Origin of the sequence: Enterobacter sp. RHBSTW-00994 (genome assembly GCF_013782625.1) — a bacterium.
In the GTDB taxonomy this organism is placed as follows: domain Bacteria; phylum Pseudomonadota; class Gammaproteobacteria; order Enterobacterales; family Enterobacteriaceae; genus Enterobacter.
In genome coordinates, this window is record NZ_CP056199.1 from 4,599,566 (window position 1) to 4,714,908 (window position 115,343).

The following is a 115,343-nucleotide window of genomic DNA, read 5'->3' on the forward strand; positions in this document are numbered from 1 at the left end:
TCAGGTTCTCCGGGAGATTGCCCCATCGTTAAATCCCTTACCGCCAACAGACCCCCTTCCATCATGTAAGGTGCGTATTCGTTAGTCGTCACGTTTACCCACGCCGGTGTTTTTTCACGGCTGAACTGACCAAACCAGGAGCGCCATGGAGTGAGTAGCAGGCTTTGTTGATTAAACCAGTGCACATACAACGGAATACGAATGGCATCGTAACTCATCCGCGGCGGCCAGGCTTTCGCCGGAGTAAGCTTCCCACCAGCATCAAGAGAAACCCAGTCCGTCGGCAAATTCGCCTTACCCGAGCCCATTTTTCCCAGCAACCGCTGTCCATCCTGAATCAGTTCACGCCATACCTGTAAATGGCTACGATCGGCAAACGCCTGCCATGCCGGGAACACAAAGTAGGAGGGATTAAGCACAACTTCGCTGTTGAGATTAAACCCGTTAGCACCAGGCAACATGACTCGATAACCTGCATACCGAATCACATTGTGAGTGAGAAGGGCTTTGGCAATCTCATCCGAGGCAGTGCTATAGCGTTTGTCATGCCAACGCGCATCCGCTTTTAACAGCGCCCACGCAATCATCACATCACCATCCGTGGCGTTGTTTTTGTCGGTGATTGGGTTTGCCTCTACAGGGTTATAACGCCAGTAAAACAACCCATTATCTTTGTTCTTCAGCGTACTGTTCGTCCACTGCCACAGCTTGTCAAACGTTGCTTTATCATCATTTTCTACCGCCATCAGCATGGCAAAACCTTGCCCTTCGGTATGAGAAACGCTGCCATTGCCAGTATCGACAATACGGCCATCAGGCATAAAGAAACGCGCCTTGTAACTCTCCCAGGCCTGGCCTGCCTGAGAGAAAGGAGAAAACAGTACACTCACCATGACCACCAGCGCGGCACATGTGGACTTTCGCATAATTAACTCATTGTGGATTGTGGTAACGGAACTGAACGTCCGAAATGGAAAAGAGACGATCGCGACTCACCGTCACATGCGCTTTTCCGCCCTGCCCCTGCATCCAGTGGGCATATAATCCCTCCAGTATTGCACAGAAGGCATGACACCAGCGGTTTTGCTGATCGGCAATCCGGCTCACCGGCAACCCCTGATGACGCAACGTCAGATCAGTTTCATGCGTGTCTATATCCACACAGCCCCAGCCGAAACGCGCAAGCCGGGCATTAATGTTGGCCTCCAGTTCACCAACGGTTTCCGACGGTGGAAGCGGGAACTGTTCAGCAAGGGCGTGCCCCATTTGTCGCAGGAACGGCTGGCTCTCAGGTTCACCCACATTTCGCACCATACCTTCGACCATTAACGCCAGCAGATCAAACCAGCCTTCTGGCGTTTGCTGTCCACGAAACCAGCCCAGCAGTGCCGGATTATCCATACTCTGTGTCATTATTTATCTCCCAGCATGTAGCGGAAATAAACCCCCGCCGTACTTTCGTTATAACTGCCAAAGGTGTCGTAACCGACTTTGCCGCCAATGGTCATGTCTTTGTTGACGTTGTAGTCCACGCCAGCGCGAACCGTATAGCCAATACCATTTTCAGAGGTACTCTTGTAATGAGCCTCTTTAGTAAAGCCAAGGTTTGCCAGAGTCTCTAACGCCTTCTGGGCTTCCGGGCTGTCCGGGAAGTAGTCACTGCTGTCCTGGCTGTAGGACTGATAACCCACGGAGCCCCCAAGATTCAGCTTCCAGTTATCAAACTTCTGCGAATAATCGACCGGCAAAGAAACGCTGACGTAGTTTTGCGGGCTGAAGTAGCCCCCTTGTCCGAGCGTGAACTGACTGAGGTTCTTCGAGAAGTCCATCCAGCCGATGCTGATCCCCGTCTGAACCTGGCGATAATCGTCATGATATGGACGCACATACACGCCCGCATTCGCATTAATACTGGTATTGCTGGCAACATTCTCACCCAGATAGCTATAACCCCCACCACCCACGTAGAAACCGGCGTCACCATCGTCATAGCTTAGCTGCGCCGTGCCGCCATTTTTGGTCACCCGTCCCCACGTCTCGCCGGAATATTTGTCTTTCATACCCACGTAAGACAGCAAGCTGTCGGTGACCGCGCGGCGCTCACCCGTCAGAATAAGTGACAGATAATCTGTCAGTTTTGGTGACCATTTCACGCCACCCACCAGCGTACTGAGATCCTGGCCCAATGGCGTACTGCCGATATCCAGTTTGTAGTCTTTACCGCTTAACGCCATATTCAGCTCTATACCGTTAGCTTTCTGCGAGTCAGTTGAGTCTGAAATCGAGCTGCCGGAATTGGGCTTATAGGTGCTCTGACTTAACTCAGTCAGACGATTTGACGTAAGCAATTGGTCGAAAAGCGCATAGCCAGGTTCCGTGAATGGCGTAAAGTTTGCCGCATCTTTATACGCACTGAGATCGGTGAATTGAGCGCCATTGACGGTATCATTAAGGGCTGCATTCACAGCGGTACTGACGTTGTTCACTGCATTGGCCAGCGGATTCGTACCATAACGACGCCATGCGTCCCCGCTCGAACTGCCCGCGCTCAGCGTCACCGGCGTAGCCGTAAACTCGAAGCGAGATTCGCCAAACGGCGAGGTGGACCAGGTCAGCGGCGCTTTGACTTCCGTCAGCTTACTGGTTCCCGACTCACCATCACGCCCACGCACTTCTACGCCACCCTGCAACCACATACCGGTTTGCTCGTCCATCTGCTGCATCATGTCATCGACCTGACGCAGCGTACGGCTCTGTGCCGTTTCCTGCGGTAAATCCGTGCGTGTTGTTCCAGGCAGCGTTGAGCCTGGCTCACGTGCTGTCTGAGCCAGTTGCCACGGCAACGCGTTTCCACTGGAGGTTGTCGCTCCCACGGCCTGTGACGTGCGGCTGGTACTGACAAACGGGTTATCTGCAAGCAGCAGGCCGCCCATTGTCGGCGTTGCTGCACTGTTGGTGGACTCCAGGCCCACCAGCTTGCCGCGCGCGCTGCGCAGATACGTCATGGCTTGCTGGTGATTACCTTGCGCCTCTTCCAGACGAGCCAACAACAGCAGACGTTGTGGGGAGTTGTTAGTTTGCAGGCCATTCGCAAGCTGTTTTGCCTTCGCAACATTATCTTCCGCCAGCGCAACATCGATAGCGCCGACGCGCGCATCCTGGTCCGGCGTATCGCGGGTCATCAGGTAGTCATAAACCACCCCGGCTTCTTTATTCATTTTGCCGGTCTGGTAGAGACGTGCCATGGCAAACATCAGGTCGGTATTCTGCGGATCACTTTGTAACGCGCGAATCAACTTGTCATACGCAGCGGCATAGTTGCCCTGCTCTCGCAGTTGATCCGCTTCGTTAATAACGTAACCGTTACGCACGCCTGCCAGCTGCGTTGGCGTACTACGGGACAGAAGTTCCGGGCTGGAGAGGAAGCTCTGGGCTTCACTGTTCAACCCTGCCTGATTAAGGACCGCGACCTGATCGGCATAGTCACCCGCATTCCCTTTCACACCATCGCTCATGTTGCCACGCACAACCGAAACCGCACCGGTGAGATCACCGCTTTGCGCCAGCATTTTTGCCAGTTTTCCGGCATCGGCTGGGCTCTCTGGTGGGCGTGATGATAAGGTTTTCAGAGTGTTTGCGGCGGCAACAGAATTACCCTGAGCCAGATAGCGTTCCGCTGTCGCCATTTGCAGGTTGTAATTTACTCGCTGTGACAGCTCGCGCATTTGTGGCGTCTGGCTGCCAGGTGAAACGCGGGAAAGCAACGTTTGTGCTTGCTGCCACGCATCGTTCTCACTGGCAAACAGTGCGGCAGCATACAATGAGCTCGCCCCTGCGCCAGGGCGCGATGCCGGCTGAATAACTGAAGCCGCTTCGCTATCGGCCCCGGATTTTTGCAGCAACCGCGCCAGGTCGAGACGCAACCAGGGATCATCGGGTAAACGTGCGACACCCTGACGAAGGATGGCGATCGCCTGCGGCGTATTTCCGCTATCTGCCGCCTGCTGGGCCTGACGGCGAATCGGATCGCCAGGCAGGCCACTGACTACTCGCGGTTGAAGCTTCGCCTGGAGGCTGGCTGGCAAAGTACGCAACATGGCCTGCGCTTCCGCAGTCTTATCCTGCTCTTTCAGAACATAATAGAGGTTTTCACGCGCCGCACCGTTCTGCGGCTGCTCGTTCACCATGTCACGCAGGATCTGTTCCGCCTGCGGATAGTCTTTGTTATGACGCAAAACATCGGCACGGAACAGCTTAGCGGCCGTACCGCGCTCGCCCGTTTGTTGTGCCAGAGGCGCAGACAACGCCAGCGCCTGGCTGATATTGCCCTCTTTCAGCGACTGCTGAGCCTGAGCAAGCTGTCCATAAAATGCAGCATCATCGGCCTGGGTCTGGCGCTCGGCAGAAGCCTCCCCACCCTGGCTGGCTGCACGACCAAGATACTGAGCAGCTGCCTGATAATCCCCCTTACGCTGAGCGATATAGCCCATACCAGCCAGCGCATCGGCATCCTGCGGATTCGTTTGCAGCACCTGTTCAAACTGGCGTTTCGCGGCATCGGTATTGCCGCTATTCAGCGCGGTAAACCCTTCTCCCTTCGCGGCGCCACCGACATTTTTACGGTAATAGGCCTGCACTTCGCTATCCTGCGGATGGCGCTGCAGCCAGGTATCGTAAAACTGCTCATCACCCGATTTCGGCCCAAGCCATAACAGCGCCTGCCGTAATCCGGCATCAGCATCTTTACTACCGCTTGCCATTTGCTGAAGCTGGATGATCCCGTCACGGCGTGTCTCTTCACGCCAGGTGAGCATTTTACCCAGCGCGACGCGCGCCGCATTGTCCTGTGGATTCTGTGCCACGAAACGCTGCAACTCGCCTAACGCTCGCGGGTAGAGAGACTTATCGCTCCCCATGGTCTGGTAATACTCTGGCGCGAGGCTCGCAGGCGGGGTATCGCCATTGAACAGTGTTTTCCAGGTATCCAGTGCCGCCGGAATATTCCCGCTACGCGCCTGCTGACGTGCGAGTGTTAAGGTTCCCTGCGGGACTTGCGTCATCTGTTTGGCATTATCGAGCGACTGTAAACCCGCATCATTCGGTGACACTTTTGCCAGGCGCGCACGCCACTGTGCCGCCTCCTGCAGATCACCATTTTGCTGCGCCCACAGTGCCATCAGATACAGCGCCTGAGTATTATTGGCATCGACCATCAGCACTTTTTTGAGTGACTCACTCGCCAGATCATCGTGGGATTTTTCGTGCCAGTAGTTCGCCTGGTCGAACAATGCCTTGAGTGCTGCATCGTTTTGCGCAGCATTCGCGGCAGTGCCAAATGCCAGCACACCGGAAAGGCAAATCACCGATTTAATTGTTATTTTTTTCACTTTTCCGTCTCCGGGTTCAAACGCTTACGCGCACGCTTTTTCAGCCAGGCATAAAGCCCTAAACCGGCCAATGTACTGGTGATAAGACCCAGGATGGCCAACAGCGCCGAGTGCTGGTTGGCATACCAGACAATCATCATTTGCACTGGCATCTCGCCACTCGGGAATTGCGACCCCACACGGAAACTGCGAACACCGTTTTCGTTTGTGATGATTGCAGCATCACCACGGATCCCGGCATTGATGCGTGCGGAAGTTAAGTCGTCATGCAATCTGGAAAGCTGTTCGTCGTTACTGCCAAGCGCCATAACCACGACGCGATCGCTGTTCCAGGCAGAGCGGAAGCTCACAAAACCACGCCAGGCCTCATTCGAGGAGAAGTAACGATCCGCATCTACGCCATCCGATGTCCAGTCACCTGCGACCCAGCGCTGCAGTTTCTGCCAGGTTGAGGGAGTACGGACGCCCAGCGTATTGTCATGAGAGGTAAACGGAGAACCCGTCAACAGTGACTGGTTGAAGTCATGCTGCGCCATACCACTTACGGCCAGCACATCACGTGTTCGCAGTAATTCGAGGTTTGCCCCTGCCGTCGGCACACCCAACACCACACGGTTGTTATACAGTGCTGTGCCTGTTGCATTACCGGAACGCGCGGCCATATCGAGCAGAGTCGCGACCTGGGTTTCCGTTGGCTGTTCTGGCAGCAGCAGAACCGTTTGTGAATAGTCAGCTAAACGCGTGAACGGGAAAGATGCACCCACAAAGTAAGAGAGATTAGGCAACAGCGAAAAGTGACGCGTATGACTCAAATCAATCCATGAATCTTCATCAATACGGCTCTTAATGTTGTTATTTAACAGCACACTACATGGCGCATTCTCTTTTGCCACAATGTTGAAGTACAGCGAGAGCTGGTTATCGCCATAAATCATGTATGGCTCCAGCGGCATATCAAACTTCTCCTGGCGCGCATCCCCGCCCACCTTATGCCACAGCGTCTCCAGTGCACCTTGCTTGTTCACCGGGAGATTGTGCAGGAAGGTGTCGTTCATGGTCATACTCAGCCATGAACGGTTCTCATCAATCCAGTTTTCCGTCGGGAAGCGATAGCCAATATGCAGCGGGATCGTTTCGCCGTCCCACAGGAACAGGTCAGGCGCTGCGCGGAAGGCAACACGCAGTGGCGCATGCCAGAGACCGGTGACTGTTAAACTTTGATCTTTACGGATCAATTCAGAGAGCTTCACAGGACGATCGGTTGGGATCCATCGCGGTGCATCATAGGGTTTGCTCGCCGGGATCGTTTGAGAAGGGATCACCATACTGTCGGTTTGCAGCGCAAAGTTACCCCGCGTTAAACGCCAGGCCGCTGTGCGCAACGCCGCTTCATCGCTACCGACAACCAGCAGAAGCTTGTAAACCGGGTTCGCCGGGTTATCGATGATTTTGAGCATAGGCTGGGTGGTTTGCGGCAATGCCAGTCCACCAATCTTATCGCCTGGATGACCAATCAGGATGCCGTTTTTCTCCGGCAGAGTATCGTTTAACGCGGCAAAAGAGACACCGCGATAGTCCGCCTGAATCCCCAACCAGGAAGAGATTAACGCGGCAGCACCAAGCGCATCACTGCTGAGTTTTGGCCCAAAGGCAAAAGCAATGGTGGCAGGCGTCATCTGCATGCTATCGAAAAAGGGCCGTGGGAAGTGGCTTAAGTCCGCACCGATATCCAGTTGCTGGCCTTCCAGTTCAAAACGGGAATCCGGCAGGAGCGTCACGCTGTATTTATCTGACAGATCGCGCTGACACTGCATGGCGTCGCCGTCGTTAATTTTAAAGCTCAGGCTGTTACTGGAGACGAGCAACGCTGCCGGAATATCCAGCTGGAAGCGAGAAATATCCGTATCCGCTGCACCCAATGGCACTGTGCCTAATGGCTGTCCATTGAGCATCAGTTGCATAGTCGCGTTACGCGTAGCCATCGCCGGAGAGACTTTTAAATTTAACGACAGCCGCGCATTGGTGATCACCTGATCAACAGGCAGGGTAAAGTTCATTCCCCCTTGCAACTGGCCACCGCTCAGGGTAACGCCTTGTGGCTGCCCCATCTGCGCAACGCTTATCGTGTTCACCGTAGAGGGAACAAAACTTGCAGCAGGGGGCGACGATACAGGCCCCGTCGGGGCTGGCATCTCTACCGGCAACAACGACGCAACGGAGGTTTCCTCACTGTGCAACGGCAGTGCGATAAGTGAAGCGGCAAGCAAAGTGAGTTGAGTCAGACGTTTCATGCGTTGCCGTCCTCCTGTGCCTGTACTTTTGCCTGTGCCCGCCGATTTTCCCGCCGCGTTTTCCACGTCAGCCAGAAGAGATCAAATACGCAGCGTACAATCGTCGCCAGAGAACGGAACGGGTTATCCTGCGGTTTCGGTGGCTGGATCCAGGCATCGGCACGCGCCAGTACCACTCGAACCAGTTCACGACGTCGAGAAAGAGGAATGTCTTCAAACATCAGGCGGATAAATTGCTCGTCCGTTGCCACTACCTTCACCGGAATGCTAATCGCACCCGATTGCAGCAGCAGCTCAATCTCTTCGATTTCATCCGTCAGATGACGATCGTCCGGTAACTCAATACGGCATCCCCCCATCGACAGGTCAGCCGTCTGACTACGGGAAGAGATACCGCTCGCATAGTGAATGAGCACCGGAATGGTGACATCAATACGGATCGTTTTACGCGTCTGACGCGTTTCACGAGCCACGGCAATCGCGGCAAGCAGGAAGATCAGGCTATACAAGCCCCAGCCAACGTTGAGCGCAATAACACGGGGATCAACGCCATAATAGTCATGCGCAAACGCGCGAACTATACCGGCAATAACGCCAATGCCCAGCAAGATGGCAATCACCAAATGCGGCCTTACCACACTGAAATCGAAGTAGCCGACATTGAGCAGCCCACCTTTATCCGTCACATTAAACTTACCCCGTTTAGGGAAAATCATCGTAACGGCAGTCGGCAGCACCAGATGGAACGCCAGCACCAGGTCGTAAATTTCACCCCAGAAGCTGTAACGGTAGCGGCCATTCATGCGTGAGTTCAGGTAGATCGCCAGGAAGAGATGCGGCAATGCATAGGCAAACACCAGGCTCGCTGACGAGTGAATAATATTGAGGTTAAACAGCAGATAAGCCAGCGGCGCAGTCAGGAACGCAATGCGCGGCAAAGCAAACTGGTAATAGAGCATGGCGCTCAGATAACACAGTCTCTGCTGGATGGTCAGACCGCGGCCAAACAACGGATTATCGAGACGGAAAATCTGCGTCATTCCGCGCGCCCAGCGCGTACGCTGAATCACATGCAGAACCAGACGTTCGGTAGCAAGGCCTGCTGCCAGAGGGATATCCAGGAAGGCCGATTTCCAGCCGAGACGCTGCATCTTCAGTGCGGTATGCGCATCTTCTGTCACCGTTTCTACCGCGAAGCCACCAATCTCTTCCAGCGCGCTACGGCGGATGACCGCACAGGAACCGCAGAAGAACGTGGCGTTCCAGTTGTCATTACCCTGCTGAATCGGACCGTAGAACAGTGTGCCTTCGTTAGGAATGTTGCGCCCAACAGAGAGGTTGCGCTCAAACGGATCGGGCGAATAGAAATAGTGTGGTGTCTGCACCAGCGCCAGCTTCGGATCTTTCAGGAAACCACCAACCGTTGCCTGCAAGAAAATGCGGGTTGCCACGTGATCACAGTCGAAGACCGTAATTAACTCACCCTGAGTGAGTTTCATCGCATGGTTAAGGTTACCGGCCTTCGCATGAGAGTTGTCATTACGAGTGATGTAACCAACGCCGACATCAGCCGCAAAGACGGCAAACTCGCGGCGCTTCCCATCATCCAGCAGGTAGATCTTCATTTTGTCACGGGGATAATCGATACACTGCGCCGCAAGAACCGTATCACGAACAACATCCAGTGATTCGTTATAGGTTGGGATATAGACATCGACCGTCGGCCATGTCGACATATCATCCGGCAAAGGCACGATTTCACGTTTCAGCGGCCAGATAGTTTGCAGGTAGTTCAGCAATAAAAGTACCCAAACGTAGACTTCCGCCAGAAATAACCCCATCCCCAGGATGGTTTCAATTTCAGAATTAAAATGCAGCGTCTGTGTCAGGCGGAAATACATATAGCGGGTCGACATCAAGAGTGACATCACGACCATAATCACTGAAATACTGCGCCTTTTACTGAATCCCATTAAGAACAGTAAACCGATACTAATAAAACCAAAAATATACTGTTTTTGGCTATCCATCGGCGTAATGATGATCAGCAAGGCGACAGGAACCATTGCCAGTAACAGCAAAATAAAGAGAAACTTTTTCATAGGTTGCCCTGCGTGGAATTAGAACCCCGACCTGCGTGGAAGGGTGTGAACTGTGCCGTCACCCACTTTCACCCCAAGGATGCCCGCGACTTTTTTGGCAATAAGCTCAATGTCGAAAGCGGCAGCTGACGCCGGGCTAAAGTCGAATACAGACTGTTGGGAGGCATTTGCTTCACCAACACTTTCATCGCGGTGAACCACGCCCAGAAGCTTATCGCCAAGCTTATTCTCGACGAAGGCCGTCACATCACGGCTGATTTGTCGGCGGTTATCACTCTGGTTAAGCACAAAGTAGTGCCCTGCTTTTTGATTCAGCACACTTCCCGTCAGGCGTTGGTTTTCAATCTGCGGCAACAGCGAAAGAGAGGCCGTATCTGCCAGTAACGTCACCAGATGGAGATCGGCAAGGCGTGACATTGCTTTCAGCGCAGGTGATGGACCAGGAGGGAAATCAGCAACAATGATCAAACCAGGGTAGTTGAGCAGCGTGCTCAGCCCGCGCGTAAGAAAATGTTCATCGTTTGTGAGGCGTTCTTCAAATGCCAGGCGCTGCGCCTCGGAGGCATCACCGTAGGGCAGGACAAAAATATTGCCCCCGGCGGTCAATACAAACTGGCTCCAGTCGGAAGACTCTGCTGCTTTGGCAACATAGCCACGACTATCCGAAAGAGGGACCCCAAAATGCAGGCGCAATGCGTTTTGCACATCAAAATCCAGTGCCAATACTTTGCTTCCCGAGCGTGCCAGTGCATACGCCAGGTTAGCGGTCATCGTGGTTTTACCTACCCCACCTTTTGGTGAGCAAACGCAAACTAACGGCATGTGGCGATCCTTTCCAGCAGTGAATTCAATGGCTGGTTTTTTTCAGCCGCAGGCGATGGCGTACTGGTCGCCGGTGCAAACAGGCGAGTGAAATCCACAGAGGTTTTCTCTGGTGCAGGCACTGGCTCAGGCACATAGGGACGGGAGGGAGAAGGCGCGGGTGAGGCCGCAACAGGCGTTTGTCGAGATACCTCTGTCAGCTGTTCATCTACCCCCTGCAGAATGGAAGAAACAACCACGGGTTTAAGCTCAACAGCGGCAACCTGCAGCACTGGAGTGAGTTCACTCAGCGCAAATGTATCTTCCGTGACGAGTTCCGGCACAGGAAGCGAAACATGTCCGCCAGCGGCAAGTGAATTGACTTCAGTGGCAGGACTTAGCTGGTTGAGAATGGCCCAGCTTCCCTGATCCTGCGCCTGATTCTGGGAAGAGAAATCCTTAAAATCGAGCGCCTGGCTACGCGTTTTATCCTTAAATCGCTGCAAATCATCATAATGATTCATAGTTATACTCATGATTTACAAAACAATAATGCACCTACCACAACTTGATTTATGTGGTCACGAATGTTCAACAGATGTATTTATTCAGGTGTAGGTGCACAGTCACGTTACGGTTTTAACGTACGTATATTATTGGCGTGTATAAATTACGGTTTTACTACCACGCTGCTTATTTTCAGCAAAAACATAAACATCAGCCATGCACATGCTATCTGTTTTTTAACGCAAAAAATATGGAGGTATTTATAACCAAAAAACAAAGAACAGGAAGATTTAACATTTGATTAAACGTCTTTTGCAAGATGATTGTATTAACATAACCCCGTGACTCAGAGGTTATACCCATTTAGGATGATTCTTACTTTAATAAAATGTTACTCAGAGAAATATTTGGAAATACTTTTTCATCGTTACTTTTTAATAATCTAACTTAACTCTTTATTCTAACTAAAATTATCTCTTGCCTACTATTTTTCAGGAGGGAGGATAAAAATGGTGCAAACAGGTAAAAAAAAGGAGCCATTGGCTCCCTGATGTTATTCAGCACTTCGCAGTGAGATTTCACCACCCACCCATGGCTTGATAACGCCATCCTGCTCCAGTAGCAGCGCGCCTTGTGCGTCAATCCCACGTGAAACACCGTAGATCTCTTTATCGCCGATAAGTAATTTCACAGGCCGATTGATGAAGTTATCGAGTTTCTCCCAACGAGAAAGAAACGGCGTAAGGCCATCCTGTTCAAATAGAGAGAGCGAATTGCGCAGCTCTTTGATCAGGCGAATGGCAAGGGTGTTACGATCGATAGTAATACCGGCTTCGTGGAGATTGGTCCAGGCTTGGTTGACAACATCTGCCTGAACATTACGCATCACCAGGTTTACACCCGCACCAATCACGATCTGTGCAGCATCACCCGTTTTTCCCGTCAGTTCGACTAAAATACCGGCCAGTTTACGATCCTGAAGATAAAGGTCATTAGGCCATTTCACACGAACCTGATCTGCTCCCAGGTCGTGTAACACCTCCGCCATGATGATACCAATGACCAGGCTTAGGCCAATTGCAGCGGCCGGCCCCTGCTCAAGACGCCAGTACATAGAGAGGTAAAGGTTTGCTCCAAACGGCGAGAACCACTTGCGGCCCCGACGGCCACGTCCGGCTTGCTGATATTCCGCCACACAAGCATCGCCAGACTCCAGCTCACCCAGACGATCCAGGAGATATTGGTTGGTCGAGTCGATTACTGGCAATACAGCAACCTTTCCCTCTGTAATTTGGTTGCGAATCACTGCTTCATCCAGCAGCTGAATGGGCTCTGGCAGGCTGTATCCTTTCCCTGGTATCGTGAACACATCCACACCCCAATCGCGAAGAGTCTGGATATGTTTGTTGATGGCTGCGCGGCTCATACCCAGATGTTCACCTAGCTGCTCGCCAGAGTGGAATTCGCCGTCAGAGAGGATGCTAATCAGGGTCAATGGAACAGTATTGTCTTTCACGCAATCGTCTCCACGGCATTCACTTCACCAGAGCGACCAATGAAGCGGACTTCTGGCTCCAGCCAGACGTTAAATTTCTCGCCAACACACTGACGAACATGATGTGCAAGCTGCACGACATCATCACTGGTTGCATCGTGTTGGTTAATCAAAACCAGTGCCTGCTGAAAATGCACTGCAGCCCCTCCCTTCGAGGCGCCCTTCAACTGGCACTGGTCGATAAGCCAACCGGCAGCGAGCTTAATACTCCCATCGGCTTGCGGATAATGAGGGACACCAGGCCAGGCTGCCAGCAACGCTTGTGCATTTTCGCTGCTAATTACAGGGTTTTTAAAGAAACTACCCGCATTTCCACTTACTTTTGGATCAGGCAGTTTAGTCATTCGCATGTGACAAACAGAATCAAAGATCTCCCGGGCAGAGACATTTTGCGGATCAAGACGGGTTAAATCTCCGTAGGTCAGAACTGGCAGCCACTGTTTTGCCAGGCGCAAACCGACCGAGACAATCGCATAGCGATCCTGATACTCATGTTTGAAAATACTGTCGCGATAGCCAAAACGGCACTGCTCTGCCGTCAGGCGTAAGGCCTTACCTGTCGCTAGTTCAATACAATCGACATACTCACAAACATGTTTAAGTTCAATACCATAAGCACCGATATTTTGAATAGGGGAAGAGCCGACGCAGCCAGGTATAAGTGCCAGATTTTCCAGGCCAGGCATGCCTTTTTCGAGCGAGTATTGCACCAGGTTATGCCAGTTTTCACCAGCGCCAACATGCAAATGCCAGCTATCCATGCTCTCTTCGATATCAATGCCCATGATACGGTTGAGGATCACCGTCCCCGCAAAATCATCGAGAAACAGGACATTACTTCCTTCGCCCAGAATCAGGACTGGTTGATGGCTGTCTGCTGCAGTTTTCCAGGCGTCGAGCAATTGTTTGGCATTTTCAGCACGAACAATTTGATTAGCATTTCGTTGAATGCCAAAGGTATTCCAGGGCTTAAGGGAGTGATTCATGAACGCTATCCTGATGCAAAAACCCGGATAGTTTACCGTATATACGTGGGGATAGGTGATTAGTTTGTGGAGATGCTGATATTGTAGAAACGCAAAAAGGCCATCCTTCCGGATGGCCTTTTCACTTATTTGATGCCTGGCAGTTCCCTACTCTCACATGGGGAGACCCCACACTACCATCGGCGCTACGGCGTTTCACTTCTGAGTTCGGCATGGGGTCAGGTGGGACCACCGCGCTAAAGCCGCCAGGCAAATTCTGTTCATTAACCCGCTTTCGCCGGCTAATATTATCTGTATCAGGCTGATTATCATGTCTCTTTCGCCAAAACATCTTCGGCGTTGTAAGGTTAAGCCTCACGGTTCATTAGTATCGGTTAGCTCAACGTATCGCTACGCTTACACACCCGACCTATCAACGTCGTAGTCTTCAACGTTCCTTCAGGACCCTTAAAGGGTCAGGGAGAACTCATCTCGGGGCAAGTTTCGTGCTTAGATGCTTTCAGCACTTATCTCTTCCGCATTTAGCTACCGGGCAATGCCATTGGCATGACAACCCGAACACCAGTGATGCGTCCACTCCGGTCCTCTCGTACTAGGAGCAGCCCCCCTCAATTCTCCAGCGCCCACGGCAGATAGGGACCGAACTGTCTCACGACGTTCTAAACCCAGCTCGCGTACCACTTTAAACGGCGAACAGCCGTACCCTTGGGACCTACTTCAGCCCCAGGATGTGATGAGCCGACATCGAGGTGCCAAACACCGCCGTCGATATGAACTCTTGGGCGGTATCAGCCTGTTATCCCCGGAGTACCTTTTATCCGTTGAGCGATGGCCCTTCCATTCAGAACCACCGGATCACTATGACCTGCTTTCGCACCTGCTCGAGCCGTCACTCTCGCAGTCAAGCTAGCTTATGCCATTGCACTAACCTCCTGATGTCCGACCAGGATTAGCTAACCTTCGTGCTCCTCCGTTACTCTTTGGGAGGAGACCGCCCCAGTCAAACTACCCACCAGACACTGTCCGCAACCCGGATCACGGGTCCACGTTAGAACACCAGCCATTAAAGGGTGGTATTTCAAGGGCGGCTCCACGCAGACTGGCGTCCACGCTTCAAAGCCTCCCACCTATCCTACACATCAAGGACCAGTGTTCAGTGTCAAGCTATAGTAAAGGTTCACGGGGTCTTTCCGTCTTGCCGCGGGTACACTGCATCTTCACAGCGAGTTCAATTTCACTGAGTCTCGGGTGGAGACAGCCTGGCCATCATTACGCCATTCGTGCAGGTCGGAACTTACCCGACAAGGAATTTCGCTACCTTAGGACCGTTATAGTTACGGCCGCCGTTTACCGGGGCTTCGATCAAGAGCTTCGCGTTGCCGCTGACCCCATCAATTAACCTTCCGGCACCGGGCAGGCGTCACACCGTATACGTCCACTTTCGTGTTTGCACAGTGCTGTGTTTTTAATAAACAGTTGCAGCCAGCTGGTATCTTCGACTGATTTCAGCTCCACCCGCAGGGGCTTCACCTACATATCAGCGTGCCTTCTCCCGAAGTTACGGCACCATTTTGCCTAGTTCCTTCACCCGAGTTCTCTCAAGCGCCTTGGTATTCTCTACCTGACCACCTGTGTCGGTTTGGGGTACGATTTCGTGTTACCTGATGCTTAGAGGCTTTTCCTGGAAGCAGGGCATTTGTTACTTCAGCACCGTAGTGCCTCGTCATCACACCTCAGCGTTAAAAGAGTCCGGATTTACCTAAACTCTCCGCCTACATGCTTAAACCGGGACAACCGTCGCCCGGCTAACATAGCCTTCTCCGTCCCCCCTTCGCAGTAACACCAAGTACAGGAATATTAACCTGTTTCCCATCGACTACGCCTTTCGGCCTCGCCTTAGGGGTCGACTCACCCTGCCCCGATTAACGTTGGACAGGAACCCTTGGTCTTCCGGCGTGCGGGCTTTTCACCCGCATTATCGTTACTTATGTCAGCATTCGCACTTCTGATACCTCCAGCATCCCTCACAGGACACCTTCAACGGCTTACAGAACGCTCCCCTACCCAACAACACATAGTGTCGCTGCCGCAGCTTCGGTGCATGGTTTAGCCCCGTTACATCTTCCGCGCAGGCCGACTCGACCAGTGAGCTATTACGCTTTCTTTAAATGATGGCTGCTTCTAAGCCAACATCCTGGCTGTCTGTGCCTTCCCACATCGTTTCCCACTTAACCATGACTTTGGGACCTTAGCTGGCGGTCTGGGTTGTTTCCCTCTTCACGACGGACGTTAGCACCCGCCGTGTGTCTCCCGTGATAACATTCTTCGGTATTCGTAGTTTGCATCGGGTTGGTAAGCCGGGATGGCCCCCTAGCCGAAACAGTGCTCTACCCCCGAAGATGAGTTCACGAGGCGCTACCTAAATAGCTTTCGGGGAGAACCAGCTATCTCCCGGTTTGATTGGCCTTTCACCCCCAGCCACAAGTCATCCGCTAATTTTTCAACATTAGTCGGTTCGGTCCTCCAGTTAGTGTTACCCAACCTTCAACCTGCCCATGGCTAGATCACCGGGTTTCGGGTCTATACCCTGCAACTTAACGCCCAGTTAAGACTCGGTTTCCCTTCGGCTCCCCTATTCGGTTAACCTTGCTACAGAATATAAGTCGCTGACCCATTATACAAAAGGTACGCAGTCACCCCATAAAGAGGCTCCCACTGCTTGTACGTACACGGTTTCAGGTTCTTTTTCACTCCCCTCGCCGGGGTTCTTTTCGCCTTTCCCTCACGGTACTGGTTCACTATCGGTCAGTCAGGAGTATTTAGCCTTGGAGGATGGTCCCCCCATATTCAGACAGGATACCACGTGTCCCGCCCTACTCTTCGAGTTCACACCAGATGCGTTTTTGTGTACGGGACTATCACCCTGTACCGCCGGACTTTCCAGACCGTTCCACTAACACACCTGCTGATTCAGACTCTGGGCTGCTCCCCGTTCGCTCGCCGCTACTGGGGGAATCTCGGTTGATTTCTTTTCCTCGGGGTACTTAGATGTTTCAGTTCCCCCGGTTCGCCTCGTTAACCTATGTATTCAGTTAACGATAGTGCAACGAATTGCACTGGGTTTCCCCATTCGGACATCGCCGGGTCAAAGGTTCATATCACCTCGCCGACGCTTTTCGCAGATTAGCACGTCCTTCATCGCCTCTGACTGCCAGGGCATCCACCGTGTACGCTTAGTCGCTTAACCTCACAACCCGAAGATGTTTCTTTCGATTCATCATCAAATTGCGAAAATTTGAGAGACTCGAACACACCTTCATCTGTTCTTATTACGGAGAACAGACACAGTGTGTCGTTTCAATTTTCAGCTTGATCCAGATTTTTAAAGAGCAAAACTTCGCAGTGAACCTTTTCAGGTACACTCTGAAGTTTTCTTGTTTTCAACAGTAAAGGATGGTGGAGCTATGCGGGATCGAACCGCAGACCTCCTGCGTGCAAGGCAGGCGCTCTCCCAGCTGAGCTATAACCCCATCGAAAGACTAATCTCTGTACCGCTCATCCTTGTTCATAAGGATTTTGGTAGGCCTGAGTGGACTTGAACCACCGACCTCACCCTTATCAGGGGTGCGCTCTAACCACCTGAGCTACAAGCCTGCAGAGATTCTTTACTGCTTATTTTTCATCAGACAATCTGTGTGGACACTACAAAGGCAGGTTCTTTAAGGTAAGGAGGTGATCCAACCGCAGGTTCCCCTACGGTTACCTTGTTACGACTTCACCCCAGTCATGAATCACAAAGTGGTAAGCGCCCTCCCGAAGGTTAAGCTACCTACTTCTTTTGCAACCCACTCCCATGGTGTGACGGGCGGTGTGTACAAGGCCCGGGAACGTATTCACCGTAGCATTCTGATCTACGATTACTAGCGATTCCGACTTCATGGAGTCGAGTTGCAGACTCCAATCCGGACTACGACATACTTTATGAGGTCCGCTTGCTCTCGCGAGGTCGCTTCTCTTTGTATATGCCATTGTAGCACGTGTGTAGCCCTACTCGTAAGGGCCATGATGACTTGACGTCATCCCCACCTTCCTCCAGTTTATCACTGGCAGTCTCCTTTGAGTTCCCGGCCTAGCCGCTGGCAACAAAGGATAAGGGTTGCGCTCGTTGCGGGACTTAACCCAACATTTCACAACACGAGCTGACGACAGCCATGCAGCACCTGTCTCACGGTTCCCGAAGGCACTAAAGCATCTCTGCTAAATTCCGTGGATGTCAAGAGTAGGTAAGGTTCTTCGCGTTGCATCGAATTAAACCACATGCTCCACCGCTTGTGCGGGCCCCCGTCAATTCATTTGAGTTTTAACCTTGCGGCCGTACTCCCCAGGCGGTCGACTTAACGCGTTAGCTCCGGAAGCCACTCCTCAAGGGAACAACCTCCAAGTCGACATCGTTTACGGCGTGGACTACCAGGGTATCTAATCCTGTTTGCTCCCCACGCTTTCGCACCTGAGCGTCAGTCTTTGTCCAGGGGGCCGCCTTCGCCACCGGTATTCCTCCAGATCTCTACGCATTTCACCGCTACACCTGGAATTCTACCCCCCTCTACAAGACTCTAGCCTGCCAGTTTCGAATGCAGTTCCCAGGTTGAGCCCGGGGATTTCACATCCGACTTGACAGACCGCCTGCGTGCGCTTTACGCCCAGTAATTCCGATTAACGCTTGCACCCTCCGTATTACCGCGGCTGCTGGCACGGAGTTAGCCGGTGCTTCTTCTGCGGGTAACGTCAATCGCTGTGGTTATTAACCACAACGCCTTCCTCCCCGCTGAAAGTACTTTACAACCCGAAGGCCTTCTTCATACACGCGGCATGGCTGCATCAGGCTTGCGCCCATTGTGCAATATTCCCCACTGCTGCCTCCCGTAGGAGTCTGGACCGTGTCTCAGTTCCAGTGTGGCTGGTCATCCTCTCAGACCAGCTAGGGATCGTCGCCTAGGTGAGCCATTACCCCACCTACTAGCTAATCCCATCTGGGCACATCTGATGGCAAGAGGCCCGAAGGTCCCCCTCTTTGGTCTTGCGACATTATGCGGTATTAGCTACCGTTTCCAGTAGTTATCCCCCTCCATCAGGCAGTTTCCCAGACATTACTCACCCGTCCGCCGCTCGTCACCCGGGAGCAAGCTCCCTGTGTTACCGCCCGACTTGCATGTGTTAGGCCTGCCGCCAGCGTTCAATCTGAGCCATGATCAAACTCTTCAATTTAAGTTTGATGCTCGTGAATTAAACTTCGTAATGAATTACGTATGTTCACTCAGAGACTTGGTATTCATTTTTCGTCTTGCGACGTCAAGAATCCATATCACTTTGAGTGCCCACACAGATTGTCTGATAAATTGTTAAAGAGCAGTGCAACGCGGCTTTCGCTCACCGTTGCGAGGTCCCGTATAATACGTTTTCCTCATTCAGAGTCAAGCGTTTATTTTCGCTTTTCTCTGCCGGCGTTCATCTCTGAACCCCGCTAACCCGGCGGCCTGTAAGCCGTTGTTCCGTGTCAGTGGAGGCGCATTATAGGGAGTTATTCGCCAGTGACAAGTATAAAATACAAAAAACTTTTCGTTCGCTCATTTTTCAAACGCCACGCTTATTTAACCCGCGAATCGCTGGTTAATTGCGCGACTTCACGAGCAAAACTGGCAACCTGGCCCCAGTCTGTATAAACCACTTCTTTATGTGTATCCGTTTCACCTCCCGTCATCTTCATAATCAGTCGGATCATAAAGCGGTCATACCAGCGATAACGAGGGTAACGCAACGCTCCGGCAAACACAGCGCACAGATCTGGCTGCCACGGTGAGTTCAGCAGAAACTTGCGCGTGTAGCTGTTCGTCTGCGGCGTGCGCTTTTCCGCTTTACGCGCCACCAGATTGACAGAATAGAAAGCGCCAGGCAGCGTATTAAGTACGTCTAAATGCTTTTTCACAAAACGATCCAACGCAGGATGGAAATGGCCATAGCGAATAGAAGCACCAATAACGACACGCTCATAATCCTGCCAGGCGATCTCATTTGCGCGATTCAAGTTCACCACATCCGCATAAACCCCTTGCTCTTTTAACTCAGAGGCCAAATAAGAGGCGATTTCACGCGTTTGCCCGTCTCGTGTAGAGAATAGAATTAATGTTTTCAACGATGGCTTCCTTATTCGCGCCAGAATGTTGGGGTAAACAGAACCAGCAACGTAAAGACCTCAAGACGCCCAAACAGCATATTAGCAATCAGGATCCACTTCGCTACCGGATTCATACTGGCAAAGTTATCCGCCACCACGCCAAGCCCCGGCCCAAGGTTATTAAGCGTTGCAACAACAGAGGCAAATGCAGAGAAATCATCCACGCCCGTCGCGATGATCGCCAGCATGCTGACAATGAAAACCAGCGCATAAGCAGAGAAGAAACCCCATACCGCTTCGAGGATACGTTCCGGTAATGCGCGATTCCCCAGTTTGATGCTGTAAACCGCATTCGGGTGTACCAGACGTTTCAGCTCGCGGTTACCCTGCTTAAACAGCAACAGGATACGAATAACCTTCAGACCCCCACCCGTCGATCCCGCACAACCACCAATGAAGGCAGAGCACAATAACAATACAGGCAGGAAGAGCGGCCAACGGGCGATACTGTCAGTGGTAAAACCTGCAGTTGTCGCCATCGATACGACCTGGAAGAAAGCCTGGTTCAGCGTGGTTACCGCTGAGCTATACACATCATGGAACCACAGCACCAGGGTACAGATAATGACCAGGGTAAGCTGAACGCCAATGAACATCCTGAATTCAGGGTCACGCCAGTAAACTTTCAGGCTACGGCCGCTTAACAGAGAGAAGTGCAAGCCATAGTTACAGCCGGAAATCAGCAGGAAGATAGCAATAATCGTGTTAATGGTCGGGCTATCGAAATAACCGATACTGCCATCGTGAGTAGAAAACCCGCCGATAGCAATGGTGGCAAAACTATGGCCAATCGCATCGAAGGCTGGCATCCCGGCAAACCACAGTGCCAACGCACACGCCACGGTAAGAAGCACATAGATAAGCCATAGTGTTTTTGCCGTCTCGGCAATACGTGGGCGCATTTTATTGTCTTTCAGCGGCCCAGGCATTTCTGCACGATACAGCTGCATCCCCCCTACGCCCAGAATTGGCAAAATCGCCACAGCCAGCACAATGATCCCCATACCACCAAACCATTGCAGCATCTGGCGATAAAAGAGGATGGCATGCGGCAACGAATCCAGCCCCACCAGCGTTGTCGCCCCGGTAGTGGTTAAACCCGAAAACGATTCAAAAAAGGCATCCGTCACGGTTAGATTCGGTTGCTCGGAAAAGATAAACGGCAGCGCACCCACGCTCCCCAGCACCGTCCAGAACAGGACGACGATTAAAAAGCCTTCGCGGGATTTCAGCTCGCCTTTTTCACGACGGTTTGGCCACCACAGCAGAGAGCCGATCATCAACGCGACAAAAAATGTCTGGGTAAATGCACGCCCCGCGCCGTCCCGGTAGATAAGTGCAACCAGGCCTGGGAGAATCATCGTCCCGGAGAAGAGTATGACCAGCAGTCCAACGATTCGGGTAATGGCACGAAAATGCATCTCTGCCGCGTCCTTTGGTATTCAAAAAGTAAGGTGGGGATTATTCGTCAATCGGCAGCAATTGCAACGCGCCGCGACTAAAATCAGCCAGCTTTGCTGAAAAAGCATCCAGATCTGCCTGAGGAAGCGCCACACGCAGGTGCACTGTCGCCTGATATTCACTGTGCGCAATCACACCGTTAAATTGCCTGAGCAGCGTTTCAATACCCGATAACTGGGCGTAATCACACAATAAAGTATATTCGGTAAGCGGCGTTTTGCGGGTCGTAATAAGCAGATTTAGCGCCTGCTGGACACCGCCACCGTAGGCTTTGACCAGCCCCCCCGTGCCTAACAAAATACCGCCGTAGTAGCGAACCACCACGGCGGTAATCTCGCCCACGCCACTTCCCATCAATTGGGAGAGCATGGGCTTGCCAGCCGTTCCCGCAGGTTCACCATCATCTGAAAAACCCAGTTTCTGCGAGTCATTCGGTGGCCCTGCCACCCACGCCACACAGTGGTGACGCGCATCAGGATGCTGCATGCGAACAGACTCAACAAACGCTTTTGCCGCCTCAACACCATTGGTGTGCGCCAACAGTGTAATAAAGCGGCTTTTCTTGATTTCCTCAACAAAGGTGACCGGTTCAGCCGGTATCAGCCAGCTTTCCATCAGGCCAGCTTCAGGTCTCGCGTCATGTTCTCGACGTTATTTTCGTGGATCACCACGTTATCTTCGATACGGATACCACCGAACGGCTTCAGGGCGTCAATTTTCTGCCAGTTGAAGTGTTTGCTAAATTGCCCTTCACGCCATGGCGTCAAAAGAGACTCGATGAAGTAGATACCCGGCTCGATGGTCAGCACCATGCGCGGTTCAAGAATACGGGTACAGCGCAGGTACGGGTATTTGGATGGTGCAGCCAGGTGCGTGCCCGTATCATCCTGCATAAAACCGGCAACATCATGAACCTGTAGCCCCAATGGGTGACCGATACCGTGTGGCATAAATGGCCCGGTCAGATCGTTCTCCACCATCGCCTCTTCGCTCATGTCTTTCACAATCTGATGTTTACGCAGCAGTTTAGCGATGCGTTGATGGAACTGGATGTGGTAATCCACATAACGAGTCCCTGCCTTCATCGTGCTGATAAGCGCCAGTTGCTCATCATTCACATCTTTAATCAACTGCGCAAAATCGGTATCGCCATGAGCCGCCCAGGTACGGGTCAGATCTGCCGCATAACCATTATATTCTGCCCCGGCATCCAGTAAGAAACTACGCAGCTCAGACGGCGCACGGTGATCCAGCTTAGTGTAGTGCAGCACAGAGGCATGTTCGTTCAACGCCACGATGTTGCTATAAGGCACGTCGGTATCGCGGTGACCGGTTGCGGTGAGATAGGCCTGATTAATGTCAAACTCACTCATGCCGGACAAGAACGCTTCATGTGCCGCACGATGGCCGTTTACTGCTGTTTTCTGCGCTTCACGCATGCAGAAAAGCTCATAGTCAGTTTTATAGGAACGATAATAGTGCAGGAAATCGATCACCCCTTTCGGGTTGAGTTTATCTGCCGGAATATCCAGGCCCAGCGCGCGCTCAGGAACCGGACCAATATACGCAATATTCCCACGCGCTGCAGGCAATTGGCTGCCAATGCCATCCGCTTTAGGCAGCGCAATCACGTCCACATCGTCGGTCCAGAAAGAGGTCGGCAGCGGTTCGACGTTATGCCAGTAATCTACTGGCAGGTAGAACCACAGTTTCGGCTTGTTCACGCCATCCACCAGCAACCAGCAATTTGGAACCTGTGTGACCGGAACCCAGGCTTTAAACTGCGGATTGACCTTGAACGGATACGCATGGTCATCAAGGAACGTATTCATCAGTTCGCCTGAGTGGATGAGCAGCGCATCAAGCTTAAAACGCGCCAGTACGTCACGAGTACGTTCCTGTAATGTAACAATATGATTTTTATAGAGTGCAGCCAGTGAGTCCATTGTTTTTCCTTTCATTTTTTTGCGCTCAGATTCTGGCATCTTAGCACACCTGACACCACCTGCGTGATTTCCACCGACCGTGATCAATGCAGCAATTTTTTAATGAGTAATTTGCATTTTATTAACATAAATTCCACACTCGGTCTCATCTGGTATGACCAGATCCAATTGCTGGATTCAGGAGACTGACATGCTCTACAAAGGCGACACCCTGTACCTAAACTGGCTGGAAGATGGCATCGCCGAACTGGTGTTCGATGCCCCCGGTTCAGTTAATAAACTCGATACTGCGACAGTGGCCAGTCTTGGCCAGGCACTGGACGTACTTGAAAAACAACCTGGCTTAAAAGGTCTGTTGTTACGTTCAGAGAAAGCCGCTTTTATTGTTGGGGCCGATATTACCGAGTTCCTTTCGCTGTTCCTTGTCCCGGAAGAGCAACTGAGCCAGTGGCTGCATTTCGCCAACAGCGTCTTTAACCGCCTGGAAGATCTGCCTGTTCCGACGATTTCAGCGGTCAACGGCTACGCGCTGGGTGGTGGCTGTGAGTGTGTGCTCTCTACCGATTACCGCCTCGCAACGCCAGACCTGCGTATCGGCCTGCCGGAAACCAAACTGGGCATCATGCCGGGCTTTGGCGGCTCCGTCCGTATGCCGCGTATGCTGGGTGCAGACAGTGCCCTGGAAATTATTGCCGCCGGTAAAGATGTCAGCGCTGAACAAGCCCTGAAAATCGGCCTGGTTGATGGTGTCGTTAAGCCTGAAAAACTGAAAGATGGTGCACTCGCTATTCTGCGTCAGGCTATCAAGGGCGATCTCGACTGGAAAGCCAAACGCCAGCCGAAACTGGAGCCGTTAAAACTCAGTAAAATCGAAGCCACCATGAGCTTCACCATCGCCAAAGGCATGGTGATGCAGACCGCGGGCAAACACTATCCGGCGCCAATAACCGCAGTCAAAACCATTGAAGCCGCAGCCCGTCTGGGCCGTGACGAAGCGCTTAAATTAGAAAACCAGAGCTTTGTCCCGCTGGCGCACACCAATGAAGCCCGCGCCCTGGTAGGTATTTTCCTGAATGACCAGTATGTAAAAGGCAAAGCGAAACAACTGACCAAAAACGTTGAGACGCCAAAACATGCGGCAGTGCTGGGTGCTGGCATTATGGGGGGCGGTATTGCCTACCAGTCTGCCTGGAAAGGTGTGCCGGTTGTGATGAAGGACATCAGCGAAAAATCCCTGACGCTCGGTATGACCGAAGCGGCCAAGCTGCTCAACAAGCAACTGGAACGTGGCAAGATTGACGGCCTGAAGCTCTCAGGCGTGATTTCCACCATCCAGCCAACGCTGGAATATACCGGTTTCGAACGTGTAGACGTGGTGGTCGAAGCGGTGGTTGAAAACCCAAAAGTGAAAAAAGCAGTCCTGGCTGAAACCGAAGATAAAATTCGCCCGGATGCCGTTTTGGCCTCAAACACCTCCACCATTCCAATTAACGAACTGGCAAGCGTGCTGAAGCGCCCTGAAAACTTCTGCGGTATGCACTTCTTTAACCCAGTGCATCGTATGCCGCTGGTTGAAGTAATTCGCGGGGAAAAAACCTCCGACGAGACCATCGCCAAAGTCGTGGCGTGGGCCAGCAAGATGGGCAAAACCCCAATCGTGGTGAACGACTGCCCAGGCTTCTTCGTCAACCGCGTGTTGTTCCCTTACTTTGCTGGTTTTAGCCAGTTACTGCGCGACGGTGCGGACTTCCGTAAGGTTGATAAAGTAATGGAAAAACAGTTTGGCTGGCCGATGGGACCGGCCTATTTACTGGATGTGGTCGGCATTGATACTGCGCATCACGCGCAGGCGGTCATGGCTGCAGGCTTCCCTCAACGCATGCAGAAAGATTATCGCGATGCTATCGACGCTCTGTTCGATGCAAATCGCTTCGGGCAGAAAAACGGTCTGGGCTTCTGGCGTTATAAAGAAGACAGCAAAGGCAAGCCGAAGAAAGAAGAAGATGCGGCGGTGGACAGTTTGCTGGCTGATGTTAGCCAGCCAAAACGTGACTTCTCTGACGAAGAGATCATCGCCCGTATGATGCTCCCGATGGTCAACGAAGTGGTGCGCTGTCTGGAAGAAGGCATTATCGCCAGCCCGGCAGAAGCGGATATGGCGCTGGTGTATGGTCTCGGTTTCCCACCGTTCCACGGGGGCGCGTTCCGCTGGCTGGATACGCTCGGTAGCGCCAGATATCTCGATATGGCTCAGCAGTATCAGCACCTCGGTCCTCTCTACTCAGTGCCGGAAGGTTTGCGTAATAAAGCGCGCCACAACGAACCGTATTATCCCTCAGTTGAACCTGCCCGCCCGGTAGGCGAACTGAAAACGGCTTAAGGAGTCACAATGGAACAGGTTGTCATTGTCGATGCAATTCGCACCCCGATGGGCCGTTCAAAGGGCGGCGCATTCCGGAACGTTCGTGCGGAAGATCTCTCCGCACACCTGATGCGTAGCCTGCTGACGCGTAACCCGGCGCTGGATGCGACCGCGATTGACGATATTTACTGGGGTTGCGTCCAGCAAACTCTGGAGCAGGGTTTCAATATCGCCCGTAACGCGTCGTTGCTGGCAGAGATCCCACACTCCGTGCCTGCGGTCACCGTTAACCGTCTGTGTGGTTCATCAATGCAGGCGCTGCACGACGCCGCCCGCATGATCATGACCGGCGATGCGCAAGCATGCCTGGTCGGCGGCGTGGAACATATGGGCCATGTGCCGATGAGCCACGGTGTTGATTTCCATCCAGGTATGAGTCGTAACGTGGCAAAAGCCGCCGGAATGATGGGACTTACCGCCGAAATGCTCTCCCGCCTGCACGGCATCAGCCGCGAAATGCAGGATGCCTTCGCCGCGCGTTCTCACGCTCGCGCCTGGGCTGCCACTCAATCCGGGGCGTTTAAAAACGAGATTTTACCCACCGGCGGGCACGATGCAGACGGTGTATTGAAGCAATTCTTCCACGATGAAGTGATTCGCCCGGAAACCACAGTTGAAGCCCTTGCTACGTTGCGCCCGGCATTTGACCCGGTAACAGGCACGGTCACCGCCGGGACTTCATCGGCACTCTCTGACGGTGCAGCCGCCATGCTGGTGATGAGCGAAAGCCGTGCTCGTGAATTGGGCCTGACGCCACGCGCCCGTATCCGTTCAATGGCAGTGGTCGGTTGCGACCCATCAATCATGGGTTACGGACCGGTCCCGGCATCGAAACTGGCGCTCAAAAAAGCGGGGCTTTCAACCAGCGATATCGATCTGTTTGAAATGAACGAAGCGTTTGCCGCGCAGATCCTGCCATGTATTAAAGATCTGGGGCTAATGGATCAGATCGATGAGAAGATTAATCTCAATGGCGGCGCGATAGCTCTGGGTCACCCGCTGGGTTGTTCCGGTGCACGTATCAGCACCACACTGCTCAACCTTATGGAACGCAAAGATGCCCAGTTTGGTCTGGCAACCATGTGTATCGGGTTGGGTCAGGGGATCGCAACAGTATTTGAGAGAGTGTAAATCCAGAAAAGGTATCTCGCAGCCAATGACGCCAGAACCCGGTGGCAAGCGGACGAAACCCGATGAGCTTACTGAAAAGTCAGTGATCCGGGTGAGCGAGCGCGGCCAACGCAGTTATGGCGTCATTGCCGAAGAGAAACAGTTTAGTTGCCGTTCTTCCCGCCTGTCAGGGGCGGGTTTTTTTATGCTTAAATGAAGGCAAACGCATCGCCAAACAGACGGTCTTCACGCGCACCACGCTCATTACAGAACAAATCACGCGCAATCTTCGCCATCTCAAAACGACCCGCAATGTAGATATCATGCTCTGCCAGCGTGCCATGATCCTGTAACACTGCGGTCAACACTGTGCCACTACGCCCGCGCCAGCCCTCTTCAGGCTGCTCGACTACTGGCTCAATGCGCAGATTAGGATGGGTTACGCTCAGCGCTTCCAGTTCAGACAGATCGTACAGATGCTTCTCTTCACGGCCCCCCCAGTAAATCGTGATATCACGATTAGGATTACGCGCAAGCGCCGTCAGCAGGATGGAACGTGCATAGGAGAAGCCTGTCCCCCCAGCAATCAGGATCAGCGGACGGTCTTCATCTTCACGTAACCAGGCCTCACCATGAGGAATATCGACAACAATTTCACGTTCTTTCAGAATGCGGTCCATCACTGCCATCGCATACAAGTTAAGCTCTGACGCACCGATATGTAGCTCGATAAATTCCTGCTCTGCTGGCGTAGATGCCATTGAGAAAGGACGTTTATCACGCTCATCCATCACGACCATCAGATACTGGCCTGCGCGGAAAGAGAATGCCGCTTCTGGCACTAAACGGACGCGATATACGGTGTCGGTAATAGCATCTACCGAGGTCACTTTACAGCTTAAGGTTGTCATTCGCTCTCTCTGTCGGGAAGTCTATAGGGCTTAACGGTCAGACTCTGGTTTACCGTTATTCATTATGGCCAATTCGTCCCAGATCGCGTCGATGCGCGCGGTCACATCAGGATCTTTTTTGATTGGGCGACCCCATTCACGCTGGGTTTCGCCCGGCCATTTATTTGTGGCATCCAGTCCCATTTTTGAGCCAAGCCCTGAAACCGGCGAGGCAAAATCCAGATAATCAATTGGCGTGTTTTCAACTAACACGGTATCGCGCGCCGGGTCCATTCGTGTGGTGATGGCCCAGATAACGTCGTTCCAGTCTCGGGCATTGACGTCATCATCGCAAACGATAACAAATTTGGTGTACATAAACTGGCGCAAGAATGACCAGACGCCCATCATCACGCGTTTCGCGTGACCTGCATACTGCTTCTTCATGGTCACAACAGCAAGACGATAAGAGCATCCTTCCGGCGGCAGATAAAAATCAACGATTTCCGGGAACTGCTTTTGCAGAATCGGAACGAACACTTCGTTTAACGCTACGCCCAACACTGCGGGTTCATCCGGTGGACGCCCGGTGTAGGTGGAGTGATAAATCGCATCTTCACGCTGGGTAATGTGCGTAACCGTAAACACCGGGAAGTGATCAACTTCGTTGTAATATCCGGTGTGGTCGCCATAAGGGCCTTCCGGAGCCATTTCGCCAGGTTCAATGTACCCCTCCAGCACGATCTCCGCACTGGCCGGAACTTCCAGATCATTAGAAATACACTTCACCACTTCCGTTTTCGTTCCCCGCAACAAACCGGCGAACGCATATTCGGACAATGTGTCAGGAACCGGCGTCACGGCGCCAAGGATAGTTGCCGGATCGGCGCCAAGTGCAACAGATACCGGGAAACGCTCACCCGGATGTTCAGCACACCACTCCTGGAAATCCAGCGCACCACCACGATGGGACAACCAGCGCATAATCAGCTTGTTCTTGCCAATCAGTTGCTGACGGTAGATACCCAGGTTTTGGCGCTCTTTGTGCGGGCCGCGCGTAACGGTAAGCCCCCAGGTAATCAGCGGGGCGGCATCTTCCGGCCAACACTGCATGATCGGGATACGCGTGAGATCAACATCATCACCTTCCTGTACTTTCTGCTGACAAGGTGCGCCGCGCAGGCGTTTAGTGGGCATGTTCAACACCTGCTTAAACTGCGGCAGCTTGTCGAACAGATCGCGAAAGCCCTTTGGTGGTTCCGGTTCTTTTAAGAAGGCCAGTAGCTTGCCCACTTCACGCAACGCCCTGACATCCTCCTGGCCCATGCCAAGCGCAACCCGCTTAGGTGTGCCAAACAAGTTGCACAGCACCGGCATGGAGTAACCTTTGGGATTTTCAAACAACAGTGCGGGGCCGCCAGCACGTAATGTGCGGTCAGCAATTTCTGTCATTTCCAGATAAGGATCAACAGGGTGCGTGATGCGTTTGAGTTCGCCCTGCTTTTCCAGCAGCGCCAGGAAGTCGCGTAGATCGTGGTATTTCATGCAGTTAGTCATGGCCTCTCTGTAAGCGCTTCATTATACGGCGTTCGTCATCACGACGCTGTAATTTTGTTAAATTAGCGTGAACTTCCACGTACTCCTTCACATTTGGTCCATTATAATCAACTTAGCGATCCCTCCAGGGTTTTGATATGCTTGCGCCCCGAACTAAGGGAAAGAGTGATTATGCAGGCCTGGTATTTACTGTATTGCAAACGCGGGCAACTTCAGCGCGCACAGGAACATCTTGAACGTCAGTCTGTGCTCTGCCTGACACCAGTGATCACGCTTGAAAAAATACAGCGTGGAAAACGCACGATGGTCAGTGAACCGCTGTTTCCAAACTACTTATTTGTGGAGTTCGACCCGGAAGTCGTCCATACCACGACCATTAGCGCGACACGCGGTGTCAGCCACTTCGTCCGTTTTGGCGCTCATCCGGCAACCGTTCCGTCATCGGTCATTCACCAACTTTCTGTCTACAAACAACCTGAAGGTATTACTGATCCGGAAACGCCTTTCTCGGGCGACAACGTGGTGATCACTGAAGGTGCATTTGAAGGATTACAGGCAATTTTCTCCGAACCGGATGGCGAAGCGCGTTCAATGCTTCTGCTCAACCTGTTGAACAAACAGGTGCTTCAGAGCGTCAAAAACACCGATTTCCGCAAAATTTAAAACTGCACACCAAACAGGCGGCGCACGTTGTCATCCGTTTGTGCCGCCAGCCACTGTGGATCTTCTCCACGCCAGCGCGCGACACTTTCCACAATATGCCCCAGGAATGCCGGCTCGTTACGCCGTGAAGAGGGTTTTGGCGAAAGGTCACGCGGCAGAAGATAAGGCGCGTCCGTTTCCACCAGCAGCCGTTCGGCAGGGATAACAGGCAGCAGTTCACGCAGCTCCAGCCCACGCCGTTCATCACAGACCCAACCCGTGATCCCCAGATATAACCCACGATTCAGGCAATCCAGCGCTTCCTGTCGGGAACCGGTAAAGCAGTGCAGCACCGCGCCAGGCAGCTTATCCAGCCAGGGTTCGAGTAGCGCCAGAAAACGTTCGTGGGCATCACGACAGTGCATAAACACCGGCATCCCCAGTTCGGCGGCCAGTGCAAGCTGCGCGGTAAACGCGCTTTCCTGCTCGGCTGGCGTCGAAAAATTACGGTTAAAATCCAGTCCGCACTCACCAATGGCGACCACCTCTTCTGTCTTTGCGAGCGTGTAAATCACCTCGGCACTGTTATCCACCCATGAACTGCTGTCATGAGGATGTACACCGGCCGTTGACCAGCAGTGTTCATAGCGCCTCGCAAGCTGTTGCGCTTGCTGGCTTTCGTGAAGGTTCGTCCCGGTCAGCAACAGACCTTTTACGCCAGCGTCGAACGCGCGCGTAACGACCTCATCCCGATCTTTCGCAAACTGGGAGCTGGTCAGATTCAGACCGATATCAAACATGCGTTACCCCATGTAAAAACCGCCCTGACGGGCGGCGGTGTTACTCTTCGGTAGTTTTGTCAGACGTTTCTTCGTCTTCATCATCCGATGGACGACGCTTGCCAACATAGAAGCGAGAGAAAAAGACGCCCACTTCAAACAGGCAATACATCGGTATCGCCAGCAGTGTTTGTGAGAAAACATCCGGGGGGGTCAGGAGCATGCCAACAACAAAAGCCCCCACCAAAATATAGGGACGCTTCTTACGCAGATCATCAGGAGTGGTTACGCCCATCCAGCATAACAACACAATCGCTACCGGGACTTCAAATGCCACGCCGAACGCCATGAACAGGGCCATGACAAAGCTAAGATAGCTGGCAATGTCGGTCGACACCTGAACCCCTTCCGGCGCAGTGTGCGTCAGGAATCCAAAGGCCAGCGGAAAGACCACGAAATACGCAAAGGCCATCCCGATATAGAACAGCAGTGAGCTGGAAACCAGCAGTGGGATCACCAGTTTACGTTCATGCTTGTACAGCGCTGGCGCGACAAACGCCCAAACCTGGTAAAGGATCACCGGCGCAGAGGCAATCAGCGACACCCAAAACGTTAGCTTGATCGGCGTAAAGAACGGTGATGCCACGTCAGTGGCTATCATGGTTGCCCCTAGCGGCATCTGCTTAATCAACGGAGCCGAAACAACCTGATAGATATCATTGGCGAAATAGACCAATCCTAAGAAAATGATGCAAACCGCGATGATGCAGTTTAGCAGACGCTTACGCAGCTCAATGAGATGCGCAATCAGTGGTTGAGTATCATCTACTGCCATGTTTACGCTTTATCACTCGACGAGGGGGATGATTCGGAAACAGGCGCGGCTGCTGCGTTGGCATCGGTCATCGATGCCTTCACGCCAGGTCCTTCCGGTTGTGCCTGTTTTTTCACTTCTGTCTCTTGTGGCGACTGCGAAGGTGCGTTGGATGAATGCTCCGCACTGGCAGGCGTTACGCCTTCTCTCTGTGCTTCACTGCCTTTCACCACCGGGTTGTGGATGGTGTTCGCTTCATCACTCGCTTTTTCAGGATCGTTGACGCTATAAGAGCGTTTCATGGATTCCGCCGCTTCACGCAACTCGTCCATGGAGGCTTTCAGCTCTGGCGACAGGTTATCCATGCTTGCCTTCTCCACCTTCTTCAGGCTCTCCTGAAATTCCTGCAATTTGAGCTCCTGAGCCAGCTCATTTTGCACCGTGGTGGCAAGAGATCGAAGCGCACGTACCCAGCCCGCAACAGTTTTCACCGCAACCGGTAAACGCTGGGGACCCAGAACAATAAGGCCAATCACAAAGACCAGCAGCAGCTCACCAAAACCAATGTCGAACACGAATTACACCTGCTCTTTATCGTGGCGTTTAGCGTCTTCCTTTTTGGCATCATCTTGCTTTTCGGTGATGGATTTAGCAGTAAAATCAGCATCCTGGCCAGATTTATCCTGCTTGTTTTCATCATCACTCATGGCTTTCTTAAAGCCTTTGATCGATGCGCCAAGATCGGAACCGATAGAACCGAGTTTTTTCGTACCAAACAGCAGCACGACGATGACGGCAATGATTAACAATTGCCAGATACTGATACCACCCATAAAACGTCCTCAGGTAGATGATTAATTAATCAGGTTGCATTATACGTATGCGACCCAGTGATAGCGATGCAAATTCAGCGCGTCTTTCTCCAGCCAATGAGCCAGACAACCAGCCCTCCCGCCATCAGCCAGGCAGGCATCATCTGCCACTCTGGGCGATTGATCAGCAGGAGCGTACCACTCAACAGCAGCGTCGCACCAATCCCAAAGAGATAACGCGATTGTCCCTGACGAACGCGATTGGATTGCAACTCGCGGGCGATTTTATCCATGCTGTGCTGCAGATTCTTGCTCTGACGCAAACTGTCGTAAACCAGTTCAGGGATCTCCGGCATTTTTTCAATCCAGAACGGTGCTTTATCTTTGAGCGAACGCACTAGTGCGGGAATGCCGACCTGATCCTTGATCCAGGATTCGAGAAAAGGTTTCGCTGTTTTCCACAAGTCTAACTGAGGATAGAGCTGGCGGCCTACGCCCTCAACGTAAAGTAATGTTTTCTGAAGTAAAACTAACTGCGGCTGCACTTCCATATTGAAACGGCGAGCGGTATTAAACAGATTCAGCAGAACGTGACCGAAGGAGATCTCCGACAGCGGTTTTTCAAAAATAGGCTCGCATACTGTACGGATCGCAAACTCAAATTCTTCGACGTTGGTATCCGACGGAACCCAGCCAGAATCAACATGCAGCTCTGCAACCTTGCGGTAATCGCGGTTGAAGAAGGCAATAAAGTTTTCCGCCAGGTAGCGTTTGTCTTCTTTATTCAGTGAACCGACAATACCGCAGTCGATACCGATATACTTCGGATTTTCCGGGTGCTCGTAGCTAACGAAAATGTTACCAGGGTGCATGTCCGCATGGAAAAAACTGTCGCGGAACACCTGGGTAAAGAAGACCTGCACACCACGCTCGGCCAGCAACTTCATGTTAGTTCCCTGGTTTTCCAGAGCAACCACATCGGAAACGGGGATGCCATATATGCGCTCCATGACCATCATGTCCTGGCTACAGTAGTCAGAGTACACTTCAGGGACATACAGCATCGGGCTGTCTTCGAAGTTACGACGCAGTTGGATGGCGTTCGCCGATTCACGCAGCAAGTTCAGTTCATCAATTAGCGTTTTTTCATATTCGCGAACCACTTCCATTGGGCGAAGACGCCGTCCGTCTGGAAGAAGGCGCGGAACCCAGCGCGCAAGACGGTAAATCAGCTTCATGTCCGCTTTTATTACCGGCAGAATATCCGGGCGGATCACTTTGATTACGACCTCTTTGCCGTTTTCTTTCAAACGTGCGGTATGCACCTGCGCAATAGACGCCGATGCCAGAGGCTGGATATCAAAATCGTCAAACCAGGTCTCGACGGGAATATTACCCATCGCCTCTTCAATCTGTTGTTTGGCGCGCGCACCGTCAAAAGGTGCAACACGATCCTGCAATAAGGCCAGTTGATCGGCAATCTGCGGGGGAAAGAGATCGCGCCGGGTAGAGAGCATTTGCCCAAACTTGATCCATACCGGGCCAAGCTCCTGTAATGCCAGTCTTAAGCGCTCGCCCAGCGGCTGCTCTTTATGTCGATTCGGCATCCAGAACAACATCCGTCGCCAGATCCGCAGTGGCAGCGTGATACGCATCTTGGGGATAAGCTCATCGAGCCCATAACTCAAAAAGGTGCGAACGATAAAATAGAGGCGCCGAATTTCACCAGGCGTCATTTGCCCTCCAGTTTTTCCAGCCGTTTGGTCAACGCATCAACCGCACGTTCTACAGCCGCAGTCTCTTCTGCAAACCACGCCACTTCCAGTGCTCCTGGGGCCATACGCCACTCTTCAGTAAGCACTTCAGCCACATAACGTTGTTGCCGTTGAATGCCTTTACGCAAAAATGTCGTTCCACCCTGAAAGACTTTACTGAGGCCTTCCGCAGCGATATCACCGATATACGGGGCAAGCAGTTCCGCCGGGTCGAATTCAGCAAGATCGCTGAGCGCAACAAAGTTCTGTACAACCTGGATGTCACCTTCGACTTCCAGTTCACCGCTGCGGATAAGCGCAGTTAACTGTTGACGGTCACGCAGCTTAGGTAACACGCTCATATGTGTAATGACCGAGCAATCGGCCTCACCTTCCCACTCACCCAGGACATCAAGCTGGCGCTCACTGAAAACCAGTACGAACGGTGTCGAGAACTCTTTTAATACAATGCGCAGTACCTTCCCGCTGAGCCGCTGACGCGCCATTTTTAACGCAGGCGCGCGGTATAAAAAGGCGTTTAATGCATTCTCGATGCCTGCGGTGACTAAAGGTTTAAAGGGCACAGAAGACCTCCACTCAGAACTTGTAACCGCGATGCAGCGCGACGACACCCGCCGTCATGTTGAAGTACTCAACGTTTTCAAATGCAGCATCCTGCATCATCGCTTTTAAGGTGTCCTGATCAGGGTGCATGCGGATAGATTCCGCCAGGTAACGGTAGCTTTCAGCATCGTTCGCAACCAGCTCGCCAATGCGCGGCAAAATATGGAACGAGTAAGCATCGTAGGCTTTGCTGAGTGGCTCGATAACCGGTTTAGAGAATTCAAGCACCAGCAAACGTCCACCGGGTTTAAGCACGCGGTACATAGAGCGCAGTGCTTTATCTTTGTCTGTAACATTACGCAGGCCAAAAGAGATGGTGATGCAATCAAAGGTATTGTCCGGGAACGGCAGCGCTTCGGCGTTTGCCTGCACATATTCAACATTGCCCACAACACCGATGTTACGCAGCTTCTCACGACCCATTTTCAACATGGAGTCGTTGATATCAGCCAGAACAACACGACCGGTTTCACCCACCAGGCGGGAGAATTTCGCCGTCAGGTCGCCCGTACCGCCAGCCAGATCCAGAACCGTTTGCCCACGGCGCACGCCGCTACAATCGATAGTGAAGCGTTTCCACAAGCGATGAATGCCGAATGACATCAAATCATTCATCACATCGTATTTCGCCGCCACGGAGTGAAATACGTGAGCCACCATGTCAGCTTTCTGTGCTTTGGCGACAGTCTGAAAACCAAAATGCGTCGTGTCTTGTGAATCGTCAACCATCTCAGAGCCTGCTTGTTCAGTAAAATGTTCGTGAAGTGTAACAGATTGGCCGCGTTTGCCCTACGATTCAACCACCACCAAAGAGACGATCACTCGGTTCAGACGATGGTATTTTTGTCTCTAAACCGTTGCCTTCACTGTTTAAATTTTGTTCGCCCCTCCCTTCGCGCAGCCGATATTCTTCGTCCTGCGCGGTCGCCTGTTCGACTAAATCCGGATTAATCTCGCGTTTAACCTCAACCCCCAGGCTGCGGAATGCTTCTGCTTGCACCAGTAAATTCCCACGCCCGGAAGAGAGTTTTTTCATCGCCTGCCGGTAGTTGTCCTGCGCACGATCCAGGTTTTGCCCAACAGAAGACATATCATCAACAAACAGACGCAGTTTGTCATACAGCTTACTGGCACGATCGGCAATCTGCTGCGCGTTACGGCTTTGGTGCTCATAGCGCCAGAGGTTGGCAATGGTTCTCAGGGCCACCAGTAATGTCGTGGGGCTGACCAGCATAATATTGTTTTTCAGCGCTTCAGTGATGAGTTCTGGTTGCCGGTCGAGCGCCAGCAGGAAGGCGGGTTCAACCGGGATAAACATCAGGACATAATCCAGGGAACGCAGCCCTGGCAACTGCTGGTAGTCTTTTCGGCCCAACAACCGGATATGGTTACGCACCGAAGCGATATGCTCCTGCAACGCTGACTCACGCGTGAAATCATCCTCGGCATTGAAATAACGCTCATAGGCGACCAGCGTCATTTTGGCATCAATAACAACGTCTTTGCCCTGCGGTAATCGTACGATGACATCGGGTTGCATCCGCGCGCGCGTATCCGTTTCTATGCTGACCTGGGTTTCATACTCATAGCCCTCTCGCAGCCCAGAGGCCTCCAGCACGCGAGTCAGGACAACTTCGCCCCAATTCCCCTGAGTTTTGTTATCACCCTTAAGCGCACGCGTCAGATTGACGGCTTCCTGCGCCATCTGAGCATTAAGCTGTTGAAGGTTACGAATTTCATGCGCCAGCGTGTGGCGTTCGCGCGCCTCCTGGCCAAAGCTGTCCTGAACCTGGCGACGAAAACCGTCCAGTTGCTCGCGCAGCGGCGTCAAAAGGCCATTCAGACTTTGGCGGTTTTGCTCATCAACGCGGCGGTTACTGTGCTCGAAAATACGGTTAGCAAGGTTTTCAAACTGCTCGCTCAGGCGCTGTTCACTGTTGATCATCTGGCGGATTTTGTCTTCCGCGTGCAGTTGAGTGGATTCAAGGCGGGTGGTTACCTCACGGAGATCGGCTTCCAGCGAGGTGTTGATATCGCGCAGGTTGCGCAGTTCATTGTTGAGCAATTCGCACTCATCACGCCAGTGAGAACTTTGAGCAAGCTGTTGTTTTGTCGCACTTAACTCTGCGACCATCTCTTCACGCTCTGCCAGTTGATCGGCTTTCTGATGCGCGTGCTGGTAGCTGGAAATCAGCCAGCCTATTCCCACGCCCACCAGCGCAATCACCGCATAAATCAGGATTGAGATATCCACAATGCCCCCTGCATCAACGTACTACCCGCACAAAATAGAATTGTGCTGTATAAACGTCCAGTTTGAAAGGGTTTTCCTGCGAGGCACTACGCAAAAAATAAAAGGCCGAACATGTCGGCCTTTTATCTCAGAAATGCGAATTAGATCAGACGACGAGCCGCTTCAACCACAATTTTCACTGCATGGCTTTCAGTTTGTTTCATGGTTTCTGCGTTCGGGATCTCCTGCTGAGTACGGTTGACGATAACGCCCGCCACCATACCGGCACGCAGACCCTGGCTCGCACACATCGTCAACAGCGTTGCAGATTCCATTTCGTAGTTCATCACGCCCATAGACTGCCACTCTTCCATTGAGCCTTTGAAACGGCTCACCACACGGCCAGAGAAGGTGTCGTAACGCTCCTGGCCTGGGTAGAAGGTATCAGAAGAGGCGGTGACGCCAATGTGGGTCGTTGCACCAATCGCTTTCGCTGCATCAACCAGTGCAGTTGTGCATTCGAAGTCAGCAACAGCCGGGAATTCCATTGGTGCAAAGTGCAGGCTTGCCCCGTCCAGACGCACAGATGCCGTCGTCACCAGTACGTCACCGACGTTAATGTGCGGCTGGATAGCCCCGGTCGTCCCAATGCGCAGGAAGGTGCGAATGCCCAGTTGTGCCAGCTCTTCCACTGCGATAGAGGTGGATGGGCCGCCAATACCGGTTGAACATACGATCACGGCTTTACCGTCCAGCTCTGCACGCCAGGTGGTGAACTCGCGATGGGATGCCAGCTTAACCGGCTTATCCATCAGCGCGGCGATCTTTTCCACACGCTCAGGGTCACCAGGGACGATAGCGAGCGTGGCCCCTTGTAAATCATTTTTAGTGAGGCCGAGATGAAAAACATCAGACTTAGACATAGGTGGCTCCTCTGTGGGTCGGTTAGTCAGAAGAAGTAAAACGGTACTTTACAGAAGCACCAGGCTTAATTTCGTGACTGACATCACCATGAATGAAAATGCTTGCAGTTAATTTCCATAAAATAGTGATTTACATCACATTAACAAGTTATATCGTAAGGTGTTGCACAAAAGATAGACCGTTTCGGGCACTGTGAGTTGTTACCCTGGTGTCTATATTTACCTTTGCGTTAACTCATTGGTACGGAGAATGCCATGACTGAAAAAACACGTTTTGCACCTGCAGCGGCCCCGCATGCTTCAACAATCATCTCAACCCCGGAAGATGCCATCAGCGCAGGTGAAACATCTATACCCTCGCAGGGTGACAATATGCCTGCTTACCACGCACGCCCGAAATCAGCCGAGGGGCCTCTTCCTATCGTGATCGTGGTTCAGGAAATTTTTGGAGTCCACGAACATATTCGCGATCTGTGCCGTCGACTGGCGCAGGAAGGTTATCTTGCCGTTGCGCCGGAACTCTATTTCCGCCAGGGCGATCCCAATGATTACGGTGATATCCCGACGCTGTTCAATAATCTGGTAAGCAAAGTACCAGACGCACAGGTGTTGGCCGATCTGGACCATGTTGCCAACTGGGCTGCCCGTAATGGCGGCGATCCCCATCGTTTGATGGTAACGGGTTTCTGCTGGGGTGGACGCATCAGCTGGCTCTACGCCGCGCACAATCCACAGCTTAAAGCAGCCGTGGCGTGGTACGGGAAACTGGTGGGAGAGAAAACGCTCAACTCACCTAAGCAACCAGTTGATGTCGCCATTGATTTAAACGCCCCTGTGCTGGGCTTGTACGGCGGCGAGGATACCAGTATTCCCGTTGATACCATTGAGACGATGCGCCATGCACTCCGTGCTGCAAACGCGAAGGCGGAAATCGTAGTGTATCCGGAAGCAGGTCACGCGTTTAACGCGGACTATCGCGCGAGCTATCACGAAGAGTCGGCAAAAGATGGCTGGCAAAGAATGCTGGCGTGGTTTGCTCAGTACGGGATTAAAAAGTAGCCGCCCTGAAACAGGTGTGTTTGCTCACACTATTTCAACAATTTTTTTAATTCAAAAAACGTACAGCATCGAATTTTTTGCTGCTGTACGTGAAGTTATGACCCTCTTCACAGTCATTTACCTCCCCCTGTCCGAATGCAAAATTTTCGTTGCTATGCGCCAAACTTTTTTCCTGTTTAACCCCTCTTTTCTCCTGGATACTCAGTAGCAGAACGAACGGAACGGTTGATTTTCAAACAGGAGATTTATCATGACGCAATCCGCATTTCACGCTCAACCTTTTGCTTTACCTTTTGATCTTAATACCACTGCACTCGTTATGATCGACATGCAGCGCGACTTTGTCGAAGCTGGCGGCTTTGGTGAAGCGCTGGGTAATGATGTCTCGCTAGTCCGAAGCGCAATTGAACCTTGCAAAAAGGTTCTGGCAGCAGCGCGCAGCATGGGGTTGATGGTGATCCATACACGTGAAGGACACCGTGCAGACCTCAGTGATTGTCCATCGGCCAAGCTTACGCGCGGCGGTAAAACCTTTATCGGTGAAGCAGGTCCGATGGGGCGTATTCTGGTTCGTGGCGAAGCAGGTCATGACATCATTCCTGAGCTTTACCCTATTTCTGGCGAGCCGATCATCGACAAACCCGGTAAGGGCGCGTTTTATCAGACCGACCTGCATCTGATTCTACAAAACCACAGTATCAAAACGCTGATTGTGTGTGGCGTGACGACCGAAGTCTGTGTAACGACCACCGTACGCGAAGCCAATGACCGCGGCTATGAGTGCATCATCCCTGAAGATTGCGTGGGCTCCTACTTCCCGGAATTCCAGAAATACGCACTGGAAATGATCAAAGCTCAGGGCGCAATTTTCGGGTGGGTGAGTGACGCAAATGCCATTATTGAAGGGCTGAAAGGGTAATCCCGATGCTTCCTGCGTGCTCGCTAGGGTATCTCTTTCCGGCCAAAGCAACAGCAACGCTTAAGGTTCACAGCGTATTTCAGCACGCACTGAATCTGCGTTCAGAAGAGGGAGAGCTCCTAACCCTCTTGTGCGCAAAGAGATACCAGAATCTGGCCGATGCCGCACGCGTCGCCCTGCCGGAACATTGGGACTGGCGTCAGGAAATTACGCATTCTGCGCCCGTTTTCTTAACCGGCGGTATTTTGCAGGCTCAACGTTTTGCGGTGGATCTGAAAGCGGCAATCGTATGGCAGCCCAACGTCCAGAAGCGTTGCCTGGACTCCGAAGCCGGGACATGGCTCCAGCACCACTATCCGCTTCTGAATGCTCAGCTACGACAGTTTTGCCTGAAACATCAAATCGACAGTGCTTTGCAGTGGCAGGAGAGCGCGATGTATCAGGGGCTAAAGCCGCAGGAATCAGCGGAACAGCTTGAACAACAGGTTCCCCGGTTGATCGGCTACGGTAAAGGATTAACGCCAGATGGTGATGATTACTTACTGGGCTATCTGGCGGCGCTGCGACCCTGGCATCTCCCTCCCGATGTTGAAGCGCACCGCAACAGGTTGCAGCAATCTATTGAGCAGAATTTGCCGCGTACAACAGACATTAGCCAGCACTACTTGAGGCGTGCGGTACAGGGGCATTTCTCACAACCGGTTTGCGACCTGCTGAGGCAACTTAGTACGCATACGCCGTTGAAAACTTTTATCGCCTGTACAGAAAACGTCATGCAATTTGGCGCAACATCCGGCGCTGACTGTTTGGCCGGATTACTCCACGGTTTAAGAACACTGAACACATACTCCTGAGTGAATGGAATTTTCTCGTGGCACTGGCTGCCACGTGGATTCGCTGTATCTAAATCCAGCAATCAGGCAAAAAAACGGACATAACACAATGAAAGTTAAGCATAAAGTTTTCAGGAATCTTTATCAGGACTCCGTCTCCCTGATGCAGATTTCTGCGCAACTAAGCACATTGCCCGGCATACAGCAGGCCTCCGTCATCATGGGAACACCCACGAACCTGGAACAACTTAACGATGCAGGACTCGGCCACATGATTGAAGCGGGGCCGAACGACCTGGTGATTGCCGTCATGGGGGAAGATGCCCGGTGTACTGAAGCACTTACCCTCGCTGAGCAACGGCTGACCAGTAAACCAGAAGAAGGTAACAGCGATGGCGTAAAAACCCCTGAGCTGGTGAGCATCGAGATGGCGCTGGAAAAAGAGCCAGCCGTTAATCTGGCACTCATTTCAGTCCCTGGCGATTATGCCGCTGCCGAAGCCATCAAGGCGCTAAATCTCGGCATGAATGTGATGATGTTCAGCGATAACGTCAGCATTATGCAGGAAAAGTCGATAAAAATGCTCGCTCGTGAACGTAACCTCCTGGTTATGGGCCCTGATTGTGGCACAGCCATTATTAACGGGATACCGCTGGGTTTTGCGAATGTCGTTAAACGCGGTGAAATTGGCGTCGTTGGTGCATCGGGTACGGGTTTGCAGGAAATAACCTGCCGAATTGACCATCTTGGCGCAGGGATCTCCCAGGCACTTGGTACGGGCGGACACGATCTCAGTGAGGATATCGGCGGGATCTCCATGCTGTTTGGCCTGCAGATATTAATGGATGATGACGCCACTCGCGTGATAGTGCTGATTTCCAAACCACCATCCCCTGTGGTGACAGAGCGCATCCTGACGCTGGCGCAATCAGCCACTAAACCCGTTGTGGTGAATTTCCTCAGTGCCGACCCACACGCAATAACGCGTCCAAATGTGACTGCCGCGACCACACTTGCCAGCGCAGCCGATCTCGCGGTTGCGTTACTGAGTGAGCTGCCGCTACCAGAAACACATAGCGAATCGTCAGCGCAGGACCTGGCGATGTTGCAACAGGCCAGCGAGCGTCTGCCCCTTGCTCGTCAGATGATCCGTGGTGTCTTTGCGGGGGGAACGTTTTGCTATGAAGCACAGCTGATCTGCCAGCAAAACGGTTTTACGGCCTCTTCTAATACACCTGTGTCCGGTAATCATCCACTTACCGACCTCTGGCAAAGCCATCACCACACCCTCATCGACATGGGGGATGATGATTTTACCCGTGGCAGACCTCATCCAATGATTGACCCAACGCTGCGAAATCAGCGTCTGCTCACTGAAATGAACGATCCACATACCGCCGTCGTCCTGTTCGATCTGGTTCTGGGCTACGGCGCATCTGAAGCCCCGGCGGCAGAGTTACTGACCTTACTGGCCCGGACAGAGATGTCGCGAGCGCCGGTACTGATTGCCCATGTTTGCGGAACCGAGAACGACCCTCAGCAACGGAGTTGTCAGGTCAATGCGTTGCGCCAGGCAGGTGTCATTGTCGCCAACAGTAATGCACAGGCTGCTCATTGGGCCAGCATCGTGGCGCAGATCCAGCTTCAAAAGAAGGAACTCACTGCATGAATACCTTATTTAATCAGCCGCTAAAGGTGGTGAATGCCGGGCTACAAAGTTTCGCCAGTAATATCCAGAAAGTCGGTGGTGACGTAATCGCTCTGGCCTGGCAGCCCCCGGCCCTTGGCAATATTAACGCAGGCATGGACCTGGCTTCTCTGCTTCGTCATCCATTGGTTGAGCAGGCGAACAACATTGCGATGGAACGTTACCTCAACGCTCAACCCGTACTGGTTGATGTGATGTACGCCAGCGAAGCCATTCCTGAAATGTCTGAGCGTAAATGTATCCTCCACTCGGGTCCTCCCATTAGCTGGGAAAACATGTGTGGCCCTGTAAAAGGGGCGATTGTTGGCGCAATGCTGTTCGAAGGCTGGGCCACCAGTCATGAAGAGGCTGAGTGTAAGGTACTGACAGGTGAGATTCACCTTGAACCCTGCCATCACTACCATGCCGTCGGCCCCATGGCGGGGATCATTAGCCCATCAATGCCGCTGTGGGTTATCGAAAATAAAACCAACGGTCAGCGTTCATTCAGCAACTTCAACGAAGGATTGGGCAAGGTTTTACGCTTTGGCGCTAATAACGAAGAAGTTCTCAACCGCCTCTTCTGGATGCGCGATGAGCTCGCACCCGCCCTGAAAGCAGCGGTACGCCAGCTTGGCGAACTGGAGTTAAAACCCTTGATGGCTCAGGCTCTGCATATGGGGGATGAAGTCCACAATCGCAATGCGGCCGCAACCGGACTGCTGACCAAACGCCTGTTGCCTGCACTGCTGGCCTGTCATTTGCCGCTGGAAAATGTACAACGGGTAGTCGCATTCATTACGGGAAATGACCACTTCTTTCTCAACCTGTCGATGGCTGCCTGTAAAGCCATGATGGATGCGGCCGCCAACGTCCCTTTCAGCTCTATAGTCACTGTCATGGCACGCAATGGCGTGAACTTTGGTATCCGGCTTTCCGGTACAGGTGAGCGCTGGTTCCAGGCCCCCGCCAATGCCGTTGAAGGGCTATTTTTCCCAGGTTATGGCGTAGATGATGCCGCAGCCGATCTTGGTGACAGTGCAATCACTGAAACCGCGGGTGTCGGTGGTTTTGCCATGGCGTCTTCTCCGGCAATCGTGAAATTTGTTGGTGGCACTCCAGCCGATGCCACCAACAACAGCCGTCGCATGCAATCCATTACGGTCGGTCGCAACCCGGCATTTACGCTGCCAGCTCTGAATTTTGCGCCAACAGCGGCAGGAATTGATGTCCGCAAGGTGGTCGATCGCGGCATTTTACCGGTCATTAATACAGGTATCGCTCATAAGCAGGCTGGTGTCGGTCAGATTGGTGCGGGGATAACGACAGCACCGATGCCTTGTTTTGTCGATGCAATCACCGCACTGGCAGAGGCGGTTAGTAAGGGAGAGAAACAATGAGCAAACCTTTAGCCGTGGTTGCCGTCGGCGGCAACGCATTGATCCTTGACGATCGCCGTAACAGCATTCCCGATCAATACGAAGCCGTTAGGGAAAGTGTTAAACACATTACCGACATGATAGAGGCAGGTTGGGATCTGGTTCTCACCCACGGAAACGGCCCGCAGGTAGGTTTTATTTTACGTCGTTCAGAACTGGCAAGCAGTGAAGTCTCCCCGATACCACTGGATTATGCCGTCGGTGATACTCAGGGCGCTATTGGATATATGTTCCAGAAAGCGTTGCATAACGAACTCATGCGACGTGGCATTCAAAAACCGATCATCACGCTCGTCACCCAGACGCGGGTCAGCCAGCAAGATGAGGCGTTTATTCATCCGAGTAAGCCTGTCGGTGCATTTCTCGATGAAGCTACTGCGCAAGAACGCCAACAACAGTTGGGCTGGACGCTCATGGAAGATGCCGGTCGCGGCTGGCGGCGCACCGTTCCCTCCCCAGCCCCACTGGAAATTATCGAACGCGACACCATCGCTCACCTGGTGCAACAGGGTTATATCGTCATTGCCTGTGGCGGCGGCGGGATCCCGGTCGTACGCGATAAGCAGCAACAATTACAGGGTGTTGAAGCCGTCATTGACAAAGATCTTGCCTCTGCACTCCTTGCCAGCCAGTTAGGCGCTGATTTGCTGGTCATCCCCACTGGGGTTGAGAAAGTGGCAATCAATTTCGGTACTCCACACCAGCAATGGCTGGACACGCTGACTGTTACCCAGGCACGGAAGTTCTTACGGGAAGGACAGTTCGGCATTGGCAGCATGCAGCCGAAAGTCGAAGCCATTCTCAATTTTGTAGATAGCAGCCTTGAGCAAGGCAAGAAAGCCAGGGGGTTGATCACCACCCCGCAGGCCATCAAATCTGCGTTGGCTCATCAAAGCGGCACATGGATCACCCTTTAGTCTTTTTGGAGAAAAACGATGGAAACCACCTTATTAGCCGTGAACGGTACGCTGATGCGCGGCCTGGAGCTGAACAAAAACATGCAACAAGCAGGCGGCGTGTTCATTCGTGAAGACCGTACCGACGCCCATTATCGCTTGTGGAGTATCAACGATCGCCATCCGGGAATGATCCGTGTGACAGAAGGCGGAACACATGTCGCGCTGGAAATCTGGTCGCTGCCTCTGGCAAGTTTTGCTGACCTGCTTATGAGTGAACCCGCAGGATTGGCAATAGGAAAAGTGAAACTGGAGGACGGCAGCGAAGTGCTTGGCGTGCTGGCCGAAAACTGGCTTACGGAAGGCCAACGAGAAATCACTGAACTGGGAAGCTGGCGTCACTACACCGGACATGTCCATACGGCTTAACACGCGCTTCAGAGGGAACAAGATATGCGTAAAACGGAAGAGAAACTTAACACCGCATCTGGATTTCACATTGCCATGATCCTGCTGGGTATCGCAGTGACGCCAGTCCTGCTGTCATCCTCCAGTCTCGGCAACCAACTTTCCAGTAGCAGTCTGATTAGCGTGGTGCTGCTGGGGGGACTGATCCTGACCATCCTTTCTGCCATCACCATAAGCGTAGGCGAAAAGGCACGGCTACCTACCTACGGAATTGTGAAATACGCCTTTGGCGAGAAAGGGGCAGTCGCCATTAATATTCTGATGGCGATCAGCCTGTTCGGCTGGATTGCCGTGACCGCCAATATGTTTGGTCACTCTGTGCATGATTTACTGGCACAGCACGGCCTTGAACTTCCCCTCCCGCTATTAGTCGCCGCAGGTTGTGTCATTTTTGTCGCTTCGACGGCTTTTGGTTTTGCCGTTCTGGGAAAGGTGGCACAAATTGCCGTACCTGTGATCGCTCTGGTCTTGTGCTACATCCTTTATGTGTCCACACATGCCGGAGTGACGGTTCCCGCAACGATCACCAGTATGAACACCGGCGTTGCTGTCTCTACCGTGGTAGGAACTATTATCGTCCTGGTCGCAACATTGCCTGATTTCGGCAGTTTTGTGCATAACCGCAAACATGCCCTTATTGCAGCCTGCACGACGTTTCTTATCGCTTACCCGCTGCTTTATTGGGCAGGAGCAACACCGAGCGCGCTCAGTGGGCAAGGGTCATTACTGGGTGCAATGGCGGTATTTAGCGCAGTATTACCTGCTGCATTATTGCTGATTTTTGCCTGTGTAACGGGAAATGCCGGAAATATGTTTCAGGGAACACTGGTTGTTTCCACCCTGCTGACGCGCTTTCCAAAATGGCAGATAACCGTCGCACTCGGCGTATTGTCTGCTGTTGTCGGCAGCCTGGACATTATGGCCTGGTTTATCCCTTTCCTGTTGTTTTTGGGGATCGCCACACCGCCCGTTGCCGGGATTTATATTGCCGACTTTTTCCTGTATCGCCGTAATGGCTATCAGGAATCCGTCCTGACACGTGAACCCCCGGTTAAAGTGTTGACTTTTGTGGCATGGATCTTTGGCGCAACGGTTGGTTTTATGACGGTGAAAGGTCTGTTTACCCTGACCACCATTCCGTCAGTAGATTCCATTGTTGTGGCCTGCATCGCGTATGCCGTACTCAGCCGACTGAGCCAACGCCATTAATTCCCCGGTATAATTGGCACAGTCATCGCGGCTGAACTCGTAAGAGTTCGGCCGTTTTCTGCCAACAGGGACGCCTTATGTTCATCTCCGACGAAACCCTTCGAGTTATCCATCTGGTCGCCCGACACCAGAGCATCACCGTTGCCGCTGAGCAGTTAAACAAAGTGCCGTCAGCCATTAGCTACACCATAAAAAAAGCAGAAGAAAGTCTGGGCGTTGCGCTGTTCGAGCGTAAAGGCCGGTACATTGAAATCACCCCTGCCGGACGCTATTTTGTCGAGCACAGCAAAACCATTCTCGGTGATATGGAGGCGCTCAAACGCAATACCGTTCTGATCCACGACGGCGTTGAACGAGAACTGACAATTGCGGTAAATAACATTATCCCCTCATCCCTGCTGGTTACGTTCATCCGTGATTTTGAACACCAGTTTTCCTCAACCACGTTGACGGTCTGCCTGGAAGTTTACAACGGCTGCTGGGATGCACTTTACAGCAGACGAGCCGACCTGGTGATTGGTGCGCCGCATGCTGTCCCCAGCACCGAAGGCGTGATTAGCGAGCCTTTTGGGCAACTGGAATGGGATTTTGTCGTTAGCCCACAGCACCCTCTGGCGACAGAGCGTCACCCGCTGGAAAATGCTGAGCTGCGTCAGTACCCGGCAATATGTATCCGGGATACGTCGGTAAACTTTACCCCGCTACAGGCGTGGCTGCTTGAAGGTCAAAAGCCCCTGTTTGTACCGGACTTCACCACGGCTATCGCCCTTATCGAACAAAATGTCGGAATTGGCTATATCCCACATCATTTAGCCCTTCCTTTACTCAATAGCGGCAAGCTACTCAAAAAACCGATGCGTGAACACAAGCATGCAACCAAATTATTCCTGGCTGCACGATCGGACGGAATGGGGAAAGTGTGTCAGTGGTGTATTGAATATTTGAAAGGACCGTCACTCAGTGCAGCTGTAAACCCACACTAAGCAAAAACGGAGGCTTTCGCCTCCGTTACAGATGTTATGCCTGACGCAGATTTTGCGCGGCTTTCACCATGTTCGCCAGTGCTGCGCGGGTTTCCGGCCAGCCACGGGTTTTCAGGCCGCAGTCCGGGTTCACCCACAGGCGCTCTGCCGGGATACGCTGAGCGGCTTTCTGCAACAGGGCTTCAATCCACTCCACACTTGGTACGTTCGGGGAGTGGATGTCGTAAACACCCGGCCCAATTTCGTTCGGGTAGTCGAACTCTTCAAACGACTCCAGCAATTCCATGTCTGAACGTGATGTCTCAATGGTGATCACGTCGGCATCCAGTGCCGCGATGGAATCCATGATGTCGTTAAATTCGCAGTAACACATGTGAGTGTGGATTTGAGTGTCGTCCTTTGCCACCGCGGCATTGATACGGAAGGCTTCTACGCCCCATTGCAGGTAGGCATCCCAGTCGCTACGGCGCAGCGGCAAACCTTCTCGCAGTGCCGGTTCGTCAATCTGAATAATGCCGATACCCGCCGCTTCCAGATCCGCCACTTCATCACGTAACGCCAGCGCGATCTGTTTGGCGATGGTTTCACGCGTCACATCTTCACGCGGGAATGACCAGCAGAGGATTGTTACCGGTCCTGTCAGCATGCCTTTAACGGGTTTGTCGGTCAGAGACTGGGCGTACTTCGCCCACTCAACGGTGATGGCTTCGGGACGGCTGACGTCACCGATCACGACCGGGGGCTTCACACAACGGGAACCGTAGCTCTGCACCCAACCGTTTTGCGTAAAGACGAAGCCATCCAGATGCTCACCGAAATATTCCACCATGTCGTTACGTTCAGCTTCACCATGAACCAGCACGTCCAGACCTAAACGTTCCTGCTCAATAATCGCCTGCTTAATGTGTTCGGCGATACCCGTGCGGTAGTGATTCGCATCAAGGTTGCCCTTTTTGAAATCCAGACGCAGGCCGCGGATTTCTGTGGTCTGTGGGAACGAACCGATAGTCGTTGTTGGCCACGCTGGGAGATTGAAGCGGGCACGCTGGGCTTCAGCACGCACTTCATAGGCGTTCTGACGCTGGCTGTCCTGGGCGGTGATGGCCGCCAGACGTTTTTCTACTGCCGGGTTATGAACGCGAGCCGAGTGACGACGCGCCTGAATCGGTGCGCTCCAGTCAGTGATGGCCGCCGTATCGCCGCTATTCAGTGCGTCACGCAGCAGGGCCAGCTCTTCACATTTTTGCAGAGCGAACGCAAACCAGCTTTTCACTTCCGCATCCAGACGCGTTTCCACACTGAGGTCAATTGGGCTGTGCAGCAAGGAGCAAGATGACGCGACCCACAGATCGCGTTTGCCTACGATATCTTTAATCTGCGCATACTTCTCAGTCAGATCGGCACGCCAGACGTTACGACCATTCACCAGACCCGCAGAGAGCAGCCAGCCCGCTGGCAGGCGTTTGTGCAGGTCGGCAACATTATCTTTCCCGTGAACCAGGTCAACGTGCAGACCTTGCACCGGCAGTGCAGCGATAGTGTCGAGATTAGGCGTCACGCCTTCGAAATACGTCGTCAGTAGCAGCTTAACCTGACCCGCAAGAGCGTCATAAGCCGGTTTAAAGGCATTCAGCCATTCCTGCGGCAACTCCAGCACCAGAGCAGGTTCGTCGATTTGGACCCATTCAATACCGCGTTTTGCCAGTTCAGCCAGCACTTGCTTATACACTGGCAGAATGTCGTTGAGCAGACTCAGACGATCAAACTGCTCGCCCTTTACTTTACCCAGCCACAGGTAGGTTACCGGGCCAAGCAAAACAGGTTTGATCTTGTGACCCAGAGCCAGCGCTTCATCGACTTCATCCAGGATCTGCGTCCAGGTCAGACTGAACTGCTGACCTTTCACGAACTCCGGAACCATATAGTGGTAATTCGTGTTAAACCACTTAGTCATTTCCGCTGCTGCCGCTGGCTCTCCTGTTGGTGCGCGGCCACGGCCGATGCGGAACAGGGTATCGATATCTACCGATCCATCGTTGTTCTGATGACGAGCCGGCACATTGCCAAGCAGCAGGCTAGTGGTCAGAACATGGTCGTACCAGGCGAAATCGCCCACTGGCAGCAGGTCAATGCCCGCTTGTTTTTGCTGGTCCCAGTGACGAGCACGCAACTCGCGGCCCACTGCCAGCAGGTCTTCACGGGTGGAGTTACCCGCCCAGTAGCTTTCTTGCGCTTTTTTCAGCTCACGACGCAAGCCAACGCGAGGGAAACCGAGTGTGTGATTGCGGATTGTCATATTTTCTTCCTCTCATTAATTGTAAATCCTTTGGATTTTGAATTTAGGGAAGGCAGCAAGTTTGCTCATCTCCCGGATGCCTACAGCAGTAAGTGACCGGAGTGAATAAACGCAGCCAACGCGCTATAAATTTAAAAGACGAAGGATTTTAGCCGTCCAGATGTTTACACATCCATAATTGGCGGTTACTGTATATTCCTCAAGCGCAAAATGTTCATGGCGAAGTGAAGGACTTTCATGATCGAGATAAAACACCTGAAAACGCTACAAGCGTTGCGGAACTGCGGTTCTCTCGCGGCGGCTGCGGCCACGCTGCATCAGACTCAGTCTGCCCTTTCACACCAGTTCAGCGATCTGGAACAACGCCTTGGCTTTCGTCTGTTCGTGCGTAAGAGCCAGCCGCTGCGCTTTACACCGCAGGGCGAAATTTTGCTGCAACTGGCGAATCAGGTGCTGCCACAGATCGCCAGCGCCTTGCAGTCCTGCAACGAGCCGCAGCAGACCCGGCTGCGTATTGCCATTGAATGCCATAGCTGTATTCAGTGGCTGACGCCTGCACTTGAGAACTTCCACCAGAAATGGCCACAGGTGGAGATGGACTTTAAATCTGGCGTGACCTTTGATCCGCAGCCCTCTCTTCAGCAGGGTGAACTGGATTTAGTGATGACCTCGGACATTCTTCCGCGCAGTGGTCTGCACTACTCTCCGATGTTTGATTTTGAAGTACGCCTGGTATTGGCGCCGGATCATCCGCTGGCGAGCAAAACGCGCATCACTCCGGAGGATCTGGCGACCGAAACATTGCTGATTTATCCGGTGCAACGCAGTCGACTGGATATCTGGCGTCACTTCCTCCAGCCCGCCGGTATCAGTCCTAATCTGAAAAGCGTGGATAACACGTTGCTTTTAATTCAAATGGTGGCGGCAAAAATGGGCATCGCCGCCCTGCCGCACTGGGTAGTGGAGAGTTTTGAACGCCAGGGCCTGGTTGTGACCAAAACCCTGGGTGAAGGACTGTGGAGCCGACTGTACGCCGCCGTTCGGGATGGCGAGCAGCGTCAGCCGGTTACGGAAGCATTTATTCGCTCAGCGCGGAATCACGCCTGCGACCATCTGCCGTTTGTGCGGAGCGCGGAGCGACCCAACGGCGATGGACCCACAGCGAAGCCAGGATCACCGTTCCCCCAATAATGAAGCTCGGCCAGTGCGGTTGCTCCTGCCATATGGCCAGATTCACCAGCAAGCCAGCGGGCACATGAACGTTGTTCATGATGCCCAGCGTCCCGGCATCGACTTGAGTCGCACCGTAGTTCCACATGAAGTAACCCAGCCCGGATGCCACCACGCCCAGCCAGACCAGAATGCCCCACTGCACTGACGTGGTGGGCAGTTTCTGCGGATTCCCCAGCATAAACCACGCCGCGACCGCAACGATAGCCGCCCCCATATAGAACCAGGCAAAGGCGTTATGCTGCGGCATTGGACGGGTTTCCATCAGGCGCTTGTAGCCCACCATACCGATGGCAAAGCTGATATTTGCCAACTGGACAAACATCAGGCCAGTCCAGAAGTGATCGCTCACTTTGTCATAGCGAATAATGGCTGCACCGATAACAGCAAGCGCCGCACTCAGCAGGTATCCCCAGCGCAGCCTGCGCTTACTCAGCAGATCATAAATCAGCGTGATATAGAGCGGCGTGAGCACGGTGAACAGCAGGAATTCCGAGACGGAGAGGTAAACGTAAGCCCTGAAGCTGAAGAGATACATAATGCCAAGCTGCATCGCCCCGACCAGCATGTACAGCAAAAGGGTTTTTAACGTTTGCCCACGCGTACGCAGGAATGGCAAGAAGACCAGCGCCGCCAGCCCCACGCGCATCAGCACGGAGAAGTAGCTGTCGACGTGCCCGGCAAGGTATTCACCAATCAGGCTAAATGAAAATGCCCACAGAATAGTGGTGACAATGAGTAGCGCCACAATGCATGTCTCTCTGAATGAAGGACAGGCATTGTAGCGAACTCTTTAGTTGACAACTGAACGATATATGACCAAATGAAGATTATTCAAGGAACAGCTTGCGCAGGTAGTTAGGTACGGCGTTATCGGCATTTGTCCCAATGACTTCCAGCTCTGGGTGCAGATCTTTCAGTCTCTGGTGCGCATTCTCCATAATGCAGCCTTTACCGGCCATGGACAGCATTTCAGCATCATTCATGCCGTCGCCAAAGGCGATGCAGTCTTTCAGCTCGTAACCCATGCGTTTCGCCACCGCTTCCAGTGCATGACCTTTAGAGACGCCACCCGCCATCACTTCCAGACAGGTGAGCGTGGAGAAACTGACGTTCACGCGGTCGCCCCAACGCGCGTTAATCGCCTGCTCAAGCGGCAGCAACGCGTCATGGCTTTCACAGGTAAAGAAGACTTTGCTGACCCCTTCAGGCTCCAGCAAACCTGGCTCATATAGTGTGTAGTTAAATACTGCTTCTTTAAAGAAACGCATCTCATCCGGACGATGGCGGTTCATAAACCACTCATCGTCACGATAAACGTTCGTCACGATATCCGGATTATTGTGCACCACACCAAACAGGTCAGTCGCAATATCACGATCCAGGTTGTGAGCGAAAATCAGATTGCCATCGGTGTCGTGTACGCGCGCGCCGTTGGAGGTGATCATGTAGGCTTTGATGTCCAGATTATCGCGGATCTGCCCCACATCCACGTGGTGGCGGCCAGTGGCAAACACGAAATTCACACCACGGGCGGTCAGGAGTTTTAAGGTTTCTTTCGCATAAGGCGACAAGGTGTGATCGGGGGAAAGCAGCGTGCCATCTAAGTCAGATGCAACAACCTGGTACATAGGGAAATTTAACCTCAATAGAAAATCAGTTATGCCTGTTGAAAAATTCAACGATGGCGTTGAGCGCGACTGAGCGCATGGTGTCCTTTTCGAAAAGGATCTCATGGTACGCGCCATTTATGACCAGCGGTTTACCCCCATCACAAGGGTATCCGGCTGCGGCGCGCAGTTCGCAAAAGCGATCATGCATGCGGTTATCAACCACACGTTCTTCTTCCGCCTGAAGTAATAATGTTGGCGTATTGTCATCATGCGTTCCTGCCAGCGCTTGTTCACCGGCAAGAATACCTTCCCGCACCCAATGATAAGTGGGACCACCGACGCGTAAGCGCGGTTCATCGGCATAAAAGCGCAGGTTACGACGATAGCGCTGCCGACTGTGCGTTAACACATTCATCGCAAATGGCAGTGCGCGCCAGCGGCCTGTACCAATGGCATACCCCTCACGAATACGCTGATGGCCCTCAGCCCAGTCGAGAATATGGCGTACCATCCAGTCAGGAAAACGCATCACGATGCCAAACATAGGCGCGCTCAATGCAATCGCATCACACTGGTGAGCATGGCGTTGCAAAAACAGCGTGGCAATTGCCCCTCCCATGGAATGCGCAAGGATATACCGTTTACGCCAGGGACCGGGCTGAACTTCTTGCTGCCAGAACGCAGCCAGATCATCGACATAGTCGCTGAAATGATCCACGTGACCACGGTGAGTATCCGACAACATCCTGCCGGAAAGCCCTTGTCCGCGATGATCGATAATCAGGACGTCAAACCCCATGTGGAACAGGTCATACGCGAGCTCGGCATATTTGACGTAGCTTTCGATGCGGCCAGGGCACACCACAATCACCCGGTCATTTTTTTCAGCACGAAAACGAACAAAGCGGACAGGAACATCGCCCACGCCCGTAAACCCGGCTTCTTCACGCTGATGCCAGAAATCGGTGAGCGGCCCCATAGAGAAAGCAGCAAATGCGTTTTCTCGTGTTTCCCAATCCTTTTTCTGCTGAAACATCGGGTTTCCACCCCTACAAGCCAAGGAATATCGTTTTTTCGTGACAGGTCACAAAATGACTCAACAATAGCGTATTGTGGCATAAAAACAGACGATTCGGGAGTTTCAAATGACCTTCGAGTGGTGGTTCGCTTATCTGCTGACATCCATCATCCTCAGCCTTTCACCTGGCTCTGGCGCAATCAATACTATGACAACCTCCATAAACCACGGCTATCGTGGTGCGACAGCATCCATCGCGGGTTTACAGACTGGGCTGGGTATTCATATTGTGCTGGTTGGTATTGGTCTGGGGACGCTGTTTTCCCGTTCGGTGCTGGCCTTTGAAGTGCTCAAGTGGGCTGGGGCAGCGTACCTGATTTGGCTGGGCATTCAGCAGTGGCGTGCCGCGGGGTCAATTAACCTGAACACTCTCGCCCAGGTGCAAACTCGCGGTCGACTGTTCAAGCGTGCGGTGTTTGTTAATCTGACAAACCCGAAAAGTATTGTGTTTCTCGCCGCCTTGTTTCCACAGTTCATTATTCCTCATCAACCGCAGGTGATGCAGTACGTGGTTCTGGGTGCGACAACCATCATCGTCGATATTATCGTGATGATTGGATACGCGACGCTGGCACAACGAATTGCCGCGTGGATCAAAGGGCCTAAACAGATGAAGGCTCTGAACAAAGTCTTTGGTTCGTTGTTTATGCTGGTTGGTGCATTGCTTGCGTCTGCACGTCACGCTTAGCGTGATGCAAAATGATGAAATCAAATACCGAAGCCGGCGGAATGTGCGTCGGCGAAACGATCGTCAATCGCTCGGGCAAAAGAAAATCCCCCGCCAACACATTCATATTAAAAATAAAAATATCAATATTACTTGTATTAAATATAATATTTAAATAGATGATATTTTTTCTACATCATTGTTTCATAGCATTTTTTATAAAACAATAACGCCCACCCCAGAATAAAAAACCAAAAACAATAATATTTTGGTGTTTTTAGCTAACGTTGTAAATACAACCCAAACAAACACAAAAAACCGAAATATCATAAAAAACCAAAACAAAACACCAAAGCAAACACATAGCTCATGTGATAACACTAACCAACCACTATAAACCTAAATATTTTCGCAAAATACCTCGCCAACATACACGTATTGAAATTGCATGTATGGTCACTATAATTTCACAAAAGTTTATTTCAGGATATAACTCAATCATTGGATGATTATTAATATGGGCTACTCACCTTACGGTTTTTTGATTGAGATAGATGATACGGTACATATTGATGTAAAGAAAAATTGCATCTACCGATTTCACGATGCACAAAACAGTAATGGTAAACCCGATGACATCTCCATAGGTGTTTTATATATTAACAACACAATGATGAGTTTATTATCATACTTGCTTATTCATTCACAAAACAAATTCATCACAAAAGAAGAAGTCCTTAAACATGTATGGGATGAACATAATTTAAGCTCATCAGGGACTCGCTTATGGCAGGTTTTCACCAACCTGAAGCATAAACTCCTGCTGCTTAATTTTCCGGAGGATTTTATCGAATATGAAAAACGGAAAGGATATATCATTCGACATGAAAATATTATAGCACTTTATTATCAAAATAAAGACATAAAGAAGATGAAAATGACTAAAGCATCACATTCACGCCGGTCGAGTGTTTTTATCAACCTACGACAGCATGCTTGACATCAATATTAACCTTTAATTAGAAAACACCTATATGTTGCTTCGTTAACAGGCAAAGTTGCGCCTGCATTAATTGCATGCGTTTTTACTGGAAAATAATTTTATGTCTGCAATACGCACTGTGAAAATTTTTTTATTGATGTTAGGTGTTTTGGTAATAAAGCAAGGAAATACAACGACCACTGAATCCGGTGTTCATGGTTCAGAAGCCTTTCTTCAGCTCGCAATCAGTTATGATTTATCAGGAAAACCTGAGCTCGCACGCCCAATATACGACCAACTCTCCAGAGACAATAATGCGGAATTATCCGCTGTACCTTCTGCGGTCAACTATATAGCACTAAATAATATCAAACTTGCAACAACATTGTTTTCCGCTATTGAACACAGCGCCCACTCACGGGACAGAAACTACGCTCAATTGTGGTCTTTGTGGCTCACAGCCTATCAATGGAAAGGCAGTAAAACGGCGCTAATAAAAAGAAACAAGCAGTATATCAACACCCATACATGGGACCTTCCCTGGGAACAACGTATTGCCAGGCTTTATGCCGGAGAGATTACCCCAGAAGCATTATTACTTTCCATCAGCAACTGGAATGTCAACGAAAAAATGAAAAGCGATGTGCTTACGGAAAGCCTTTTCTTTGCTAATTCTTACCTGGAATTTGTTGATAACAATACGTCTCTGGCAAAAGAGTTATTTACACAATATCAACATGCACTAAATAACAGTTCACTTGAGCAACCATTACTTCTCAAAAAATACGAAAAGTAACGTCTTAATCATGCAATAACCCCCCGTTGTTATTTAACAAAAATGGCAGGAGCCACAATGAACAAGATATATCGACTCGTCTGGAATCCAGCATTACGGATCTGGGTTGCCGTAAGCGAATTTGCCAGAGCAAACGGTAAAGGGAAAATGGGCCGAACTCGTTTAAGCGCCACCGCAGGCATTATCGGTGTCTTAACACTTATTCCAGTACAACATGCCAGTGCTTATGAAACGGCCGGGGGAAGAAACAACGGTGACGTAGATTCCGTTGCCATTGGTCCAAATTCAAGTACAGGAACCACTATCACACTCGATGCCGGAACCATTACCACCGGGAATACCAATATCAACCAACAGGTCTTATCAAACGTCGCGATTGGTGAATCTGCTGAGGCCACAATGGGTGGTATTGCCATGGGTGACCATGCCAGTGCAGATACTGTGGATGCACTATCTCCAGGCAATAGCATCGCGATTGGCTCTTATGCGTCAGCATCCAAAAGCGGCGGTGCAACCGCCATCGGCGCAGCCTCTGTAGCGGACGGGCAAAATGCTATCGCGTTTGGTACAGGTTCACAATCTAACCGCAGTGGCGATATTGCTATTGGGGCAAACTCCACCTCCGGTACAGTAGCCGGGACACCGGTTTTATCCGATTCAGAGGGAGAGAATATCTCTTTGGGCAACTGGTCCACCGCCTATGGCGGCCATGCGCTGGCAATTGGTAGCCGCTCAGAAGCAACGGCAGAGTTCAGTACAGCTTTAGGCACTGGCAGTCAGGCATCAGGCGATCATGCTCTGTCAATTGGTAGCGATGCAACTTCCTCAGAAGCAAACTCTCTGGCCATCGGTACTAATGCAACGGCATCTGAACTTTCTGCATTAGCGATAGGCACTAACGCATCTGCATCTGGTACAGCAGCCTTGGCTATCGGAGCAAACTCAAACGCCAGCGATCAACAAAGTTTCGCAATGGGCTTCAAAGCCCAATCGACAAAAATAAATGCTGTTGCCGTAGGTACACAGGCAAAAGCCCAGGCGGACCAGGCTCTGGCATTTGGCTATAACTCATCAGCAACCAAAACAGATGCCGTTGCAATGGGCTCTAACGCCAAATCTCAGGGACTCTCGTCTATCGCGTTAGGTACTAACGCAACCGCGGCAGCGGAAAACAGTGTCGCACTGGGTTCAAACTCACTTACCGAAGCAGCCATTGCAACCGAGAGTACGGTTATCAATGGGAAAACCTATAATTTTGCCGGTATCGCCCCACAAAGCACCGTCAGTATCGGTAAGAAAAATGCTGAGCGTACGCTTACGAATCTTGCTGCGGGTCGTATTAGCGATACCAGTACCGATGCCATTAACGGTTCGCAGCTGTATGCCACCGATCAGGCAATCGACGATCTCGCTGATATTGCGGTGAAATACGACACCAATCCGGACGGTTCGGTTAACTACAACAGCGTCACCCTGGGGGGCGACACCTATAACAGCACCACCAAAACCGGTGGCACAACCATCACCAACATCGCCCGTGGCGTTGAAGACAGTGATGCCGTCAATATGTCCCAGCTCAACGAAACCAATGCGGACGTTGCGGACATCAACACCGTTATCACCCATTTCGCCGGCGATACCAGCACCACCTTTACCGACCAGAACGGTATCGGTATTCGCTATGTCCGCACCAATGAAGCCGGTCTGGCCGAATCGGATGCCTTTGCTAACGGACAGGGCAGCTCTGCTGTCGGTTATAACGCCACGGCTTCCGGCGAAAGCAGCCTCGCACTCGGCCGTGAAGCTAAAGCGAACTTCGCCGGGGATGTGGCTCTGGGTTCAGATGCTTCCACCGGGGCCACCGTCGCCACTTCCGGTGTCACCATTAACGGCGTGGATTATGTCTTTGCCGGCACTGCGCCCGTCAATACGGTCAGTATCGGCAGTACAGGCCATGAACGCACCCTGACCAATCTGGCCGCGGGCCGCCTCAGCGCCTCCAGCACAGATGCCGTCAACGGTTCACAGCTGTATGCCACCAACTCCGCCATTGGAGACCTGACAGACGATATTACTGACCTGGGTGATATTGCGGTGAAATACGACACCAACCCGGACGGTTCGGTTAACTACAACAGCGTCACCCTGGGGGGCGACACCTATAACAGCACCACCAAAACCGGTGGCACAACCATCACCAACATCGCCCGTGGCGTTGAAGACAGTGATGCCGTCAATATGTCCCAGCTCAACGAAACCAATGCGGACGTTGCGGACATCAACACCGTTATCACCCATTTCGCCGGCGATACCAGCACCACCTTTACCGACCAGAACGGTATCGGTATTCGCTATGTCCGCACCAATGAAGCCGGTCTGGCCGAATCGGATGCCTTTGCTAACGGACAGGGCAGCTCTGCTGTCGGTTATAACGCCACGGCTTCCGGCGAAAGCAGCCTCGCACTCGGCCGTGAAGCTAAAGCGAACTTCGCCGGGGATGTGGCTCTGGGTTCAGATGCTTCCACCGGGGCCACCGTCGCCACTTCCGGTGTCACCATTAACGGCGTGGATTATGTCTTTGCCGGCACTGCGCCCGTCAATACGGTCAGTATCGGCAGTACAGGCCATGAACGCACCCTGACCAATCTGGCCGCGGGCCGCCTCAGCGCCTCCAGCACAGATGCCGTTAACGGTTCACAGCTGTATGCAACCAATGCGGCGATCTCTGCGATCACCGACTCCGTCAATGTGCTCGACAACAGCGGGGTCAAATACGACACCAACCCGGACGGCACGGTTAACTACAACAGCGTCACCCTGGGGGGCGACACCTATAACAGCACCACCAAAACGGGCGGTACGACAATGACCAATATCGCTTACGGCGTGAATGCCAGCGATGCGGTCAACGTACAGCAACTCACTGATGCAACCAGCAATATGTATAACAACGGTGTGAAATACTTCCACGCGAACTCCAGTAAAGCGGACTCCGTCGCAGAGGGTAATGATTCCATTGCCGTTGGCCCGGCCTCGCACGCTCTTGGTGATAACTCTATTGCCATGGGAAGTGAGGCGAAATCGACTGGCGCGGGAAGCACAGCGATGGGTCAGAACGCCCAGGCTAATGGTGCAAACAGCATTGCAATGGGTACAAACGCCGTTGCCAACAACGAGGGCGACGTCGCGCTGGGTTCTGGGTCGACGACCCAGGAAGCCGTAGGAACCAGTGGCGTAACCATTCGTGGCACTGATTACACCTTCGCCGGAACATCACCGAAAGGCACAGTCAGTGTGGGCAGTGAAGGCAATGAACGAACCATTACCAATGTTGCTGCGGGACGAATCAGTGCAGACAGCACCGATGCCGTAAACGGCTCACAGCTGTATGCCACGAATCAGGCGATTGAAAGCATCAACACTAACATGTCGCAAATTAGCAATAGCGGCGTGAAGTATGACGTGAATGCCGACGGCACAACCAACTACAACAAAGTCACAATGGCCGGTGATGCTTACGACGAGTCGACTCACACTGGCGGAACCACCATCACAAACGTAGCAGATGCGGTCAATGCCAGCGATGCCGTGAACAAGCATCAACTGGATGTGGTGAATCAAAACGTCACCAATATCGCAGAAGGCAAAGACGGTATGTTCCAGGTGAACAATACCAGCAACCTGCCGAAGCCAAAACCAACAGGCGAAAACGCGATTGCAGGGGGTGCAGGTGCAAGCGCCAGCGGTAATAACAGTATGGCGATAGGTACGAGTGCAACCTCCACCCACACCAATTCTGTCGCACTGGGTGCAAATTCCGTTACCGATCGTGATAACAGTATTTCTGTTGGCTCTGCAGGAAGCGAACGTCAAATCACGAATGTGGCAGCAGGTACAGCAACCACCGATGCCGTCAACGTAGGTCAGTTGAAGCAAGGTATCAACAACGCTAACGCCTATACCAACAGCAAATTCAACGATCTGAAAAATATGATTTCCGATCAGGACGACAAGCTGAGTGCCGGTATTGCAGGCGCAATGGCAATGGCGGGACTGCCTCAGCCTTATGCGCCAGGCGCGAGCATGTTCAGCATGGCTGGCGGCACATATGGCGGTGAGTCAGCCGTCGCAATGGGTGTCTCCACCATCTCGGATAACGGCAAATGGGTCACCAAATTGTCAGGCTCAACCAACAGTCAGGGTGATGTTGGTGGTGCTGTTGGCATCGGTTATCAGTGGTAAGTCGAACCTAACTATCATCCCCGGCCGCGAATGCCGGGGATACTGAAGAGAAAACGTAATGAATTATAGTAAATACACTCGTCTGGCATTATTGGTTGGCGGCCTGGCACTCTTATCCGGCTGTACCCGTTCCATTAGTAATGTCACCTCAGAAGGGAAAACGAATGCACCGGTATTCCCTGACAAATCAGATGCCGTTCGGGCTGAAGGCAGTTTTGTGAATGTGGACAATCTCAAACAGATGCGCCACGGGTTAACCAAAGCGCAAGTTTATGAGCTGATTGGCGTTCCGCATTTTGACGAAGGTGTTCTGCACGTGAAGGAGTGGGATTACATTTTCAACTTCACAATGGCTGATAAATCCGTCCGCACCTGTCAGTACAAAGTGCTGTTTGATTCTGATATGAAAGCACAGAGCTTCTTCTTCCTGCCCGAAAATTGCCTGACACCTCAGGCCACCATCAAACCTGCTGCAGTAGCTCCCGTCACAGCAAGCCCTGCACCTGTGCATAAAGAGTTAAGTGCCGAAAGCCTGTTCGCATTCGGCAGCGCTAAACTGAGCGCGGACGGTGTGGCTCAAGTCAACCAACTGGCAAATGAGCTGAGTGACGACGTGCTCAGCGGCAATCAACTGATTGTGACGGCCTACACCGATCGTATTGGCAAACCGGCCAGCAACCTTGCGCTTTCTCAGGCTCGCGCGGAATCCGTCAAAACACTTCTGGTTGAGAATGGCATACCGGCTAGCCACATCATCACCAAAGGAATGGGCGATGCGATGCCGCGAGTGAATTGCCCAGGGAAAACCTCCCCGGCAGTGATTGAATGCCTGGCTCCCAATCGTCGTATGACGCTGGACATTGTGGCAGATCGTTCAGGTAAGTAATGGATATGCGCATAACTCATATCATCAAGACCGCCATTGGCGGTCTTTCTTTGCTGGCTTCAGCCTCTGGCTTCGCGGCATCAGAAAACTTGCCCGTCAATTACGTCAGTATTCCGGCCTATAACCTGATTACCGATACCTTGTTTAATTTGTCGCCAATGGAGGCGGGTAAACGCAATCCATTTTTGATGAGTCTGGTTTGCGACCTTGCACGGGGTGATATTTCACAACAAGACGTTGCCCAACGCCTGAGCCATGAAAAGATTGATCCTCAAAAACTGATGCAAACCGGCACGATAGGTGTCCTGATCCTCATGGGAGAACCGTCTGACCGCCAGCTTGCTTGTGCGGCTTATCTGGCGACATCACTGTTTTTACCCACCAATACAGCGGCCTATTTCCGGAAAGTGGAACAGATTGTGCCTGTTGAAGGACAGCCGAAAGAAAAGCAGGAGAAATCGAGCTGGCTTCCCTGGAAGTCATCGAAAGAACAGACGCCAGCCCCGCAGGAGGTGAAGAAAGAGCAGACTGTTTTTAATCAATCCCGGTTTATACAGGATAAAAAAAACCAGCTTGCAGTCGCTCGTGCAACCGCACAACTGTACGGTGTTATAGCGCAAAACATACCGAATAAAGTCGCTGTAGATTGGGCAACCCGGCAACAACAGATAACAGAGATTGCCAGGTTATATGCAGGCGACTATCTGAAGTCTGTTACCAGCTTTTACAACGCGGACGTCAAAAACCCACTCACGCTGGAGCAAATCACCCGCAGTGGGTATAGCGTGCGTAATTCTACTGGCCACAGGATTGTTAAAACGGGCGACGAGATTCAACTCTTTTATCAGGGTGTAGTCTGGTTGGGTAATGGCATGATTTTGGGCAAAGACTATTTTGTCGATATCACGTTATTCCCCGCTACCACAAAACGGGTTGCTGCGCCTGTGGTCAGAACAGGCGCCGCGACGACAAAGAAAAAATAACATCCAAAGCAGGGTGCTCTAACTACAGAGCTCCCTGCTTTTAGCGAGAAATAATGAGATGAATACCGAAGCCAGCAAACAGTGCACCGGCAAAGCCGTCAATCCACTTTGCCAGACGCTGATAACCACGACGCATTGATGGTAAGGCAAACAGGCTTGCCACCACGGTAAACCAGGCGAAGGTTTCCAGAACAATCAACAAGAAAATGCCCCAGCGCGCACCCGCACCGACATCGTCTCCGACAAACAGTGAGAACACAGAGCCAAAGTAAATAATGGCTTTCGGGTTCGCGAGATTCGTCAGCAACCCTTTAACAAAGCTACGCCCCGCAGTTGCCAGCTCAACTTTCGGCTCGGCAACGGTATTTTCTTCTTTCTTAAGCGCCCCGCGCAGCATCTGGTAGCCCATCCAGCACAGATACAGACCACCACCGACCATAATGATGTTATGCAGCCAGGCCATCTTCGCGAGGATCAGGTTAAGACCAAGCAACGCAACGGCTGCCCACACCATGACGCCCATAGTGATACCGAGCACACCCATCATCGCCTCTTTACGAGAACGACTAACAGCCGTTTGCGATACGAAGAAAAAGTCAGGTCCAGGGCTCATCAGCGCAACGATATGCACCAACGCCACAGTGAGGAATAGCATTAACATAATTAACTCGCGGGGAAATAATACAGTGAGTCACCATCCTGGCACTTTTTCGCCGGACTGACTACTCCTCATCATCACCATCCGCGTGAGAGCGGATAAGCGCCATAAATTCTTTACCAAAACGTTCCAGCTTACGTGTACCAACACCGTTAACACTGAGCATTTCACTGGCGCTCAGCGGCATTTGCTCAGCCATTTCGATCAGCGTTGCGTCGTTGAACACAACATAAGGAGGGATATTTTCTTCGTCGGCGATAGCCTTGCGCAGCTTGCGCAGCTTGGCAAACAGCTTGCGGTCGTAGTTACCACCGTAAGACTTCTGCATCACACGCGGTTTCAGCGCAATCACACGCGGTACGGCAAGCTTCAGCTCGATATCCCCCCGCAGCACCGGACGCGCGGCCTCAGTGAGTTGTAATGCCGAGTGCTGGGCAATATTTTGCGTGGCAAAGCCGAGATGAATGAGCTGGCGAATGATACTGACCCAATGCTCATGGCTTTGATCTTTGCCGATGCCGTAGACAGGCAACTTATCGTGGCCCATATCGCGAATACGCTGGTTATTCGCACCTCGCAGCACTTCCACCACATAGCCCATCCCGAAGCGCTGATTAACGCGATAAATGGTGGAAAGCGCTTTGCGCGCATCCATTAGCCCATCATATTGCTTAGGCGGATCGAGGCAAATATCACAGTTACCGCAAGGTTCATGGCGGCCTTCACCGAAATAATTGAGCAGAACCAGACGACGACAGGTTTGCGCTTCAGCAAACGCGCCCATCGCGTTGAGCTTGTGGCGCTCGATATCCTGTAACTGGCCCTGGGGTTTCTCTTCCAGGCAACGACGTAACCACGCCATATCCGCCGGATCGTAAAACAGCATGGCTTCAGCAGGCAGGCCATCGCGCCCGGCACGCCCGGTTTCCTGGTAGTAGGATTCGATGTTCCGGGGAATATCAAAGTGCACCACAAAACGCACATTGGGTTTGTTGATGCCCATCCCGAAAGCCACCGTCGCAACGACAATTTGCAGGTCGTCGCGCTGGAATTTCTCCTGCACATCGGCACGGATATGGTTTTCTAACCCGGCATGGTACGCCGCAGCGCTAAAGCCACGGTTTTGCAGACGCGCGGCGGTGTCTTCCACCTTTGCGCGGCTGTTGCAGTAAATGATGCCAGACTTACCACGTTGTTCCTGAACGTAACGTAAAAGCTGATCCAGCGGCTTAAATTTTTCCATCAGCATGTAGCGGATGTTTGGACGGTCAAAACTACTCACCTGAATGAAAGGATCGTTCAACCCAAGCAGGCGAACAATATCAAGGCGAGTCGTGTCGTCCGCGGTTGCCGTCAGCGCCATGAAAGGCAGCGCCGGGAAACGCTGACGCAATTGACCTAATGCGGCATATTCAGGACGGAAATCGTGCCCCCATTGCGAGATACAGTGCGCTTCATCAACTGCCAGCAACACTGGATTCCAGTGCACCAGATGCTCAAGGAAGTTGTCCAGCATCAGACGTTCAGGCGCAATGTACAACAGGCGGATCTGTCCAGTGCGGCAACCCGCCATCACCTCTTGCTGCTGTTCACGAGTTTGTGTGGAGTTCAGGCAAGCCGCCGCAACACCGTTGGCGAGCAGTTGATCCACCTGGTCTTTCATCAGCGAGATAAGCGGGGAAACCACGACCGTGAGGCCGTTAAGTACCAGCGCAGGAACCTGATAACACAACGACTTTCCGCCACCAGTTGGCATAACCACCAGGCAATCACGGCCTTCCAGCACGGTTTCAATGATGGTTTCCTGGCCAGGGCGGAACTGCTGATAGCCAAAGGTTTCATGCAAAACCTGTTTAGCCAGCGACTCCTGATTCAATACTTCCGCCTGCGCCACGTTAACCCCATATGCCAGAAATAAAACAGGCGCTATTTTCAGCGCCTGAGAGAGAAACTTCAACGTTTAACGCAAAAACATTCGAGGGGTCTAGAAAATATCGTTCAGCATCACGCCCACACCGACGCGGGTTTGATTGAAGTTGTAATCAATCAGTGACTCGCCATAGCCGCTATATACCTGCGTATAGAGACGCACATGCTTACTGACTGGATAGCTTAAGCCCACTTCCGCACCACCGTAGCCCGTGTTCCAGTTATATTGTCCCTTCGCACTGAGCACCGCATCACCTAGCTGGTAGCCAATTTTAAGCTGGTAGTATCCCATGTATTTGGTGATATCCGGGTTGTCATCGGTATCGCCAACCACGTACCAGGGCTTAACTTCCACCATCCAGTTGCCGTTTTGCGCCATCAAACGAGTATAGAGACGGTTCCAGCTTCGGGAAGTCGGGTCCGCGCGACCGTTAGAATCATGGTTGAAGCCCATTTCAACGTCGCGTAGCGTCCAGCCGGCAAACTCGTAATCTGTCGCAAACCCGAGGAAGAGCTGCGGTTCGTAGTTAGTTTCACGAAACGGCGAGGACTCCCCGCTGTTAGAAAGCTGCCACCAGGACTTTTGCGTATACGATGCTCCCAGCACCGAATTTGGCCCTAAAATACCGCGCCAGAATGGAAAAGCCAGGCTCAGCTGATACTTCACTTCATCTTTACGCGCATTATCAGACCAGTTATAGGAGCTAATCGCCTCTTTGTTGATGTCACTGGTCCAGGTGTAGAGCAGATAGTTGGTGTCATACGGGTAGAGCGTGAACGGATTGTCATGCTCCTGAAGAAGGTTGGCGATGATACTGCCATGTACGTCTGGCGTATCATGGACCTCTTTTACTGTCGCTTCCTGCGCATATGCTGTGAAGGGCAGCGTAATCGCCACCAGTAACCAACCCAGATACGTCCGCATCGGTGGTGTTCTCCTGAAAAACAAATAAAGCCATGAATAGTTATATGGCGGACATTCTACAGACTTCCGCACCAACTTCCGCCTCCTGGTTTCTGAAAGTGGAATTCCTTATGCTTGAGGCATAAAATCAACATTTTATTAACAATAAAAGGACGCCACTTCTCATGTCAGCCACGCTTACCGCTGAAGAAGCACTAAAACTCGTGGGCGAGATCTTTGTTTACCATATGCCGTTTAACCGCGCGCTGGGGCTGGAGCTGGAACGCTACGAAAAAGCCTTTGCCCAGTTAAGTTTTAACAACCAACCGATGATGGTGGGAAACTGGGCGCAAAGTATTTTGCACGGTGGCGTGATTGCCTCCGCCCTGGATGTTGCGGCAGGGCTGGTTTGCGTGGGCAGTACACTGACGCGCCACGACACGATTAATGAAGATGAACTACGCCAGCGCCTGTCCCGTATGGGGACCATTGATTTACGCGTCGATTATCTTCGCCCAGGACGGGGAAATCGCTTTACAGCAACCAGTAGCCTGTTGCGCGCGGGTAACAAGGTTGCCGTCGCCCGTGTCGAATTGCACAACGAAGAACAGGTCTATATCGCCAGCGCAACCGCCACTTATATGGTGGGTTGAGAGGGCAAAATCGGGTAAAGTGACTGCACTTTCTTGTAATGGATTTTTCCCGATGGATGCTAAACAGACGCGGCAGGGCGTATTACTCGCCCTTGCCGCTTATTTTATTTGGGGTGTCGCACCGGCGTACTTCAAGCTTATCGCTTACGTACCAGCTGACGAAATCCTCACCCACCGAGTTATCTGGTCATTTTTCTTTATGATCGCACTGATGAGCATTAGCCGTCAGTGGTCAGGCGTGAAGACGTTGCTGAAAACCCCGAAGAAGATCTTCCTGCTGGCACTTTCTGCGGTGCTGATTGGGGGAAACTGGTTACTGTTCATCTGGGCGGTGAATAATCACCACATGCTGGAAGCCAGCCTGGGCTATTTTATTAACCCGCTGGTCAATATTGTACTGGGGATGATTTTCCTCGGTGAACGCTTCCGCCGTATGCAGTGGCTGGCTGTTCTGCTGGCCTTCTGTGGCGTCCTGGTCCAGCTCTGGACGTTTGGTTCGCTCCCCATCATTGCACTGGGATTGGCGTTCAGCTTTGCCTTCTATGGTCTGGTGCGTAAAAAAATCGCCGTTGAGGCGCAAACCGGGATGCTATTCGAAACCCTGTGGCTGCTACCGCTGGCAGCAATTTATCTGTTTGGCATTGCTGACAGCGCCACCAGCCATATGGGCAGTAACCCATGGTCTCTGAACCTGATGTTAATGGCGGCGGGTGTGGTCACGACGATCCCGCTGTTGTGCTTTACCGGCGCAGCGACCCGCCTGCGTCTGTCCACCCTGGGTTTCTTCCAGTACATCGGCCCAACGCTGATGTTCCTGTTAGCCGTCATGTTCTACGGCGAAGTGCCGGGGGCGGATAAGATGGTGACATTTGCCTTTATCTGGGCCGCACTGGCGATATTCGTCGCAGATGCGATTTATACACAGCGCAGGGCGCGCAGAGGATTGTAGCGGTGTTGTAGGGCGGGTAAGCACAGCGCCACCCGCCAGATTTTTACAGCCAGTTACGCCGTTTAAAATAGAGATACGGCGCAAGCCCGGCGAGGATCATAAAGATAATCGCGCCAGGGTAACCAAAGCTCCATCTCAGCTCTGGCATAAACTCAAAGTTCATGCCGTAGCTCGACGCCACCAGTGTCGGTGGCAGGAAGACAACAGAGACCACCGAGAAGATCTTGATGATGCGGTTCTGCTCAATGTTGATGAAACCCATCGCCGCCTGCATCAGGAAGTTCACCTTCTGGAACAGGGATTCGTTGTGCGGTAGCAGGGATTCGATATCGCGCAGGATCTCACGTGCTTGTTCCAACTGCCCACCCGGCAAACGCGCCTTACGCACCAGGAAGTTCAGCGCACGCTGGGTATCCATCAAACACAGACGCACTTTCCAGCCGATATCTTCCTGTTCAGCCAGAGTAGACAGGGCTTCATCGTATTCATCGCCCTGATGGCCTTCCATGATGACGCGGCTCAGCTTTTCCAGGTCGCTGTAAATGTTTTCGATTTCATCCGCCAGCTGTTCGATTTTGGTTTCGAACAGATCCAGCAGCAATTCATACGCGTTACCGTCGACCATCGCCTGGTTACGGGCACGCATACGGTACAGACGAAATGCAGGCAATTCGCGCTCGCGCAGAGTAAACAGGCGACCGTCACGAATAGTAAATGCCACGGTGGAGTTACCCGCATGGTCTTCGGCATCTTCAAAGAAGAAGAAGGAGTGAATATGCAGACCGTCTTCGTCTTCAAAAAAACGAGCGGATGCTTCGATATCTTCCAGTTCTGGACGGGTTGCCAGGCTTTGCCCTAGCTCAGATTGTACGCGAAGGCGTTCATCGTCGTCCGGCTCGACCAGATCCACCCATACGGCATCAATGAGGGGCTGTGACTCCTCGGCTTCAAGCCGAGTCAGTCGGTTATTTTCGAGTTGAAATGCGCTCAACATGACCGGGACTCCCAATGCAAAAAATATCGGACAGTTCGGTGGGCACACAGAAACAAATTGGGTTTCAGACCATTAAACAGCCTGACTCAGCGCGACGGGAAAAACAGGTCGCTGACAACCACTAAGGCCATCAGCAAGAGGAGATAGCCTTAGGAGTTGTTCCTGGATGACAGGGAATTGAGCCAGTATCTACTGGGTGTGTCCAAGGCGAATGTCCTCTTAGCGTAATCGTGCGCGCATGTTACGCCAGCAATAATAGCGGCGTCAACACGCAACGAAACGCTGAAGGGCATTAATTGACCTTCAGCATATAAGGCTAGCAGAATATTACAAAATAATGATATTTTTCTGAAAGTTAGACTGTTTCCAGTCGGGCGTAGGCTGCCACCAGCCATTTGATACCTTGCCCCTGAAACGCCACTTGCAACCGGCTATGCTCGCCGCTGCCCTCCAGATTCACGATAGTGCCTTCACCAAATTTCGCATGGCGAACGCGCTGGCCCAGCTTGTAACCGGTATCGTTTTCCGAGACAGGCGTTCCCATCCGCTGATGGTTTACCGGGCGGCTAATACTGGCACGCAGACGCACCTCTTCCACGCACTCTTCCGGCAGCTCGCCGATAAAGCGTGATGGGCGATGATAGACCTCTTTGCCGTATAAGCGTCGGGTTTCCGCATAGGTCAGCGTCAGCTTCTGCATCGCACGGGTTACACCCACATACGCCAGGCGACGTTCTTCCTCCAGACGCCCACCTTCATCCAGCGACATCTGGCTTGGGAACATCCCTTCTTCCATTCCGACGATAAACACCTGCGGGAACTCCAGACCTTTAGCCGAGTGCAGCGTCATCAACTGCACCGCATCCTGCCAGGTATCCGCCTGCCCTTCTCCCGCTTCCAGCGCAGCGTGAGAGAGAAACGCCTGTAACGGCATCAGGTCTTCGTCTTCTTCGTTGTAGCTGAACTGGCGCGTTGCCGTCACCAGTTCCTCTAAGTTTTCGATACGCGTCTGGCCTTTCTCGCCTTTTTCTTGCTCATACATCGTACGCAGACCGGAATCTTTCACGACCCGGTCGGTCTGGACATGTAACGGCATATCGGCGGTTTCTTGCGCCAGCGCATCGATAAGCTCAAGGAAACGTTGCAGTGCACTGGCAGCCCGTCCAGCCAACGCTTTTTCCTGCAATAGCTCACGACATGCCTGCCACAGCGTGAGCTGACGATCACGGGAGGCCTGACGCACCACGTCCAGCGTTCTGTCGCCAATACCGCGAGTCGGCGTATTCACTACGCGCTCAAACGCCGCATCATCATTGCGATTGGCAATCAAACGCAGGTAAGAAAGCGCATCCTTGATTTCCTGACGTTCGAAGAAGCGCATACCGCCGTAAATACGGTACGGCATGCTGACCTGCAACAAGGCCTCTTCCAGCACACGCGACTGGGCGTTGCTGCGGTAGAGGATCGCACACTGTTCCAGCGCACCACCGTTGTCCTGCCAGGTTTTGATGCGATTCACGACGAAGCGGGCTTCATCGAGCTCGTTGAACGCACAATAGATAGAGATCGGCTCACCGTCGACGCCATCAGTCCACAGTTTTTTGCCCAGACGCCCGTTGTTGTTTTCAATCAGGGCGTTTGCGGCGCTCAGAATATTGCTCGTCGAACGGTAGTTCTGCTCCAGACGAATGGTTTCTGCGCCAGGGAAGTCTTTAAGGAAACGCTGGATGTTTTCGACCTGCGCACCGCGCCAGCCATAAATTGACTGGTCATCATCGCCGACAATCATTACCTTGCCGGTATCACCTGCCAGCAGGCGGATCCACGCGTACTGAATGTTGTTGGTATCCTGGAATTCATCGACCAGGATATTGGTGAAGCGCTCGCGATAGTGCTGAAGAATGTGTGGCTTGTTGAGCCACAATTCATGCGCCCGCAGCAGCAACTCGGCAAAATCCACCAGACCTGCGCGATCGCAGGCTTCCTGATAGGCCTGATAAACCTTCTGCCAGGTCTGCTCGACCGGGTTACCAAAGCTCTGAATATGGTGCGGACGCAGCCCTTCGTCTTTCTGACCATTGATGTACCACATGGCCTGGCGCGGCGGCCATTGCTTCTCATCCAGGTTCATCGCCTTGATGAGACGCTTAAGCAAACGCAGTTGGTCTTCGCTGTCGAGGATCTGGAAATCCTGCGGCAAATTCGCGTCCATATGGTGCGCACGCAGTAAACGGTGCGCCAGCCCGTGGAACGTGCCGACCCACATACCGCCCTGGCTTGTTCCCATCAGTTGGGCAATACGGTGGCGCATTTCCGCCGCCGCTTTGTTGGTAAACGTCACCGCCATAATGGAATATGGCGAACAGTTTTCCACACTTTGCAGCCAGGCGATGCGGTGAACCAGTACGCGTGTCTTACCACTGCCCGCCCCGGCCAGCACCAGCATGTTGGTGCGCGATGCGGCAACCGCTTCACGCTGTTTATCATTAAGGCTGTCGAGCAGGTAAGAAACGTCCATTGGCACCGCCAGAAGTCATCTGCCCGGCAGCACTTTTTCTGCCGGACATACTGTTAATTTATACAATACTGCTGGTGATTATATCAGCGTGGTGAGGGATGCCAACCGCGAAATTTCGACGTGTGGCAGCAGGCGGCTATCATTGGCTTGCATCAGATCGGCGTTTTCTGGTTTGATCCAGCACGCCTGCATTCCACAGCGAATTGCACCGGCGACGTCTGTCGTCAGGTCATCGCCGACGTGGAGGATCTTTCCGGGCGTCAAGGCGAGCTTTTCCGCCGCCAGATGGTACATATCGTTAAATGGCTTCGCACGTCCGTCAGGGCCAGCACGCAGGACAAATTCAAAGTAGTCACCCAGGCCAAACAGCTCTGGCTGGGCATTACCGTTGGTAATCGCCACCAGCGGCCATTTTTCGGCAAGCTTTGCCAGTGTGTCGTGGGTTTCCTGCGGCACATCGATACGGCTACGCCATTTAGCAAAGTTCTCCATCGACGCTTCTGCACCAATGGCAGCATCGTGCGCACTCATGCCGGCGTTTAACATCGCTTGTTCAACCGCACGACGACGCCACTCTGTGACATCATGATAAATATCCGGCTCCGTTTCACGCAGCGCCTGGCGCAAACGCTGAAAGTCTTTGTTTTGCATCTCTTTCAATGCCGGATGATAGTTCTGCACAAACGCCAGCGATTCCTGTTCGGTACGCAGGATCACCTGGCGGTTGTCATAAAGAGTGTCATCAAGGTCAAACGTTAGTGCTGAAATCTGACCTAATGGGCGGTAAAAACGCATTATTTCCCCCGTTTGGCGCGTGGATGCGCCGCGTCATACACCGAGGCGAGGTGTTGAAAGTCTAAATGGGTATAGATTTGAGTCGTGGATAAATTGGCATGGCCCAGCAACTCCTGTACACCACGCAGATCGCCACTCGACTCAAGCATATGGGTCGCAAAAGAGTGGCGCAGCTTGTGGGGATGAACATGGCTGTTCAGCCCTTGTTTGATGCCCCATTCGGCAAATCGTTTCTGCACATTACGCGCAGAGATCCGCTTACCGAGTTTCGACAAAAAGAGTGCATTCTCCTCTGCACCAAACAATCCGCGTAAATCCAGCCAGTGTTCGATCCAGGACACCGCATTGCGGCCAATCGGCAAGCGGCGCTCTTTGCTGCCCTTACCCATCACCCACACTTCCCCCGTGTCGAGATCGAGATGTTTAAGATCGAGATTCACCAGCTCCGACAAACGCAGTCCGGCCCCGTACATTACCTCCAGCATCGCCCGATCGCGGACAGCCAGCGGATCGTTCAGATCGATATCCAGCAGCCGATTCACATCGTCCACATCAATATTTTTAGGCAGATGGCGTGGCGCTTTTGGCGTAGCAATACCCTTCGCTGGGTTGGCCTTTAAGCTCCCCTGGCTCACGAGCCAGTCAAAGAAGCTACGCAGTGCAGAAAGACGCAGTGCCAGGCTTGCCGGGCCTAATCCTTTACGCCGGCTACGTACCACAAAAGCACGCACGATCGCAGCGTCACATTGTTGCCAGCTTTTCAGGCCGAGCTCTTCGGCAATCTGCATGATGGCATCAAGCTGACGCTGATAGTTCAGCAGCGTGATCGGGCTGAGCTGGCGTTCAACACCCAGAAAACGCAGAAACCGCGTAACGTCAGGGGTAAGCAGTCCGTCCGTCATATCCGTTCAATCCAGCGCTCCAGTAGCTCAGGCAACATCAGCGCAATTTCCTGCAACAGGTGTGTACCTTGCCCTTGCTCGTAATGATGTGCATCGCGACTGGTGAACAACATAACGCCCAGATCGCCATCTCGCCCCATCAACGACATCGCCACCGAACCTATCGCTTTGGCCTCCGGCAGTACCACCAGCAGTTCGGGACCATTCAATGGCCCAAGATAGTGATGCTCATGGCCCAGACGCTGGATACGCAGCGGCTCAAAGGCCTGACGGCTGATTGCCAGATGGGTGAAACCGGATGGGGCGCCAATACGCCAGCGGTCCGGGAAGAGCCGAAGCGTGGCCCCAGCCAACCCCAGCTCACGCGCCCAGCGATGGAAACGGCTGAGGAACTCGTCAAGGCTGTGTGCCGACGCCAGACGTGCCTGCAAATGCAGCAGACGATAGAACAGGCTTTCGTTATTACTGGCCTGCTCCATCAATAGCGTCATGTTTTCTTCGAGCTGATTGATATGGTTGCGGGCCCGAGCCATGTGCCATTCGACCAGTGACACCGTTTCGCGAACCGGATGCGGCACGCGCATCTGTTCGACGACGCGTGCATTGCGGATAAAAAACTCAGGATTGCGCAGCAGGTAATCAACAACAGCCCGGTCGTCCAGTTCTGTCACCGTTTCCTGCAGTTCTTCCCCTGGCTGTTTCATAGATGAATAAACCCGTCATAGACATGTGCCGCCGGGCCAGTCATATACAGTGGATGACCCGGTCCTTTCCAGGCGATATCAAGACGACCACCTGGCAATTCCACGCGAACCTCTTCTGCCAGCAACCCCTGAGAGATGCCAACTGCAACAGCAGCACAGGCCCCACTACCACAGGCCTGTGTTTCGCCAGCGCCGCGCTCGTAAACACGCAGACGGATATGCTCGCGTTTCACCACCTGCATGAAACCGATATTAGCTCGCTCCGGGAAGCGTTCATGGCTTTCCAGCACCGGTCCAAGCGTTTCTACCGCAGCAATATCGACATCTTCCACCTGAATCACGCAGTGTGGGTTACCCATTGAGACGACGCCGCACAATACTGTCTGCTCGGCTACACGCATAATATAGGTCTTTTCCGCTTTGTTAGCGCGAAACGGTACGGCTGATGGCTCGAAGTTAGGTTCACCCATGTTCACTCGCACCAGGTCATCGTCGGTCACACTTAACACCATACGGCCATTGGCGGTACTGACACGTATGTCACGCTTATTGGTCAGTCCTTTCAGACGGACAAAGCGGGCAAAGCAACGCGCACCATTGCCGCACTGTGATACTTCACTGCCGTCAGCGTTAAAAATACGATAGTGAAAATCGAGATCGGGATCGTACGGCGGCTCAACCACCAGCAGTTGATCAAACCCTACACCCAGATGTCGATCAGCCAGACGGCGGATCAGCTCCGGGGAGAAAAAGACATTCTGCGTTACCGCGTCGACGACCATAAAATCGTTGCCAAGGCCATGCATTTTAGAGAACTGCATCATTTGCTCCATTGCGCGGTACAGAACGTAATTGTCAGTAATTCACCTGAGTCGGGCCACCGTTATCACCACGATCGTTAGTGTCCGGCGAAGCTGACTCAATGCTGCTGTGCACAGGTTTGGTGGGCGGTGGCGCAGTTTTATCCGCAGGAGGGAAATACAGCGGTCCCTTAAGCCCACAGCCGGTCAGGCTAAACAGAGTGATGAGAACGGCAAGCGTTCGGAAAACGTTTTTCATTATAAGTTGCCCGTAAGTTCATACTTTCTGTTTTCTATCATCGCAGGAGGAGACACAAAAGCAAGAGTTTGCCGCTTTCCTGCAACGGGAATTATTTAGCGTTATACTGCCGCCATCACGAAAAACAGGAACAAAACCATGAACGACAGTGAATTTCATCGCCTTGCCGACACCCTGTGGATGACCATCGAAGAGCGCCTGGACGACTGGGATGGCGACAGCGATATCGATTGCGAAATCAACGGCGGTATCCTGACCCTAAGTTTTGAGAACGGCAGCAAAATCATTATTAACCGCCAGGAGCCGCTTCACCAGGTCTGGCTGGCTGCCAAGCAGGGTGGCTACCATTTCGATCTAAAAGGTGACGTGTGGGTGTGCGACCGTAGTGGCGAAACATTCTGGGATCTGCTGGAGCAAGCCGCGACTGCGCAGGCGGGTGAAAAGGTCAGTTTCAGGTAAGTTTTTTGCCCGGTGGCGCTACGCTTACCGGGCCTACGATGGCTCGACCATAGGCCGAATAAACAAAGCGCACCCGGCGCAGTAGCTCAAATCAGGAGAAATACTGCTGGAGCAACGGTGTCGTATCCTGACTGGCAGGAACCGCAGGTGCAACGGCCTGAGTACGGAACGGAATGACCTGCGCACGCCCGTCGACATTCACAATCTGATAGAACTGCGGCAAGTTAAAGTTGATAAAACTGGATCCGTAGGTGAAACGATCGTGTGAAGATGAGTAGAAGCGGCTAACGTCACGTACCAACTCTTCTTTACTGCCTTCGCAGTGGTGATACACCTCTGCACGGTTGGTTTCATCCAGAATATAGATATTAAACCCGGCTTCATCGCCCACTTCTTCGAAGAAGAACTGAATAATCCCTTCGCTGGCAAAGCCGTCCACCACCTGTGGTAGCTTGACGTGATTCGTTTCAACCTGCACGGAGAGCCCATGCAGCTTGTTGTGCGAAATCGCACCGTAGAACTCAATGGCGTTTTCCAGTTTCTGCACAGAAACATTCAAACGCTCGAAGAACAGTCCCCACGTCTGGCCAGAGACACGCAGCGCTTTGAAGCGACCGGTTTCCTGACGGGTACTGGAGAGACGCAGTTCAATGCACTCAGAGACAAGTTGCTGCACGCGGGTGCGAATCAAACCACGCAGGTGCTGGCTGTAGCAGAAAACTTCAACGCTGTCCGGCGGTGCGGCATCCTGGTGCATCTTACCGAGAATGGTTTTCAGCGCTTCAATCATCGCTTGCTCACCGTTGAAGTGCAGGGTACGCACTTCGTTCCACGAGTTGCGGTACAGCAGGTCTACGCTACCCACCAGGCAGTTTTGCTGCTCGCCAAAGCTAAAGACATCCAGCTTACGGAAATCAAAATGAACGACCTGATTGCGGAATGCCGCCGTTGGGTCATATTCCAGATTGACGATAATCGCCAGATGGCGAATTTCACATGGGCTGTAGAGCGCTTTTGGCGTCGGCGCAGGCAGGCGCAGCGGGAAATGGTGCGATACGTCAGCGACCATCTCCTGTAATTTTGCTAAATCGACGACCTCGTTGCCTTTAATAAACAGGCGAGTACGCGAAGTCAGCAGGCCGTTGAACCAGGCCCAGGCCACCAGCTTATTCAGATAACGGTTATATTCCAGCGGCTGATGGCTGATGATCGAGTCCATGCTTGGCGCACGGTTGTACAGATACCAGCCAGTACGATTCGCACGCCCTGGCGGGACATAAATAAAGGTCAGATTGGGTTCTGAAAGATCAGGCGAAATTTGCGGGTTAACCAGCGTCACTTTCCCCGGCAACGCTTCAAACGCGGCATACAGTTTACGGGTCAAAACACCGATATCCTGCGGGCTGGCGGAAACGCTGAGGTTATTGCGGCGCGCAAAACGAATCAGGTTACGGTAGCTCTGCATCATCGCATCAAGCAGTTCGTTGTGCGCTTCTCGCACCTGGTCGATTTTCCAGTTTGCGCGGTTGTCGAGCATAGACAGACGTTCTTCGTCCCATCCCCACTCTTTGACTAACTGACCAACCACTTCACGACGCCAGCCAACGCAAGCGCGTTCGCGGCTGAGTTTTTCGCAGACTTTTAAATAGAAACATCGACGCACCAGGTCAAGACGCGTGGTGTCATCAATGGCTTTCAGGTATTCGGTGACGCGTTCGAGCATCATGCAGTAGGCATCGAGACCGAAAGAGACGATCTCGCCATCATGCAGACGCTGTTTAATATCTTTCGCCAGCAGGCGCGGCGTGGGGTATTCCCAGGAATAAGCTTCCAGTAACAGCGTCTTAAGAACTGCTTTGTACGGTGAGTCGATACTTTTATACAGCTGCCAAAGACTTGCGCCAAAATACTCTTCAGCGGACAGAGAGCTAAGGCCCCCCAGATCCAGCCATTCGTTCGGCGTCAGTACACCCTGTGCATACAGCGACATGACGTAATCGTCGTAATGCTCTTCTTCTTCACACGGAACCATATTCCACAGAATACGCTTCCCGGCCAGACGAACAGCCGTACGATAAAATTCATCCAGCAGCAAAATGTGCTGGGTCGAGCCGCAGTCTTCACCACCGAGACTGCCGCTTTCGTTATGACGGAAACGGTTCTCATCAATCAGGAAGAAACTCACTTCCACACCGAGCGATGCTGCCCAGCTTTCCAGCAGGCTGCATTTACGTTGTAACAGCTGGCGTTCTTCGTTATCGAGCCAGGATTGATGGCAGACCCAGATATCCAGATCAGATGAACAGCTTTGCCCTACCGAAGAGGTACTTCCCATTGAGTAAACGCCGGTAATCGGCAATTCACCTTTTGGGGACTCCTGTGGCGGCATGCCGCGGTAGAGTTCCAGCTCATTCAAATAGTGCTGTTGGGTTTCATCAGGCGTGAAAAGGCAGATGCCCTGGGGAACGTTACCATCGAGGTAACCCGGCATCAGCGGATGGTGATAGTGCAATAATGTAGGCAGCAGACTGTAAACCTGTTGGAAAGCAGGTCCCATGGCAGCAAGCGCGCGATCCACACGCAATTGATTTATGGCATCCAGTCTCTGTTTCAGAGTCTCAATATAGAGGTACAAGACATATCGCCTGATGTTTCCGGGTGTCGCAAGCATTCATAAATCGAATGATGACGGACCCGCAGTATTTCAAAAAGATAACCGTTACCTTTTTTCGTCCTTATCTTTATGGTGGTACAGACGAAAAAATGGTCTAAAACGTGATCAATTTAACACCTTGCCGATTGACCGTAAAGAAAGATGCGCTACATACAAGTGTAGCACCGTTCTGTACGTGTAAATTCCTGAATACGGCTGTGGGTGACAAGAATGCCGCCCTGTCCCTCTGCTCTTCATCAACCGTAAAACTGCCATCCCAGAGTCAACAATGTTAGGATGGTCAACGGTTGATAATGACGGTAACAAGCATGTTAGACAATGTTTTGAGAATTGCCACACGCCAAAGCCCTCTGGCACTTTGGCAGGCACATTATGTTAAGCAGCGCCTGGAAGCTTGCCATCCTGGGTTGAGCGTTGAGCTCGTGCCGATGGTCACGCGCGGCGATGTGATTCTTGATACGCCACTGGCGAAAGTCGGCGGAAAGGGATTGTTTGTCAAAGAGCTGGAGATGGCTCTGCTTGAGAACCGTGCCGATATTGCCGTCCATTCTATGAAAGATGTGCCTGTTGAGTTTCCTGAAGGGCTGGGACTGGTGACCATTTGCGAGCGCGAAGATCCGCGCGATGCGTTTGTCTCTAACCAGTTTGGCTCACTCGATGCATTGCCAGAAGGCAGCATTGTTGGCACGTCAAGTTTACGCCGCCAGTGTCAACTGGCTGAACGTCGTCCGGACCTGATCATTCGTTCCCTGCGAGGCAATGTGGGCACGCGGCTGAGTAAGCTGGATAACGGTGAATACGATGCCATTATTCTTGCCGTCGCAGGGTTGAAGCGTCTTGGACTGGACTCTCGTATCCGTGTGGCGTTACCGCCAGAACGCTCTCTCCCGGCGGTTGGCCAGGGAGCGGTGGGGATTGAATGTCGTTTGAGTGATGAGCGAACTCGGGCTCTGCTCACGCCACTGAATCATGACGATACCGCCATCCGTGTGAAAGCAGAACGCGCGATGAATACGCGCCTTGAAGGTGGATGCCAGGTTCCCATTGGCAGCTATGCTGAATTGATTGATGGTGAACTGTGGCTACGCGCGCTGGTCGGCGCACCGGACGGTTCGCAAATGGTTCGCGGTGAACGTCGTGGTAATCCGCGCGATGCTGAACAACTAGGCGTGTCGCTGGCTGAAGAGTTACTCAACAACGGGGCCCGCGAAATTCTGGCTGACGTGTATAACGGAGAACCCCCTGCATGAGTATTCTTGTCACCCGCCCTTCTCCCGCAGGAGAGCAATTAGTGAGCCGTCTGCGCGCACTGGGGCAGGTGGCCTGGAGTTTTCCGCTGATCGAATTCTCCCCTGGTCGGGAGCTGTCTGTACTCACCGGCCATTTGAATACCTTACAGGAAGGCGACATGCTCTTTGCTCTCTCGCAGCATGCCGTCGAGTTTGCCCATGCGCAGTTACAGCAGGAAGGTAGCGTCTGGCCAACCGATCCCCGTTACTTCTCCATCGGGCGCACAACCGCGCTGGCCATGCATACCGTTAGTGGGATCGATGTTCGTTACCCGTTAGATCGGGAAATTAGCGAAGTCTTGCTACAATTACCTGAATTACAAAACATTGCCGGGAAGCGAGCGCTCATTTTACGCGGGAACGGTGGACGTGAGCTGTTAGGTGAAACACTGTCTGCACGCGGCGCTGACGTGACATTCTGCGAATGCTATCAGCGCTGTGCAAAATATTACGATGGTGCAGAAGAGGCGATGCGCTGGCATATGCGCAGCGTTAATACACTGGTCGTCACCAGTGGTGAGATGCTGCAACAGCTCTGGTCACTCATCCCGCCATGGTATCGTGAAAACTGGTTACTCCGCTGTCGGCTTCTGGTCGTCAGTGAGCGTCTTGCGAACCACGCCCGGGAACTGGGCTGGCAAGATATTCGGATCGCTGAAAACGCCGACAACGATGCGCTGCTGCGCGCATTACAATAACTCTCATAATGGGAAGCCATAATGACGGAACACGAAAAATCCTCCGCCGTGGTTGAAGAGACCAGGGAGACTGTGGACATCACACCACAGCCAGAGAAAACTGAGAAAACAACTGAGAAAAAAAACAGCAGCAACAAAACCAGCCTGGCTCTGAGTGCGATTGCAATTGCAATTGCCCTGGCAGCAGGCGTAAGCCTGTACGGCCTGGTGAAACAGCAAGGCTCTAACCAGACCGCCACCAGCGATGCATTGGTTAACCAAATCACCGCCCTGCAAAAAGCGCAGGAGACGCAGAAAACCGAGCTGGAAAGTGTCATTAAGCAGCAAGCGACCCAGCTTGCTGATGCCAACCGTCAGCAAGAACAACTGGCGAAACAGCTCGATGAAGTCCAGCAGAAAGTGGCAACCATTTCAGGTTCTGATGCCAAAACCTGGTTACTTGCACAAGCTGATTTTCTGGTCAAACTGGCCGGCCGCAAGCTGTGGAGCGATCAGGATGTCACAACAGCGGCCGCACTGCTGAAAAGCGCAGACGCGAGTCTGGCGGATATGAACGACCCGAGCCTGATTACCGCGCGTCGTGCCATTACGGAAGACATTGCCAGCCTGGCGGCGGTATCACAGGTCGATTACGACGGTATTATTCTTAAGGTCAATCAGCTCTCGAACCAGATTGATAACCTCCAGTTGGCAGATAATAACGACGACGACTCCCCGATGGATTCCGACGGCACTGAGTTGTCCAGCTCACTCAGCGAGTGGCGCGTTAACCTGCAAAAAAGCTGGCAGAGCTTTATGGATAGCTTCATCACTATCCGCCGCCGTGACGAAACGGCCGTACCGTTGTTAGCGCCGAATCAGGATGTTTACCTGCGCGAAAACATCCGTTCTCGCCTGCTGGTCGCTGCACAGGCCGTACCACGCCATCAGGAAGAGACGTACAAACAGGCACTCGATAACGTCTCCACGTGGGTGCGGGCTTACTACAACACCGACGACGCCACCACAACGGCATTCCTCGAAGATGTGGATAAGCTGAGCCAACAAAACATCACCATGAACGTGCCGGATAAACTGGAAAGCCAGCCGATTCTGGAAAAGTTGATGCAGACGCGCGTGCGTAACCTGCTGGCACAACCAGGTATCCCGGCAGAGCCAGATGCCGCCGCAGCACCAGCGCCAGCAACTGAAAGCGCCCCTCAAGGAGAGTAACCATGTTAAAAGTCTTATTACTCTTCTTATTGTTGATCGCCGGGATCGTGCTTGGGCCTATGCTTGCGGGCCATCAGGGTTATGTCCTGATCCAAACCGACAGCTACAACATAGAAACCAGCGTAACAGGCCTGGTGATCATTTTGATCCTCGCCGTCGTCGTGCTGTTTGCCGTTGAATGGCTTCTGCGCCGCATCTTCCGCACGGGCGCACACACCCGCGGCTGGTTTGTGGGCCGTAAACGCCGTCGCGCACGTAAGCAAACAGAACAAGCGCTGCTTAAACTGGCCGAAGGTGACTATCAGCAGGTTGAAAAGCTGATGTCGAAGAATGCCGACCATGCTGAACAACCGGTAGTGAATTACTTGTTGGCGGCAGAAGCTGCACAACAGCGTGGTGATGAAGCACGGGCAAACCAGCATCTTGAGCGCGCCTCTGAATTGGCATCCAACAATCAAATTCCGGTGGAAATTACCCGCGTTCGTCTGCAACTCGCACGCAACGAAAACCATGCGGCACGGCACGGCGTTGACCGCCTGCTGGAGATCACACCTCGTCATCCGGAAGTGCTTCGCCTGGCAGAGCAAGCTTATATTCGTACCGGAGCCTGGGGCTCGCTGCTGGATATTATCCCGTCCATGGCGAAAGCAGACGTCGGTGATGATGAGCACCGTGATGCGCTGCAACGTCAGGCATGGATTGGTCTGATGGATCAAGCGCGTGCCGATCTGGGCAGCGATGGTCTGAAAAATTGGTGGAAAAATCAGAGCCGCAAAACACGCCAACAAATTCCATTGCAGGTGGCGATGGCGGAACATCTGATCGAGTGTGACGATCATGACACCGCGCAGGCGATCATCCTTGACGGCCTTAAGCGCCAGTATGATGACCGACTGGTGATGGTGATCCCACGGCTGAAAACCAATAATCCGGAGCAACTGGAAAAAGTGTTACGCCAGCAGATCAAAACGGTGGGCGATCGTCCGCTGCTGTGGAGTACGCTGGGCCAGTCGCTGGTGAAACATGGCGAATGGCAAGAGGCGAGCCTGGCTTTCCGTGCTGCACTGAAACAACGCCCTGATGCGTTTGACTACGCCTGGCTTGCCGATACCCTGGATAAGCTCCATCATCCCGAAGAAGCCGCCGCAATGCGCCGCGATGGCTTGCTGCTCACGTTGCAAAACAACGCTGCGCAGCAGTGATAAATCAGGAGGCCGTCCGGCCTCCTTTTTTTATGTTTCATCTCCTGCTACAGTCTTTCCAACGTCATCAGGAAATTCACCCGCCAATGTAACGATGTCTTTTCATTAACTTTTTCCCGTACACGCGCAAATTGTCGCGTGGAATAAATCGTTTTTGAAAGGATCGTTTTCATGAACTCGCTTTTGTATGCGCTGATCGAAGCGCTACGTAGTCATCGCTGGCTGCGCATGTTGGCCTGCGCCTTCATCTTTACCTCTGTGGGCAACGGCTTAACCCAGGTCGTCGTTTTTGGTTTGCTGTTACGCTGGCAAGCCCCTGCCTCTTTACTCACTCTTGCCTATTTTTTTGCAACGGTTCCGGGCTTTATCGGTAGCCTGATAGGGGAAAAACTGTGCCAGCGATTTTCTCCAGTCACTTTACTGGTTCTGGCCGAACTGCTGGGTTTACTGACCCTGCTTTTTCCTCTGTTGGGTATCCAGTATCACAGCATACCGGCGCTACTGGCAGTGCAATCGACTGAAGCTCTGCTGGGCGGAATGATCTGGCCCGCACTTACGCTGCTGTTCAAACGCGGGCTCAAGGAAGCAGAGCTCCCGGCAGCCACCTGCCTTGAGAATGTGATTTTTGCCTCTCAGGTGCTGTTAGGAACCGGGCTCGGTTTCGTATTGTTCCAACAGGTTCCAACGCTCTCTTTGCTGGTGATAGATGCTGCCAGTTTCATGGGATCGCTGCTGATGTTGATGCTTGCCGGGAGAGCCTTCACGGCTCAAGCCATCCCTTCATCCGTAGAGGGTAAACCAGAGACACTGCGCTGGCGGATGCTCACTACGCAACAAAAGCGCAGTCTTCTGCTGTTGCCCGCACTTGCCGCCGTCGGTTCACCGGCAATGGCTCTGCTTCCGGCCCTGGCGCAACAAATCCATCCTGCAGACGCGGCAGGACTTGCCCTGCCTTTGCTCTTCGCCCGTAGCATGGGTCAGCTCTGCGGCCCGATGCTGCTAAAAAGAGACAGCCTCGCGCGCTTTACCGCAAAGAACCGGTTACTGCTGCTCTGCCTGAGCATATTTTTAGTCGCATATGGTGTAGTACCGTTTTTAGCAGGTGGGCAGACGATAGCGCTGGGGATGATCTTTGTTGCTCACCTGGCATCAAATATCGTTTTTGCCGCAGGAACATTTGGTGTACTGAGTCGCTTTCAGGCAGCGCAAATCTCAGCAGCCAGCGGGAAAACCTGGCGTTGGCAAACAATCAGTGCGTCGCTTTTTACCGGCATCGCTGCGCTGGCGGCGGCTGAACTGGGGGCCATTCAGGCATTGTATCTTGTCTCGGCGGGCGCACTATTTCTTGTTGCCTTCACCCTGATCCATTTCCGTGAATAAGACATAAAAAAACGCCTGCTAAAAAGCAGGCGTTAAAACAGGTCTATAAGACAACATATTGGTGCTTCACTCAACGTTGTGTCCATGGTGTCTGATGAGGCCGAAGCGACATCTGTCAGTGGACGATAAGCACCGTAAACGGCTCTGCGTCATTCCTGAGTTTATGAGGCCCGGAGGCGAGCATAAGAGATGGAATGAGCATCTACCCGGATATTATTGCACGTTACGTGCCAGAGTTGCACCAGAGAGTTGTACGACGCACAACATTTTAAGATAAAAGGAATTTTTTCGGCGCGGCGGATGCGCAAAGGACAAGGAGGATCAGTAAAACGTTAAGACTGTTGCCTGAGAGCGACAACAACGCGGGACGCATAGAATATTTATTTATTTCAATTGGTTATTCGTCGTCGTTCGGAGACAACCAGAAAGGTGTTGTCGGGAAATGACAACAGAAGCAGAAATAACACACAGAAAACAAAAAACCCCGCCGAAGCGGGGTTCAAAATTGGTCGGCGAGAGAGGATTCGAACCTCCGACCCACTGGTCCCAAACCAGTTGCGCTACCAAGCTGCGCTACTCGCCGAAATACTGCTTTTTTGAATTTTTAGTTCAATTCTTTAAAGTCGTGGTGCGAGGGGGGGGACTTGAACCCCCACGTCCGTAAGAACACTAACACCTGAAGCTAGCGCGTCTACCAATTCCGCCACCTTCGCATTTCACAACTTTTAAATAATGGGGTGGCTAATGGGATTCGAACCCACGACAACTGGAATCACAATCCAGGGCTCTACCAACTGAGCTATAGCCACCACTGCTTTATTCTTTCACGCGGTACTGTCTACACAGACCACCGCAGCTCCAGCACCGGGTAAATGGTGCGCCCGACAGGATTCGAACCTGAGACCTCTGCCTCCGGAGGGCAGCGCTCTATCCAGCTGAGCTACGGGCGCTTAGCGCCGTTGCGGGGCTGGATATTACGGAGGTCTCGGTCTGCTGTCTAGTGCTTTTTTAAAAAAAGATCGCGTTTGGTTATGGTTTGCACATTTTGCCGCTTATTCCTTCACTTTTTGCGTGGAGGCATGGCGTCCAAGCCCAAAGAGCTTATAACCAAGGGTCACGGCGGCCAGGAAGATAACCCCGACAAACAGCGACATGCGGGTATCTTCGTTAAAATACATACCGATTAACACGCAAATCAGGAACGCCATCGTTAAATAGTTCGCCCATGGGAACATAATCGAGCGGAACGGATGGCTGGCAATCGCCTGCTTATGTGCCTGACGGAAGCGCAACTGGCTAATCAGAATAACGAACCACGGAATCATCCCCGGCAGCACGCTGGCGCTATATACATAGACAAACACGCGCTGCGGATTAGGGATGATGTAGTTCAGGCATGAACCGACCAGCAGAATGACGATCGACACGGCCACACCCGCCACGGGCACACCTGAACGGGACACTTTCCCCATCACCGCAGGCAGCTGATTATTTTTCGACAAGGCATAGAGCATACGCCCACAGCTATACATACCGCTGTTACAGCCAGACAGTGCTGCCGTCAGTACCACGAAGTTAATGATCCCGGCCGCGGCGGTGATCCCAATCTTCGCAAAGGTCAGAACAAACGGGCTACCCGTCGTGCCGATCTCATTCCACGGGAAGATGGTCACGATGACAAAGATTGCACCCACATAGAAAATCAGGATACGCCACAGAACCTTGCCTACCGCGCTACGCAAAGTCACCTGAGGGTTTTTCGCTTCACCTGCGGTGATACCAATAAGCTCTACGCCCTGGTAAGACGCAACAACGATACAGAGCGCTGTCAGGAAGCCTTTCCAGCCACCCGCAAAGAAGCCACCATGTTCCGTCAGGTTGCCAAAGCCAATCGAGTGGCCGCCATTACCAATCCCGAAGAAAATCACGCCCAGGCCAACGATAATCATCACAATAATGGTCGTGACCTTAATCATCGCAAACCAGAACTCAATTTCACCATACAGACGTACTGCGGCTAGGTTGGCTAGCGCCACCAGCCCCACAGCGATGAGGGCGGGTATCCATTGCACCATGTCCGGGAACCAGAACTGGACATAGACCCCTATCGCGGTGATCTCTGAGATACCTACCGCCATCCACATAAACCAGTACGACCAGGCCGTGAGATAGCCGAAGAACGGGCTCATATAACGATGCGCATAAACAGCGAATGAACCGGCAACCGGCTCAAGGAAGAGCATTTCGCCCATGGATCGCATGATGAAGAAGACGAACAGTCCGGCGATGATATACGCCAGAAGTACGGAAGGACCTGCCCATTTGAGCGTGCTTGCGGAGCCCATAAACAGGCCCACACCGATAGTGCCGCCCAGCGCTATCAATTCAATATGTCGAGCTTCCAGCCCACGCTGAAGCTCAGGTTTTTTCTCTGCCATAAATCCTCGGTTGTGTTTGCTGTTGCCCGGCTTTTGCCGGTTATTATTTTTGGGTACTGAAATACGGGGGGAATGGTTTCTTAAATTCTGCCAAATGGCAAACGATGCATTAAAAAAATGAATGCATTGCACATAAACACAGCAGTTTTGCAGGGGAGTTGCAGCGCGAATAGCATATCGCGCTACATTCTGATTACATTTTCCCGGAGTAATGCCAGCCGAGATAGCGCAGTAGTCGAATCTGTCGTTTGATACGGGTGGGTTGCGACAACAGGCGGTACAGCCATTCAAGCCCCAGGTTTTGCCACACCTTCGGCGCACGTTTGACATGGTCGGTAAAGACATCATACGTGCCGCCAACGCCCATATAGAGCGCATCCGGATACACCTGGCGACAATCCCGCATCAGGATTTCCTGGCGGGGTGAACCCATCGCGACGGTGACAATCTTCGCGCCGCTGTCGCGCACACGCTCGAACAAGGCCTGCCTTTCTTCCGGTTTGAAATAACCATCCTGGCTACCCACAATGTTAACATTCCACTGGTTACGCAGCTTCAGTTCCGTCTGGGTCAGCACTTCAGGTTTACCACCAATCAGGAAAACAGGCGTTCCCTCTGATCCAGCACGCGCCATCAACGCTTCCCAAAGGTCAGCCCCCGCCACGCGGGAAACATTAGCGCCAGGATACTTTTTACGGATGGAGCGAACCACACTGATCCCGTCAGCATATTTGAACTCGGCGGCTTCAATCAGGCCCCGGACTTCCGCGCTGTCCTCTACCGCCAGTATTTTTTCCGCATTGATGGCCACAAGCGTGCCCGATTTTATCTGCCCGTTAGTGCACAGATAATCCAGTGCGTGTTGCATATCACGCCAGCCAATGAGCTGTAGGCCGCGCAATGCATAAAGCGGCGCGGAAGTTGTGTCAGTCATGATTATCCTTACTCAGACTTGCGAAAGTGTTCTGCTGCCTCTGGGCTCACGCGGGTGAACAAGCCCTGCCCTGTCAAACAGCCAATACAGCAGTTTTGCTAACAGCAAGCAGACGCCAAAAATCGCCATGAAGAAAACGACACGCGAGACAAATGAATCCAGCCCTTCTCGCGCCAGAACGATCATGTTGAAAATGGCCCCAAAACAGAAGCTATGTAAAATCGCCGCTTTGTAGCGATTTATTTCTTCATTCCCACGCGTATAAAGCCAGTCAAACCACTTGATAATCAACCCGACAGCAATTGCACCGGGCAGAATAAACCACACTCCCCCCATCACGACCAGGGAGCCAATTAATGTTGGCGAGATAGCCAGACCTGAATGGTTGTTCAGTACTTCCCAGGTAAAGTAGTTCGCCGTATTGAGCACGATGCCCGGCCGGTCCGGCCACAGCCATGTCGGAATAAAGACATAGAAATCACGCACGATGGGCGCTAACCCCTGGAAATCAATTTTATCGTAGTTTTGCAGGAGCAATGCCAGGTTTTCCCATGGCGAGAAGGTATCGCGCGTGAGATACAGGAAAGTATAAAACGCTTCATCACCGCTCACGTTCAACCCGTAACGTTTAAGCGCCAGCCAGAACATGCCGACAATCCCAAACACCCCGGCGGCAGCCAGCATCCACAGGGAGATCCAGCCGCGAATGATGCCGATAAACAGGAAGATGGCAAAGGCAATGATGATGTTAGCGCGTGTCCCCCCCACAATCATGTAGGTCAGCACGCCGAAGGCAACTGTACTGACGAGGAAAAACAGCCAGGCCTTGTAATCCTGACGCAGAAAATAGACCACCAGCATCGCCGGGATGAAGAAGTAGAAGAACCGCTTCAGAGCCACGCCTGAGACTTCAGCCGAGAAAATCTGGCTGTATGACTGCAATCTGAACAGCAAGAAACCGTTATGCATGAAGAAGATGCCCACACTCACGAGAGCAATAATCATCAGCATCACCCAGGTCAGATGCGTCTCAACTCTGTTCATCGTAAACAGTGCACGACGCGGCGCAGCATCTTTCGCAGACCGTAGCCGTGTTTTGTAGGTGACGTAATACACCGCGTAGAAACAGCTCGCAGAAAGTAACGCCTGCATCAAAATTTCAGGGGGAGCAACCCCTACGTCAAACCGGAAAACCAGAACAGCGGTCAGCGGAAAGCCAAAGTAAAAGGTCAGCAGATACAGTAGCGAAAAAAACACATTGAAGTTAAAGCGTACGCGCCGGAATTCGAACCAGGTCAGTACAGCGATGAACATCGCGCTCAGAAGCCAGACCACCAACAAGCCGCTAAATTGCAACTGGGTCATGCCTTGTCTCCTGAAGCGATACGCAGTGCGCGATGCCACGGCGAGAGATAGTTTGGGCTAAAGAAGTCGATGGTATTTTTATCCACCGATGCCAGTTGGCGCTGCGCTTCGCGCACGACTGCCTCATTGAGATCATCTGTCGTAAACAGAACCGGAAGATGCTGTTCTGCCATGTCCTGCCAGAACGGGTTGTCGCGGTTTAGCACGCAAGGTATACCCGCCTGGATCAACAGACACAACGTTCCAATCCCCTGCTGACGAGCAAAGATGAAATACCCCAGGTCGCACTTTCGCAACAGCGTAAGGTAATCATCAAATTCCAGCTTATCGCGGAGAATTTGCAAGTTCTCCGCGCTAAACAGTGCAAGACCTGAGGCCCTGACTTCCTGGATATAGGCGTCGTTATTTGCCGGATAACCCATTGGCACGATGACATTGACCGTATCACCAAACTGCTGGTGTACCGCCTTCAGCGCGGCAATATGGTCATTACTGCGATCGCCGGAGTTGCCCACCAGAATCGTCAGCTTGCCCGTACGCTGCGTGTCGTTTGCCATCGCGTTCAGTGCCGGGTTCATCCGGGTCGGGAAATAAAGCAGCTCACCACGCACATCGGGGTGCTGTTTGGCAAAATAATTGAGATCGCCGCGCGTGGCGAAAACACACCCCACCCGGCCCTGCGCCAAACGACGCAATGGGTAGAAAAGGCGGAATTTCCAGCCACGGGAAACTTCATACAGATCCGCGCCCCAGATATGCCAGCTACATTGTGAGGGCTTAATCCCGCCATTCAGCAGCGCCAGCCACAGGCCGGTATTGAACTGCCCATGGAAGAAGAAGCGCTGTTCGCGATTCGCTTTTGCTTTTGTCACCACCGCTTTTGCCAGCGCAGCCTTATCCGGCCAGAAAGTCACGTTTAGCGCCGGGTTCGCCGCGCTCAGGCCATTATCCTGGCCCGCAACCATAAACTCGCGGGCGTCGGCACTGCCGGCAGCCAGCTCATCATTGAAGAACCGCAGAACGGTCTGGTTATGGTGTGGGATATCCGATCCCAGGATGTGAATCAGTGCAGTCATGCGCGTTTACGCCAAAGTAAAAATACGCCGCAACAGGCGGCGAAATAGACAATATAGGTTGCCATATAGGCCTGTGCTGCCCCCAGTGCGCCATGCGCAGGGATCAACCAGTGAGAGAACGCAGTCAGTAGCGAAAACTGGCTGATCTCCGCCAGGATATACAACCGTAGAGACGCTTTGGCGATCACCAGATAGCCGAATACATAAGCGCCCACTTTCAATACGTCACCGACCAGTTGCCAGGCAAAGAGATCGCGCATGGCCGTAAATTTCGCAGAGAACAGCAGCCAGATGGCGACATCGCGCAGCAGCCAGACGCTAAAGCTGGCAACCGCCACGGCCGGTAACACAAAGCGCAGCGAGCGGCCTATCTCACGGGTAATCTCTTGCCGGGAGGCCAGGCGCGATAAGGTTGGCAGCAACCAGACGCTAAAGGAGGCAGTAATAAACTGAAGATAGGCATCCGAAATACTGCTTACCCCCTGCCAGATCCCCACCTCATCCCAGCTGTAATGGGCGGCCAGCAGGTTTCGCATCATCACGTAAGCGACAGGCAACGTGACAGAAGTGATGAGCGCCATCAGGGTAAATTTACCTAACTGTCCCGCCAGCGCCTTATCCCATTGAGGCTTCAGATAATGCAGCGGGATGGTCTTTCTGCGCATCAGCATAAATGCGGCCGGAATGACCACCAGAGCGGGAACCAGGGCCAAACCGAGTAACGCCCCTTCATAACCGCCCAGACGATAGCAGGCATAATAGGCAATCACCCCGATGATACTGCCCAGGATCAGCGCGAGTGCATTTCCGGCAGCATCCCGGAAACCCTTCATCAGTGCCAGCAGCAGGTTTGCCCAGGCAATCCCCATTTGAACCAGTGCAACCAGACGTACCAGTCCCTGGTAATGCGAATGACCAAATAAGCCCTGGCTAATTGGCCCGGCTGCCAGTAAAAACACGACAGCCAGTAGTGTTGAAAACCCCAACACCATGGCTGATGACGTCCCAACCACCGAACGCAATTTTGCAGCATCATCATGATGCTGTGCGACATACTTGGTCACGCCGTTAAAAATGCCCGCACCAGCCAGCACACCAAGCACCGTGACCAGTTGCCGGAAATTACCTGCCAGCCCTACACCTGAAGGGCCATACGAGACAGCCAGCAGCTTGACGACCAGTAGACCTGCGCCAATTTTTACAAGTGTGGACGCGGCGGTCCACACCGATGCTTTTGCCAGAGACATATCAGCCGAAATAACTCAGGAGGGAATTAATCACCGTGCGCTGGTTTACCGGCGCGAGGTTGTAGAACAGAGGCAAACGAAGCAAACGCTCACTTTCTTTGGTGGTGTAACGATCTTCTCCAGCAAACATACCGAAGGTTTCTCCGGCAGGGCTGGAGTGCAGCGGAATGTAATGGAATACCGCCAGAATCTCAGCTTCTTTAAGGTAAGCAATCAGATTGCTACGATCGTCGTTATCACGCAACTTGATGTAGAACATATGGGCATTGTGAACACACTCTGTCGGGACAGTCGGCAGCTCGATACGCCCGGCATTAGCCAGCGGTTCAAGCGCATCGTAATAGTTTTGCCACAGCGCCAGGCGTTGCTGATTAATACGTTCAGCCGCTTCCAACTGCGCCCACAGATAAGCGGCTTGCAGGTCCGCCATCAGGTAGCTTGAGCCAATGTCGCGCCAGGTGTACTTATCCACCTGTCCACGGAAAAACTGACTGCGGTTCGTCCCTTTTTCGCGGATCACCTCAGCACGCTCCACCAGCGTACGATCGTTAATCAGTGTCGCACCGCCTTCACCTCCGGCGGTGTAGTTCTTGGTTTCATGGAAACTAAAGCAGCCAATATGGCCAATCGTCCCCAGAGCACGCCCTTTATAGGTCGACATCACACCCTGCGCGGCATCTTCGACCACGAACAAGTTATGCTTTTTCGCGAGTGCCATAATGGTATCCATCTCGCAGGCCACGCCCGCATAATGAACCGGCACAATTGCCCGTGTTTTATCGGTAATTGCCGCTTCAATCAGCGTTTCATCGATGTTCATGGTATCCGGGCGGATATCGACAAACACGATTTTAGCCCCACGCAGAACAAAGGCGTTCGCCGTAGAAACAAAGGTATAGCTTGGCATGATCACTTCATCGCCCGGCTGGATATCCAGCAGCAGGGCAGCCATCTCCAGTGACGCCGTACAGGATGGCGTCAGCAGCACCTTAGCACTGTGAAAACGTTGCTCCATCCACTGTTGGCAGCGACGGGTAAACCCACCATCACCACAAAGCTTGCCGCTGCCCATCGCAGACTGCATATAGTCGAGCTCAGTGCCCACAACAGGAGGCGCATTAAATGGAATCATCTTGTCACCTGTATAACCAGTAAGCGGTGGCGTCAACGTTGGCCCCACTCGCAATATAACGTTTAAGCGCGGCAATATTCCCCGCCTGGGTTGCCACCCGCAGAGTCGAAAGCTGCTGTTGCTCCGCCCAGTACAACGCTGCCTGCATGAGTTTTTCCCCCATGCCTCGCCCCGCCAATAAGCCAATACGGCCTTCGCTCTCATTGAGCTTACGCAGAGAGACAAACCCCTGAATCTGACCTGCTGTGCCGCGAAAAATCAGACAAATATGATCAAACGTGCCTTTTATCGCATTCTCGATCCACTGGGCATAAAAGCGACCGCTGTCATCAGGCGCATACCAGGGCGCACGAAAACGGCTCTGCGCAAATGCCTGGGCTGCCATCTGGCGCAGTTCAGGTATATCCTGCTCCGTAGCAATTTCCGCGCCAGGTGCATCCTGATGGGTGACACAAATGGCAAGATCGACCTCACCTTCAACCAGTTGAAATCCGTGTTTTTGAAGCGCATCTAGCCAGTCAGTGCGTGTCGCCGGGATCTTGGCCTGCAAGCGTTGCCAGGGGGTGAAGTCCGACTCTGATAGCGCAGGTGCATCATTGCGCAGGCGTAAGATCGCTGAAGGCAGACCGAAAAAAGAACTTTCCCAGTGAAGAGGTTCAACGACGCCATTGAGATCACTCAACGCCACACGCCTTTTGTATCAACAACATAGTGTTGAGTAACGGCATCACCAGAGGTTGCTTTGAACTCTCTGTGATCCACCAGTAAGACCAGAATATCCGCTGTCGCCAGGGCGTTATTTAACGCCGTCAGTGTACAGCGGCCTGTCAGCTTGGCAGGTAATTCATGAATGTTCGGCTCTACAACCAGCGTTTCACCGCTGTGCCAGTCGGTAATCATCTGCACAATTTCCATTGCAGGACTTTCACGCAGGTCATCGATGTTCGGTTTGAACGCCAGGCCAAAGCAGGCAATTTTCAGTTCGTTTGCGCGTTTACCGCTCTCTGCCAGGCAGTCCGCCACCGTGGTTTTCACCTGATTCAAAACCCAGTGCGGTTTGCTGTCATTTACTTCACGCGCGGTGCGGATCAAACGCGCCTGTTCCGGGTTCTGTGCAACGATAAACCACGGGTCGACGGCGATACAGTGACCACCTACGCCCGGCCCGGGCTGGAGAATGTTTACGCGCGGATGGCGATTTGCGAGGCGAATCAATTCCCAGACGTTAATTCCCTGATCGGCGCAAATCAGTGACAGCTCGTTCGCGAAAGCAATGTTCACGTCACGGAAACTGTTCTCCGTCAGTTTGCACATTTCAGCGGTGCGGGAGTTCGTCACCACACATTCACCCTGCAAGAAAATCTTATACAGCTCACTGGCGCGCGCGGAGCAGGATGGCGTCATACCGCCAATCACGCGATCGTTTTTAATCAGCTCAACCATAACCTGCCCTGGAAGCACGCGCTCCGGGCAGTACGCGATATTGATATCCGCCTGTTCCCCCACCTGCTGTGGGAAACTTAAATCAGGACGCGCCTCTGCCAGCCACTGAGCCATCAGCTCCGTCGCGCCAACGGGAGAGGTGGATTCCAGAATCACCAGCGCCCCCTTTTTCAGTACAGGCGCAATGGATTTTGCCGCTGCCTCGACATAAACCATGTCGGGTTCATGTTCACCTTTAAACGGTGTCGGGACAGCAATCAAAAAGGCATCAGCTTCAACTGGGGTGGTACTGGCTCTCAGAAACCCACCCTCAACAGCCTGTTTGACTACGCTGCCAAGATCCGGCTCCACGATGTGGATTTCGCCACGGTTGATGGTCTCCACCGCACGCGGATTAATGTCCACACCGACAACCTGTTTTTGACGAGAGGCGAAGGCTGCCGCAGTGGGCAGACCAATGTAGCCAAGACCAATGACAGAGATGGTAGTAAAACTCATAGCGATACCTGATTGTGTTTTAGCGCGTGCAAAATACGGCCGCAAGCCAGCCCATCGCCGTAAGGGTTATGAGCGCGGCTCATTGCCTGGTATTCTTCATCATTGTGCAGTAAGCGCGTAACCTCTTCGATGATGCGGCTCGTCTCCGTTCCCACCAGACGAACCGTGCCAGCGTCTACCGCTTCAGGACGTTCAGTGGTTTCACGCATCACCAGTACGGGCTTACCAAGCGACGGCGCTTCTTCCTGAATACCACCGGAGTCGGTCAAAATTAACCAGGCGTGGTTCATCAACCAGACAAACGGCATGTAATCCTGCGGTTCGATCAGGTGTACGTTTTCCACGTGGCCCAGGATACGGTTAACCGGCTCACTGACGTTCGGATTGAGGTGTACCGGATAGACAATCTGCACATCATCATTTTGCGCGGCGATCTCTGCCAGAGCATGACAGATGTTTTCAAACCCGCTGCCAAAGCTTTCACGGCGGTGGCCCGTCACCAGAATCGTCTTCTTACCGTTAGTCAAAAACGGATAACGTTCAGTGAGCTGACTTTGCAGGCTATCATTCGCCAGCACGCGGTCCCGTACCCAAATCAGGGCGTCAATCACGGTGTTTCCGGTGACCACAATTTTGCTGTCAGCAATGTTTTCACGCAGTAAGTTCTGACGTGAATTTTCCGTTGGTGCGAAATGATACATCGCCAGATGCCCGGTGAGTGTACGGTTTGCCTCTTCCGGCCACGGAGAGTAAAGATTTCCGGTGCGTAGCCCTGCTTCAACATGGCCAACCGGGATACGTTGATAAAATGCGGCCAGGCTGGTCGCGACGGTCGTGGTGGTGTCACCATGCACCAGCACGACATCCGGCTTGAACGACTCCAGAATCGGCTTAAGCCCTTCCAGAATCCGACACGTAATTTCAGTCAATCCTTGACCCGGTTTCATAATATTCAGATCGTAATCCGGGACGATAGAAAAGAGAGTTAAGACCTGATCAAGCATCTCCCGATGCTGGGCTGTGACACAAACCTTTGCCTCAAAATCAGGATCGCTGGCCAACGCATGAACCAGAGGAGCCATTTTGATGGCCTCCGGTCTGGTTCCAAATACGGTAAGTACTTTCACATCAATTCTCTTCGATTAGCCGATGAAGGCCATCAGCCTTCATCGTAGACAGCCTTCTTAATTCACACGGCGTCGTGATAACGCCACTCCTGCGCCAATCAGCACGCCAACAATTCCCCACATAATCATCAGGAATGCTCGACGTGGACTATCGCGTTTTACTGGTTCTTCAGGCGTTCTCAAATAACGATAAGTCTGAAAACGTGGATCCAGTGTTGGACCCACATTCAGGGTATTGAGCATCGCGCGATTCTGATCGTAGTCGAGATCAAAATCTGGCCCAACTGCCTGTAGGTTTTCCAGGCGTGCCTGTAACATCGGCCGCCCAAGCAGGAACATCTCAGAATCAGGGAGTTCATCAGCCGGAACGTCCGTCTCGCTACGCGAAATATTGCGTTGTTCCGCAATTTTCAGCGCCTGTTCGATATTGTGTACCCGGCGGGCAAAAATGGCTTTTGCAACCTCTTCCTGGCGTTTTACCTGCGCTTTCGTCTGGATCGTACGTGCTGCCCACGCGCCTTTCAGTTCGTCATTCAGATGGCTTGCCGCTCGCTGGCTGGCAAACGCCACATACTGACGCAACAGGTTATTGGCATCGGTTGCCGTTTCCGCCACCAGCTTCACACTATCATTCACGTTACGCACAGCATCACCAGGCATAAACTGGATATTATTAATCATGTCATCCAGTAGCGCGGCATCCACTTTGCTGTTACCAACCATGCGCTGCTTGTAGTAATCCGTCTGGGACCAAAAGTCGCGGCGCGTGTCCCAGGAGGCCAGTTGCATAACAAACTCTTTATACGCCTCATCCATCACGGAGAGTTGATCAGCAGGTGTGAGGTTTGCCTTCACATCCAGATTACGCAAAAACTGCTGCTGCGAATAAAAACCGCCGAGCATGTTAACCGTTGGTCTGTCAGTGATAGCCGTTGCACTCCACTCTTGTTTCGCAAAAAAAGTATACGCCAGCGCGACCAGCGCGAATCCTAATGCGACACCTGCAATCCACAGCTTGCCGGCCCATAAAACGCGAAACAAGCCTCGGATATCCAGCTCATTCTCGGTCATCACTGATTTAGTTTCCGCCAACGGTTGAGTCATCACGATCCCGGTTTACTTAGTTAATGTTGGATTATTGCCACTGTTTCTACGCATTTTGCGTTTCAGGCGTTTAATGAAACGAGCCACTTTCCATGCTCGTTTTATGCAGTATCCGTACAAGAAAAATGCAGGCAAGAACAATACCAACATTACCCACTCCGGGACAAAATGAGAATATTCTGCCGCAACCCCAATACCTGCCAGAACAGCTGCAGCAAGGGTGATAAGCACAAATGCCTGACGCGACGTAAAACCTGCGCGCATAATAAGGTGATGAATATGCTGACGGTCCGGCGAGAAAGGACTCATCCCTTTACGCAAGCGGCGGTACATAATCGCAACCATATCCATCAGCGGAATGGCGATGATCCACAACGCGGTTACCGGACTGATTGGATGTGTCTTACCCTGAGTTGTTTCCAGCAAAATCCAGATAACAGTAAAGCCGATCAGAGTACTCCCCGCATCACCCATAAACACTTTGTAGCGACGTCCGAGCACACCGAGGTTGAGGCAAATATAAGGCAAGATTGCGGCGATCATCGCGAAACACCACATGGCAAGGCTCGTCTGGCCATCAAACCAAAGAATGATCCCGATGGCGGCAAAGGAAACAGATGAGAGACCGCCCAGTAAGCCGTCAATTCCATCGACCATGTTGAACGCATTAATCGCGGCCCACACGGCAAACAACGTCAGGAAATAGCCGAAAGGACCAAGAACCAGCTCCCAGGTCCCAAAAATGTAACCCAGACTGCTTAAATACAGGTTTCCCAGCACCATCATGATGACGCCAATAACCGCCTGCACCAATGCCCTGATTTTTACGCTGATATCAAATCGATCGTCGAGAGCACCCACCAACACGAGTACACCTGCACATGACAGGTACAGTGCTGCATGCGGAATATAGTAATCCGCAATGCCAAACGTGAAGCAGATACCGGCGTAAACGGAGATACCACCAACCAGTGGAATCAACCCCTGATGGCGTTTACGAAAGTTGGGTTTGTCTACCAACCCAATCGTTTTGGCCACCTTACGCGCAAGGAATAAAAAGCAGGCGGTAAACAGAAAAATACTGATTAATTCAGTAACCGCAGTGAGTAGATTCACAATCAATGCTCTCAACAAATGTTAATCACGGAAGTATAACCATGAAGCTTTAGGTCCAGAAGGATTAAAACAGGGCTTTCACATCCAGACTGCATACATTTCAATCAATTAATAACGAGGATGCAAGAGCCAAAATTGAGTATCTTCGGTAATAGCGTATAGGCCATAAAAGAAAAACGCCACGTAAAAACGTGGCGTTTGCGGGGTTTATTTCTGTTACGAGCGCTTCATCATGTCGAAGAAATCGTCGTTAGTTTTGGTCATCGCTAGCTTGTTAATGAGGAACTCCATCGCATCGATTTCGCCCATTGGGTGAATGATTTTGCGCAGGATCCACATTTTTTGCAGTTCTTCTTGCGTAGTGAGCAGCTCTTCTTTACGCGTACCGGAACGGTTGTAATCGATAGCAGGGAAGACGCGTTTTTCAGCAATTTTACGAGAGAGGTGCAGTTCCATGTTACCTGTACCTTTAAACTCTTCGTAAATAACCTCATCCATCTTAGAACCGGTGTCGATCAGCGCGGTTGCAATGATGGTCAGGCTGCCGCCCTCTTCCACGTTACGTGCAGCACCGAAGAAGCGTTTTGGACGATGCAGAGCATTCGCATCCACACCACCTGTCAATACTTTACCGGAAGCTGGAACCACGGTGTTGTAGGCACGCGCCAGACGAGTGATGGAGTCGAGCAGAATGATCACGTCTTTCTTGTGCTCAACCAGACGCTTCGCCTTCTCGATAACCATTTCGGCGACCTGAACGTGACGAGAAGCTGGTTCGTCAAAGGTAGACGCAACCACTTCACCTTTCACCAGACGCTGCATCTCGGTCACTTCTTCCGGACGTTCGTCAATCAGGAGAACCATCAACACGCAATCAGGGTGGTTGTAAGCAATGCTCTGTGCAATATTTTGCAGCAGCATCGTTTTACCCGCTTTCGGCGGCGCAACAATCAAACCACGCTGACCGCGACCAATTGGAGACGCCAGATCCAGAACGCGAGCGGTTAAGTCTTCGGTAGAACCGTTACCACGCTCCATGCGCAGACGCGAATTTGCGTGCAGCGGCGTTAAGTTTTCAAACAGGATCTTATTGCGCGAGTTTTCTGGTTTGTCGTAGTTAACTTCGTTAACTTTCAACAGCGCAAAGTAGCGTTCACCCTCTTTTGGAGGACGAATCTTACCTGAAATGGTGTCACCAGTGCGGAGGTTGAAACGGCGGATTTGGCTGGGGGATACGTAGATGTCGTCAGGGCCGGCGAGGTAGGAGCTGTCTGCAGAGCGGAGGAAACCAAATCCGTCTTGCAATATCTCCAACACACCGTCGCCAAAGATATCTTCGCCACTCTTAGCGTGCTGCTTCAGGATGGCAAAAATGATGTCCTGCTTGCGCATACGAGCCTGGTTTTCCAGTCCCATATTTTCGCCGAGAGTGATCAGCTCAGAAACCGGCGTATTCTTTAATTCGGTAAGATTCATAATGGTGTGGGTTCTTAAACTCGGGGTAATTCTCGAACTTAATGTTGTGAATGGTATGGCAGGGTCATCCATGCCTGTTAGCGGCCATCAACTCATGTCTGTTCGCTGTCTGGTCACAGGGAAAGAACGCAGATCTGAAACGACAAGACGGATTGAGTGACAAGCCCGGAATCTAGCAACTTCACGCACTGTTTTTGTCTACAACGGGAAGTATCGGGTAAAACAAGATTCAAACAACAAGGTATGTTTAAAACGAAGTCATAGCTAACTTAGCACGACTAAAGCCGGGCGTCCAGAGATCCACACAATTTTGGAACTCTGGACGCTCAGCCGAGAAACCTTACGCCAGATTAGCGTCCAGGAACTCTTTCAACTGACCTTTGGACAGTGCGCCCACTTTGGTCGCCGCCACTTCGCCGTTTTTAAACAGCAGCAGGGTTGGAATGCCACGGATGCCGTATTTCGGCGCTGTGCCCGGGTTCTGGTCGATATTCAGCTTGGCAACGGTAAGTTTGCCCTGATATTCGTCAGCGATTTCATCCAGAATCGGGGCGATCATTTTGCAAGGACCACACCATTCAGCCCAAAAATCGACGAGGATCAGCCCGTCAGCCTTAAGTACGTCCGTGTCAAAACTGTCGTCAGTCAGGTGAATAATTTTATCGCTCATATATAACTCCACAGGAATAAGCCTGGCATGTTGATTTCGCATCAATCAACGACGTGTTGATGTAGCATTAACCAACTAAAGGTTGACTTTATTTCACCGGATACGCTTTCGTAAAGCAATAGTAAGCTGATATTCTACCACACTATGAGCAAAACACATTTAACAGAACAGAAGTTTTCCGACTTCGCCCTGCACGCAAAAGTGATTGAAGCCCTTGAAACTAAAGGGTTTCATAACTGTACGCCCATTCAGGCTCTCGCACTGCCGCTGACGCTGGCAGGTCGTGACGTTGCAGGGCAGGCGCAAACCGGTACTGGCAAAACGATGGCGTTTTTAACGTCAACGTTTCATTATTTACTTTCTCACCCAGCGATTGCTGACCGCAAAGTTAACCAGCCGCGCGCGCTCATTATGGCCCCGACGCGAGAACTGGCGGTACAGATCCATGCAGACGCTGAACCGCTAGCCCAAGCCACCGGCCTGAAACTCGGCTTGGCTTATGGCGGCGACGGTTATGATAAGCAGTTGAAAGTGCTGGAAAGCGGTGTGGATATTCTGATCGGTACAACCGGTCGTCTTATCGACTACGCCAAGCAAAACCACATTAACCTGGGCGCAATTCAGGTCGTGGTGCTGGATGAAGCCGATCGTATGTACGATCTGGGCTTTATCAAAGATATCCGTTGGTTGTTCCGTCGTATGCCGCCGGCAAACCAGCGCCTGAACATGCTGTTCTCTGCAACCCTTTCCTGGCGCGTTCGCGAACTGGCGTTCGAACAAATGAACAACGCTGAGTACGTGGAAGTCGAGCCGGAACAGAAAACCGGTCATCGCATTAAAGAAGAGCTCTTCTACCCTTCCAACGAAGAGAAAATGCGTCTGCTGCAAACGTTGATCGAAGAAGAGTGGCCAGACCGTGCCATCATCTTTGCCAATACCAAGCACCGCTGTGAAGATATCTGGGGCCATCTGGCTGCAGATGGACATCGCGTAGGCCTCCTGACTGGCGACGTTGCGCAGAAAAAACGTCTGCGTATTCTGGAAGAATTTACCCGTGGCGATCTGGATATTCTCGTCGCAACAGACGTTGCTGCGCGTGGCCTGCATATTCCTGCAGTAACACACGTCTTCAACTACGATCTGCCGGATGACTGCGAAGATTACGTACACCGTATTGGTCGTACCGGTCGTGCTGGCGCGAGCGGGCACTCCATCAGCCTGGCATGTGAAGAATATGCGCTGAATCTGCCCGCTATCGAGACATACATCGGTCACTCTATCCCGGTGAGCAAATACAACCAGGAAGCGCTGTTAAGCGAACTGCCGCCGCCGAAGCGCCTTACCCGCGCCCGCTCCGGCAATGGTCCGCGCCGCTCCGGTGCACCGCGTAATCGTCGTCGTTCAGGTTAAGAAGATATGCTCAGTTCCACCTCGCTCTACGCAGCTATTGATTTAGGTTCGAATAGTTTTCATATGCTGGTTGTGCGCGAGGTGGCGGGAAGTATACAGACGCTGACGCGCATCAAGCGCAAGGTCCGCCTGGCGGCGGGCCTGAGCAGCGATAATCACCTCTCTCCTGAAGCCATGGAACGTGGCTGGCAATGTTTACGTCTTTTTGCCGAACGCTTGCAGGATATCCCTCATAATCAAATCCGTGTTGTTGCAACGGCCACTTTACGTCTGGCGGTCAACGCAGGGGATTTTATTGCCAAAGCACAAGAGATTCTGGGCTGTCCGGTACAGGTGATCAGCGGTGAGGAAGAAGCCAGGCTCATCTACCAGGGGGTTGCGCACACCACCGGAGGTGATGATCGCCGTCTGGTTGTCGATATCGGCGGAGCCAGTACCGAACTGGTAACGGGTACAGGTGCACAGGCCACATCACTGTTCAGTCTGTCGATGGGCTGCGTAACCTGGCTTGAGCGCTATTTCACTGACCGAAATCTGGGCAAAGAAAACTTCGATGAAGCAGAGAATGCCGCACGAGCAGTACTACGCCCGGTGATGGATGAGCTGCGCTATCACGGCTGGAAAGTCTGTGTTGGGGCATCAGGAACCGTACAGGCGTTGCAGGAAATCATGATGGCGCAAGGGATGGATGAGCGCATCACGCTTACCAAACTTCAGCAGCTTAAACAGCGCGCCATCCAGTGCGGACGTCTTGAAGAGCTTGAAATTGAAGGCTTGACGCTGGAACGCGCGCTGGTTTTCCCTAGCGGGCTCGCCATATTGATCGCCATTTTCACCGAGCTAAACATCCAGTGCATGACACTGGCTGGCGGAGCACTGCGTGAAGGTCTGGTCTACGGTATGCTACATCTGTCCGTTGATCAGGATATTCGTAGCCGCACGCTGCGTAATGTCCAGCGCCGTTTTATCGTCGATACCGATCAGGCACAACGTGTAGCACAGTTGGCATCACTCTTTGCCGATCAAGTTGAGGGAAGCTGGGCGCTAGAACCACTGAGCCGTGATTTGCTGCTCAGCGCCTGCGCATTGCATGAAGTCGGTCTGAGTATTGATTTTAAGCACGCCCCCACTCACGCAGCCTATCTGGTTCGTAATCTTGATTTGCCAGGATATACACCAGCACAGAAAAAACTTCTGGCGACCTTGCTGCTTAACCAGACCAGCACCGTCGATCTCTCTTCCTTGCATCAGCAAAATGCTGTGCCACCACGCGTTGCCGAGCATATGTGTCGATTGTTGCGCCTGGCGATTCTGTTTGCCAGCCGTCGTCGGGACGATCTCCTGCCAGACATTACTCTGGTTGCAGAGAACGAGGCACTGACGCTAACGCTGCCTGAAAACTGGCTAGATAATCACCCACTGGGTGCGGAACTGATTGAGCAGGAGTGCCAGTGGCAAAGCTATGTCCACTGGACGCTGAATATCAAATAACGTACCGGGAACATTCGCCGGGCAAGCATAACCCCGCCCGGCAACACACCCTTATTTCTCTTTAGCCTTCGCCAGCATCGCGCGGATATTCGCCACATTCGCCTGCCCTTTGTGCATCCGCTCTTCAGCCGTGATCACTTTACGCTCTTGCTCCCAGAGCAGATCATCCTGTGGTAATTCCAGCAGGAATCGGCTCGGCTCAGGGCGAACCAGTTCACCATACTGACGACGCTCTTTGCACAGGGTGAAAATCAGCTCTTTCTGCGCGCGGGTAATGCCGACATAAGCCAGGCGGCGCTCTTCATCGACATTATCTTCATCAATGCTGCTCTGGTGTGGCAACAGGCCCTCTTCCATTCCCACCAAATAGACGTATGGAAACTCCAGACCTTTAGAGGCATGGAGCGTCATCAACTGAACCTGATCAGCCTCTTCTTCGCTTTCGCCACGCTCCATCATATCGCGCAGCGTAAAGCGGGTAACAACCTGGGTCAGCGTCATCGGCTCATCTATCTCAGAACCTTCCAGCATCTCCGTCATCCAGCTAAACAGCTGATTGACGTTTTTCATACGCATTTCGGCTGCTTTAGGGCTGGCAGAGGTTTCGTACAACCAGGATTCATAGTCGATGCCGTGGATCAGGTCACGTACCGCCGCAACAGGCTCGCGCTCGGCCAGGCGCTGCACCTCACCAAGCCACTGCGTAAAACGGGTTAAAGATTCATACCCACGCCCAGTCAGCGTCTGGCTTAACCCCATATCGAAACTGGCAGTGAAGAGGCTTTTGTTACGGGTCATCGCCCATTCGCCCAGTTTTTGCAGCGTTGCAGGGCCTATTTCCCGCTTTGGCGTATTCACGATACGCAAAAATGCACTGTCATCATCCGGGTTGGTGAGTACACGCAAATAGGCCAGCAAGTCTTTGATTTCAGGCCGGGAGAAAAACGATGTTCCACCTGAAATTTTGTACGGAATGCGGTTTTGCATCAGCATCTTTTCAAAGACGCGGGACTGGTGGTTACCGCGATACAGGATCGCGTAATCCTTATAGTCGGTTTTATTGACGAAATGATGGGCAATCAGTTCGCCAGTCACGCGTTCTGCTTCGTGATCTTCGTTATTGGCACTGAGTACCTTCAGCTCCTTGCCGTATCCCAGCTCAGAGAAAAGACGTTTTTCGAACACGTGCGGGTTATTGGCAATCAGGATATTCGCCGCTTTCAAAATACGCCCGGATGAACGATAGTTCTGCTCCAGCTTAATCACCTGAAGTGCCGGAAAATCTTTGCTCAGCAGTACCAGATTTTGCGGGCGAGCACCACGCCAGGAGTAAATCGACTGGTCATCATCCCCCACCACGGTGAAACGTGCACGTTGCCCCACCAACAGCTTAACCAGTTCGTACTGGCTGGTGTTGGTATCCTGATATTCATCCACCAGCAGATAGCGAATTTTGTTCTGCCAGCGTTCGCGTACCTCTTCATTACGTTGTAGCAGAAGCGTAGGCAGCAGGATCAGGTCGTCAAAATCCAGGACGTTACAGGCTTTCAGGTGCGCATCATACAAACCGTAGCAATGCGCGAAGATCCTGTCGCGCTCGCCCTTCGCACTCGCGGCAGCCTGTGTGGGTGTCATTAGATCGTTTTTCCAGTTGGAGATCGTCGAGATCAGCTGCTGAAGCACCACCTTATCGTCTTCGATCAACCCCTCTGTTAACTCTTTGAGCAACGCCGTCTGATCGGTGTCATCGAACAGTGAGAAGTTCGATTTCATCCCCAGGGCGGCATATTCGCGTTTGATGATATCCAGGCCCAGTGTATGAAACGTGGAGATCATCAACCCACGCGCTTCTTTGCGCCCGAGAGTTTGACCTACACGCTCTTTCATCTCGCGCGCGGCTTTATTGGTAAAGGTGACCGCTGCAATATGGCGAGCCTGATAGCCACAGCCTCGAATTAAGTGCGCGATTTTATTGGTAATAACACGTGTTTTACCGGAGCCAGCCCCTGCCAGCACCAGGCAAGGTCCAGTAACGAATTCGACCGCTTGTTGTTGTCCAGGGTTTAAACGCATGGGAATATTGCTCAATCTTCGAACGGGGTGTGGATTGTAGCAGAAAGCCGGACGCAGATTTACCGGCTAATGATAAAGTGAGAAAAACGCGTTTAATCCTGAGAGCAGAACCATGGTAAAGACCGCAGCAGCCCTGCACATTCTGGTAAAAGAAGAAAAACTGGCGCAGGAGATCCTCGCGAAGCTGGAACGAGGGATCAGTTTTGATCATCTGGCTAAACGTTACTCGAAATGCCCATCGGGGCGTAACGGTGGTGATTTGGGCGAATTTAAACAGGGCGCAATGGTCGGCCCCTTTGATCAGGCAGTATTTAGTTGCCCACTTCTGAAACCCTACGGCCCTGTCAAAACCAAGTTCGGTTACCACATCATTAAGGTGCTGTATCGCCGCTGACGCATGCTACTATTGCGCCCTGATTTATCTCAACCTCATTTCAAGGCGCGATCATGGCGAAAACAGCGGCAGCAATGCACATCCTGGTTAAAGAAGAGAAACTGGCCCTCGACCTGCTGGAACAGATTAAAAACGGCGGTGATTTCGAGAAGCTGGCGAAAAAACATTCCACTTGCCCGTCTGGTAAAAAAGGCGGTCACTTAGGTGAATTCCGTCAGGGCCAGATGGTTCCGGCGTTCGATAAAGTGGTGTTCTCTTGCCCGGTGCTGGAACCAACCGGCCCGCTGCATACCCAGTTCGGCTACCACATCATTAAAGTGCTGTACCGTAACTAAGCAAAAAGGCCTTCTCACTGAGAAGGCCTTTTCTATTTTCATCCTCTCTCAACGCAAGAGGGATGGAGTGAGGACATTCGTCCCCACCGGTCAGTCTTACCCTGCTACTGCGATACGTTTCATATCGGTCATGTAGCCACGCAGTTTGTGGCCCACGCTTTCAATAGCATGGCTGCGAATCGCTTCATTCACATCACGCAGCTGCGCGTTATCGACTGCACCTTCCGCAATCGCTTTGCCCAGATCGCCCGCTTGCAGGGTGGTCATGAACTCTTTCAGCAGCGGCACACATGCGTAAGAGAACAGGTAGTTACCGTATTCAGCAGTATCTGAGATAACCACGTTCATTTCGTACAGACGCTTACGGGCAATGGTGTTCGCAATCAGCGGCAGTTCGTGCAGTGATTCATAGTAAGCAGACTCTTCAATAATGCCGGAATCAACCATGGTTTCGAATGCCAGCTCAACGCCCGCTTTCACCATCGCGATCATCAGCACGCCTTTATCGAAGTACTCTTGCTCGCTGATTTTACCGTCAAACTGTGCGGCGGTTTCAAACGCGGTTTTACCGGTTTCTTCGCGCCAGGTCAGCAGTTTCTTATCGTCATTTGCCCAGTCAGCCATCATCCCGGAGGAGAATTCACCGGAGATGATATCGTCCATATGTTTCTGGAACAGTGGAGCCATGATCTCTTTCAGTTGTTCAGACAGCGCATAAGCGCGCAGTTTCGCTGGGTTGGACAGACGATCCATCATCAGCGTGATGCCACCCTGTTTCAGCGCTTCGGTGATGGTTTCCCAGCCGAACTGAATCAGTTTTTCTGCATATGCCGGGTCTGTCCCTTCTTCCACCAGCTTGTCGAAGCACAGCAGAGAACCTGCCTGCAACATACCACACAGGATGGTCTGCTCGCCCATCAGGTCAGATTTCACTTCGGCAACGAAGGATGATTCCAGAACACCCGCGCGGTGACCACCCGTTGCAGCAGCCCAGGCTTTGGCAATCGCCATCCCTTCGCCTTTCGGATCGTTTTCCGGGTGAACGGCAATCAGCGTTGGAACACCGAAACCACGTTTGTATTCTTCACGAACTTCAGTACCAGGGCATTTTGGCGCAACCATCACCACGGTGATGTCTTTACGGATCTGCTCGCCGACTTCCACAATGTTGAAACCGTGAGAGTAGCCCAGCGCTGCACCGTCTTTCATCAGCGGCTGAACGGAACGCACAACGTCAGAGTGCTGTTTGTCTGGCGTCAGGTTAACCACCAGATCAGCCTGTGGGATCAGCTCTTCGTAGGTCCCTACTTTGAAGCCGTTTTCAGTGGCTTTACGCCAGGAAGCACGCTTCTCAGCAATCGCTTCTTTACGCAGAGCGTAGGAGATATCCAGACCAGAATCACGCATGTTCAGACCCTGGTTCAGGCCCTGAGCGCCACAGCCAACGATGACCACTTTTTTACCCTGAAGGTAGCTTGCGCCATCAGCAAATTCGTCGCGCGCCATGAAGCGACATTTGCCCAACTGAGCCAGCTGCTGGCGCAGGTTCAACGTATTAAAGTAGTTAGCCATGGGTGATACCTCGTGATGTTGTGTCGTGCTTATTGTTCGGTTCGCTTATGCGAGAATGAACTTACTATATGACAGGAAATTTATTGCGGAAATTGATATATTCACAACGTCACGTTGCAATTTATGCAATATAAAACGGTGGGGTGGAATCGGTGGATTTACGCGATCTAAAAATGTTTCTGCATCTGACGGAAAGCCGTCACTTTGGCCGCAGCGCCCGGGCGATGCACGTCAGCCCTTCAACACTTTCTCGCCAGATCCAGCGTCTGGAAGAGGATCTCGGCCAGCCGTTATTCGTCCGCGACAACCGCACCGTAACCCTCACAGAAGCCGGTGAAGAACTTCGCACTTTCGCCCAGCAAACCCTGCTGCAATACCAGCAGTTACGTCACACCATCGACCAGCAGGGTCCCTCGCTCTCTGGCGAACTCCATATTTTCTGTTCAGTCACCGCCGCCTACAGCCACCTGCCGCCGATTCTTGACCGCTTTCGTGCCGAGCATCCCTCCGTGGAAATCAAACTCACCACCGGTGATGCTGCCGATGCGATGGAAAAAGTCGTGACGGGTGAAGCGGATCTCGCCATTGCGGGGAAACCGGAAACGCTGCCGGGCGCAGTGGCATTTTCAATGCTGGAAAACCTGGCGGTAGTGTTGATCGCACCGGCTCTGCCTTGCCCGGTACGCAATCAGGTCTCTGTAGAAAAACCAGACTGGTCAACCGTGCCTTTTATCATGGCCGATCAGGGGCCTGTTCGCCGTCGAATTGAGCTGTGGTTCCGTCGCCAGAAAATCAGTAATCCATCCATCTACGCCACCGTGGGAGGCCATGAGGCGATGGTATCAATGGTCGCACTCGGCTGCGGCGTGGCGCTGCTGCCGGAAGTCGTGCTGGAAAATAGCCCTGAACCGGTGCGCAATCGTGTGATGATACTGGATCGCAGCGACGAAAAAACACCGTTTGAGCTTGGTGTGTGCGCACAAAAAAAGCGGCTACAGGAGCCGCTTATTGACGCATTCTGGCAAATCCTGCCAAATCACTAACCCGCAAGAAAGAACCTGAATGCCGGGTTATGAGTCTCATCGTGACAATCATAGCCCAGCTCGTTCAGCCGCGTTTCAAAATCCGGTTCGTGTTCACCCAGTTCGAAAGCTGCCAGCACGCGACCGTAATCCGTACCGTGGCTACGGTAGTGGAACAGAGAGATGTTCCAGTGCGTGCCCAGCGTATGCAGGAACTTAAGCAATGCACCCGGTGATTCCGGGAACTCAAAGCTGAACAAACGTTCCTGTAACGGTTTCGACGGACGCCCACCCACCATGTAGCGGACATGGAGCTTCGCCATTTCATCGTCAGACAGATCCACCACGCTGTAACCGCCTTCGTGCAGTAAGCTGAGGATCTCTTTACGCTCTTCCAGACCACGGCTCAGGCGCACACCGACAAAAATGCAGGCATCTTTAGCATCGGCAAACCGGTAGTTAAACTCCGTCACCGAGCGCCCACCCAGCAACTGGCAGAATTTCAGGAAACTGCCCTTCTCTTCAGGGATGGTCACGGCCAACAACGCTTCACGCTGCTCGCCCAGCTCGCAACGCTCTGAAACGTAACGTAGACCATGGAAATTAACATTCGCCCCAGACAACACATGTGCCAGCCGTTCGCCACGTATGTTGTGTTGAGCAACGTATTTTTTCATTCCTGCCAGGGCAAGCGCGCCTGAAGGCTCCGCCACCGCACGAACGTCCTCGAACAGATCTTTCATTGCGGCACAAATAGCATCGCTATCGACGGTGATGATGTCGTCAAGATACTCCTGGCACAGACGGAAGGTCTCATCGCCGATGCGTTTGACTGCTACACCTTCAGCAAATAACCCCACACGCGGCAGATCTACCGGATGCCCGGCGTCCAGGGCTGCTTTCAGGCAGGCTGAATCTTCAGCTTCCACAGCAATCACTTTGATTTGCGGCATCAACTGTTTGATCAGCACTGCGACACCCGCCGCCAGGCCACCACCACCTACCGGGACAAACACCCGATCGAGATGAGCATCTTGCTGAAGCAGTTCAAGCGCCAGCGTACCTTGTCCGGCAATCACCATCGGGTGATCAAAAGGAGGAACCCAGGTAAAACCCTGCTGCTGCGCCAGCTCAATAGCCTTTGCTTTCGCTTCGTCGAAATTGGCCCCGTGGAGTAAGACCTCACCACCAAAACCACGCACAGCATCGACTTTAATATCGGCTGTCGCCACTGGCATGACGATCAGGGCTTTCAGCCCCAAACGCGAGGAGGAGAACGCAACACCCTGAGCGTGATTGCCTGCCGAGGCCGTAATAACGCCTCGTGCTTTTTGCTCATCAGTCAGCCCTGCCATCATCGCGTATGCCCCGCGCAGCTTGAAGCTATGGACTGGCTGGCGGTCTTCACGCTTCACCAGAATCACGTTATCGAGGCGTGACGAGAGCTTTTCCATTTTCTGCAGCGGTGTAACTTGCACTGCTTCGTAGACCGGCGCACGTAGCACCGCCCGGAGATATTCCGCCCCCTCAGGGGCGGCGGATAAGGGTTGTGATTCGGCCATCATTAGCCCCCAAGTTTGGATTTATCGCGCACCGCACCTTTATCTGCACTGGTGGCAAGGCTGGCATAAGCACGCAGAGCAAAGGAAACTTCACGCTGACGATCTTTCGGCGTCCAGGCTTTATCACCTCGCGCCTCTTGCGCTTCACGGCGGGCTGCAATTTCCTGATCGCTCAGTTTCAACTGGATACCGCGGTTTGGAATATCGATTTCAATCAGGTCGCCATCTTCGATAATCGCGATATTGCCGCCGCTTGCGGCTTCTGGAGAGACGTGACCAATAGAAAGTCCAGATGTGCCGCCAGAAAAACGACCGTCAGTGATCAATGCACAGGCTTTGCCGAGCCCCATCGATTTCAGGAAGGTGGTTGGGTAGAGCATTTCCTGCATCCCCGGCCCGCCTTTTGGCCCTTCGTAGCGGATCACCACGACATCACCGGCCACCACTTTACCGCCGAGAATGGCTTCAACCGCGTCGTCCTGGCTTTCATACACTTTCGCCGGACCGGTAAATTTCAGGATGCTGTCATCCACACCCGCCGTTTTGACGATGCAGCCGTTTTCCGCGAAGTTGCCGTACAGAACTGCCAGGCCGCCATCTTTGCTGTACGCATGTTCCAGTGAACGGATGCACCCTTCAGCACGATCGTCATCCAGCGTGTCCCAGCGGCAATCTTGTGAGAACGCCTGGGTTGTACGGATGCCAGCTGGGCCCGCACGGAACATCTTTTTCACCGCATCGTCTTTAGTCAGCATCACATCGTATTGGTCCAGCGACTCTGGCAGCGTCAGACCGAGTACGTTTTTCACTTCACGGTTCATCAACCCGGCACGATCCAATTCCCCCAAAATACCCAACACGCCACCGGCACGATGGACGTCTTCCATATGGTATTTCTGGGTACTTGGCGCAACTTTACACAACTGTGGCACTTTGCGGGAGAGTTTGTCGATATCGCTCATGGTGAAGTCGATTTCCGCTTCCTGCGCGGCAGCCAGCAAGTGCAGAACGGTGTTGGTGGAACCGCCCATGGCGATATCCAGCGTCATGGCGTTTTCAAATGCAGATTTGCTGGCGATATTACGCGGCAGCGCACTTTCATCATCTTGCTCGTAGTAACGTTTGGTCAGTTCAACAATGCGTTTACCGGCATTAAGGAACAGCTGTTTACGATCGGCGTGCGTAGCCAGCAGTGAACCGTTACCCGGCTGAGACAAACCTAACGCTTCTGTCAGACAGTTCATGGAGTTGGCGGTGAACATACCGGAACACGAACCGCAGGTCGGACAGGCAGAGCGTTCCACTTGCTCGCTTTGTTCATCAGACACTTTCGGGTCCGCGCCCTGAATCATCGCATCGACAAGGTCAAGCTTGATGATTTTATCGGAGAGCTTGGTTTTACCCGCCTCCATTGGACCACCAGAGACAAAGATGACAGGAATGTTCAGACGCAGAGAGGCCATCAGCATCCCTGGGGTGATTTTGTCACAGTTGGAGATACAGACCATCGCATCGGCACAGTGGGCGTTGACCATGTACTCGACCGAGTCGGCGATCAACTCGCGCGACGGCAGTGAATAAAGCATGCCCCCGTGGCCCATCGCGATACCGTCATCCACAGCGATGGTGTTGAACTCTTTCGCCACACCGCCAGAGGCTTCGATTTGCTCCGCAACCAATTTACCCAAATCGCGCAGGTGTACGTGGCCGGGAACAAACTGGGTAAAGGAGTTCACCACAGCGATAATCGGTTTGCCAAAATCGGCGTCGGTCATTCCGGTAGCGCGCCACAGCGCGCGGGCTCCCGCCATATTACGACCGTGGGTGGTGGTGGCAGAACGATACTTAGGCATGCTTTATTTACTCCCGTCTATCTATTAAATGGGACGGTGCGTGCCGTCCCATATTTATACTTAGTGATTAACCTGATCCAACCAGCCGTATTTATCTTCCGTTTCACCGGTAAAGAGGCCAAAGAATGCTTGCTGAATACGCTTCGTTACAGGGCCACAACGACCTTCACCAACCTGAATGCCATCGACGCTACGTACCGGGGTGATTTCTGCCGCCGTACCGGACATGAAGACTTCGTCCGCCAGATAGAGCGATTCACGTGACAGCACTTGCTCACGCACTTCGATATTCAAATCTTTTGCCAGCTTGATGATCGCATCACGAGTGATACCTGGCAGCGCAGAGGAGGTGAATGGCGGTGTGAACAGAATGCCATCTTTCACTTCGAACAGGTTTTCACCCGCACCTTCAGAGATATAGCCATTTACATCCAGAGCGATACCTTCCTGATAGCCATGACGACGCGCTTCACTGCCAACCAGCAGTGAGGAGAGGTAGTTGCCACCGGCTTTTGCCGCCGTTGGGATGGTATTTGGCGCGACACGATTCCAGGAAGAAACCATTGCGTCGATCCCCTGATCCAGTGCTTCAGCACCCAGGTAGGCGCCCCACGGGAACGCGGCAATGATCACATCCGTGGTGTAGCCCGCTGGCGGGTTAACGCCCATGCCCACATCACCGACAAACACCAATGGACGGATGTAGGCGCTGGTCAGGTTGTTTTTGCGAATCACTTCGCGGCACGCTTCCATCAGCTCATCAACGCTTTGGGAAACCGGGAAACGATAAATTTTGGCTGAGTCATGCAGACGTTGCATGTGTTCACGATGGCGGAACACCACTGGTCCTTTGTGAGAGTCGTAGCAACGGATGCCTTCGAATACAGACGTACCGTAATGCAGCGCATGGGACATCACGTGGACTTTCGCGTCCTCCCAGCGAACCATCTCACCATTGAACCAAATGTAATCAGCTTTTTTCGTCGTCATTTTTTCTTCCTGTCACGCTTAAGCGCGGATTTGTTGTGATGTGGTTGTGCTCTGACAGATGGCTACATGTGCAACATCTACCAGTTTAGTTAACTGACTAAACAGTAAGTCGACCGACCGTGGACTGGCAACGGTCAATTCGATATTTATGTTCTGTGCATCGGTGGCAGTTTCCATATTCATGGAACAGATCTGAAAGCCACGGTGGCGAACCACACGTAATACACGTTCTAACGTTTCCGGATTGAAGCGTGCCTGCACGGCGACCTGATGTTGCATCATGATAATTTCTCCAGCATTTGTGAGTTACTCGCACCTGGTGGGACTAACGGCCAGACATTCTCAAGTTCGTCGATTGAGACATGAAGCAGATAAGGCCCTTCGCTTGACAGCATGGTGTCGAGTGCCGCTTCAACCTGGTCTTTACGAGTGATGTGCTGACCAGGGATGCCAAAGGCGCTGGCCAGGACGAGAAAATCGGGATTATCGGTGAGTGTGGTTTCGCTATATCGCTCCTGGAAAAACAGCTGCTGCCACTGGCGAACCATGCCAAGACGTTGGTTATCGAGTAAGACGATTTTCAGTGGCAACTGTTTGCGTTTAACCGTACCCAGTTCCTGAACATTCATCATGAACGAACCATCACCGGAGATGCAGATAACAGTATCGTTCGGGCGAGCGACCTGTGCACCAACGGCAGCCGGTAAGCCGAAACCCATGGTCCCTAAACCGCTAGAGGTGATGAAGTTTTCCGGGCGCGTATAGGTCATATGCTGCGCCGACCACATCTGGTGCTGGCCCACATCCGTGGTGACAACACTGTCAGCAGGTTTGCGATCCGACAGTTGCTTCAGCAACAACGGGGCGTAGATAGCCTCACCGGGGTGGTCATAACGCCAGGCGTGTTCAGTGCGCATATCTGCCGCATGTTGACGCCACTCAGTGATCTCCAGTGGCTGCTGCAATGCAGGTAATAACACATTCAGATCGCCCTGCAGGGCCACATGAACCTGGCGCAATTTGTTCATTTCGGCCGGGTCGATATCCATATGGATGACTTTTGCATTCGGTGCGAAAGTGTTCAGTTTTCCGGTTACGCGATCATCAAAACGCGCGCCAACTGCAATGAGCAGGTCACATTCCTGAACCGCCAGGTTTGCCGCTTTTGTCCCGTGCATCCCCAGCATCCCCAGATAGTACGGATACTCAGCATCCACCGCACCCAGACCTTTGAGGGTACAGGTAGTAGGCATTTGCGTAACGGCAATAAACTCTCGCAATGCAGGAACAGCCTGCGCCATTCCTACACCACCACCAATGTACAGAATCGGTTGTTGGGCCTGAGCCAGCATCTGGCGAGCGGCATCAACATCGGCATGAAGGAACGTATCGCTATCTTCGACAGTGGAGAAATGCGGCTCCAGTTCACCCAGTGCAACCTGAACATCTTTAGGTATATCAATTAAAACGGGGCCCGGACGACCAGAGTTAGCGATTTGGAAGGCTTCTGCCATCACGCGCGGCAACTCATCCAGAGACTGAACAAGGAAGCTGTGTTTAGTACATGCCAGTGACAAACCGAGCACATCAACTTCCTGAAACGCATCCGTTCCGATTAACGGTGATGCGACCTGGCCGGTAATGGCAACAACGGGAACAGAATCAAGCAGAGCATCAGCCAGGCCGGTGATCAGGTTTGTCGCACCGGGGCCCGACGTCGCCATACAAACACCCGTTTTCCCGGTGGCTCGGGCATAGCCAATAGCCGCCATGGCTGCGCCTTGCTCATGCCGGCACAACAGGTGTTCCACGCCGCCGTCATACAATGCATCGTAAATCGGCATAATTGCGCCACCCGGATAACCGAATACGGTTTCAACTCCCTGCGCGCGCAACGCATGTACTACCCACTGTGCCCCATTCATAGTCAGTTCCCCGTCATAAATCTGGAGAAACAGAATTTTGTGCTAGTTGTCATTCTCTGCTCCTCATTTAAGTTTTTTAGTCATAAAAAAACCCCCGGACCTTTCGGTGCGGGGGTCTTAGTTCGTTAAGGCTTGATTTCTAAGCCTTTCCTCGTCCAAGTGCAGCCCCGCACGGTGGGATAATAATCACCACCACGCTAATCACGACCAGGCTAATCACTCGTAGAAGGGCTGTCATTTTCAGTTCTTTTTGCATCTTGTTCGAAGGAATACCTAAAGAGGTATCACAGATATGAAATCAAACACAAGTTTTATTTATGAAAACTTTATTTAGCATGCAAATAATTATGCAAAAAATCGTTGTTTTATATGAAAAAAATTGAAAATGAATTTTTTTCATTTTTTGACTGCGCCATTCGCTGTCAAAACATTCCGTTATTCATTGCTGCGAGAAGGATTCCATTCTCATGCAACTTTTACACTTTGCTGTCAAAAATCAGGAATGCGCGCCGTAAATCAGCAAACTTGCAGTGAATAACAGAAAACTACAGTGGCATAGTAGCTATATCAGGAGGTACTTATGTCACTGTCAGTTGTTTATACCCGTGCCGCAATTGGTGTGAGGGCCCCACTTATTTCTGTTGAAGTTCATTTGAGTAATGGGCTGCCAGGGCTGACGCTTGTTGGATTACCGGAAACCACAGTGAAAGAGGCAAGGGATCGCGTGCGCAGTGCAATCATCAATAGCGGTTATACCTTCCCGGCCAGGAAAATCACCATCAACCTGGCACCGGCTGATTTGCCCAAAGAGGGAGGGCGATATGATTTACCTATCGCGATTGCGCTCCTCGCTGCCTCTGAGCAATTGAACACAACAAGGCTAGGCTCGTATGAGTTTATCGGTGAACTGGCGCTTACAGGCGCGCTAAGAGGCGTTCCCGGCGCAATTTCTGGCGCTCTTGAAGCAATACAAGCAGGACGACAAATCATCGTCGCCAATGAAAATGCTTCAGAAGTGAGCCTTATTGCTGAGAAAGGCTGCCTGATAGCTGGGCACTTACAGGAAGTTTGTGCGTATCTGGAAGGACGACACGAGTTGGCCGAACCGGAAGAGTGCGATGAAATATTGCCGGATGCTCCAGAGAATCTCAGCGACATCCTGGGTCAGGAGCAAGGCAAGCGCGCGCTAGAAATTACGGCTGCAGGTGGGCACAACCTTCTGCTGATAGGCCCACCGGGCACAGGTAAAACCATGTTGGCGAGTCGCCTCTGTGGCCTACTCCCACCACTGAATAATCGTGAAGCTCTCGAAAGCGCCGCAATCTTCAGCTTGGTCAGTTCAGCATCTCTGCACAAACAGTGGCGCCGCCGACCTTTTCGATCTCCACACCACAGCGCCTCTCTTGCGGCGATGGTCGGCGGAGGAGCAATACCCGGCCCTGGCGAAATTTCTCTGGCACACAATGGCATATTGTTTCTTGATGAACTGCCCGAGTTTGAACGACGCGTATTAGATGCGCTACGTGAACCGATTGAATCTGGACAGATTCATATCTCCCGTACGAGAGCCAAAATTAGCTATCCCGCTCAATTTCAGTTGGTTGCCGCGATGAACCCTAGCCCCACGGGACACTACCAGGGCAATCATAATCGTTGTACACCTGAACAGACACTCCGCTATCTGGGAAAACTATCAGGTCCTTTCCTCGACAGGTTCGATTTGTCTCTGGAAATCCCTCTTCCACCACCGGGCTTACTGAGACAGACACACGTCAGGGGAGAAAGCACGTCGCAGGTACGCGACAGGGTCGTCATCGCGCAGGCAAGGCAATATACCCGTCAGCACAAACTAAATGCCCGCCTTGATAACGCAGAAATCAGGCAGTTTTGCCCTCTCAAGGCTGAGGATGCATGCTGGCTGGAAGAAACGCTGACTCGGTTTGGACTTTCAATCCGCGCATGGCAACGTTTGTTGAAGGTCGCGCGAACTATCGCTGATGTCGAAGGTTGCCCTGAT

At 52.4% G+C, this 115,343-nt stretch carries 96 protein-coding genes, 6 tRNA genes and 3 rRNA genes (2 of these 105 running past the window's edge); 34 read left to right on the plus strand and 71 right to left on the minus strand.

The genetic code is table 11. From position 1 onward, the window contains the following. The 18 genes from HV346_RS21985 to pepQ all read right to left on the minus strand — a co-directional run. Positions 1 to 926, minus strand: the 5' portion of a protein-coding gene (locus HV346_RS21985) for a glycosyl hydrolase family 8 (protein WP_181621321.1). 67 nt of this gene lie to the left of the window's left edge; 926 of the gene's 993 nt are visible here — the first part of the coding sequence; it begins with the start codon at positions 924 to 926; its stop codon lies beyond the left edge, outside the window. Between the two features lie 7 nt (positions 927 to 933). Beyond that, positions 934 to 1,416 carry a cellulose biosynthesis protein BcsD gene (bcsD, locus tag HV346_RS21990; RefSeq protein ID WP_249415157.1) on the minus strand — a complete coding sequence of 161 codons (483 nt, stop codon included), beginning with the start codon at positions 1,414 to 1,416 and terminating at the stop codon, positions 934 to 936. After that, the gene (locus tag HV346_RS21995) at positions 1,413 to 5,378 is read right to left on the minus strand and encodes a cellulose biosynthesis protein BcsC (protein WP_249415158.1); all 3,966 of its coding nucleotides are present in this window, start codon (positions 5,376 to 5,378) and stop codon (positions 1,413 to 1,415) included. Before HV346_RS21995 ends, bcsD begins: the two co-directional genes overlap by 4 nt. A 5-nt stretch (positions 5,379 to 5,383) precedes the next feature. Then, positions 5,384 to 7,678, minus strand: a complete 2,295-nt coding sequence (gene bcsB / locus HV346_RS22000; protein WP_181621324.1) for a cellulose biosynthesis cyclic di-GMP-binding regulatory protein BcsB — start codon at positions 7,676 to 7,678, stop codon at positions 5,384 to 5,386. Next, positions 7,675 to 9,780, minus strand: coding sequence for a UDP-forming cellulose synthase catalytic subunit (gene bcsA, locus HV346_RS22005; protein ID WP_181621325.1), 2,106 nt, complete (start codon positions 9,778 to 9,780; stop codon positions 7,675 to 7,677). The genes bcsB and bcsA overlap by 4 nt, the downstream gene beginning before the upstream one ends. Before the next feature lie 18 nt (positions 9,781 to 9,798). Then, positions 9,799 to 10,602 (minus strand): cellulose biosynthesis protein BcsQ, encoded by an 804-nt coding sequence (bcsQ, locus tag HV346_RS22010; RefSeq protein ID WP_181621326.1) that lies wholly within the window; start codon positions 10,600 to 10,602, stop codon positions 9,799 to 9,801. Then, entirely contained in the window at positions 10,593 to 11,105 is a 513-nt protein-coding gene (locus HV346_RS22015) for a cellulose biosynthesis protein BcsO (protein WP_181621328.1), read from the minus strand. The genes bcsQ and HV346_RS22015 overlap by 10 nt, the downstream gene beginning before the upstream one ends. A 536-nt stretch (positions 11,106 to 11,641) precedes the next feature. Then, positions 11,642 to 12,604, minus strand: a complete 963-nt coding sequence (birA, locus tag HV346_RS22020) for a bifunctional biotin--[acetyl-CoA-carboxylase] ligase/biotin operon repressor BirA (protein WP_181621329.1) — start codon at positions 12,602 to 12,604, stop codon at positions 11,642 to 11,644. Next, entirely contained in the window at positions 12,601 to 13,629 is a 1,029-nt protein-coding gene (murB, locus tag HV346_RS22025; protein ID WP_181621330.1) for a UDP-N-acetylmuramate dehydrogenase, read from the minus strand. The genes birA and murB overlap by 4 nt, the downstream gene beginning before the upstream one ends. A gap of 134 nt (positions 13,630 to 13,763) precedes the next feature. Next, positions 13,764 to 13,879: ribosomal RNA gene (gene rrf, locus HV346_RS22030) — 5S ribosomal RNA — on the minus strand. 93 nt (positions 13,880 to 13,972) lie between these two features. After that, a 23S ribosomal RNA gene (locus HV346_RS22035) occupies positions 13,973 to 16,876 on the minus strand. A gap of 207 nt (positions 16,877 to 17,083) precedes the next feature. Beyond that, a tRNA-Ala gene (locus tag HV346_RS22040) sits at positions 17,084 to 17,159 on the minus strand. 47 nt (positions 17,160 to 17,206) lie between these two features. Next, positions 17,207 to 17,283 (minus strand) — tRNA-Ile (locus HV346_RS22045). Positions 17,284 to 17,354: 71 nt separating this feature from the next. Further along, positions 17,355 to 18,894 (minus strand): 16S ribosomal RNA (locus tag HV346_RS22050). The 16S, 23S and 5S rRNA genes sit together here with 2 tRNA genes alongside, the layout of an rRNA operon. 379 nt (positions 18,895 to 19,273) lie before the next feature. Further along, the gene (gene hemG / locus HV346_RS22055) at positions 19,274 to 19,819 is read right to left on the minus strand and encodes a menaquinone-dependent protoporphyrinogen IX dehydrogenase (protein ID WP_181621331.1); all 546 of its coding nucleotides are present in this window, start codon (positions 19,817 to 19,819) and stop codon (positions 19,274 to 19,276) included. Between the two features lie 11 nt (positions 19,820 to 19,830). Continuing rightward, positions 19,831 to 21,282 (minus strand): Trk system potassium transporter TrkH, encoded by a 1,452-nt coding sequence (gene trkH / locus HV346_RS22060; RefSeq protein WP_181621332.1) that lies wholly within the window; start codon positions 21,280 to 21,282, stop codon positions 19,831 to 19,833. A 40-nt stretch (positions 21,283 to 21,322) separates the two neighbouring features. Next, positions 21,323 to 21,937: an IMPACT family protein gene (locus HV346_RS22065; RefSeq protein WP_181621333.1), complete on the minus strand. Its 615-nt coding sequence runs from the start codon at positions 21,935 to 21,937 to the stop codon at positions 21,323 to 21,325. Next, positions 21,937 to 23,268, minus strand: a complete 1,332-nt coding sequence (gene pepQ, locus HV346_RS22070) for a Xaa-Pro dipeptidase (RefSeq protein WP_181621334.1) — start codon at positions 23,266 to 23,268, stop codon at positions 21,937 to 21,939. The genes HV346_RS22065 and pepQ overlap by 1 nt, the downstream gene beginning before the upstream one ends. A 190-nt stretch (positions 23,269 to 23,458) precedes the next feature. On the opposite strand from pepQ, the gene fadB reads away from it, so the two are divergent. From fadB to HV346_RS22085, 3 genes are read left to right on the plus strand one after another with little or no spacing between them, the layout of a single operon-like run. Beyond that, positions 23,459 to 25,648: a fatty acid oxidation complex subunit alpha FadB gene (fadB, locus tag HV346_RS22075; RefSeq protein ID WP_181621336.1), complete on the plus strand. Its 2,190-nt coding sequence runs from the start codon at positions 23,459 to 23,461 to the stop codon at positions 25,646 to 25,648. A gap of 9 nt (positions 25,649 to 25,657) precedes the next feature. Continuing rightward, complete coding sequence (gene fadA, locus HV346_RS22080; RefSeq protein WP_181621338.1) at positions 25,658 to 26,821, plus strand: acetyl-CoA C-acyltransferase FadA; 1,164 nt, start codon at positions 25,658 to 25,660, stop codon at positions 26,819 to 26,821. A 25-nt stretch (positions 26,822 to 26,846) separates the two neighbouring features. Next, positions 26,847 to 27,017 (plus strand): hypothetical protein, encoded by a 171-nt coding sequence (locus HV346_RS22085; RefSeq protein WP_181621339.1) that lies wholly within the window; start codon positions 26,847 to 26,849, stop codon positions 27,015 to 27,017. Here the strand turns inward: HV346_RS22085 and fre are convergent. Together fre and ubiD are read right to left on the minus strand one after the other, a co-directional pair. Then, positions 27,010 to 27,711, minus strand: coding sequence for an NAD(P)H-flavin reductase (fre, locus tag HV346_RS22090; protein WP_181621340.1), 702 nt, complete (start codon positions 27,709 to 27,711; stop codon positions 27,010 to 27,012). The two genes, HV346_RS22085 and fre, sit on opposite strands and share 8 nt — an antisense overlap. Positions 27,712 to 27,741: 30 nt before the next feature. Further along, entirely contained in the window at positions 27,742 to 29,247 is a 1,506-nt protein-coding gene (ubiD, locus tag HV346_RS22095; protein WP_181621341.1) for a 4-hydroxy-3-polyprenylbenzoate decarboxylase, read from the minus strand. A 171-nt stretch (positions 29,248 to 29,418) separates the two neighbouring features. On the opposite strand from ubiD, the gene rfaH reads away from it, so the two are divergent. Then, on the plus strand, positions 29,419 to 29,910 hold the full coding sequence (gene rfaH, locus HV346_RS22100) for a transcription/translation regulatory transformer protein RfaH (protein WP_181621343.1): 492 nt from the start codon (positions 29,419 to 29,421) through the stop codon (positions 29,908 to 29,910). Here rfaH and tatD read toward each other — a convergent pair. The 9 genes from tatD to udp form a co-directional block, all read right to left on the minus strand. Continuing rightward, the gene (gene tatD, locus HV346_RS22105) at positions 29,907 to 30,689 is read right to left on the minus strand and encodes a 3'-5' ssDNA/RNA exonuclease TatD (RefSeq protein WP_181621344.1); all 783 of its coding nucleotides are present in this window, start codon (positions 30,687 to 30,689) and stop codon (positions 29,907 to 29,909) included. The genes rfaH and tatD overlap by 4 nt on opposite strands. Positions 30,690 to 30,729: 40 nt before the next feature. Then, a complete protein-coding gene (tatC, locus tag HV346_RS22110) occupies positions 30,730 to 31,503 on the minus strand; it encodes a Sec-independent protein translocase subunit TatC (protein ID WP_181621345.1) in 774 nt (257 codons plus the stop codon). 2 nt (positions 31,504 to 31,505) lie between these two features. Beyond that, positions 31,506 to 32,057, minus strand: coding sequence for a Sec-independent protein translocase protein TatB (tatB, locus tag HV346_RS22115; RefSeq protein WP_181621346.1), 552 nt, complete (start codon positions 32,055 to 32,057; stop codon positions 31,506 to 31,508). 3 nt (positions 32,058 to 32,060) lie between these two features. After that, positions 32,061 to 32,315, minus strand: coding sequence for a Sec-independent protein translocase subunit TatA (tatA, locus tag HV346_RS22120; RefSeq protein WP_181621347.1), 255 nt, complete (start codon positions 32,313 to 32,315; stop codon positions 32,061 to 32,063). Between the two features lie 74 nt (positions 32,316 to 32,389). Continuing rightward, a complete protein-coding gene (ubiB, locus tag HV346_RS22125) occupies positions 32,390 to 34,030 on the minus strand; it encodes a ubiquinone biosynthesis regulatory protein kinase UbiB (protein WP_181621348.1) in 1,641 nt (546 codons plus the stop codon). Next, positions 34,027 to 34,632 carry a ubiquinone biosynthesis protein UbiJ gene (gene ubiJ / locus HV346_RS22130; RefSeq protein WP_181621349.1) on the minus strand — a complete coding sequence of 202 codons (606 nt, stop codon included), beginning with the start codon at positions 34,630 to 34,632 and terminating at the stop codon, positions 34,027 to 34,029. The genes ubiB and ubiJ overlap by 4 nt, the downstream gene beginning before the upstream one ends. A gap of 13 nt (positions 34,633 to 34,645) precedes the next feature. Further along, on the minus strand, positions 34,646 to 35,401 hold the full coding sequence (gene ubiE / locus HV346_RS22135; RefSeq protein WP_181621351.1) for a bifunctional demethylmenaquinone methyltransferase/2-methoxy-6-polyprenyl-1,4-benzoquinol methylase UbiE: 756 nt from the start codon (positions 35,399 to 35,401) through the stop codon (positions 34,646 to 34,648). Positions 35,402 to 35,468: 67 nt separating this feature from the next. Then, entirely contained in the window at positions 35,469 to 36,926 is a 1,458-nt protein-coding gene (gene rmuC / locus HV346_RS22140) for a DNA recombination protein RmuC (protein WP_181621352.1), read from the minus strand. Between the two features lie 140 nt (positions 36,927 to 37,066). After that, positions 37,067 to 37,828 carry a uridine phosphorylase gene (udp, locus tag HV346_RS22145; RefSeq protein ID WP_181621353.1) on the minus strand — a complete coding sequence of 254 codons (762 nt, stop codon included), beginning with the start codon at positions 37,826 to 37,828 and terminating at the stop codon, positions 37,067 to 37,069. 255 nt (positions 37,829 to 38,083) lie between these two features. Here udp and HV346_RS22150 point away from each other — a divergent pair, with 255 nt between their 5' ends. From HV346_RS22150 to HV346_RS22190, 9 genes are all read left to right on the plus strand, one after another. Continuing rightward, complete coding sequence (locus tag HV346_RS22150) at positions 38,084 to 38,887, plus strand: dienelactone hydrolase family protein (RefSeq protein WP_181621354.1); 804 nt, start codon at positions 38,084 to 38,086, stop codon at positions 38,885 to 38,887. Between the two features lie 250 nt (positions 38,888 to 39,137). Further along, positions 39,138 to 39,806, plus strand: a complete 669-nt coding sequence (locus tag HV346_RS22155) for a cysteine hydrolase (protein ID WP_181621355.1) — start codon at positions 39,138 to 39,140, stop codon at positions 39,804 to 39,806. Positions 39,807 to 39,934: 128 nt separating this feature from the next. Further along, complete coding sequence (locus HV346_RS22160) at positions 39,935 to 40,660, plus strand: DUF2877 domain-containing protein (protein ID WP_249415115.1); 726 nt, start codon at positions 39,935 to 39,937, stop codon at positions 40,658 to 40,660. Between the two features lie 88 nt (positions 40,661 to 40,748). Beyond that, positions 40,749 to 42,308, plus strand: coding sequence for an acyl-CoA synthetase FdrA (fdrA, locus tag HV346_RS22165; protein WP_181621357.1), 1,560 nt, complete (start codon positions 40,749 to 40,751; stop codon positions 42,306 to 42,308). Beyond that, a complete protein-coding gene (locus HV346_RS22170) occupies positions 42,305 to 43,726 on the plus strand; it encodes a DUF1116 domain-containing protein (protein WP_181621359.1) in 1,422 nt (473 codons plus the stop codon). The genes fdrA and HV346_RS22170 overlap by 4 nt, the downstream gene beginning before the upstream one ends. Then, positions 43,723 to 44,682, plus strand: coding sequence for a carbamate kinase (locus HV346_RS22175; RefSeq protein WP_181621361.1), 960 nt, complete (start codon positions 43,723 to 43,725; stop codon positions 44,680 to 44,682). The genes HV346_RS22170 and HV346_RS22175 overlap by 4 nt, the downstream gene beginning before the upstream one ends. Positions 44,683 to 44,700: 18 nt before the next feature. Then, positions 44,701 to 45,090 (plus strand): glutamyl-tRNA amidotransferase, encoded by a 390-nt coding sequence (locus HV346_RS22180; protein WP_181621363.1) that lies wholly within the window; start codon positions 44,701 to 44,703, stop codon positions 45,088 to 45,090. Between the two features lie 24 nt (positions 45,091 to 45,114). Continuing rightward, on the plus strand, positions 45,115 to 46,338 hold the full coding sequence (locus HV346_RS22185; RefSeq protein WP_181621365.1) for a cytosine permease: 1,224 nt from the start codon (positions 45,115 to 45,117) through the stop codon (positions 46,336 to 46,338). Between the two features lie 77 nt (positions 46,339 to 46,415). Continuing rightward, complete coding sequence (locus HV346_RS22190) at positions 46,416 to 47,321, plus strand: LysR substrate-binding domain-containing protein (RefSeq protein WP_181621367.1); 906 nt, start codon at positions 46,416 to 46,418, stop codon at positions 47,319 to 47,321. A 34-nt stretch (positions 47,322 to 47,355) separates the two neighbouring features. On the opposite strand, the gene metE is transcribed toward HV346_RS22190, so the two are convergent. Further along, positions 47,356 to 49,617 carry a 5-methyltetrahydropteroyltriglutamate--homocysteine S-methyltransferase gene (gene metE, locus HV346_RS22195; RefSeq protein WP_181621369.1) on the minus strand — a complete coding sequence of 754 codons (2,262 nt, stop codon included), beginning with the start codon at positions 49,615 to 49,617 and terminating at the stop codon, positions 47,356 to 47,358. A 237-nt stretch (positions 49,618 to 49,854) separates the two neighbouring features. Here metE and metR point away from each other — a divergent pair, with 237 nt between their 5' ends. After that, a complete protein-coding gene (metR, locus tag HV346_RS22200; protein ID WP_181621371.1) occupies positions 49,855 to 50,808 on the plus strand; it encodes an HTH-type transcriptional regulator MetR in 954 nt (317 codons plus the stop codon). On the opposite strand, the gene HV346_RS22205 is transcribed toward metR, so the two are convergent. The 3 genes from HV346_RS22205 to pldB all read right to left on the minus strand — a co-directional run bounded on the left by HV346_RS22205 (position 50,696) and on the right by pldB (position 53,496). Next, positions 50,696 to 51,595 carry a carboxylate/amino acid/amine transporter gene (locus tag HV346_RS22205; RefSeq protein ID WP_181621372.1) on the minus strand — a complete coding sequence of 300 codons (900 nt, stop codon included), beginning with the start codon at positions 51,593 to 51,595 and terminating at the stop codon, positions 50,696 to 50,698. The two genes, metR and HV346_RS22205, sit on opposite strands and share 113 nt — an antisense overlap. 82 nt (positions 51,596 to 51,677) lie before the next feature. Continuing rightward, the gene (yigL, locus tag HV346_RS22210) at positions 51,678 to 52,478 is read right to left on the minus strand and encodes a sugar/pyridoxal phosphate phosphatase YigL (protein WP_181621374.1); all 801 of its coding nucleotides are present in this window, start codon (positions 52,476 to 52,478) and stop codon (positions 51,678 to 51,680) included. Between the two features lie 25 nt (positions 52,479 to 52,503). Then, complete coding sequence (gene pldB, locus HV346_RS22215; protein WP_181621375.1) at positions 52,504 to 53,496, minus strand: lysophospholipase L2; 993 nt, start codon at positions 53,494 to 53,496, stop codon at positions 52,504 to 52,506. A gap of 109 nt (positions 53,497 to 53,605) precedes the next feature. Here pldB and rhtB point away from each other — a divergent pair, with 109 nt between their 5' ends. From rhtB to HV346_RS22245, 6 genes are all read left to right on the plus strand, one after another. Then, a complete protein-coding gene (rhtB, locus tag HV346_RS22220; RefSeq protein WP_181621376.1) occupies positions 53,606 to 54,226 on the plus strand; it encodes a homoserine/homoserine lactone efflux protein in 621 nt (206 codons plus the stop codon). Between the two features lie 496 nt (positions 54,227 to 54,722). Beyond that, complete coding sequence (locus HV346_RS22225) at positions 54,723 to 55,205, plus strand: winged helix-turn-helix domain-containing protein (RefSeq protein WP_181621377.1); 483 nt, start codon at positions 54,723 to 54,725, stop codon at positions 55,203 to 55,205. 103 nt (positions 55,206 to 55,308) lie between these two features. Further along, positions 55,309 to 55,983 carry a hypothetical protein gene (locus tag HV346_RS22230; protein WP_181621378.1) on the plus strand — a complete coding sequence of 225 codons (675 nt, stop codon included), beginning with the start codon at positions 55,309 to 55,311 and terminating at the stop codon, positions 55,981 to 55,983. Between the two features lie 57 nt (positions 55,984 to 56,040). Then, positions 56,041 to 60,225, plus strand: coding sequence for a YadA-like family protein (locus tag HV346_RS22235; RefSeq protein ID WP_181621379.1), 4,185 nt, complete (start codon positions 56,041 to 56,043; stop codon positions 60,223 to 60,225). 58 nt (positions 60,226 to 60,283) lie between these two features. Then, on the plus strand, positions 60,284 to 61,111 hold the full coding sequence (locus tag HV346_RS22240) for an OmpA family protein (protein WP_181621380.1): 828 nt from the start codon (positions 60,284 to 60,286) through the stop codon (positions 61,109 to 61,111). A gap of 5 nt (positions 61,112 to 61,116) precedes the next feature. Beyond that, positions 61,117 to 62,094, plus strand: a complete 978-nt coding sequence (locus HV346_RS22245; protein ID WP_181621382.1) for a hypothetical protein — start codon at positions 61,117 to 61,119, stop codon at positions 62,092 to 62,094. Positions 62,095 to 62,134: 40 nt separating this feature from the next. Here the strand turns inward: HV346_RS22245 and rhtC are convergent, their stop codons facing one another. The 3 genes from rhtC to pldA all read right to left on the minus strand — a co-directional run bounded on the left by rhtC (position 62,135) and on the right by pldA (position 65,606). Continuing rightward, positions 62,135 to 62,755, minus strand: a complete 621-nt coding sequence (gene rhtC, locus HV346_RS22250) for a threonine export protein RhtC (protein WP_181621383.1) — start codon at positions 62,753 to 62,755, stop codon at positions 62,135 to 62,137. 61 nt (positions 62,756 to 62,816) lie between these two features. Continuing rightward, entirely contained in the window at positions 62,817 to 64,646 is a 1,830-nt protein-coding gene (recQ, locus tag HV346_RS22255; protein ID WP_181621384.1) for an ATP-dependent DNA helicase RecQ, read from the minus strand. Positions 64,647 to 64,736: 90 nt separating this feature from the next. Beyond that, positions 64,737 to 65,606, minus strand: coding sequence for a phospholipase A (gene pldA, locus HV346_RS22260; protein WP_181621386.1), 870 nt, complete (start codon positions 65,604 to 65,606; stop codon positions 64,737 to 64,739). A 164-nt stretch (positions 65,607 to 65,770) separates the two neighbouring features. Here pldA and yigI point away from each other — a divergent pair, with 164 nt between their 5' ends. Both yigI and rarD read left to right on the plus strand, forming a co-directional pair. Next, a complete protein-coding gene (gene yigI / locus HV346_RS22265; protein WP_181621388.1) occupies positions 65,771 to 66,238 on the plus strand; it encodes an acyl-CoA thioesterase YigI in 468 nt (155 codons plus the stop codon). 52 nt (positions 66,239 to 66,290) lie between these two features. Next, positions 66,291 to 67,187 (plus strand): EamA family transporter RarD, encoded by an 897-nt coding sequence (gene rarD / locus HV346_RS22270; protein ID WP_181621389.1) that lies wholly within the window; start codon positions 66,291 to 66,293, stop codon positions 67,185 to 67,187. Positions 67,188 to 67,230: 43 nt separating this feature from the next. On the opposite strand, the gene corA is transcribed toward rarD, so the two are convergent. From corA to HV346_RS22305, 8 genes are all read right to left on the minus strand, one after another. Then, the gene (gene corA, locus HV346_RS22275; protein ID WP_181621390.1) at positions 67,231 to 68,181 is read right to left on the minus strand and encodes a magnesium/cobalt transporter CorA; all 951 of its coding nucleotides are present in this window, start codon (positions 68,179 to 68,181) and stop codon (positions 67,231 to 67,233) included. Between the two features lie 149 nt (positions 68,182 to 68,330). After that, a complete protein-coding gene (gene ysgD, locus HV346_RS23330) occupies positions 68,331 to 68,387 on the minus strand; it encodes a YsgD/CorL family protein (protein ID WP_212743980.1) in 57 nt (18 codons plus the stop codon). Between the two features lie 149 nt (positions 68,388 to 68,536). Continuing rightward, positions 68,537 to 70,699 (minus strand): DNA helicase II, encoded by a 2,163-nt coding sequence (gene uvrD / locus HV346_RS22280; protein ID WP_181621392.1) that lies wholly within the window; start codon positions 70,697 to 70,699, stop codon positions 68,537 to 68,539. Between the two features lie 78 nt (positions 70,700 to 70,777). Then, a complete protein-coding gene (yigB, locus tag HV346_RS22285) occupies positions 70,778 to 71,494 on the minus strand; it encodes a 5-amino-6-(5-phospho-D-ribitylamino)uracil phosphatase YigB (protein ID WP_181621393.1) in 717 nt (238 codons plus the stop codon). Then, the gene (xerC, locus tag HV346_RS22290; RefSeq protein WP_181621394.1) at positions 71,494 to 72,396 is read right to left on the minus strand and encodes a tyrosine recombinase XerC; all 903 of its coding nucleotides are present in this window, start codon (positions 72,394 to 72,396) and stop codon (positions 71,494 to 71,496) included. Before xerC ends, yigB begins: the two co-directional genes overlap by 1 nt. Then, a complete protein-coding gene (locus HV346_RS22295) occupies positions 72,393 to 73,100 on the minus strand; it encodes a DUF484 domain-containing protein (RefSeq protein ID WP_181621395.1) in 708 nt (235 codons plus the stop codon). Before HV346_RS22295 ends, xerC begins: the two co-directional genes overlap by 4 nt. Further along, positions 73,097 to 73,921: a diaminopimelate epimerase gene (gene dapF, locus HV346_RS22300; protein ID WP_181623857.1), complete on the minus strand. Its 825-nt coding sequence runs from the start codon at positions 73,919 to 73,921 to the stop codon at positions 73,097 to 73,099. The genes HV346_RS22295 and dapF overlap by 4 nt, the downstream gene beginning before the upstream one ends. A 34-nt stretch (positions 73,922 to 73,955) precedes the next feature. Further along, entirely contained in the window at positions 73,956 to 74,159 is a 204-nt protein-coding gene (locus HV346_RS22305) for a lipoprotein (RefSeq protein ID WP_181621396.1), read from the minus strand. Positions 74,160 to 74,297: 138 nt separating this feature from the next. Here HV346_RS22305 and cyaY point away from each other — a divergent pair, with 138 nt between their 5' ends. Beyond that, positions 74,298 to 74,618 (plus strand): iron donor protein CyaY, encoded by a 321-nt coding sequence (cyaY, locus tag HV346_RS22310; protein WP_181621397.1) that lies wholly within the window; start codon positions 74,298 to 74,300, stop codon positions 74,616 to 74,618. A 91-nt stretch (positions 74,619 to 74,709) separates the two neighbouring features. Here cyaY and cyaA read toward each other — a convergent pair whose 3' ends face one another. After that, complete coding sequence (gene cyaA / locus HV346_RS22315; protein WP_181621398.1) at positions 74,710 to 77,253, minus strand: class I adenylate cyclase; 2,544 nt, start codon at positions 77,251 to 77,253, stop codon at positions 74,710 to 74,712. A gap of 347 nt (positions 77,254 to 77,600) precedes the next feature. On the opposite strand from cyaA, the gene hemC reads away from it, so the two are divergent. The 5 genes from hemC (at position 77,601) to HV346_RS22340 (ending at position 83,073) form a co-directional block, all read left to right on the plus strand. Next, positions 77,601 to 78,542: a hydroxymethylbilane synthase gene (gene hemC / locus HV346_RS22320; protein ID WP_181621399.1), complete on the plus strand. Its 942-nt coding sequence runs from the start codon at positions 77,601 to 77,603 to the stop codon at positions 78,540 to 78,542. After that, positions 78,539 to 79,279 carry a uroporphyrinogen-III synthase gene (hemD, locus tag HV346_RS22325; protein ID WP_181621401.1) on the plus strand — a complete coding sequence of 247 codons (741 nt, stop codon included), beginning with the start codon at positions 78,539 to 78,541 and terminating at the stop codon, positions 79,277 to 79,279. The genes hemC and hemD overlap by 4 nt, the downstream gene beginning before the upstream one ends. A 21-nt stretch (positions 79,280 to 79,300) precedes the next feature. After that, on the plus strand, positions 79,301 to 80,491 hold the full coding sequence (gene hemX / locus HV346_RS22330) for a uroporphyrinogen-III C-methyltransferase (protein WP_181621403.1): 1,191 nt from the start codon (positions 79,301 to 79,303) through the stop codon (positions 80,489 to 80,491). 2 nt (positions 80,492 to 80,493) lie between these two features. Further along, positions 80,494 to 81,693 (plus strand): protoheme IX biogenesis protein HemY, encoded by a 1,200-nt coding sequence (hemY, locus tag HV346_RS22335; protein ID WP_181621405.1) that lies wholly within the window; start codon positions 80,494 to 80,496, stop codon positions 81,691 to 81,693. A gap of 171 nt (positions 81,694 to 81,864) precedes the next feature. Next, the gene (locus HV346_RS22340; protein ID WP_181621407.1) at positions 81,865 to 83,073 is read left to right on the plus strand and encodes an MFS transporter; all 1,209 of its coding nucleotides are present in this window, start codon (positions 81,865 to 81,867) and stop codon (positions 83,071 to 83,073) included. 506 nt (positions 83,074 to 83,579) lie between these two features. Here the strand turns inward: HV346_RS22340 and HV346_RS22345 are convergent. From HV346_RS22345 to trxA, 17 genes are all read right to left on the minus strand, one after another. Continuing rightward, positions 83,580 to 83,656, minus strand: a tRNA-Pro gene (locus HV346_RS22345). Between the two features lie 43 nt (positions 83,657 to 83,699). Beyond that, positions 83,700 to 83,786: transfer RNA gene (locus HV346_RS22350), tRNA-Leu, on the minus strand. A 20-nt stretch (positions 83,787 to 83,806) separates the two neighbouring features. Then, a tRNA-His gene (locus HV346_RS22355) sits at positions 83,807 to 83,882 on the minus strand. A 64-nt stretch (positions 83,883 to 83,946) separates the two neighbouring features. After that, positions 83,947 to 84,023, minus strand: a tRNA-Arg gene (locus tag HV346_RS22360). Positions 84,024 to 84,125: 102 nt separating this feature from the next. Continuing rightward, positions 84,126 to 85,511, minus strand: a complete 1,386-nt coding sequence (locus HV346_RS22365) for an amino acid permease (protein WP_181621408.1) — start codon at positions 85,509 to 85,511, stop codon at positions 84,126 to 84,128. A gap of 193 nt (positions 85,512 to 85,704) precedes the next feature. Beyond that, positions 85,705 to 86,445, minus strand: a complete 741-nt coding sequence (gene wecG, locus HV346_RS22370) for a lipopolysaccharide N-acetylmannosaminouronosyltransferase (RefSeq protein ID WP_181621410.1) — start codon at positions 86,443 to 86,445, stop codon at positions 85,705 to 85,707. 12 nt (positions 86,446 to 86,457) lie between these two features. After that, on the minus strand, positions 86,458 to 87,810 hold the full coding sequence (wzyE, locus tag HV346_RS22375) for an ECA oligosaccharide polymerase (RefSeq protein ID WP_181621412.1): 1,353 nt from the start codon (positions 87,808 to 87,810) through the stop codon (positions 86,458 to 86,460). Next, positions 87,807 to 88,886 (minus strand): TDP-N-acetylfucosamine:lipid II N-acetylfucosaminyltransferase, encoded by a 1,080-nt coding sequence (locus HV346_RS22380; protein WP_181621413.1) that lies wholly within the window; start codon positions 88,884 to 88,886, stop codon positions 87,807 to 87,809. Before HV346_RS22380 ends, wzyE begins: the two co-directional genes overlap by 4 nt. Next, entirely contained in the window at positions 88,883 to 90,133 is a 1,251-nt protein-coding gene (gene wzxE, locus HV346_RS22385; RefSeq protein ID WP_181621415.1) for a lipid III flippase WzxE, read from the minus strand. The genes HV346_RS22380 and wzxE overlap by 4 nt, the downstream gene beginning before the upstream one ends. Before the next feature lies 1 nt (position 90,134). After that, complete coding sequence (rffA, locus tag HV346_RS22390; protein WP_181621416.1) at positions 90,135 to 91,265, minus strand: dTDP-4-amino-4,6-dideoxygalactose transaminase; 1,131 nt, start codon at positions 91,263 to 91,265, stop codon at positions 90,135 to 90,137. Positions 91,266 to 91,269: 4 nt separating this feature from the next. After that, positions 91,270 to 91,947 carry a dTDP-4-amino-4,6-dideoxy-D-galactose acyltransferase gene (gene rffC / locus HV346_RS22395; protein WP_181621417.1) on the minus strand — a complete coding sequence of 226 codons (678 nt, stop codon included), beginning with the start codon at positions 91,945 to 91,947 and terminating at the stop codon, positions 91,270 to 91,272. Further along, complete coding sequence (wecC, locus tag HV346_RS22400; RefSeq protein WP_181621418.1) at positions 91,944 to 93,206, minus strand: UDP-N-acetyl-D-mannosamine dehydrogenase; 1,263 nt, start codon at positions 93,204 to 93,206, stop codon at positions 91,944 to 91,946. The genes rffC and wecC overlap by 4 nt, the downstream gene beginning before the upstream one ends. Further along, positions 93,203 to 94,333, minus strand: coding sequence for a UDP-N-acetylglucosamine 2-epimerase (non-hydrolyzing) (wecB, locus tag HV346_RS22405; protein WP_181621419.1), 1,131 nt, complete (start codon positions 94,331 to 94,333; stop codon positions 93,203 to 93,205). The genes wecC and wecB overlap by 4 nt, the downstream gene beginning before the upstream one ends. A 57-nt stretch (positions 94,334 to 94,390) precedes the next feature. Further along, on the minus strand, positions 94,391 to 95,437 hold the full coding sequence (gene wzzE / locus HV346_RS22410) for an ECA polysaccharide chain length modulation protein (protein ID WP_181621420.1): 1,047 nt from the start codon (positions 95,435 to 95,437) through the stop codon (positions 94,391 to 94,393). Positions 95,438 to 95,449: 12 nt separating this feature from the next. Next, positions 95,450 to 96,553 carry a UDP-N-acetylglucosamine--undecaprenyl-phosphate N-acetylglucosaminephosphotransferase gene (gene wecA, locus HV346_RS22415; protein WP_181621421.1) on the minus strand — a complete coding sequence of 368 codons (1,104 nt, stop codon included), beginning with the start codon at positions 96,551 to 96,553 and terminating at the stop codon, positions 95,450 to 95,452. 216 nt (positions 96,554 to 96,769) lie between these two features. Then, positions 96,770 to 98,029: a transcription termination factor Rho gene (rho, locus tag HV346_RS22420; RefSeq protein ID WP_001054528.1), complete on the minus strand. Its 1,260-nt coding sequence runs from the start codon at positions 98,027 to 98,029 to the stop codon at positions 96,770 to 96,772. A 340-nt stretch (positions 98,030 to 98,369) separates the two neighbouring features. Beyond that, positions 98,370 to 98,699 carry a thioredoxin TrxA gene (gene trxA / locus HV346_RS22425; protein WP_006179218.1) on the minus strand — a complete coding sequence of 110 codons (330 nt, stop codon included), beginning with the start codon at positions 98,697 to 98,699 and terminating at the stop codon, positions 98,370 to 98,372. A gap of 144 nt (positions 98,700 to 98,843) precedes the next feature. Here trxA and rhlB point away from each other — a divergent pair, with 144 nt between their 5' ends. Beyond that, positions 98,844 to 100,109: an ATP-dependent RNA helicase RhlB gene (rhlB, locus tag HV346_RS22430; RefSeq protein ID WP_181621423.1), complete on the plus strand. Its 1,266-nt coding sequence runs from the start codon at positions 98,844 to 98,846 to the stop codon at positions 100,107 to 100,109. 6 nt (positions 100,110 to 100,115) lie between these two features. Beyond that, positions 100,116 to 101,600: a guanosine-5'-triphosphate,3'-diphosphate diphosphatase gene (gppA, locus tag HV346_RS22435; protein ID WP_181621425.1), complete on the plus strand. Its 1,485-nt coding sequence runs from the start codon at positions 100,116 to 100,118 to the stop codon at positions 101,598 to 101,600. A gap of 51 nt (positions 101,601 to 101,651) precedes the next feature. Here gppA and rep read toward each other — a convergent pair whose 3' ends face one another. Then, positions 101,652 to 103,673 carry a DNA helicase Rep gene (gene rep / locus HV346_RS22440; RefSeq protein WP_181621426.1) on the minus strand — a complete coding sequence of 674 codons (2,022 nt, stop codon included), beginning with the start codon at positions 103,671 to 103,673 and terminating at the stop codon, positions 101,652 to 101,654. A gap of 112 nt (positions 103,674 to 103,785) precedes the next feature. On the opposite strand from rep, the gene ppiC (HV346_RS22445) reads away from it, so the two are divergent. Together ppiC (HV346_RS22445) and ppiC (HV346_RS22450) are read left to right on the plus strand one after the other, a co-directional pair. Then, the gene (ppiC, locus tag HV346_RS22445; protein ID WP_181621428.1) at positions 103,786 to 104,067 is read left to right on the plus strand and encodes a peptidylprolyl isomerase PpiC; all 282 of its coding nucleotides are present in this window, start codon (positions 103,786 to 103,788) and stop codon (positions 104,065 to 104,067) included. 53 nt (positions 104,068 to 104,120) lie between these two features. Beyond that, positions 104,121 to 104,402 carry a peptidylprolyl isomerase PpiC gene (gene ppiC, locus HV346_RS22450; protein ID WP_024555327.1) on the plus strand — a complete coding sequence of 94 codons (282 nt, stop codon included), beginning with the start codon at positions 104,121 to 104,123 and terminating at the stop codon, positions 104,400 to 104,402. Between the two features lie 96 nt (positions 104,403 to 104,498). On the opposite strand, the gene ilvC is transcribed toward ppiC (HV346_RS22450), so the two are convergent. After that, positions 104,499 to 105,974 (minus strand): ketol-acid reductoisomerase, encoded by a 1,476-nt coding sequence (gene ilvC / locus HV346_RS22455; RefSeq protein WP_181621430.1) that lies wholly within the window; start codon positions 105,972 to 105,974, stop codon positions 104,499 to 104,501. 152 nt (positions 105,975 to 106,126) lie between these two features. On the opposite strand from ilvC, the gene ilvY reads away from it, so the two are divergent. Then, complete coding sequence (gene ilvY, locus HV346_RS22460; protein ID WP_181621432.1) at positions 106,127 to 107,017, plus strand: HTH-type transcriptional activator IlvY; 891 nt, start codon at positions 106,127 to 106,129, stop codon at positions 107,015 to 107,017. On the opposite strand, the gene ilvA is transcribed toward ilvY, so the two are convergent. The 7 genes from ilvA to ilvL all read right to left on the minus strand — a co-directional run bounded on the left by ilvA (position 107,014) and on the right by ilvL (position 113,564). Further along, on the minus strand, positions 107,014 to 108,558 hold the full coding sequence (gene ilvA, locus HV346_RS22465; RefSeq protein ID WP_181623858.1) for a threonine ammonia-lyase, biosynthetic: 1,545 nt from the start codon (positions 108,556 to 108,558) through the stop codon (positions 107,014 to 107,016). The genes ilvY and ilvA overlap by 4 nt on opposite strands. A gap of 2 nt (positions 108,559 to 108,560) precedes the next feature. Further along, positions 108,561 to 110,411 carry a dihydroxy-acid dehydratase gene (gene ilvD / locus HV346_RS22470; protein ID WP_181621433.1) on the minus strand — a complete coding sequence of 617 codons (1,851 nt, stop codon included), beginning with the start codon at positions 110,409 to 110,411 and terminating at the stop codon, positions 108,561 to 108,563. 60 nt (positions 110,412 to 110,471) lie between these two features. Then, positions 110,472 to 111,401: a branched-chain-amino-acid transaminase gene (gene ilvE / locus HV346_RS22475; RefSeq protein WP_181621435.1), complete on the minus strand. Its 930-nt coding sequence runs from the start codon at positions 111,399 to 111,401 to the stop codon at positions 110,472 to 110,474. A gap of 18 nt (positions 111,402 to 111,419) precedes the next feature. Continuing rightward, on the minus strand, positions 111,420 to 111,683 hold the full coding sequence (ilvM, locus tag HV346_RS22480) for an acetolactate synthase 2 small subunit (RefSeq protein WP_181621436.1): 264 nt from the start codon (positions 111,681 to 111,683) through the stop codon (positions 111,420 to 111,422). Further along, complete coding sequence (ilvG, locus tag HV346_RS22485; protein ID WP_181621437.1) at positions 111,680 to 113,326, minus strand: acetolactate synthase 2 catalytic subunit; 1,647 nt, start codon at positions 113,324 to 113,326, stop codon at positions 111,680 to 111,682. The genes ilvM and ilvG overlap by 4 nt, the downstream gene beginning before the upstream one ends. A gap of 2 nt (positions 113,327 to 113,328) precedes the next feature. Beyond that, positions 113,329 to 113,379 (minus strand): peptide IlvX, encoded by a 51-nt coding sequence (gene ilvX, locus HV346_RS23335; protein WP_166792073.1) that lies wholly within the window; start codon positions 113,377 to 113,379, stop codon positions 113,329 to 113,331. Positions 113,380 to 113,465: 86 nt separating this feature from the next. Next, positions 113,466 to 113,564 (minus strand): ilv operon leader peptide, encoded by a 99-nt coding sequence (gene ilvL / locus HV346_RS22490; RefSeq protein WP_001311244.1) that lies wholly within the window; start codon positions 113,562 to 113,564, stop codon positions 113,466 to 113,468. Between the two features lie 342 nt (positions 113,565 to 113,906). Here ilvL and HV346_RS22495 point away from each other — a divergent pair, with 342 nt between their 5' ends. Beyond that, positions 113,907 to 115,343, plus strand: partial view of a YifB family Mg chelatase-like AAA ATPase gene (locus HV346_RS22495; protein ID WP_181621438.1) — the 5' portion only. Its footprint extends 84 nt past the window's final position; only the first 1,437 of its 1,521 coding nucleotides appear in the window; its start codon is at positions 113,907 to 113,909; its stop codon lies beyond the right edge, outside the window.

Excerpts from the sequence above, each read along its gene's own strand:
- bcsB (WP_181621324.1), bottom strand. The coding sequence starts at position 7,678 with ATGAAACGTCTGACTCAACTCACTTTGCTTGCCGCTTCACTTATCGCA.
- bcsA (WP_181621325.1), bottom strand. The coding sequence starts at position 9,780 with ATGAAAAAGTTTCTCTTTATTTTGCTGTTACTGGCAATGGTTCCTGTC.
- bcsQ (WP_181621326.1), bottom strand. The coding sequence starts at position 10,602 with ATGCCGTTAGTTTGCGTTTGCTCACCAAAAGGTGGGGTAGGTAAAACC.
- HV346_RS22015 (WP_181621328.1), bottom strand. The coding sequence starts at position 11,105 with ATGAATCATTATGATGATTTGCAGCGATTTAAGGATAAAACGCGTAGC.
- murB (WP_181621330.1), bottom strand. The coding sequence starts at position 13,629 with ATGAATCACTCCCTTAAGCCCTGGAATACCTTTGGCATTCAACGAAAT.
- trkH (WP_181621332.1), bottom strand. The coding sequence starts at position 21,282 with ATGCATTTTCGTGCCATTACCCGAATCGTTGGACTGCTGGTCATACTC.
- HV346_RS22065 (WP_181621333.1), bottom strand. The coding sequence starts at position 21,937 with ATGGAAAGCTGGCTGATACCGGCTGAACCGGTCACCTTTGTTGAGGAA.
- pepQ (WP_181621334.1), bottom strand. The coding sequence starts at position 23,268 with ATGGACTCACTGGCTGCACTCTATAAAAATCATATTGTTACATTACAG.
- fadB (WP_181621336.1), top strand. The coding sequence starts at position 23,459 with ATGCTCTACAAAGGCGACACCCTGTACCTAAACTGGCTGGAAGATGGC.
- fadA (WP_181621338.1), top strand. The coding sequence starts at position 25,658 with ATGGAACAGGTTGTCATTGTCGATGCAATTCGCACCCCGATGGGCCGT.
- HV346_RS22085 (WP_181621339.1), top strand. The coding sequence starts at position 26,847 with ATGACGCCAGAACCCGGTGGCAAGCGGACGAAACCCGATGAGCTTACT.
- fre (WP_181621340.1), bottom strand. The coding sequence starts at position 27,711 with ATGACAACCTTAAGCTGTAAAGTGACCTCGGTAGATGCTATTACCGAC.
- ubiD (WP_181621341.1), bottom strand. The coding sequence starts at position 29,247 with ATGACTAACTGCATGAAATACCACGATCTACGCGACTTCCTGGCGCTG.
- rfaH (WP_181621343.1), top strand. The coding sequence starts at position 29,419 with ATGCAGGCCTGGTATTTACTGTATTGCAAACGCGGGCAACTTCAGCGC.
- tatD (WP_181621344.1), bottom strand. The coding sequence starts at position 30,689 with ATGTTTGATATCGGTCTGAATCTGACCAGCTCCCAGTTTGCGAAAGAT.
- tatC (WP_181621345.1), bottom strand. The coding sequence starts at position 31,503 with ATGGCAGTAGATGATACTCAACCACTGATTGCGCATCTCATTGAGCTG.
- tatA (WP_181621347.1), bottom strand. The coding sequence starts at position 32,315 with ATGGGTGGTATCAGTATCTGGCAATTGTTAATCATTGCCGTCATCGTC.
- ubiB (WP_181621348.1), bottom strand. The coding sequence starts at position 34,030 with ATGACGCCTGGTGAAATTCGGCGCCTCTATTTTATCGTTCGCACCTTT.
- ubiE (WP_181621351.1), bottom strand. The coding sequence starts at position 35,401 with ATGGTTGACGATTCACAAGACACGACGCATTTTGGTTTTCAGACTGTC.
- udp (WP_181621353.1), bottom strand. The coding sequence starts at position 37,828 with ATGTCTAAGTCTGATGTTTTTCATCTCGGCCTCACTAAAAATGATTTA.
- HV346_RS22150 (WP_181621354.1), top strand. The coding sequence starts at position 38,084 with ATGACTGAAAAAACACGTTTTGCACCTGCAGCGGCCCCGCATGCTTCA.
- HV346_RS22155 (WP_181621355.1), top strand. The coding sequence starts at position 39,138 with ATGACGCAATCCGCATTTCACGCTCAACCTTTTGCTTTACCTTTTGAT.
- fdrA (WP_181621357.1), top strand. The coding sequence starts at position 40,749 with ATGAAAGTTAAGCATAAAGTTTTCAGGAATCTTTATCAGGACTCCGTC.
- HV346_RS22170 (WP_181621359.1), top strand. The coding sequence starts at position 42,305 with ATGAATACCTTATTTAATCAGCCGCTAAAGGTGGTGAATGCCGGGCTA.
- HV346_RS22175 (WP_181621361.1), top strand. The coding sequence starts at position 43,723 with ATGAGCAAACCTTTAGCCGTGGTTGCCGTCGGCGGCAACGCATTGATC.
- HV346_RS22180 (WP_181621363.1), top strand. The coding sequence starts at position 44,701 with ATGGAAACCACCTTATTAGCCGTGAACGGTACGCTGATGCGCGGCCTG.
- HV346_RS22185 (WP_181621365.1), top strand. The coding sequence starts at position 45,115 with ATGCGTAAAACGGAAGAGAAACTTAACACCGCATCTGGATTTCACATT.
- HV346_RS22190 (WP_181621367.1), top strand. The coding sequence starts at position 46,416 with ATGTTCATCTCCGACGAAACCCTTCGAGTTATCCATCTGGTCGCCCGA.
- metE (WP_181621369.1), bottom strand. The coding sequence starts at position 49,617 with ATGACAATCCGCAATCACACACTCGGTTTCCCTCGCGTTGGCTTGCGT.
- metR (WP_181621371.1), top strand. The coding sequence starts at position 49,855 with ATGATCGAGATAAAACACCTGAAAACGCTACAAGCGTTGCGGAACTGC.
- yigL (WP_181621374.1), bottom strand. The coding sequence starts at position 52,478 with ATGTACCAGGTTGTTGCATCTGACTTAGATGGCACGCTGCTTTCCCCC.
- pldB (WP_181621375.1), bottom strand. The coding sequence starts at position 53,496 with ATGTTTCAGCAGAAAAAGGATTGGGAAACACGAGAAAACGCATTTGCT.
- rhtB (WP_181621376.1), top strand. The coding sequence starts at position 53,606 with ATGACCTTCGAGTGGTGGTTCGCTTATCTGCTGACATCCATCATCCTC.
- HV346_RS22225 (WP_181621377.1), top strand. The coding sequence starts at position 54,723 with ATGGGCTACTCACCTTACGGTTTTTTGATTGAGATAGATGATACGGTA.
- HV346_RS22230 (WP_181621378.1), top strand. The coding sequence starts at position 55,309 with ATGTCTGCAATACGCACTGTGAAAATTTTTTTATTGATGTTAGGTGTT.
- HV346_RS22235 (WP_181621379.1), top strand. The coding sequence starts at position 56,041 with ATGAACAAGATATATCGACTCGTCTGGAATCCAGCATTACGGATCTGG.
- HV346_RS22240 (WP_181621380.1), top strand. The coding sequence starts at position 60,284 with ATGAATTATAGTAAATACACTCGTCTGGCATTATTGGTTGGCGGCCTG.
- HV346_RS22245 (WP_181621382.1), top strand. The coding sequence starts at position 61,117 with ATGCGCATAACTCATATCATCAAGACCGCCATTGGCGGTCTTTCTTTG.
- rhtC (WP_181621383.1), bottom strand. The coding sequence starts at position 62,755 with ATGTTAATGCTATTCCTCACTGTGGCGTTGGTGCATATCGTTGCGCTG.
- pldA (WP_181621386.1), bottom strand. The coding sequence starts at position 65,606 with ATGCGGACGTATCTGGGTTGGTTACTGGTGGCGATTACGCTGCCCTTC.
- yigI (WP_181621388.1), top strand. The coding sequence starts at position 65,771 with ATGTCAGCCACGCTTACCGCTGAAGAAGCACTAAAACTCGTGGGCGAG.
- rarD (WP_181621389.1), top strand. The coding sequence starts at position 66,291 with ATGGATGCTAAACAGACGCGGCAGGGCGTATTACTCGCCCTTGCCGCT.
- corA (WP_181621390.1), bottom strand. The coding sequence starts at position 68,181 with ATGTTGAGCGCATTTCAACTCGAAAATAACCGACTGACTCGGCTTGAA.
- uvrD (WP_181621392.1), bottom strand. The coding sequence starts at position 70,699 with ATGGACGTTTCTTACCTGCTCGACAGCCTTAATGATAAACAGCGTGAA.
- yigB (WP_181621393.1), bottom strand. The coding sequence starts at position 71,494 with ATGCGTTTTTACCGCCCATTAGGTCAGATTTCAGCACTAACGTTTGAC.
- xerC (WP_181621394.1), bottom strand. The coding sequence starts at position 72,396 with ATGACGGACGGACTGCTTACCCCTGACGTTACGCGGTTTCTGCGTTTT.
- HV346_RS22295 (WP_181621395.1), bottom strand. The coding sequence starts at position 73,100 with ATGAAACAGCCAGGGGAAGAACTGCAGGAAACGGTGACAGAACTGGAC.
- dapF (WP_181623857.1), bottom strand. The coding sequence starts at position 73,921 with ATGCAGTTCTCTAAAATGCATGGCCTTGGCAACGATTTTATGGTCGTC.
- HV346_RS22305 (WP_181621396.1), bottom strand. The coding sequence starts at position 74,159 with ATGAAAAACGTTTTCCGAACGCTTGCCGTTCTCATCACTCTGTTTAGC.
- cyaY (WP_181621397.1), top strand. The coding sequence starts at position 74,298 with ATGAACGACAGTGAATTTCATCGCCTTGCCGACACCCTGTGGATGACC.
- hemC (WP_181621399.1), top strand. The coding sequence starts at position 77,601 with ATGTTAGACAATGTTTTGAGAATTGCCACACGCCAAAGCCCTCTGGCA.
- hemD (WP_181621401.1), top strand. The coding sequence starts at position 78,539 with ATGAGTATTCTTGTCACCCGCCCTTCTCCCGCAGGAGAGCAATTAGTG.
- hemX (WP_181621403.1), top strand. The coding sequence starts at position 79,301 with ATGACGGAACACGAAAAATCCTCCGCCGTGGTTGAAGAGACCAGGGAG.
- hemY (WP_181621405.1), top strand. The coding sequence starts at position 80,494 with ATGTTAAAAGTCTTATTACTCTTCTTATTGTTGATCGCCGGGATCGTG.
- HV346_RS22340 (WP_181621407.1), top strand. The coding sequence starts at position 81,865 with ATGAACTCGCTTTTGTATGCGCTGATCGAAGCGCTACGTAGTCATCGC.
- HV346_RS22365 (WP_181621408.1), bottom strand. The coding sequence starts at position 85,511 with ATGGCAGAGAAAAAACCTGAGCTTCAGCGTGGGCTGGAAGCTCGACAT.
- wecG (WP_181621410.1), bottom strand. The coding sequence starts at position 86,445 with ATGACTGACACAACTTCCGCGCCGCTTTATGCATTGCGCGGCCTACAG.
- wzyE (WP_181621412.1), bottom strand. The coding sequence starts at position 87,810 with ATGACCCAGTTGCAATTTAGCGGCTTGTTGGTGGTCTGGCTTCTGAGC.
- HV346_RS22380 (WP_181621413.1), bottom strand. The coding sequence starts at position 88,886 with ATGACTGCACTGATTCACATCCTGGGATCGGATATCCCACACCATAAC.
- wzxE (WP_181621415.1), bottom strand. The coding sequence starts at position 90,133 with ATGTCTCTGGCAAAAGCATCGGTGTGGACCGCCGCGTCCACACTTGTA.
- rffA (WP_181621416.1), bottom strand. The coding sequence starts at position 91,265 with ATGATTCCATTTAATGCGCCTCCTGTTGTGGGCACTGAGCTCGACTAT.
- wecC (WP_181621418.1), bottom strand. The coding sequence starts at position 93,206 with ATGAGTTTTACTACCATCTCTGTCATTGGTCTTGGCTACATTGGTCTG.
- wzzE (WP_181621420.1), bottom strand. The coding sequence starts at position 95,437 with ATGACTCAACCGTTGGCGGAAACTAAATCAGTGATGACCGAGAATGAG.
- rho (WP_001054528.1), bottom strand. The coding sequence starts at position 98,029 with ATGAATCTTACCGAATTAAAGAATACGCCGGTTTCTGAGCTGATCACT.
- trxA (WP_006179218.1), bottom strand. The coding sequence starts at position 98,699 with ATGAGCGATAAAATTATTCACCTGACTGACGACAGTTTTGACACGGAC.
- rhlB (WP_181621423.1), top strand. The coding sequence starts at position 98,844 with ATGAGCAAAACACATTTAACAGAACAGAAGTTTTCCGACTTCGCCCTG.
- gppA (WP_181621425.1), top strand. The coding sequence starts at position 100,116 with ATGCTCAGTTCCACCTCGCTCTACGCAGCTATTGATTTAGGTTCGAAT.
- rep (WP_181621426.1), bottom strand. The coding sequence starts at position 103,673 with ATGCGTTTAAACCCTGGACAACAACAAGCGGTCGAATTCGTTACTGGA.
- ppiC (WP_181621428.1), top strand. The coding sequence starts at position 103,786 with ATGGTAAAGACCGCAGCAGCCCTGCACATTCTGGTAAAAGAAGAAAAA.
- ppiC (WP_024555327.1), top strand. The coding sequence starts at position 104,121 with ATGGCGAAAACAGCGGCAGCAATGCACATCCTGGTTAAAGAAGAGAAA.
- ilvC (WP_181621430.1), bottom strand. The coding sequence starts at position 105,974 with ATGGCTAACTACTTTAATACGTTGAACCTGCGCCAGCAGCTGGCTCAG.
- ilvA (WP_181623858.1), bottom strand. The coding sequence starts at position 108,558 with ATGGCCGAATCACAACCCTTATCCGCCGCCCCTGAGGGGGCGGAATAT.
- ilvD (WP_181621433.1), bottom strand. The coding sequence starts at position 110,411 with ATGCCTAAGTATCGTTCTGCCACCACCACCCACGGTCGTAATATGGCG.
- ilvE (WP_181621435.1), bottom strand. The coding sequence starts at position 111,401 with ATGACGACGAAAAAAGCTGATTACATTTGGTTCAATGGTGAGATGGTT.
- ilvM (WP_181621436.1), bottom strand. The coding sequence starts at position 111,683 with ATGATGCAACATCAGGTCGCCGTGCAGGCACGCTTCAATCCGGAAACG.
- ilvG (WP_181621437.1), bottom strand. The coding sequence starts at position 113,326 with ATGAATGGGGCACAGTGGGTAGTACATGCGTTGCGCGCGCAGGGAGTT.
- ilvL (WP_001311244.1), bottom strand. The coding sequence starts at position 113,564 with ATGACAGCCCTTCTACGAGTGATTAGCCTGGTCGTGATTAGCGTGGTG.